The 115,343-nt window shown below is 72.0% G+C and carries 98 protein-coding genes, 5 tRNA genes and 1 riboswitch (1 of these 104 only partly in view); of the genes, 70 read left to right on the top strand and 33 right to left on the bottom strand.

Going from position 1 to position 115,343, the window contains the following annotated elements; all coding sequences use genetic code 11:
* Positions 1-173 precede the first annotated feature (173 nt).
* The 3 genes from JOD95_RS04950 to JOD95_RS04940 all read left to right on the top strand — a co-directional run bounded on the left by JOD95_RS04950 (position 174) and on the right by JOD95_RS04940 (position 3,514).
* Positions 174-1,514, top strand: a complete 1,341-nt coding sequence (locus tag JOD95_RS04950; RefSeq protein WP_307810377.1) for an ABC transporter ATP-binding protein — start codon at positions 174-176, stop codon at positions 1,512-1,514.
* Positions 1,490-3,061: an ABC transporter permease gene (locus JOD95_RS04945; RefSeq protein ID WP_209683590.1), complete on the top strand. Its 1,572-nt coding sequence runs from the start codon at positions 1,490-1,492 to the stop codon at positions 3,059-3,061. The genes JOD95_RS04950 and JOD95_RS04945 overlap by 25 nt, the downstream gene beginning before the upstream one ends.
* A gap of 192 nt (positions 3,062-3,253) precedes the next feature.
* Positions 3,254-3,514, top strand: coding sequence for a DUF3039 domain-containing protein (locus tag JOD95_RS04940; RefSeq protein WP_144411249.1), 261 nt, complete (start codon positions 3,254-3,256; stop codon positions 3,512-3,514).
* Positions 3,515-3,518: 4 nt separating this feature from the next.
* On the opposite strand, the gene JOD95_RS04935 is transcribed toward JOD95_RS04940, so the two are convergent.
* Entirely contained in the window at positions 3,519-4,961 is a 1,443-nt protein-coding gene (locus JOD95_RS04935) for a nicotinate phosphoribosyltransferase (protein ID WP_374191723.1), read from the bottom strand.
* Here JOD95_RS04935 and murI point away from each other — a divergent pair.
* From murI to rdgB, 3 genes are read left to right on the top strand one after another with little or no spacing between them, the layout of a single operon-like run.
* A complete protein-coding gene (murI, locus tag JOD95_RS04930) occupies positions 4,953-5,798 on the top strand; it encodes a glutamate racemase (RefSeq protein ID WP_066652917.1) in 846 nt (281 codons plus the stop codon). The genes JOD95_RS04935 and murI overlap by 9 nt on opposite strands.
* Positions 5,795-6,526, top strand: a complete 732-nt coding sequence (gene rph / locus JOD95_RS04925; protein WP_066652919.1) for a ribonuclease PH — start codon at positions 5,795-5,797, stop codon at positions 6,524-6,526. Before murI ends, rph begins: the two co-directional genes overlap by 4 nt.
* On the top strand, positions 6,523-7,116 hold the full coding sequence (gene rdgB, locus JOD95_RS04920) for an RdgB/HAM1 family non-canonical purine NTP pyrophosphatase (protein WP_209683583.1): 594 nt from the start codon (positions 6,523-6,525) through the stop codon (positions 7,114-7,116). The genes rph and rdgB overlap by 4 nt, the downstream gene beginning before the upstream one ends.
* A 190-nt stretch (positions 7,117-7,306) precedes the next feature.
* On the opposite strand, the gene JOD95_RS04915 is transcribed toward rdgB, so the two are convergent.
* The 3 genes from JOD95_RS04915 to JOD95_RS04905 form a co-directional block, all read right to left on the bottom strand.
* Positions 7,307-8,047 carry a DedA family protein gene (locus JOD95_RS04915; RefSeq protein WP_209683580.1) on the bottom strand — a complete coding sequence of 247 codons (741 nt, stop codon included), beginning with the start codon at positions 8,045-8,047 and terminating at the stop codon, positions 7,307-7,309.
* Positions 8,048-8,165: 118 nt separating this feature from the next.
* Positions 8,166-8,246: transfer RNA gene (locus JOD95_RS04910), tRNA-Leu, on the bottom strand.
* A gap of 66 nt (positions 8,247-8,312) precedes the next feature.
* Positions 8,313-9,674 carry an MFS transporter gene (locus JOD95_RS04905; protein WP_209683576.1) on the bottom strand — a complete coding sequence of 454 codons (1,362 nt, stop codon included), beginning with the start codon at positions 9,672-9,674 and terminating at the stop codon, positions 8,313-8,315.
* Between the two features lie 53 nt (positions 9,675-9,727).
* On the opposite strand from JOD95_RS04905, the gene mnmA reads away from it, so the two are divergent.
* The 10 genes from mnmA (at position 9,728) to JOD95_RS04855 (ending at position 23,550) form a co-directional block, all read left to right on the top strand.
* The gene (mnmA, locus tag JOD95_RS04900) at positions 9,728-10,834 is read left to right on the top strand and encodes a tRNA 2-thiouridine(34) synthase MnmA (RefSeq protein ID WP_209683573.1); all 1,107 of its coding nucleotides are present in this window, start codon (positions 9,728-9,730) and stop codon (positions 10,832-10,834) included.
* Between the two features lie 127 nt (positions 10,835-10,961).
* Positions 10,962-13,352 carry an NAD-dependent DNA ligase LigA gene (gene ligA / locus JOD95_RS04895; protein WP_209683570.1) on the top strand — a complete coding sequence of 797 codons (2,391 nt, stop codon included), beginning with the start codon at positions 10,962-10,964 and terminating at the stop codon, positions 13,350-13,352.
* A 229-nt stretch (positions 13,353-13,581) separates the two neighbouring features.
* Complete coding sequence (locus tag JOD95_RS04890) at positions 13,582-15,021, top strand: alpha/beta hydrolase (RefSeq protein WP_209683567.1); 1,440 nt, start codon at positions 13,582-13,584, stop codon at positions 15,019-15,021.
* Between the two features lie 116 nt (positions 15,022-15,137).
* Positions 15,138-17,546 carry a transglycosylase domain-containing protein gene (locus JOD95_RS04885; protein ID WP_209683564.1) on the top strand — a complete coding sequence of 803 codons (2,409 nt, stop codon included), beginning with the start codon at positions 15,138-15,140 and terminating at the stop codon, positions 17,544-17,546.
* Between the two features lie 163 nt (positions 17,547-17,709).
* The gene (gene gatC / locus JOD95_RS04880; protein WP_058728900.1) at positions 17,710-18,009 is read left to right on the top strand and encodes an Asp-tRNA(Asn)/Glu-tRNA(Gln) amidotransferase subunit GatC; all 300 of its coding nucleotides are present in this window, start codon (positions 17,710-17,712) and stop codon (positions 18,007-18,009) included.
* The gene (gatA, locus tag JOD95_RS04875) at positions 18,006-19,553 is read left to right on the top strand and encodes an Asp-tRNA(Asn)/Glu-tRNA(Gln) amidotransferase subunit GatA (RefSeq protein WP_066652941.1); all 1,548 of its coding nucleotides are present in this window, start codon (positions 18,006-18,008) and stop codon (positions 19,551-19,553) included. Before gatC ends, gatA begins: the two co-directional genes overlap by 4 nt.
* Positions 19,553-21,058, top strand: a complete 1,506-nt coding sequence (gene gatB / locus JOD95_RS04870) for an Asp-tRNA(Asn)/Glu-tRNA(Gln) amidotransferase subunit GatB (protein WP_209683561.1) — start codon at positions 19,553-19,555, stop codon at positions 21,056-21,058. Before gatA ends, gatB begins: the two co-directional genes overlap by 1 nt.
* A 121-nt stretch (positions 21,059-21,179) precedes the next feature.
* Positions 21,180-22,265, top strand: coding sequence for a type III polyketide synthase (locus tag JOD95_RS04865; RefSeq protein ID WP_066652945.1), 1,086 nt, complete (start codon positions 21,180-21,182; stop codon positions 22,263-22,265).
* Positions 22,262-23,008, top strand: coding sequence for a methyltransferase domain-containing protein (locus tag JOD95_RS04860; RefSeq protein ID WP_268746770.1), 747 nt, complete (start codon positions 22,262-22,264; stop codon positions 23,006-23,008). The genes JOD95_RS04865 and JOD95_RS04860 overlap by 4 nt, the downstream gene beginning before the upstream one ends.
* Before the next feature lie 35 nt (positions 23,009-23,043).
* Entirely contained in the window at positions 23,044-23,550 is a 507-nt protein-coding gene (locus JOD95_RS04855; protein ID WP_066652955.1) for a hypothetical protein, read from the top strand.
* Positions 23,551-23,589: 39 nt separating this feature from the next.
* Here JOD95_RS04855 and JOD95_RS04850 read toward each other — a convergent pair whose 3' ends face one another.
* Positions 23,590-24,642, bottom strand: a complete 1,053-nt coding sequence (locus tag JOD95_RS04850; RefSeq protein ID WP_066652958.1) for a zinc-dependent alcohol dehydrogenase family protein — start codon at positions 24,640-24,642, stop codon at positions 23,590-23,592.
* Positions 24,643-24,737: 95 nt separating this feature from the next.
* On the opposite strand from JOD95_RS04850, the gene JOD95_RS04845 reads away from it, so the two are divergent.
* The 8 genes from JOD95_RS04845 (at position 24,738) to JOD95_RS16855 (ending at position 33,711) form a co-directional block, all read left to right on the top strand.
* A complete protein-coding gene (locus tag JOD95_RS04845; protein WP_066652969.1) occupies positions 24,738-25,670 on the top strand; it encodes a DUF3097 domain-containing protein in 933 nt (310 codons plus the stop codon).
* Positions 25,671-26,355: 685 nt separating this feature from the next.
* Entirely contained in the window at positions 26,356-27,009 is a 654-nt protein-coding gene (locus tag JOD95_RS04840) for a spermidine/putrescine ABC transporter substrate-binding protein (protein ID WP_066652971.1), read from the top strand.
* 124 nt (positions 27,010-27,133) lie between these two features.
* A complete protein-coding gene (locus JOD95_RS04835) occupies positions 27,134-27,535 on the top strand; it encodes a DUF3054 domain-containing protein (protein ID WP_209683558.1) in 402 nt (133 codons plus the stop codon).
* Between the two features lie 221 nt (positions 27,536-27,756).
* Positions 27,757-28,668: a hypothetical protein gene (locus JOD95_RS16225; protein ID WP_245171574.1), complete on the top strand. Its 912-nt coding sequence runs from the start codon at positions 27,757-27,759 to the stop codon at positions 28,666-28,668.
* Between the two features lie 59 nt (positions 28,669-28,727).
* On the top strand, positions 28,728-29,804 hold the full coding sequence (locus JOD95_RS04825; RefSeq protein WP_081984714.1) for an ATP-binding cassette domain-containing protein: 1,077 nt from the start codon (positions 28,728-28,730) through the stop codon (positions 29,802-29,804).
* A complete protein-coding gene (locus JOD95_RS04820; RefSeq protein ID WP_066652975.1) occupies positions 29,801-30,646 on the top strand; it encodes an ABC transporter permease in 846 nt (281 codons plus the stop codon). Before JOD95_RS04825 ends, JOD95_RS04820 begins: the two co-directional genes overlap by 4 nt.
* A gap of 66 nt (positions 30,647-30,712) precedes the next feature.
* Positions 30,713-32,698: an amino acid transporter gene (locus JOD95_RS04815; RefSeq protein WP_209683555.1), complete on the top strand. Its 1,986-nt coding sequence runs from the start codon at positions 30,713-30,715 to the stop codon at positions 32,696-32,698.
* Between the two features lie 32 nt (positions 32,699-32,730).
* On the top strand, positions 32,731-33,711 hold the full coding sequence (locus tag JOD95_RS16855; protein ID WP_209683552.1) for an EamA family transporter: 981 nt from the start codon (positions 32,731-32,733) through the stop codon (positions 33,709-33,711).
* On the opposite strand, the gene JOD95_RS04805 is transcribed toward JOD95_RS16855, so the two are convergent.
* The gene (locus JOD95_RS04805; RefSeq protein ID WP_209683549.1) at positions 33,698-35,380 is read right to left on the bottom strand and encodes a long-chain-fatty-acid--CoA ligase; all 1,683 of its coding nucleotides are present in this window, start codon (positions 35,378-35,380) and stop codon (positions 33,698-33,700) included. The two genes, JOD95_RS16855 and JOD95_RS04805, sit on opposite strands and share 14 nt — an antisense overlap.
* Before the next feature lie 59 nt (positions 35,381-35,439).
* On the opposite strand from JOD95_RS04805, the gene JOD95_RS04800 reads away from it, so the two are divergent.
* Complete coding sequence (locus JOD95_RS04800; RefSeq protein WP_066652984.1) at positions 35,440-36,369, top strand: oxygenase MpaB family protein; 930 nt, start codon at positions 35,440-35,442, stop codon at positions 36,367-36,369.
* 100 nt (positions 36,370-36,469) lie between these two features.
* Here JOD95_RS04800 and JOD95_RS04795 read toward each other — a convergent pair whose 3' ends face one another.
* The 4 genes from JOD95_RS04795 to JOD95_RS04780 all read right to left on the bottom strand — a co-directional run bounded on the left by JOD95_RS04795 (position 36,470) and on the right by JOD95_RS04780 (position 40,281).
* Positions 36,470-37,453 (bottom strand): aldo/keto reductase, encoded by a 984-nt coding sequence (locus tag JOD95_RS04795; protein WP_209683547.1) that lies wholly within the window; start codon positions 37,451-37,453, stop codon positions 36,470-36,472.
* A gap of 386 nt (positions 37,454-37,839) precedes the next feature.
* Positions 37,840-38,406 carry a TIGR03086 family metal-binding protein gene (locus tag JOD95_RS04790; protein WP_066652986.1) on the bottom strand — a complete coding sequence of 189 codons (567 nt, stop codon included), beginning with the start codon at positions 38,404-38,406 and terminating at the stop codon, positions 37,840-37,842.
* 528 nt (positions 38,407-38,934) lie between these two features.
* A complete protein-coding gene (locus JOD95_RS04785; RefSeq protein WP_066652989.1) occupies positions 38,935-39,495 on the bottom strand; it encodes a YceI family protein in 561 nt (186 codons plus the stop codon).
* A 120-nt stretch (positions 39,496-39,615) separates the two neighbouring features.
* Positions 39,616-40,281, bottom strand: coding sequence for a hypothetical protein (locus JOD95_RS04780; protein ID WP_209683545.1), 666 nt, complete (start codon positions 40,279-40,281; stop codon positions 39,616-39,618).
* A 719-nt stretch (positions 40,282-41,000) separates the two neighbouring features.
* Here JOD95_RS04780 and JOD95_RS04775 point away from each other — a divergent pair.
* From JOD95_RS04775 to JOD95_RS04735, 8 genes are all read left to right on the top strand, one after another.
* Entirely contained in the window at positions 41,001-42,005 is a 1,005-nt protein-coding gene (locus JOD95_RS04775; protein ID WP_209683542.1) for an aldo/keto reductase family protein, read from the top strand.
* Between the two features lie 286 nt (positions 42,006-42,291).
* Positions 42,292-42,822, top strand: coding sequence for a GtrA family protein (locus JOD95_RS04770; RefSeq protein ID WP_307810374.1), 531 nt, complete (start codon positions 42,292-42,294; stop codon positions 42,820-42,822).
* Entirely contained in the window at positions 42,819-44,354 is a 1,536-nt protein-coding gene (locus JOD95_RS04765; RefSeq protein WP_209683536.1) for a glycosyltransferase, read from the top strand. The genes JOD95_RS04770 and JOD95_RS04765 overlap by 4 nt, the downstream gene beginning before the upstream one ends.
* Positions 44,351-46,339, top strand: coding sequence for a glycosyltransferase family 39 protein (locus JOD95_RS04760; protein ID WP_066652997.1), 1,989 nt, complete (start codon positions 44,351-44,353; stop codon positions 46,337-46,339). Before JOD95_RS04765 ends, JOD95_RS04760 begins: the two co-directional genes overlap by 4 nt.
* Positions 46,340-46,677: 338 nt before the next feature.
* Positions 46,678-47,526: a DUF4397 domain-containing protein gene (locus JOD95_RS04750; RefSeq protein ID WP_209683533.1), complete on the top strand. Its 849-nt coding sequence runs from the start codon at positions 46,678-46,680 to the stop codon at positions 47,524-47,526.
* A 131-nt stretch (positions 47,527-47,657) separates the two neighbouring features.
* A complete protein-coding gene (locus JOD95_RS04745; RefSeq protein ID WP_209683531.1) occupies positions 47,658-48,809 on the top strand; it encodes a glycosyl hydrolase family 8 in 1,152 nt (383 codons plus the stop codon).
* Positions 48,806-49,519: a class F sortase gene (locus JOD95_RS04740; RefSeq protein WP_209683529.1), complete on the top strand. Its 714-nt coding sequence runs from the start codon at positions 48,806-48,808 to the stop codon at positions 49,517-49,519. The genes JOD95_RS04745 and JOD95_RS04740 overlap by 4 nt, the downstream gene beginning before the upstream one ends.
* Before the next feature lie 45 nt (positions 49,520-49,564).
* Positions 49,565-50,359, top strand: a complete 795-nt coding sequence (locus JOD95_RS04735) for a polyprenol monophosphomannose synthase (RefSeq protein WP_200884134.1) — start codon at positions 49,565-49,567, stop codon at positions 50,357-50,359.
* A 177-nt stretch (positions 50,360-50,536) separates the two neighbouring features.
* Here JOD95_RS04735 and treZ read toward each other — a convergent pair whose 3' ends face one another.
* Genes treZ through glgX form a run of 3 tightly spaced genes read right to left on the bottom strand, consistent with a single transcriptional unit; the run spans position 50,537 to position 57,146 of the window.
* Positions 50,537-52,291, bottom strand: a complete 1,755-nt coding sequence (gene treZ, locus JOD95_RS04730) for a malto-oligosyltrehalose trehalohydrolase (RefSeq protein ID WP_209683527.1) — start codon at positions 52,289-52,291, stop codon at positions 50,537-50,539.
* The gene (gene treY / locus JOD95_RS04725; protein ID WP_209683525.1) at positions 52,288-54,735 is read right to left on the bottom strand and encodes a malto-oligosyltrehalose synthase; all 2,448 of its coding nucleotides are present in this window, start codon (positions 54,733-54,735) and stop codon (positions 52,288-52,290) included. The genes treZ and treY overlap by 4 nt, the downstream gene beginning before the upstream one ends.
* Positions 54,732-57,146 carry a glycogen debranching protein GlgX gene (gene glgX / locus JOD95_RS04720; RefSeq protein ID WP_066653022.1) on the bottom strand — a complete coding sequence of 805 codons (2,415 nt, stop codon included), beginning with the start codon at positions 57,144-57,146 and terminating at the stop codon, positions 54,732-54,734. The genes treY and glgX overlap by 4 nt, the downstream gene beginning before the upstream one ends.
* Positions 57,147-57,275: 129 nt before the next feature.
* Here glgX and JOD95_RS04715 point away from each other — a divergent pair, with 129 nt between their 5' ends.
* The 5 genes from JOD95_RS04715 (at position 57,276) to JOD95_RS04695 (ending at position 61,740) form a co-directional block, all read left to right on the top strand.
* Positions 57,276-57,596: a hypothetical protein gene (locus tag JOD95_RS04715; protein ID WP_058727630.1), complete on the top strand. Its 321-nt coding sequence runs from the start codon at positions 57,276-57,278 to the stop codon at positions 57,594-57,596.
* 78 nt (positions 57,597-57,674) lie between these two features.
* Positions 57,675-57,786, top strand: a riboswitch (TPP riboswitch).
* Complete coding sequence (locus tag JOD95_RS04710; protein ID WP_209683523.1) at positions 57,782-58,531, top strand: ECF transporter S component; 750 nt, start codon at positions 57,782-57,784, stop codon at positions 58,529-58,531. (Overlaps the previous riboswitch by 5 nt.)
* 5 nt (positions 58,532-58,536) lie before the next feature.
* Complete coding sequence (locus tag JOD95_RS04705; RefSeq protein WP_307810373.1) at positions 58,537-60,303, top strand: ATP-binding cassette domain-containing protein; 1,767 nt, start codon at positions 58,537-58,539, stop codon at positions 60,301-60,303.
* Positions 60,300-61,106, top strand: coding sequence for an energy-coupling factor transporter transmembrane component T (locus JOD95_RS04700; protein ID WP_307810372.1), 807 nt, complete (start codon positions 60,300-60,302; stop codon positions 61,104-61,106). The genes JOD95_RS04705 and JOD95_RS04700 overlap by 4 nt, the downstream gene beginning before the upstream one ends.
* Positions 61,099-61,740 (top strand): ATP-binding protein, encoded by a 642-nt coding sequence (locus JOD95_RS04695; protein WP_307810371.1) that lies wholly within the window; start codon positions 61,099-61,101, stop codon positions 61,738-61,740. The genes JOD95_RS04700 and JOD95_RS04695 overlap by 8 nt, the downstream gene beginning before the upstream one ends.
* 69 nt (positions 61,741-61,809) lie before the next feature.
* Here the strand turns inward: JOD95_RS04695 and JOD95_RS04690 are convergent, their stop codons facing one another.
* Complete coding sequence (locus JOD95_RS04690) at positions 61,810-63,249, bottom strand: MFS transporter (protein ID WP_209683520.1); 1,440 nt, start codon at positions 63,247-63,249, stop codon at positions 61,810-61,812.
* Between the two features lie 102 nt (positions 63,250-63,351).
* On the opposite strand from JOD95_RS04690, the gene JOD95_RS04685 reads away from it, so the two are divergent.
* Together JOD95_RS04685 and JOD95_RS04680 are read left to right on the top strand one after the other, a co-directional pair.
* On the top strand, positions 63,352-64,779 hold the full coding sequence (locus JOD95_RS04685) for an LLM class flavin-dependent oxidoreductase (protein WP_209683518.1): 1,428 nt from the start codon (positions 63,352-63,354) through the stop codon (positions 64,777-64,779).
* On the top strand, positions 64,776-66,098 hold the full coding sequence (locus tag JOD95_RS04680; RefSeq protein ID WP_209683515.1) for an acyl-CoA dehydrogenase family protein: 1,323 nt from the start codon (positions 64,776-64,778) through the stop codon (positions 66,096-66,098). The genes JOD95_RS04685 and JOD95_RS04680 overlap by 4 nt, the downstream gene beginning before the upstream one ends.
* Before the next feature lie 281 nt (positions 66,099-66,379).
* Here the strand turns inward: JOD95_RS04680 and JOD95_RS04675 are convergent, their stop codons facing one another.
* The 6 genes from JOD95_RS04675 to JOD95_RS04650 all read right to left on the bottom strand — a co-directional run bounded on the left by JOD95_RS04675 (position 66,380) and on the right by JOD95_RS04650 (position 72,267).
* Positions 66,380-66,724, bottom strand: coding sequence for a metallopeptidase family protein (locus JOD95_RS04675; protein WP_066653030.1), 345 nt, complete (start codon positions 66,722-66,724; stop codon positions 66,380-66,382).
* A 44-nt stretch (positions 66,725-66,768) separates the two neighbouring features.
* Positions 66,769-68,868 (bottom strand): acyltransferase family protein, encoded by a 2,100-nt coding sequence (locus JOD95_RS04670; protein WP_209683513.1) that lies wholly within the window; start codon positions 68,866-68,868, stop codon positions 66,769-66,771.
* Between the two features lie 105 nt (positions 68,869-68,973).
* Positions 68,974-69,049, bottom strand: a tRNA-His gene (locus tag JOD95_RS04665).
* Positions 69,050-69,124: 75 nt separating this feature from the next.
* Positions 69,125-69,763: an oligoribonuclease gene (orn, locus tag JOD95_RS04660; protein WP_066653036.1), complete on the bottom strand. Its 639-nt coding sequence runs from the start codon at positions 69,761-69,763 to the stop codon at positions 69,125-69,127.
* Between the two features lie 819 nt (positions 69,764-70,582).
* Complete coding sequence (locus tag JOD95_RS04655; RefSeq protein ID WP_209683511.1) at positions 70,583-71,821, bottom strand: MFS transporter; 1,239 nt, start codon at positions 71,819-71,821, stop codon at positions 70,583-70,585.
* A complete protein-coding gene (locus tag JOD95_RS04650) occupies positions 71,818-72,267 on the bottom strand; it encodes a MarR family winged helix-turn-helix transcriptional regulator (protein ID WP_209683509.1) in 450 nt (149 codons plus the stop codon). The genes JOD95_RS04655 and JOD95_RS04650 overlap by 4 nt, the downstream gene beginning before the upstream one ends.
* Positions 72,268-72,328: 61 nt before the next feature.
* Here JOD95_RS04650 and JOD95_RS04645 point away from each other — a divergent pair, with 61 nt between their 5' ends.
* The 3 genes from JOD95_RS04645 to JOD95_RS04635 all read left to right on the top strand — a co-directional run bounded on the left by JOD95_RS04645 (position 72,329) and on the right by JOD95_RS04635 (position 73,441).
* Positions 72,329-72,619 (top strand): hypothetical protein, encoded by a 291-nt coding sequence (locus JOD95_RS04645; protein WP_066653044.1) that lies wholly within the window; start codon positions 72,329-72,331, stop codon positions 72,617-72,619.
* Positions 72,620-72,648: 29 nt separating this feature from the next.
* The gene (locus JOD95_RS04640) at positions 72,649-72,909 is read left to right on the top strand and encodes a co-chaperone YbbN (protein ID WP_066653047.1); all 261 of its coding nucleotides are present in this window, start codon (positions 72,649-72,651) and stop codon (positions 72,907-72,909) included.
* A gap of 459 nt (positions 72,910-73,368) precedes the next feature.
* Positions 73,369-73,441: transfer RNA gene (locus JOD95_RS04635), tRNA-Arg, on the top strand.
* A 59-nt stretch (positions 73,442-73,500) separates the two neighbouring features.
* Here JOD95_RS04635 and JOD95_RS04630 read toward each other — a convergent pair.
* The gene (locus JOD95_RS04630) at positions 73,501-74,670 is read right to left on the bottom strand and encodes a hypothetical protein (protein WP_209683507.1); all 1,170 of its coding nucleotides are present in this window, start codon (positions 74,668-74,670) and stop codon (positions 73,501-73,503) included.
* 169 nt (positions 74,671-74,839) lie between these two features.
* The gene (locus JOD95_RS04625; RefSeq protein WP_209683505.1) at positions 74,840-75,205 is read right to left on the bottom strand and encodes a hypothetical protein; all 366 of its coding nucleotides are present in this window, start codon (positions 75,203-75,205) and stop codon (positions 74,840-74,842) included.
* Between the two features lie 74 nt (positions 75,206-75,279).
* Here JOD95_RS04625 and msrA point away from each other — a divergent pair, with 74 nt between their 5' ends.
* From msrA to JOD95_RS04600, 5 genes are all read left to right on the top strand, one after another.
* On the top strand, positions 75,280-75,807 hold the full coding sequence (gene msrA, locus JOD95_RS04620) for a peptide-methionine (S)-S-oxide reductase MsrA (protein WP_066653055.1): 528 nt from the start codon (positions 75,280-75,282) through the stop codon (positions 75,805-75,807).
* A 37-nt stretch (positions 75,808-75,844) separates the two neighbouring features.
* Positions 75,845-76,048, top strand: a complete 204-nt coding sequence (locus JOD95_RS04615; RefSeq protein WP_081984725.1) for a hypothetical protein — start codon at positions 75,845-75,847, stop codon at positions 76,046-76,048.
* A 117-nt stretch (positions 76,049-76,165) separates the two neighbouring features.
* Positions 76,166-76,876, top strand: a complete 711-nt coding sequence (locus JOD95_RS04610) for a single-stranded DNA-binding protein (RefSeq protein ID WP_209683502.1) — start codon at positions 76,166-76,168, stop codon at positions 76,874-76,876.
* Between the two features lie 216 nt (positions 76,877-77,092).
* Positions 77,093-78,778 carry an energy-dependent translational throttle protein EttA gene (gene ettA, locus JOD95_RS04605; protein WP_209683500.1) on the top strand — a complete coding sequence of 562 codons (1,686 nt, stop codon included), beginning with the start codon at positions 77,093-77,095 and terminating at the stop codon, positions 78,776-78,778.
* Positions 78,779-78,781: 3 nt separating this feature from the next.
* The gene (locus JOD95_RS04600; RefSeq protein WP_251154763.1) at positions 78,782-79,264 is read left to right on the top strand and encodes a thioesterase family protein; all 483 of its coding nucleotides are present in this window, start codon (positions 78,782-78,784) and stop codon (positions 79,262-79,264) included.
* A 122-nt stretch (positions 79,265-79,386) separates the two neighbouring features.
* Here JOD95_RS04600 and JOD95_RS04595 read toward each other — a convergent pair whose 3' ends face one another.
* On the bottom strand, positions 79,387-80,244 hold the full coding sequence (locus JOD95_RS04595) for an acyl-CoA thioesterase II (protein ID WP_209683497.1): 858 nt from the start codon (positions 80,242-80,244) through the stop codon (positions 79,387-79,389).
* A gap of 43 nt (positions 80,245-80,287) precedes the next feature.
* Between JOD95_RS04595 and JOD95_RS04590 the strand changes: the two genes are divergently transcribed.
* Both JOD95_RS04590 and JOD95_RS04585 read left to right on the top strand, forming a co-directional pair.
* Positions 80,288-80,989: a hypothetical protein gene (locus JOD95_RS04590; RefSeq protein ID WP_209683494.1), complete on the top strand. Its 702-nt coding sequence runs from the start codon at positions 80,288-80,290 to the stop codon at positions 80,987-80,989.
* A 109-nt stretch (positions 80,990-81,098) separates the two neighbouring features.
* Positions 81,099-81,941 (top strand): NAD(P)H-binding protein, encoded by an 843-nt coding sequence (locus JOD95_RS04585; RefSeq protein ID WP_209683491.1) that lies wholly within the window; start codon positions 81,099-81,101, stop codon positions 81,939-81,941.
* A gap of 225 nt (positions 81,942-82,166) precedes the next feature.
* Here the strand turns inward: JOD95_RS04585 and JOD95_RS04580 are convergent, their stop codons facing one another.
* From JOD95_RS04580 to pepN, 3 genes are all read right to left on the bottom strand, one after another.
* Positions 82,167-82,577 (bottom strand): globin, encoded by a 411-nt coding sequence (locus JOD95_RS04580; RefSeq protein ID WP_209684416.1) that lies wholly within the window; start codon positions 82,575-82,577, stop codon positions 82,167-82,169.
* Positions 82,578-82,621: 44 nt separating this feature from the next.
* Positions 82,622-83,707, bottom strand: a complete 1,086-nt coding sequence (locus tag JOD95_RS04575) for a mechanosensitive ion channel family protein (RefSeq protein WP_245171570.1) — start codon at positions 83,705-83,707, stop codon at positions 82,622-82,624.
* An 81-nt stretch (positions 83,708-83,788) separates the two neighbouring features.
* Complete coding sequence (gene pepN / locus JOD95_RS04570) at positions 83,789-86,368, bottom strand: aminopeptidase N (protein ID WP_209683488.1); 2,580 nt, start codon at positions 86,366-86,368, stop codon at positions 83,789-83,791.
* 204 nt (positions 86,369-86,572) lie between these two features.
* Here pepN and JOD95_RS04565 point away from each other — a divergent pair, with 204 nt between their 5' ends.
* The gene (locus JOD95_RS04565; protein ID WP_209684412.1) at positions 86,573-87,133 is read left to right on the top strand and encodes a disulfide bond formation protein DsbA; all 561 of its coding nucleotides are present in this window, start codon (positions 86,573-86,575) and stop codon (positions 87,131-87,133) included.
* 91 nt (positions 87,134-87,224) lie between these two features.
* Here JOD95_RS04565 and JOD95_RS04560 read toward each other — a convergent pair whose 3' ends face one another.
* Positions 87,225-87,752, bottom strand: a complete 528-nt coding sequence (locus JOD95_RS04560; protein ID WP_066653087.1) for a GNAT family N-acetyltransferase — start codon at positions 87,750-87,752, stop codon at positions 87,225-87,227.
* Between JOD95_RS04560 and JOD95_RS04555 the strand changes: the two genes are divergently transcribed.
* From JOD95_RS04555 to JOD95_RS04545, 3 genes are read left to right on the top strand one after another with little or no spacing between them, the layout of a single operon-like run.
* Positions 87,751-88,404, top strand: coding sequence for a helix-turn-helix domain-containing protein (locus JOD95_RS04555; RefSeq protein WP_209683485.1), 654 nt, complete (start codon positions 87,751-87,753; stop codon positions 88,402-88,404). The two genes, JOD95_RS04560 and JOD95_RS04555, sit on opposite strands and share 2 nt — an antisense overlap.
* 10 nt (positions 88,405-88,414) lie before the next feature.
* Positions 88,415-88,903 (top strand): ribose-5-phosphate isomerase, encoded by a 489-nt coding sequence (locus tag JOD95_RS04550; protein ID WP_209683482.1) that lies wholly within the window; start codon positions 88,415-88,417, stop codon positions 88,901-88,903.
* 18 nt (positions 88,904-88,921) lie between these two features.
* The gene (locus tag JOD95_RS04545; RefSeq protein ID WP_209683479.1) at positions 88,922-89,851 is read left to right on the top strand and encodes an Fpg/Nei family DNA glycosylase; all 930 of its coding nucleotides are present in this window, start codon (positions 88,922-88,924) and stop codon (positions 89,849-89,851) included.
* Positions 89,852-89,897: 46 nt separating this feature from the next.
* Here JOD95_RS04545 and JOD95_RS04540 read toward each other — a convergent pair whose 3' ends face one another.
* Positions 89,898-91,376, bottom strand: a complete 1,479-nt coding sequence (locus tag JOD95_RS04540) for an amidohydrolase (RefSeq protein WP_209683476.1) — start codon at positions 91,374-91,376, stop codon at positions 89,898-89,900.
* Positions 91,373-92,026, bottom strand: a complete 654-nt coding sequence (locus tag JOD95_RS04535) for an FMN-binding negative transcriptional regulator (protein WP_209683473.1) — start codon at positions 92,024-92,026, stop codon at positions 91,373-91,375. The genes JOD95_RS04540 and JOD95_RS04535 overlap by 4 nt, the downstream gene beginning before the upstream one ends.
* A gap of 33 nt (positions 92,027-92,059) precedes the next feature.
* Between JOD95_RS04535 and JOD95_RS04530 the strand changes: the two genes are divergently transcribed.
* From JOD95_RS04530 to JOD95_RS04515, 4 genes are all read left to right on the top strand, one after another.
* Positions 92,060-93,466 (top strand): serine hydrolase, encoded by a 1,407-nt coding sequence (locus tag JOD95_RS04530; protein WP_066653093.1) that lies wholly within the window; start codon positions 92,060-92,062, stop codon positions 93,464-93,466.
* Between the two features lie 94 nt (positions 93,467-93,560).
* Positions 93,561-95,177 carry a sensor histidine kinase gene (locus tag JOD95_RS04525; RefSeq protein WP_066653096.1) on the top strand — a complete coding sequence of 539 codons (1,617 nt, stop codon included), beginning with the start codon at positions 93,561-93,563 and terminating at the stop codon, positions 95,175-95,177.
* Positions 95,178-95,237: 60 nt separating this feature from the next.
* Positions 95,238-95,900, top strand: a complete 663-nt coding sequence (locus JOD95_RS04520; protein WP_066653098.1) for a response regulator transcription factor — start codon at positions 95,238-95,240, stop codon at positions 95,898-95,900.
* 22 nt (positions 95,901-95,922) lie between these two features.
* A complete protein-coding gene (locus tag JOD95_RS04515) occupies positions 95,923-96,810 on the top strand; it encodes a DMT family transporter (RefSeq protein ID WP_209683470.1) in 888 nt (295 codons plus the stop codon).
* A 36-nt stretch (positions 96,811-96,846) separates the two neighbouring features.
* On the opposite strand, the gene JOD95_RS04510 is transcribed toward JOD95_RS04515, so the two are convergent.
* From JOD95_RS04510 to JOD95_RS04500, 3 genes are all read right to left on the bottom strand, one after another.
* Positions 96,847-96,999 carry a hypothetical protein gene (locus JOD95_RS04510; RefSeq protein ID WP_158407736.1) on the bottom strand — a complete coding sequence of 51 codons (153 nt, stop codon included), beginning with the start codon at positions 96,997-96,999 and terminating at the stop codon, positions 96,847-96,849.
* Positions 97,000-97,099: 100 nt separating this feature from the next.
* Positions 97,100-97,417 carry a hypothetical protein gene (locus JOD95_RS04505; protein ID WP_066653100.1) on the bottom strand — a complete coding sequence of 106 codons (318 nt, stop codon included), beginning with the start codon at positions 97,415-97,417 and terminating at the stop codon, positions 97,100-97,102.
* Positions 97,418-97,465: 48 nt separating this feature from the next.
* Positions 97,466-98,524: a LacI family DNA-binding transcriptional regulator gene (locus JOD95_RS04500; protein WP_209683467.1), complete on the bottom strand. Its 1,059-nt coding sequence runs from the start codon at positions 98,522-98,524 to the stop codon at positions 97,466-97,468.
* A 103-nt stretch (positions 98,525-98,627) separates the two neighbouring features.
* Between JOD95_RS04500 and JOD95_RS04495 the strand changes: the two genes are divergently transcribed.
* The 9 genes from JOD95_RS04495 (at position 98,628) to JOD95_RS16200 (ending at position 113,499) form a co-directional block, all read left to right on the top strand.
* Positions 98,628-99,923, top strand: coding sequence for a sugar ABC transporter substrate-binding protein (locus tag JOD95_RS04495; protein ID WP_209683464.1), 1,296 nt, complete (start codon positions 98,628-98,630; stop codon positions 99,921-99,923).
* A complete protein-coding gene (locus JOD95_RS04490; RefSeq protein WP_058727596.1) occupies positions 99,923-100,795 on the top strand; it encodes a carbohydrate ABC transporter permease in 873 nt (290 codons plus the stop codon). Before JOD95_RS04495 ends, JOD95_RS04490 begins: the two co-directional genes overlap by 1 nt.
* On the top strand, positions 100,792-101,757 hold the full coding sequence (locus tag JOD95_RS04485; protein WP_200884135.1) for a carbohydrate ABC transporter permease: 966 nt from the start codon (positions 100,792-100,794) through the stop codon (positions 101,755-101,757). Before JOD95_RS04490 ends, JOD95_RS04485 begins: the two co-directional genes overlap by 4 nt.
* A complete protein-coding gene (locus JOD95_RS04480; RefSeq protein ID WP_066653108.1) occupies positions 101,757-103,136 on the top strand; it encodes a cellulase family glycosylhydrolase in 1,380 nt (459 codons plus the stop codon). The genes JOD95_RS04485 and JOD95_RS04480 overlap by 1 nt, the downstream gene beginning before the upstream one ends.
* A 66-nt stretch (positions 103,137-103,202) precedes the next feature.
* The gene (locus JOD95_RS04475) at positions 103,203-106,232 is read left to right on the top strand and encodes a glycoside hydrolase family 38 C-terminal domain-containing protein (protein WP_209683461.1); all 3,030 of its coding nucleotides are present in this window, start codon (positions 103,203-103,205) and stop codon (positions 106,230-106,232) included.
* Positions 106,233-106,318: 86 nt separating this feature from the next.
* On the top strand, positions 106,319-107,281 hold the full coding sequence (locus JOD95_RS04470) for an endo-beta-N-acetylglucosaminidase H (protein ID WP_209683458.1): 963 nt from the start codon (positions 106,319-106,321) through the stop codon (positions 107,279-107,281).
* Positions 107,282-107,294: 13 nt separating this feature from the next.
* Entirely contained in the window at positions 107,295-110,486 is a 3,192-nt protein-coding gene (locus tag JOD95_RS04465) for a GH92 family glycosyl hydrolase (protein WP_209683455.1), read from the top strand.
* A 137-nt stretch (positions 110,487-110,623) separates the two neighbouring features.
* Positions 110,624-111,790 (top strand): hypothetical protein, encoded by a 1,167-nt coding sequence (locus JOD95_RS16205; protein WP_245171567.1) that lies wholly within the window; start codon positions 110,624-110,626, stop codon positions 111,788-111,790.
* Positions 111,787-113,499 carry a glycosyltransferase gene (locus JOD95_RS16200; protein WP_251159818.1) on the top strand — a complete coding sequence of 571 codons (1,713 nt, stop codon included), beginning with the start codon at positions 111,787-111,789 and terminating at the stop codon, positions 113,497-113,499. The genes JOD95_RS16205 and JOD95_RS16200 overlap by 4 nt, the downstream gene beginning before the upstream one ends.
* Before the next feature lie 75 nt (positions 113,500-113,574).
* Here JOD95_RS16200 and JOD95_RS04455 read toward each other — a convergent pair.
* Positions 113,575-113,648 (bottom strand) — tRNA-Gly (locus JOD95_RS04455).
* Between the two features lie 55 nt (positions 113,649-113,703).
* Between JOD95_RS04455 and JOD95_RS04450 the strand changes: the two genes are divergently transcribed.
* The 3 genes from JOD95_RS04450 to tig form a co-directional block, all read left to right on the top strand.
* The gene (locus tag JOD95_RS04450) at positions 113,704-114,027 is read left to right on the top strand and encodes a hypothetical protein (RefSeq protein WP_209683452.1); all 324 of its coding nucleotides are present in this window, start codon (positions 113,704-113,706) and stop codon (positions 114,025-114,027) included.
* Positions 114,028-114,080: 53 nt separating this feature from the next.
* Positions 114,081-114,157: transfer RNA gene (locus tag JOD95_RS04445), tRNA-Pro, on the top strand.
* A gap of 36 nt (positions 114,158-114,193) precedes the next feature.
* A protein-coding gene (gene tig / locus JOD95_RS04440; protein WP_209683449.1) for a trigger factor crosses the window boundary here: on the top strand, positions 114,194-115,343 show its 5' portion. The gene runs 194 nt beyond the window's last position; the window shows 1,150 of its 1,344 coding nt (coding positions 1-1,150); it begins with the start codon at positions 114,194-114,196; its stop codon lies beyond the right edge, outside the window.

Raw genomic sequence — 115,343 nt, 5'->3', positions numbered from 1 at the left:
GGTGAACACTCCGTCGTGCCCTGGTGAATGATACGGAACGAGTGCGCTCCGGGGTACACCCCCGCGTGCTTCGTGCTCATTTCGTGATCCTGTGACCGGTTCGGTACCGAGGCCCTCGCGGACGCGCCGCCGGTCGGGGTCGGCCGCGTCCGGCGCGTTGGTACGGTGGGGCGGTGGCTGCAGCTGATGACGACGACGTGTACGCGACGTCCGACGCCGCCTGGCTGGCGGACGCGGACGGACCGTCCGGTGACGCGGCCGACGACGACACGGGGGACGAGGATGCGCGCGACGACGCCTCCGATGATGACGAGATGACGGACGACACGACGGGTGCGGCCGTCGCGGTCGGCCACGACGAAGGTGCGCCCGACCAGGGCGCCGACCCGGAGAACGCCGTCGCCGCGCGACCGGCAGCTGCTGCGACGAGCGCACCCGCCACCGCTGCTGCGGCGACCGGCACACCGACGGCCACGGCCGCCGCGTCGGACCGCACCCCCCGCAAGGGCAAGGGCAAGGGCAAGGGCAAGGGGCGTGCCGCACGACCCTCGGGCCCCGCGACGCCCGCACAGCCCACCGACACGACCGCCACCGGCTCCGGCGCGGCCGGGGACGACGCGTCGAGCACGGGGACGACCCAGCGTGCGGGCACGCCGAAGACCGCTGCGGCCGGCTCCACGGCGAAGGAGAAGCGCGCTCCCGGACGCCAGCCGACCGCCACCGCCGCCGCGACGCAGACCGCACAGGCGCAGCAGCCCGTCGTGCTCCGCGCGAGCGGCCTCGTGAAGCGGTACGGCCAGACCCTCGCCGCGGACGAGGTCGACCTCGAGATCCGCCAGGGTTCGATCTTCGGCGTCGTCGGACCGAACGGCGCCGGCAAGACCACCACGCTCTCGATGGTCACCGGTCTCCTCCGGCCCGACGCGGGCACCGTGACCGTCCTCGACCACGACGTCTGGTCCGACCCGACGGCGGCCAAGCGCGCCCTCGGTGTGCTGCCCGACCGGCTCCGGCTGTTCGACCGGCTCACCGGCGCGCAGCTGCTGCACTACTCGGCCACGCTCCGTGGGCTCGACGGTGCGACCGCACGGAAGCGCAGCACCGACCTGGCCGAGGCGTTCGGTCTCGGCGAGGCGCTCGGACGCCAGGTCGCCGACTACTCGGTCGGCATGGCGAAGAAGATCGCGCTCGCCGCGACCCTGATCCACTCGCCGCGCGTCCTCGTGCTCGACGAGCCGTTCGAGTCGGTCGACCCGGTGAGCGCGGCGACGATCACGGACATCCTGCGGCGGTACACCCGCGGCGGCGGCACCGTGGTGCTCTCCAGCCACTCCATGGAGCTCGTGCAGCGCACGTGCGACTCCGTCGCGATCATCGTCGGCGGCAAGGTCCTCGCCTCCGGCACGATGGCGCAGGTCCGCGGGCGCAAGAGCCTCGAGGACAAGTTCGTCGAACTCGCGGGCGGCCGCGTCGTGGCAGAGAGCATGGAATGGTTGCACAGCTTCTCCGACTGAGGGTCGACCTGCTCGCGGGCGAGGTCCGTGGGGGAGCCCGACGGTCGGTCCTCGTGGTGCTCGGGTCCCTGCTCGGCCTGGTCGCCGCCGTGGTGGTGGCCGGCGAGCTCCTCGCGCTGCGGCAGGCACCCGTCGAGGTCGCGCGGTCGGTCGCGGTCCCCGTCGGCACGTTCGTCGCCCTCGCACTCACGCTGGTGCCGCTCGTCGTCGGTCGCAGCGACCAGTTCGACCCGCGCCGCTTCGCCGTGTACGGGATCGCCCGCCGTCACCTCGCCCTCGGTCTCGGCGTCGCCGGACTCGTGGGCGTCCCGGTGCTCGCCGTCGCGGTCGTCGCGGTCGGGCAGGTCGGAGCGTGGTCGCGCAGCGGCGGCACCGCGGTGCTGGCCGTCGTCGCCGCACTGCTCGGCACCCTGACCTGCGCCCTGCTGCTGCGGGTCGGCAGCGCCGTCGGTGCGACCTTCGTCGGACCGCACCGGTCGCGCGACGCCGGCTGGCTCGCCGCCCTCGTGATCGTCGTGCTGGGACTGCCGGTGGCGTCGCTGCTGTTCCGCAGCGACTGGCTCGACCCCGCCAGCACCGAGCTCCAGCGGATCGCCGACGTCGCCGGGTGGACGCCGTGGGGTGCCGCCTGGGCGGTCCCGGCGGACGTGGCGAGCGGTCGCGTCGGCGAGGGGCTCCTGAAGCTGCTGGTCGCCCTGGTCACCGTCGCACTGCTCGCGTGGGCCTGGTGGGCGCTGGTCGGCGCCGCACTCGAGGCCGCGGACGGACGCGCCGGCACCCGCCGCTACCGCGGGCTCGGCTGGTTCGCCGGCCTGGGCTCGACGCCGGTCGGCGCGGTCGCCGCCCGGGCGCTGACGTACTGGGGCCGTGACCCGCGCTACCGGATGTCCTACCTGGTCATCCTGTTCGTGCCGCTCGTGGTGCTCCCGCTCGGGGTCGCCGGCGTGCCGTGGCACTGGACCGCGCTGGTCCCGCTGCCGCTCATGGCACTCATCGCCGGGTTCCTGCCCCACAACGACGTCTCCTACGACAACACCGCGGTCTGGCTGCACGTCGCGTCGGGCGCTCCCGGTTGGACCGACCGGCTCGGGCGACTCGTGCCCCTGCTCGTCGTCGGACTGCCGCTCGTCGTGGCGGGCGCCGCCGTGTCCGCCGCGCTCTTCGGTGACCCCACGGCCTTCCCGGTGCTCACCGGCATCGCAGTGGGTGCACTGCTCGCCGGGCTCGGGCTGTCGAGCGTCGTCTCCGTCCTGCTGCCGTACCCGACCGTCCGCCCCGGCGACCACCCGTTCCAGCAGCCGCAGGCCGCCGGGACGACGGCCGCGGTCGCGCAGACGACGATGATCGTCGGCATCCTGGCGTCGCTCGTCCCCGCGGGCTGGCTGGCGGTGCTCACCGCGGTCGAGGGCCCGGAACCCTGGGCACTCGCGACGCTCCTCGTCGGCATCGCCGTCGGTGTCGTCGTGCTCGCGACCGGCGTGGCCGTCGGCGGTCGGCTCTTCGACCGGCGTGGTCCCGACCTGCTCGCTGCGGCGCAGCGGAACTGAGCGACTGCCGGCCGGGAGGCACGCTGTGGCCCGACGCCGTGCCTCCCGTCGGTACGCACCGTCGGACGGGAGGCGCGTGGCGGGACCGTCCCGTGCCTCCCGTCCGTCCTCGGTGCAGGTGAGCCGCGTGGCGGGGCGGACCCGCGCCTCCCGTCCGTCGCGGCGTCGGCCGCATCGTCGTACCCTGGACCCATGAGCATGACGGAACCCGGCGGCGGCCTCGACGTGATGGACCGCGAGCTCGAGAAGCTCCTCGAGGAAGAGGCGATCGAGCCCGGCGACCACGAGCGGTTCTCGCACTACGTGAAGAAGGACAAGATCCTGCAGTCCGCACTCTCCGGCAAGCCGGTCAAGGCGCTCTGCGGCAAGAAGTGGGTGCCGGGCCGCGACCCGGAGAAGTTCCCGGTGTGCCCGGACTGCAAGGCCATCTACGAGAAGATGAAGTCCGAGTAGTCCGCTAGACCACCATGGTGGGGATCGCCGGGTCGCCGCGTCCGATGCGGGACGCGTCCACCGGGAGCTCCGCCTTGGCGCGCTCGTGGTGCGCCCGAGCCGCCTCGACGCCGGCGACCCCGAGGAACGCCGGGTCGACCTCGCCGTGGTCCACCACGGGGACGAGCAGGGGTCGCTCGTCGGGGCCGAGGCGACCGGAGGTCAGGACGACCTCGGCGGTGGCGATGCCGTTGCGGAGGCGTCGGCCGGCCTCCTTGCGGCCACCGGTCGAGGCCTTGTCCGCGGACTTCTTCGCGACGGGGACCCACTCGTCGCCCGCCGGGGTCTGGTGCGCGACGAGCTTGAACACCATGCCCGCCGCCGGGTGGCCCGAACCGGACACGACGCTCGTGCCGACACCGTAGGAGTCGACCGGCGCGGCCCGGAGCGCGGCGATCGTGTACTCGTCCAGGTCGTTCGTCACGGTGATCTTCGTCGCCGGGGCACCGAGCCGGTCGAGCTGCGCGCGGACCGCGGCGACGACGCTCGGCAGGTCACCGCTGTCGATGCGGACCGCGCCGAGCCGGCCGTCGGTGAGCCGGACGGCGGTCTCCACCGCTGCCTCGATGTCGTACGTGTCGACGAGCAGCGTGGTGCCGTCGCCGAGGGCGTCGAGCTGCGAGCGGAACGCGGCCTCCTCGGAGTCGTGCAGGAGCGTGAACGCGTGCGCGGCGGTGCCCATCGTCGGGATGCCCCAGGTGCGGCCGGCCTCGAGGTTGCTCGTCGCGCCGAAGCCCGCGATGTACGCGGCGCGGGCGGCGGCGACGGCGTTCCACTCGCCGGTGCGGCGCGAGCCCATCTCGGCGAGCGGACGGCCGTCGGCGGCGGACACCATGCGGGCCGCTGCGCCGGCGATGGCCGAGTCGGCGTTGAAGATGCTGAGCGCGAGGGTCTCGAGGACCACCGACTCGGCGAAGGTGCCCTCGACCTGCAGCACGGGGGAGTTGGGGAAGAAGACCTCGCCCTCGCGGTAGGCGCGGACGTCCCCGGTGAACCGGTAGTCCGCGAGCCACCGAGCCGTCCCCTCGTCGATCACGCCGCGGTCGCGGAGGAAGCCGATCTCCTCGTCGCCGAAGCGGAACTCCGTGAGCGCCGTGAGGAAGCGCCCGAGACCGGCGGCAACACCGTAGCGGCGGCCGTCGGGGAGGCGGCGGGCGAACACCTCGAACACGCAGCGTCGATCGGCGGTGCCGTCCTTGAGGGCGGCGTCCACCATGGTGAGTTCGTACTGGTCCGTGAGGAGCGCGCTGGTCACGCGTCCGACACTAGTGACCTCCCGGTGCCGAGGTGACGTCGCTGTGCCGCGGTGACGTCGCGGAGCCGGGGCGACGTCGCGGTGCCGAGGCGCGGGGCGCGCGTGGTCGGGCGCCGGGTGGGTGCGGCTCGGTACGCTGGGCGGGTGACGGATGCACCGATCGGAGTCTTCGACAGCGGGGTCGGTGGACTGACGGTCGCGCGGGCGATCATCGACCAGCTGCCGCGCGAGAGCATCCGCTACGTCGGGGACACCGTGCACTCGCCCTACGGCCCGAAGCCGATCGCCGACGTCCGGCGGTACGCGCTCGAAGTGATGGACGACCTCGTCGACCAGGGCGTGAAGGCGCTGGTGATCGCCTGCAACACCGCGTCCTCCGCCGTGCTCCGCGATGCTCGGGAACGCTACGAGCAGGCGTACGGCATCCCCGTCGTCGAGGTGATCCAGCCGGCCGCCCGTGCCGCCGTGAAGCAGACCCGGACCGGTCGCGTCGGGGTGATCGGGACGGTGGGGACCATCGCCTCGCGGGCGTACGAGGACGCGTTCGCCGTGGCTGCCGACGTCACCCTGTCCCTCGCGGCGTGCCCGCGCTTCGTCGAGTTCGTCGAGGCCGGGGACACCTCGTCGCCGGCGCTCCGTGAGGTGGCGGCGCAGTACCTCGCGCCGATCCGCGCCGCCGACGTCGACACGCTCGTGCTCGGGTGCACCCACTACCCGCTGATGTCCGCGGCGATCCAGTACGTGATGGGCCCGGACGTCACGCTCGTGTCGAGCGCCGAGGAGACCGCGAACGACGTCTACCGTCGGCTCGTCGAGCACGGGCTCGAACGCACCACCCCGGAGCCGCCGACCTACGCGTTCGAGGCCACCGGCGACGACAAGAACGGCTTCATCCGGCTCGCCCGGCGCTTCCTCGGTCCCGAGGTCTCGAGCGTCGGACACCTCCAGACCGGGGCCATCACGCTGCCCCGAACCGAAAGGACCCCATGAGCACCCGCATCGACGGCCGCAGTGCCACCGACCACCGTCCGGTCAGCATCGAGCGGGGGTGGAGTTCGCAGGCCGAGGGCAGCGCACTCATCTCGTTCGGCAACACGAAGGTGCTGTGCACGGCGTCCTTCACCAACGGTGTGCCGCGCTGGATGGCCGGCAAGGGCACCGGCTGGGTCACCGCCGAGTACTCGATGCTGCCGCGGTCGACGAACGAGCGCATGCAGCGCGAGTCGATCAAGGGCAAGGTCGGCGGACGGACGCACGAGATCTCGCGGCTCATCGGGCGGTCGCTCCGAGCGGTCGTGGACATGAAGGGCCTCGGCGAGAACACCCTCGTCCTCGACTGCGACGTGCTGCAGGCCGACGGCGGGACCCGCACCGCGTCGATCACCGGCGCCTACGTGGCGATGGTGGACGCGATCGAGTGGGGCCGCGACAAGGGCTTCATCGCCAAGAAGGCGACGCCGCTGACCGACAGCGTGCAGGCGATCTCGGTCGGCATCGTCGGGGGGGAGCCGATGCTCGACCTCGCCTACACCGAGGACTCCGCAGCCGACACCGACATGAACATCGTGACGACCGGCTCCGGCAAGTTCATCGAGGTCCAGGGCACGGCGGAGCACGCGCCGTTCGACCGCGACGAGCTGGACACGCTGCTCGACCTCGGCCTCGCGGGCAACCGGTCGCTGGCGGCGATCCAGCGCGACGTGCTGGGCCTCGCGTGACCGGCCACACCGTCGTCCTGGCGACGCACAACCAGGGCAAGGTCGTCGAGCTGCACGGGATCCTCGGCGAGGCCCTCGGCGCGGGCGTCGAGCTCGTCGGGTACGACGGTCCGGAGCCCGTCGAGGACGGCGACACGTACGCGGCGAACGCGCTCATCAAGGCGCGTGCGGCGGTGGCGCACACCGGGCTGCCGGCGCTCGCCGACGACTCCGGGATCGCCGTCGACGCGCTCGGCGGGGCACCCGGCATCCACTCCGCCCGGTACGCCGGGACGCGCGTGGACGCGGACAACATCGCGCTGCTGCTGCGGAACCTCGAGGGGGTCGTGGAGCGGACCGCTGCGTTCGTGTGTGCCGCCGCCTTCGTCACCCCGGACGGCACGGAGCACCTGTTCGAGGCGGTGTGGAACGGCGAGGTCCTGACCGAGCCGGTCGGGGACGGCGGACACGGGTACGACCCGGTGTTCCAGCCGGACGACGCCGACCGTTCGGCAGCACAGCTGACGCGCGACGAGAAGAACGCACTGTCGCACCGGTCGAAGGCGTTCCGGGGGATCGCACCGATCGTCCGCGAGTACTTCGGGGTCTGACCACACCGGTCGGAGGGCTCCGCGGGACGCCGGCGTCAGCGCGGCGTTCCGTGCCCAGGCACAACGAGCGACACCTCGCGCCACGGGTTCCCGTGGCGCGAGGTGTCTTCGGTTGTGCGACGCCGCCGCTGCAGCGCCGTGTGCGGACGGTCAGCGCCGCCAGGCCGCCGGAGCGCCGACGGCCCGCCGACTACTGCTCGGCCGGGCGACCCGCGCCGTCGGCGGTACCCCGCTCGGCGCCACCGCGCTGGGCTGCCTCCTCGGCCTCGGCGGCGTGCTTCGCCTTGCGCGCGGTCCGCCAGTAGTGCAGCCCCGCGGGGACGACCGTGACGAGCACCGCGAGGATGAGGATCACGTCGATGTAGTTCCGCACGACGTACGCGATCGGCGGGATGTACCCGAGGAAGTACCCGAGGAAGGTCACGCCGACACCCCAGACGACCGCACCGACGGCGTTGTACAGCGAGTACTTCTTGTAGTTCATGCGCCCGACCCCGGCCGCGATCGGCAGGAAGGTCCGGACCACGGGGACGAAGCGGGCGAGGATGACCGCGAGCGGGCCGAAGCGGTGGAAGAACGCGTTCGTGCGGTCGACGTTCTCCTTCGAGAAGAGTCCGCTCTCCTTGCGCTCGAAGATCGGGGGCCCGGCCTTCTTGCCGATGTAGTACCCGAGCTCACCGCCCAGGAACGCCGCCGCGCCGATCATCAGCGCCGCCGCCCAGATGGGGATGCCGCCGATCTGGCCGCCGCGGTCGAAGGCGAAGAGCCCCGTGATGACGAGCAGGCTGTCGCCGGGGAAGACGAAGCCGATCAGCAGGCCCGTCTCGGCGAAGACGATGGCGCAGACGATGAGCACGGCGATGGCCCCGAAGTGGTCGAGGATGTACTGCGGGTCGAGCCACGGGATCAGGGCGAGTGCGACGGAGTGCATGGTTGTTCCGGTCGTGTCGGGGCGGGGCACGGGGAAGCTCCCGCGTGACGAGGGTACCGCCCGGCGGTGACCGCCCCATCCTCCTGTGGTGTGACTCCACCCGGCGAGCCGACCATCGTGCGGAAGGAGGGACTCGAACCCTCACGCCAGGGGCACAGGAACCTAAATCCTGCGTGTCTACCGATTCCACCACTCCCGCGAGCAGCGGCAGTCTACCGAGGCGTGGACGCGGGGCGGGCGGGAGCCGCGCCTCCAGGCCGTCCGCTCAGCGCACCCGACGAGGCAGGTACCGCGGCACGTACCGCAGCAGCACCCCCGCACCGACCAGGCCGAGCACCCCCATCACCCCGCTCGCCAACGCGAGCGAGGCGACCGCGGTGACGCCCGAGATCAGCAGTGGCGCCGCAGCCGACCCGAAGTCCCCCGTGAAGCGCCACGCGCCGAGGAACGGTGCCGGGTTCCCCCGCGGCGCGAGATCCGCACCGAGCGTCATGAGGATGCCGCTGCCGACACCGTTGGCGAGGGACATGCCGATCGCGATGCCGACGAACCACCCGACCCTCGCGTCGAGGTGCCCGCTCCAGGCGAGCAGGAAGTAGCTCACGGCGAGCCCGAGCATGCACGGCAGGGCGCTCGCGAGTCGACCCCAGCGGTCCATGATCTGCCCGCTCGTGTAGAAGAGCGCGAAGTCGACGGCGCCGGCGATGCCGATGACGAGCGCGGCCGAGGCGTCGTCGAGACCGACGCTGACCGCCCAGAGCGGCAGGATCACCTGCCGTCCGGCGCGGAGCGCGCCGATGAGCGCCGCTCCGCTGCCGAGCCGTGCCAGGACGGCGCGGTTCTCGCGGATGGTGCGGAAGAGGCCGTGTGCCTCGCGTTCGACGAACTGCGCGCCCGTGTCGGTGGGCGGCTCGTCGGGGTGCCGCGCGGGTGCCGTGCGCCGTGCCGCGTCGGCCGCGTCCGGTCCGCGGGTCGCGTCCGTCCCGTCGGTCGCGCTCGTCGTGTCCGGCCTGGAGGCCCTGCTCGGCAACCGCAGACCGCGTGCGCCCGTCGCGGGGTCGCGCAGGACGAGGAGCACGACCGCCGCCGCGAGGCAGCACACCACGTGGATCCAGAAGGCGCTCTGCGTCGTGCCGGTCAGGTGGACGACGCCGGCCGAGAGGAAGGGCCCGACGAAGTAGCCGAAGCGGAACACGCCGCCGAGGCTCGACAGGGCGCGGGCCCGGATCCGCAGGGGGATCGCGGTCGTCATGTAGGCGTGCCGGGCGAGGGCGAAGACGGCGGTCGAGACACCGACCAGGAACACCCCGACGGCGAGCACCCAGGGGCTCGGTGAGACGACGCAGACGAGCAGCCCGACGACGGACACCACCGCGGCGCCGATCATCGCGTTCCGTTCACCGATCCGCCCGACCACGACGCCGGAGGGCACGTCACCGATGAGCTCGCCGACGAGGATGAGCGCGGCGACGAACCCGGCGAACGCGAGGCTCGCGCCGAGGGAGTCGGCGGCGATCGGGATGATCGGGATGATCGCTCCCTCGCCGATCGCGAAGAGCGCCGCGGGCAGGAAGCCGGACAGCAGGACGCCGCGGCGGTCGAAGGCGTCGTTCGTGGTGCTGGTCATCGTCGAGCAACGGTACGCCTGGACTCGTCGGGGGATGCGCTTACCCTGGATGCATGCGTGTACTTGCGGCGATGAGCGGTGGGGTCGACTCGGCGGTGGCCGCGGCGCGGGCCGTCGACGCCGGGCACGACGTGGTCGGTGTGCACCTGGCGCTGAGCCGGATGCCGGGCACGCTCCGCACGGGGAGCCGTGGCTGCTGCACGATCGAGGACTCGATGGACGCGCAGCGGGCAGCCTCGGCACTCGGGATCCCGTACTACGTGTGGGACTTCTCGGCGCGCTTCAAGGAGGACGTCGTCGACGACTTCGTCGCGGAGTACCAGGCCGGCCGCACCCCGAACCCCTGCATGCGGTGCAACGAGCGCATCAAGTTCGCCGCCCTGCTCGAGAAGGCGCTCGCCCTGGGCTTCGACGCCGTGTGCACCGGCCACTACGCCTCGGTCGTGACCGGGTCGGACGGCGCCCGTGAGCTGCACCGTTCGGCGGCGTGGGCGAAGGACCAGTCGTACGTGCTCGGCGTGCTGACGGCCGAGCAGCTGGAGCACGCGATGTTCCCGCTCGGTGCGACACCGTCGAAGGACGAGGTCCGTGCCGAGGCGGCGGCGCGCGGGCTGACCGTCGCGCAGAAGCCCGACTCCTACGACATCTGCTTCATCCCGGACGGGGACACCCGCGGGTGGCTGGCCGACCGCGTGGGGACCGCGCCGGGCTCGGTCGTGGAGCGCGACGGCACCGTGGTCGGCGAGCACGAGGGTGCCACGGGCTACACCGTCGGGCAGCGCCGCGGACTGCACCTCGGACGCCCGGCACCGGACGGCAAGCCGCGCTTCGTGCTCGAGATCCGGCCGAAGGACAACACCGTCGTCGTCGGACCGAAGGAGGCGCTCGACGTCCGGTCGATGGCCGGCTCGCGGTTCACCTGGGCCGGGACCGCTCCGGCCGACCCGGCGACGCCGTTCGCGTGCGACGTGCAGATCCGGGCGCACGCCGATCCGGTCCCGGCGACGGCGCGGGTGACGGACGGCGAACTCGTGATCGACGTCGACGAGCCGCTGTCCGGTGTGGCTCCCGGTCAGACTGCGGTGGTCTACGTCGGCACCCGGGTGCTCGGGCAGTGCACGATCGACCGCACCGTCTCGGCGGTGCCCGCGACCGTCTGAGCCTGCGGCCCGGGGCCGGGCAGCCCGCTGCTGCCGGGGCCGGGCAGCGGGGTGCTGCCGGGGCCGGGCGGCTGGGGTCGGGGAGCCGGCTGCGGCCGGGGTCGGCGGTGCACGGTAGAACTGAGGCATGAGCGACACGACCCCCGACTCGGCCGACTCGACGTTCGAGACGCTGGCCCCGGCCGACCTCGACGCCGCGCAGGCCCAGCGGGAGGTCGACCGGCTCCGGGTGCGCATCGGCGAGCTGCGCGACCAGTACTACGAGGGCAACGGCTCGACGGTGTCGGACGGCGACTACGACGCGATGGTCCGTCGCCTCGACGCGATCGAGCAGCGCTTCCCGGACCTGCGCACCCCGGACAGCCCGACCCAGACCGTCGGCGGCCAGGCGCAGACGGTGCAGTTCGCGCCGGTCGAGCACGCCGAGCGCATGCTGAGCCTCGACAACGTGTTCAGCCCCGAGGAGCTGACCGAGTGGGCCGACAAGGTGCAGCGCGACGCCGGCTCCGAACGGGTCCGGTTCCTCACCGAGCTGAAGATCGACGGGCTCGCGATCAACCTGCGGTACGAGCACGGTCGCCTCGTGTCGGCGGCGACCCGTGGTGACGGCGTGGTGGGCGAGGACGTCACCGGCAACGTGCGCACCATGGGCACGATCCCCGACCGGTTGTCCGGCGAGGGACACCCGGCCATCGTCGAGGTCCGCGGCGAGATCTTCTTCCCCGTCGCGCAGTTCGACGAGCTGAACGCCCGGCAGCGCGAGGCGGGGGAGCGGGTGTTCGCGAACCCGCGCAACGCGGCTGCCGGATCGCTCCGCCAGAAGGAGGAGGGCAAGTCCGAGGCGAAGCGCGCGCTCATGGTCGACCGCCTGCGACGCCTCCGCATGCTCGTGCACGGCATCGGCGCGTGGCCGGTGCGCGAGCTCGAGCGCGACACCGAGGTGCACTCCCAGTCCGAGGTCTACGAGCTGCTGCAGACCTGGGGCCTGCCGACGAGTTCGCACTACCGGGTGTTCGACACCGTGGACGAGGTCATCGGCTTCGTGCGGACGACCGGCGAGCGTCGTGCGTCGGTCGAGCACCAGATCGACGGCGTCGTGGTGAAGGTCGACGACCTGGCCCTGCACGAGGAACTCGGCTCGACCTCCCGTGCACCGCGCTGGGCCATCGCGTACAAGTACCCGCCGGAGGAGGTCCACACGAAGCTCCTCGACGTCGTGGTCAGCGTCGGGCGGACCGGACGTGCGACGCCCTTCGCGGTGATGCAGCCGGCCGAGGTCGCGGGGTCCGTGGTGCGGCAGGCGACCCTGCACAACCAGGACGTCGTGAAGGCGAAGGGCGTCCTGATCGGCGACACCGTCGTGCTCCGCAAGGCCGGCGACGTCATCCCCGAGGTGCTCGGCCCGGTCGTCGAGCTGCGCGACGGCACCGAGCGCGAGTTCGTCATGCCCGCCGCGTGCCCGGAGTGCGGGACGCCCCTCGCACCGGCGAAGGAGGGCGACAAGGACCTCCGCTGCCCGAACGCCCGGAGCTGCCCCGCCCAGGTCCGTGGCCGGGTCGAGCACATCGCCTCGCGCGGCTCGCTCGACATCGAGGGCCTGGGCGAGGTCGCCGCCGCGGCGCTCACGCAGCCGCTGCACCCCGAGCAGCCGCCGCTCGTCACCGAGGCCGGGCTGTTCGACCTGACGATGGAGGACATCGTCCCCATCGAGGTGATCGTCCGCGACGCCGAGACGGGCATGGAGAAGTCCGACGACGACGGCACACCGAAGCGCGTCACGCCGTTCAGCCGTGCCCGCAAGAAGACCGATCCGCCGTTCGACCCCGACGCGCGCGGAGCCGACCACACGGGTGAGCCGAGCCGCTACCCGTCGAAGAACGCCTTCGAGATGCTGGCGAACATCGAGGCCGCGAAGACCAAGCCGCTCTGGCGCATCATGGTCGGGCTCAGCATCCGGCACGTCGGCCCGGTCGCCGCACGGGCACTCGCGAACCACTTCGGGTCGCTCGACCGCATCCGGGAGGCGTCGCGCGAGGAGCTCGCGGCGGTCGACGGGGTCGGCGGGATCATCGCGGACGCCCTGCTCGACTGGTTCGCCGTGGACTGGCACCGCGAGATCATCGACCGCTGGACGGCCGCGGGGGTGCAGTTCACCACGCCGGACCACCCCGGTCCCGGCGCCGCCGTCGAGGGGGGCGTCCTCAGCGGGGTCACCGTCGTCGCGACGGGCTCGCTCGAGGGGTACACCCGTGAGGGCGCGCAGGAGGCGATCATCGCCGCCGGCGGCAAGGCTGCGTCGAGCGTCAGCAAGAAGACGGACTTCGTCGCCGCCGGTCCCGGTGCCGGGTCGAAGCTCACGAAGGCCGAGCAGCTCGGGCTCCGCATCATCGACGCGGAGCAGTTCCGCCTGCTCGTGACCGAGGGGCCCGGCGCCCTGGAACCGGACCGGGCGGACGGACGGGAGCCGTCCGACGGCGCCGACGGCCAGGCGACCGACGACGCGGACGCAGGGAGCTGAGCAGCACGGCGGAGCGCGGCTCGCCGTGAGCGACGCGCCGTCTTCCGCGGGGGACCGTCGACGATCCGCACCCAGTTCGAGGGGCAAGTTGCACCGCGCACCCCCTCGTGAGCGCATTCTCCTTACACTCGAGAGGGCATCAATCGTCGGCTGAGGGGGTCGACGACACGGCCTTCCCGGGGAGACCTGATTGCTGCTCATCGCCGCGGCCCTGCTACTCACCGCCTCGATGCACTCGCTGGGAGTGGTCGAGGCCCCTGCCGTGCCCGTCCCGGGAGCGTCCGGCGTGGGCGTCCCGGCAGCGGCCGAGGCGCCCGTCGCGGAGGTGTCCGGGGTCCGGGACCCCGTGGCACGCGACGCTCCGCCCGACGCCCCGACGACCGCTGCCGGCGGTCACGTCGACCTCGAGCGGTTGGCGCAGGCGCGCGGCACGGCGTTCCTCGACGCACTCGTCGCGGTCGGTCCCGGCGACCTGGCACGCGCCGACGAGGACGATCGGGTGCTCGCGACCGCCCAGGACCGGCCACCCACCGCGGCCGCCGTCGCACGGTGGTGGGACGCGCTCGGCACCGCCGCACAGGAGCGCCTGGTCGCCCTCGCCCCCGCGGTCGTCGGCAACCTGGACGGGGTGCCGTACGACGTCCGTGACCGCGCCAACCGGACCACCCTCGCCGACGGGGTCGGCACCGACGACCAGGACTCCGACGACCAGGACTCCGATGCCCAGGACTCCGGCGCCGGGTCCGACCGTGCCGCCGCCCGCACCGCGTTGCTCGCGCAGGTCCGGGACTCCCTGCACCGCGAGTCGGGCCAGGCCCCCCGGCGCCTGATCGTCCTCGACACCCGGGGCTCGGGCCGCGCGGCGATCGCGGTGGGGGACCTCGCGACCGCCCGGGACGTGACGGTGGTCGTCCCGGGGATGTTCTTCACCGTGACCGGGCAGATGCACGACTTCACCGACACCGCGAGCGACCTGTACGACGAGCAGACCACCGTGTCGGCGCTCGCCACGACGCAGACCGCCCGAGGCGTCGCGGACCACGCGTCGAGCGGCACCGCCGTGCTCGCGTGGATGGGCTACCGGACGCCCGACATGTCCAACATCCTGTCGCTCGGACTCGCCCGCACCGGTGCCGAGCGGCTCGAACGGGTGGTCGACGGTCTCGACGCCGTCCGCGGCGACGACCGGCCCCGGTTGAACGTCGTCGCGCACTCCTACGGGTCGACGACGGCGCTGATGGCGCTGTCGTCCGGCCGCATGCAGGCGGACTCGCTCACCGTGCTCGGCTCGCCGGGCAGTGCGGTGCAGACCGCCTCCGAGCTCGCGGTGGGTCCTGGCCAGGTGTACGTCGGCGACGCGCACAGCGACCCGATCGCGGGCTCCGGGTACTTCGGGACCGACCCGGGTTCGGCGGGGTTCGGGTCGACGCTCCTCGACCTCTCCACGGACACCGTCGAACCGGACGCGGGCGTGTTCCGCCGACCGGTGGGTCACAACGACTACCTCAAGCCGGGGACGGCGTCGCTGCACGACGTCGCCCTCATCGGGGTCGGTCGCGGTGACCTCGTCCGGCACCAGGCCCGGCGCGGCCAGGGTGGCGGCGGGACCGCGCAACCGGTGCCCGACATGTACCTCCTGCGACCCCAGGACCTGCAGCCCCGCGACTGAGCGGACCCGCCCCGTGGGCGATGCACGACCCTCCCTGTGGGTGATCCTGTGCGCCGCCGCAGCCCCTGACCTCCGCACGGCAGAAGCACCCCAGTCCGGGCCCGTACCGTGCCGCCATGCGTGCGATGCGGTGGTCCGGTGCCCTCACGACCTTCCTCGCCATGTCCGGCCTCGCAGGACTGCTGGTGGCGGTCGCGGTGACCCCGGCCGTGGCGGTGGCGGGCGAGGCGACGTCCGGAGCGGTGTCGTTCTTCGAGGACCTGCCGAGCTACCTCGACATCCAGACCCCGCAGCAGGTGTCGTCGGTCTACGCCACGAAGGACGGCCAGCAGGTCAAGATCGCGTCGTTCTACGCCGAGAACCGGACCGACGTCGCCTCGGACGCCATGGCGGAGTCGCTCAAGCGCGCGGCGATCGACACCGAGGACCCCCGCTTCGAGGACGAGGGCGGCATCGACGTGCTCGGGACCGTCCGCGGCGTCGCGGCGACCGTCGTCGGGGGCGACGTGCAGGGCGGTTCGAGCATCACGCAGCAGTACGTGAAGAACGTCCTCGTGCAGCAGTGCGAGCAGCTCACCGGCGCGACCGCGGCCGCCACCCAGGCCAAGGTCGCGGCGTGCTACCAGGACGCCGCCGGGGTGACACCGCAACGCAAGCTGCAGGAGATGCGCTACGCCATCGCGGTCGACAAGAAGTACACGAAGGACCAGATCCTCACCGGCTACCTGAACCTCGTCGGGCTCGGCGGCCGCGTCTACGGCGCCGAGGCGGGTGCCGAGTACTACTTCGGCGTGCACGCGAAGGACCTGTCGCTCCCGCAGTCCGCGACGCTCGTCGCCATCCTCAACAACCCGGCGAACCTGCGCATCGACGAGCCGGACGACGAGGACAACGGCGCGGCGAACGGCTACGCGGCGACGAAGACGCGGCGCGACTACGTCCTGCAGCGGATGTACGTGCACCACGACATCTCGAAGGCGCAGCTCGACCAGGCGGAGGCCACCCCGGTCACGCCGCGGATCACCGACACCGCGAACGGCTGCTCGGCCGCGGCGAGTGCGTACGACGCGGGGTACTTCTGCGACTACGTCCGCGACCAGGTGCTGCAGGACCCGGCGTTCGGCAAGACCGCCGCGGAGCGCATCGAGACCCTCGACACGAAGGGCCTCGAGATCCACACGTCGCTCGACCTCGACCTGCAGGCCCAGGCCCAGTCCGCACTCTCGTCCTACGTGCCCGCGACGATGACCGGTGTCGACCTCGGCGGCACGAACGTCACCGTCCAGCCCGGCACCGGACGTGTGCTGTCGATGGTGCAGAACACGACGTACACGCAGCGCGACAACGCCGGCCCCGGTGCGACGGCCATCGACTACAACGCGGACACGGCCTACGGCAACTCCGGGGGGTTCCAGACCGGCTCGACCTACAAGGTCTTCACCCTGGCCGAGTGGCTGGCGTCCGGGCACACGCTGTCGGAGTCGGTGCCGACTGGCGAGCACCTGTTCCAGCAGTCCGAGTTCACGAACTCGTGCGAGGCACTCGGCGGGTCCCCCTGGCCCGTCTCGAACGCCGAGACCGTCCCGGCGAGCATGAGCGTCCAGGCGGCGACCTCGGAGTCGATCAACACCGCGTTCGGCGCGATGGCGAAGCAGCTCGACCTCTGCAAGATCAAGGACCTCGCGCAGGCCATGGGCATCCACCAGGCGGACGGCTCGGCCCCGGCGTCGAACCCGGCGTCCGTGCTCGGCACGAACCCGCTCTCGCCGATCGACCTGGCCGAGGCGTACGCCGGCTTCGCGAACGGCGGCGTCGTGTGCACGCCGACCGTCATCGACTCGGTGCGCGAGGCCGACGGCGCGACGGTCACGCCCACGCCGTCCAGCTGCACCCGGGGCGTCTCCGCCGAGGTCGCCGGGACGGTCGACCACGCACTGCAGGGCGTCCTGACCGGCAGCGGCACCGCGGCCTCGGCGAACCCCGGTGACAGCACCCCGAAGTTCGCCAAGACCGGCACGACCGACGCCGACACGCAGAACTGGCTCGTCACGTCGAGCACGAAGTACACCAACGCGACGTGGATCGGCAACGTCAGGGGGCTCGTCGGTCTCGCGAACACGTCCTTCCCGCAGGGCACGACCGGGTACAGCGCGAAGTTCGGCGTCGGCCGCTCGATGATGTCGTGGCTCGACCAGCGCTACGGCGGGGGAGCGCTGCCCGAGCCCGACCCGGCGATGATCGGCTCGACGCCGCGGTCCGTCGACGGTTCGGCCTCGGACGCGGCGACGGGCGGGGACCAGGCGACGCCGGGGACGAGCGCCCAGGCGCCCGCCGCGCCGGGATCGTCCACCGCGGACACGACCGGCGGCACGACGACGGGCGCGCCCGCACCGGGCGGGGCAGCCGGGGCCGGCTCGCAGCCGGGCGCGGGTGCCGACGCGACGTCGACCGGGACGGGCACCGGCGGCGGCGCGCAGGGCACCGGAACGGGCGAGGCGACCCAGCAGCCACCGTCGCACGGGTAGGCGGCGACGGCGAGCACGCGACGGGCTGGAGGCCCGGTGCCGGTCCGCCGGACCGGCACCGGGCCTGGCGTACCGGTTCTCCACAGCCCCGGTGACCGTGGTGCCGCCGCTGGACGCGGCCAATAGACTGGTGCGCATTCCACGAACCGATCGACGGAGCACCATGCCTGACATCACGAGCGAGCAGGTCGCCCACCTGGCGAACCTCGCACGTATCGCACTCACGCCCGACGAGATCGAGAAGCTGACCGGGGAGCTGTCGCACATCGTCGAGAGCGTCGCCAAGGTCGCCGAGGTCGCGACCGACGACGTCCCGGCGACGAGCCACCCGGTGCCGCTCGGCAACGTCACCCGACCCGACGTGGTGGGGCAGACGCTGACCCAGGAGCAGGCGCTCTCCGGCGCGCCCGACTCCGACGGCGAACGGTTCCGCGTGACGGCAATCCTGGGAGAAGAGCAGTGACCGACGACCTGACCCGCCTCAGCGCGGCCGCCCTCGCCGACGCCCTGGTGGCGCGCGACGTCTCGAGCGTCGAGGCCACGCAGGCCCACCTCGACCGGATCGCAGCGGTCGACGGCGACGTGCACGCGTTCCTGCACGTCAACGAGAACGCCCTGGCGGCAGCGCGGTCGATCGACTCGCGTCGCGCCGCGGGCGACGACCTCGGCGCGCTCGCCGGTGTGCCGATCGCGATCAAGGACGTCCTGTGCACGCAGGACATGCCGACCACCTCGGGGTCGAAGATCCTCGAGGGCTGGCGGCCGCCCTACGACGCCACCCCGGTCGCGAAGCTCCGCGCCGCCGGCCTCGTGCCGCTCGGCAAGACCAACATGGACGAGTTCGCGATGGGCTCGACGACCGAGTTCTCGGCGTACGGTCCGACGCGCAACCCGTGGGACCTCGACCGGATCCCGGGCGGCTCCGGCGGGGGATCGGCGGCAGCGGTCGCCGCGCACGAGGCACCCTTCGCCCTCGGCTCCGACACCGGTGGCTCGATCCGCCAGCCGGGTGCCGTCACGGGCACGGTCGGTGTGAAGCCGACCTACGGCGGGGTCAGCCGGTACGGCGCGATCGCACTCGCGTCGTCGCTCGACCAGATCGGTCCGGTGTCCCGCACGGTCCTCGACGCCGCGCTGCTGCACGACGTCATCGGCGGGCACGACCCGAAGGACTCGACGTCGATCCCTGACGCCTGGCCGTCGATGGCCGCCGCTGCGCGCGAGGGCCTGCAGGCCGACACGCTCCGCGGGCTCAAGGTCGGCGTCGTCAAGGAGCTCGCGGGGGGCGAGGGCTTCCAGGCCGGCGTCACGCAGCGCTTCCAGGAGACGGTCGCGATCCTCGAGCAGGCGGGCGCCGAGGTCGTCGAGATCGACGCGCCGTCGTTCGCGTACGCGATCAGCGCGTACTACCTGATCCTGCCGGCCGAGGCGTCGTCGAACCTCGCGAAGTTCGACTCGGTGCGCTTCGGCCTGCGCGTCACGCCCGAGAACGGTGCGACCGTCGAGGACGTCATGGCCGCGACGCGTGAAGCGGGCTTCGGCCCCGAGGTCAAGCGCCGCATCATCCTCGGCACCTACGCGCTGAGCGCCGGCTACTACGACGCCTACTACGGGTCCGCGCAGAAGGTCCGCACCCTGGTGCAGCGCGACTTCGCGGCGGCGTTCGACCAGGTCGACCTGCTCATCAGCCCGTCGGCGCCGACGACCGCCTTCCCGCTGGGGGAGCGCCTCGACGACCCGCTGTCGATGTACCTCAACGACCTCACGACGATCCCGGCGAACCTCGCCGGCGTGCCCGGCATGAGCATCCCGAACGGCCTCGCGCCCGAGGACTCGCTGCCGACCGGTGTGCAGCTCATGGCGCCGCAGCGCGAGGACGCCCGCCTCTACCGGTACGGCGCCGCGCTCGAGCGCCTGCTCGAGCAGCAGTGGGGCCGCCCGCTCATCGACAGCATCCCGGACCTCGACCAGTCTCAGCAGTCCGCTGCGCAGGAAGGTGTGATCTGATGGCGCAGAAGGACGCGCTGATGGACTTCGACGAGGCGCTCGAGCGCTTCGAGCCGGTGCTCGGCTTCGAGGTCCACGTCGAACTCGCGACGAAGACCAAGATGTTCTCGGACGCCCCGAACTTCTTCGGTGGCGAGCCCAACACGAACGTGACCCCGGTCGACCTCGGGCTGCCCGGGTCGCTGCCGGTCGTCAACGAGCAGGCCGTGCGCTACTCGATCCAGCTCGGGCTCGCGCTCGGCTGCTCGATCGCGGAGTCCTCGCGGTTCGCCCGGAAGAACTACTACTACCCGGACAACCCGAAGAACTACCAGATCTCGCAGTACGACGAGCCGATCGCGTTCGAGGGTGAGGTCGAGGTCGAGCTCGCCGACGGCACCATCTTCCAGGTGCCGATCGAGCGCGCCCACATGGAGGAGGACGCGGGCAAGCTGACGCACATCGGTGGTGCCACCGGTCGCATCCAGGGCGCCGAGTACTCGCTCGTCGACTACAACCGCGCCGGCGTCCCGCTCGTCGAGATCGTCACCAAGCCGATCTTCGGCGCGAAGGACCGTGCTCCCGAGCTCGGCGCCGCGTACGTCCAGGTCATCCGTGACCTGGTCCGCGCGCTCGGCGTCTCCGAGGCCCGCATGGAGCGCGGCAACCTGCGCTGCGACGCGAACATCTCGCTGCGCCCCTGGGGTCAGGAGAAGCTGGGTACCCGCACCGAGACGAAGAACGTCAACTCGTTCCGCGCCGTCGAGCGCGCCATCCGCTACGAGATCCAGCGCCAGGCCGCGATCCTCGCCGCGGGTGGCACGATCACGCAGGAGACGCGGCACTGGCACGAGGACACCGGGCGCACCTCGGCCGGCCGCCCGAAGTCGGACGCCGACGACTACCGCTACTTCCCGGAGCCCGACCTGCTGCCGGTCGTGCCGGACCCCGCGGTCATCGAGGAACTCCGGGCATCCCTGCCCGAGGCGCCCGTCGCACGTCGCCGCCGTCTCAAGGGGGACTGGGGCTTCAGCGACCTCGAGTTCCAGGACGTCGTCAACGGCGGGCTGCTCGACGAGGTCGAGGCGACGGTCGCCGCCGGTGCCTCCCCGCAGGCCGCGCGCAAGTGGTGGACGGGCGAGATCAGCCGCGTCGCGAACGCGCAGGACGCCGCAGCGGGTGACCTCGTGTCGCCGCAGCACGTCGCCGAGACGATCGCGCTCGTCGAGTCCGGTGACCTGACCGACCGTCTGGCGCGCCAGGTGCTCGAGGGGGTCATCGCGGGCGAGGGGTCGCCGGCGCAGGTCGTCGAGGCCCGTGGGCTCAAGGTCGTCTCCGACGACTCGGCCCTCACCGCAGCGGTCGACCAGGCGCTCGCCGCCCAGCCGGACGTCCTCGCCAAGATCCAGGACGGCAAGGTCCAGGCAGCCGGCGCGATCATCGGCGCGGTCATGAAGGCGATGCAGGGACAGGCCGACGCGGCCCGCGTCCGCGAGCTGGTCCTGGAGCGCGCGCAGCAGTCGTAGCGTCCGGCCGCGACGGACGGGAGGCACGGGGCCGGCTGGCACCGTGCCTCCCGTCCGTCGCGGCACCGACCGGACCGGACCAACCTGGGGACGTGTCAGCGACCCGGTGACAGGATGGGTCGTGACCGCAACGATCCGCGCCATCGGGACCGCCGTCCCCGACACCACCCTCGACCAGGGTTCGGTGCGTGACCTGTTCGCCGGGCAGCCCGGCCTCGGCCGCCTCGGCGCACGGATCGTGCCCGCGGCGTTCGACGCATCCGCCGTGGAGCACCGGCACACGGTGATCGAGGAGCTCGACGCCTCGCGGCCCGGCGGCCTCTTCCGACAGGACTCCGGAACGCTCGTCTCACCGTCCACCGGCACACGCAACGACCGCTACCGGGACCTCGCTCCGGCGCTCTTCGTCGCGGCCGCCCGTGACGCCGTCGAGCGCGCCGGGGTGGCACCGGACCACGTCACCCACCTGGTGACCGTCTCGTGCACGGGGTTCACGCAGCCCGGACCGGACATCGACGTCGTCGACCAGCTCGGACTGCCCGCCGGGGTGTTCCGACACCACATCGGCTTCATGGGGTGCTGCGCCGCCTTCCCGGCGCTGCGGATCGCGGCGGCCTTCGCCGAGGCGGACCCCGACGCGGTCGTGCTCGTCGTCTGCGCGGAACTCTGCACCCTGCACGTCCGCGCGTCGGACGACCCGGACCAGATCGTCGCGAACAGCGTCTTCGGCGACGGCGCGGCGGCAGCGGTCGTCGCGGCGGGCGGGCCGGGCCTGCGCATCGAGCGGTTCGCGACGGCGACGGTGCCCGAGGGTGCGTCCGAGATGGCGTGGAACATCGGTGACGAGGGCTTCGAGATGGTGCTCTCCACCGCCGTCCCGAAGCTCGTCGGTGTGCACGTGCCGGCTGCCGTCACCGCGCTGCTCGGCGAGGGCGAGACCTTCGCCGACGTGCCGGTGTGGGCGGTGCACCCCGGTGGACGGGCGATCCTGGACCGGGCGCAGGACGCCCTCGAGCTGCCCGACGGCGCGGTCGCGTCGAGCCGCGCCGTGCTCCGCGACCACGGCAACATGTCGAGCGCGACGGTGCTCTTCGTGCTCCGCGACGCCGTCGAGCAGGGCCTCGCGCCCGGATCGCCGGTCGCGGCCGTCGCGTTCGGTCCCGGGCTGACGGTGGAGAGCGCGAGGCTCACGGCGGTCGAGGCGTGACGGACCGGCCACGGACCGTGCGCGGCACGGACGGCGGACGTGAGCCCGGCGCCCGAGCGGTCGACCTCCGACAGCGGGACACGGTCCTGCAGGAGCTGATGGACGACCCCGGGTGCGACCCGCGGGTGCTCGACCGGACGTTCCGGCGGTTCGCCGTGGTGAACGCGCTGGTCAGCGGGTGGCGGGCGGTCTGGCGGACGCACGTCGTCCCCGCGCTGCCACCGAGCGGTCGTGCGCGGGTGCTCGACCTCGGCTGCGGTGGCGGCGACCTGGCACGCTCGCTCGTGCGGTGGGCGGGCAGTGACGGGCTCTCGCTCGAGGTCGTCGGGGTCGACCCGGACGACCGCGCCATCGCTGCAGCCCGACGATCGACAGCGCGCGGGGTGACCTTCCGGCAGGCGTCGAGCACGGACCTCGTCGCCGCGGGGGAGCGGTTCGACGTCGTCGTGTCGAACCACGTGCTGCACCACCTGGACGACGACGCCCGAGCGGCCTTCCTGTCGGACTCCGAGCAGCTGGCCACCGGTCGGAGCCTCCACTCGGACATCCGTCGGTCGCGGCAGGCCTACCGCGCGTACGCGCTGGCATCCCCGCTCGTGTCCGCCGGGACGTTCGTCCGGGTGGACGGGCTCCGCTCCATCCGCCGGTCGTTCACCGTGCCGGAGCTGCAGGAGGCGCTCCCCGCGGGGTGGAGGGCCGAGCGGGCGGCGCCGCACCGTGTGCTCGCGGTCCGCGACGCGTAACGCTCGCGAAACAGCCGCTGCGGGACGCTCGACCCGTGACTCCCTCGCTGTTCCGCCGCGCTGCGCGCGACGCCGTCCTGCTGACCTCGATCATCGCGGCGTCGGCCGCACTGACCGCGTGTGCGGGCACTGCCCCTCCGCCGGACGATCGCGCGACCGCCGGGGCCGGTGAACGGTGGTCCGCCTGCATGCGCGGGAAGGGCTACGACGTCGAGGACGTCACCGACCGTCAGGCCGAGTCCGGTCTGTCGAAGGTACCCTCGGGAGCCGACGAAGCGGCGTTCTCGGAGGCAGCGGGAGCCTGCTCGACGGCAGTGGGGATCCCGCGTGCGGACGAGGCGCAGCTGCGGGAGTGGGATCGCCAGTACGAGGCCGCGGACGCCTGCATCCGCGAGCGCGGCTACCCGGACTTCCCCGGACAGCACGGCAGCGGCCGGTTCGACCGTGAGGACGAGCCGGAGTTCACGGAGGTGGCATCGGCGTGCCTCCGGGAGTTCGCGCCGGACGTCCAGCAGATCACGGTCCCGCCGCCCGGCGACTGAGCACCGAGCGGCGGGACCGGACCTGCGACGCGGCCGGTGCTACGGACGCAGCAGCACCTTGATCGCGCGCCGCTCGTCCATCGCCGCGTACGCCTCGGCGGCCTGGTCGAGGGGCAGCTCGAGGTCGAACACCCGGCCCGGCTCGATCGTCCGCGAGAGCACGTCGGGCAGCAGCTCCTCGATGTACGCGCGGGCGGGGGCCATCCCGCCACCCACGGTGATGTTCTTCGCGAACAGGAAGGGCATCGGCAGCTCGGGTGCACCCGCGGGGACCCCGACGTAGCCGACGTTGCCGCCGGGGCGGACGACCCGCAGCGCCTGGTCCATGCTCTCCGCCGTACCGACGGCCTCGAGGGCGCAGTCGGCGAGCTCCCCGCCGAGCAGTTCGCGCACGGCGGCGATGCCCTCCTCGCCGCGGGTCTCGACGACGTCGGTCGCCCCGAACTCCCGCGCCAGTGCCTGGCGGTCCGCGTGCCGGCTCATCGCGATGATGCGCTCGGCGCCCAGGCGCGCGGCGGCGAGCACCGCGGACAGGCCGACCGCGCCGTCGCCGACGACCACGACGGTCTTCCCCGGGCCGACCTCGGCCGACACGGCGGCGTGGTGTCCCGTCGAGAAGACGTCGGAGAGCGTGAGGAGCGACGGCACGAGGTCGTCGTCCACCGGGCCCGGGACCTTCACGAGCGTCGCCGCGGCGTCGGGCACCCGGACGTACTCCGACTGGGCGCCGCCGATGGGGTGGCCGTACGCGTCGGTCGTGCCGCCGAAGATCGAGCTGTGCTCGCAGCCGCTCGTCATGCCGTGCGTGCACGCCTGGCAGGTGCCGTCGTTCGTCGTGAACGGCGCGATGACGAAGTCGCCGGCGGACAGGCCCGTGACGTCGGCGCCGACGGACTCGACGACGCCCACGAACTCGTGTCCGATGGTGTGGGCCTGCTCGGTCCCGCGGACGCCGCGGTACGGCCAGAGGTCCGATCCGCAGACGCAGGACGCGGTCACCTTGACGACGGCGTCGGTGGGCTCGATGAGGACGGGGGTGTCGCGCTCCTCGACGCGGATGTCGCGAGGGGCGTGGATGACGGTTGCGCGCACGGTGTGGCCTTCCGATCGGGGGTGGACGCGGCGCGTACCGTGACGCGCCAGGGTGCCGGCGCCGTTGCGGGACCCGTCGACACTACGCTTCCCGGGTGGACGACGACCGGTACGGCAGTGACGTGCTCTCGGGCGACTGGCGCTCGAAGGGCGTCAAGAAGGTGCGGCAGGTGCCGCTCGAACGCGACATGGTGCTCGAGGACCCCGACTCCGGGTGGGCGGGCGCCGTCGTCGGGCTCGAGGCGGGCAACGTCGCCCTGGAGGACTGGAAGGGTCGCACCCGCGCCTTCCCCTTCACCGGGCAGTTCCTGCTCGAGGGCGAACTCGTCACCCTCGGTCGTCCGCAGGCGCCGGTCGGTCGTTCCGCCGCGGCTGCACCCCCGGCTCGCGCCGCCGGTGCGGACGGGAGGCCCGGGACCGCGGCCGCCGTGCGGCACACGACCGACGGTGGTCGCCTCCGGACCGCGTCGGGTTCGTTCGCCGTCGAGCAGCAGCGGGCACGAGTGGCGCTGCCCTCGCGGATCATGGTCGAGGGCAGGCACGACGCCGAGCTCGTGGAGAAGGTCTGGGGCGCCGACCTCCGTGTCGAGGGCGTCGTCGTCGAGTACCTGGAGGGCGTCGACAACCTGGCCGACGTGCTCGACGAGTTCCGGCCCACCCGAGAGCGTCGCGTCGGGGTGCTCGTCGACCACCTCGTCCCGGGGTCGAAGGAGTCCCGGTTCGCCGACGCCGTGATGCGCGGGAAGTGGGGCGCGCACGTCCTCGTCGTCGGGCACCCGTTCGTCGACGTCTGGCAGTCGGTGAAGCCGGCGCGCCTCGGGCTCGAGGCGTGGCCGACGATCCCGCGCTCGATCGAGTGGAAGAAGGGCATCCTGCAGCACCTCGGGTGGCCCGCGGCGGAGCAGGCCGACGTCGCCCGTGCATGGCAGCGGATCCTCGGGCAGGTCCGGACCTTCAACGACCTGGAGCCACAGCTGCTCGGGCGCGTCGAGGAGCTCATCGACTTCGTGACCGAGCCGCGGGCCTGAGCACGGCACCACCCGGGGCCGGATCGACCGAGGCGGGGCCGACCCGCGCCTCCCGTCCGTCCCGTTCGCCGAGCGGGCGGAACCGGCGGGGGCGGACCACCCCTGCTGCCGTTCCTTCCCGCTCGCCGGCGCCCGCGTCCGGCGGCCATCGCGAGCGGGCGGATCGCGTACTCCCGCGCCCGGTCCGGTCGCCGGTTCCTTCCCGCTCGCCGGCCCCCGCGTCCGGCGACCATCGCGAGCGGGCGGATCGCGTACTCCCGCGCCCGGTCCGGTCGCCGGTTCCGCCCGTTCGCCGGCCCCCGCGTCCGGCGGCCATCGCGAGCGGGCGGAACGCGTACTCCCGCGCCCGGTCCGGTCGCCGGTCCCGCCCGCTCGCGCGACGTGTCCGCTCGCGCGTCCGGTACCGAGCGCGAGAGGGCGGAACGCGCAGGTCCGCGCAGGGCTGCTCGGCCGTTCCGCCCGCTCGCCGGGTGGTGCCGGACGCTCACCCGAGCGGGCGGAACTCGCACCTGCGCGACCGGTCCGGCAGGCGTTTCCGCCCGCTCGCGGCACACCTGGCCGCTCGCCGCACCGCGCCGGGCCGACGAGGGGGCGGAACGTGCGGGCCGCTCGGCGAGCGCGGCGCGTTTCCGCCCGCTCGGGCGCGCTCCGGGGGCAACCGCGCCGCGCGGCCTACTGTTGAGGGATGGACGGCATCGACGGTCGCGTGCGGAGCGCGGTCGACGTGTGGTTGCGCTGGCTGCCGCGCTGGCAGATCGGGACCGCCCGCCCGCGGACGCGGATCTGCCGGAAGTGCACCGGTTCTCCGATCGCCTCGGCAGCGGGCTTCGGCCCGGACGTGCCGCACGCCGTCCAGCACGCGTTGATCGGTCGGATCTCGACCATCGTCGAGGACGCCGTCGACGAGTACACCGCGAAGAACCTCCCGCTGCTGCACCGTGAGCTCGAACGGGCCGCCGCGCGGAAGCGGCACGCGGGCTACCAGCCGACCGAGGGCCTGTCGCCGGAGTTCCAGGGACTCGACGTGGACCCGGAGCCGTCGCCCGGGGAGCCGTTCCTGTTCACCCTCGACGAGATGACCGGCACGGGGGCGGGGGAACAGACGCCGCGCGAACCGCTGTCCGACGAGGCGAAGGCCGCACTGCGGCACGAGATCGCCCTGTCCGACGAGTGTGCGCGCGCCACGGGGACGGCCGTGTGCCTGGCCCTCGTCGAGCACCGTCCGCGGATCGCCGAGGCCGTCGAACGCCTGGTCGAACCGCAGATCGCGGCGCTCGTGTCCGACATGTTCCGCGGGTTCGACCTGCCGGAGGAGAACGGTCGCCCCGGGCTGTTCTGAGCGCGGGCCCCGGCAGGACTGGGTCACGACGGGCAGGGCAACGACGGCGCAGGGTCACGACGGGGTGGGTGCGACGACCGGGCGGGGGTCACGAGCAGCGCTCCGACCGCGCGAGAATGGTCGGGTGACTCGCACCTGGGGCTGGCTCGCAGCCGTCGTCGACATCGTCCTCATCGTCGCCTTCGCGCTCATCGGGCGGTCCTCCCACGCCGAGGCCTCGTCGCTCACCGGACTGTGGACGACGGCGTACCCGTTCCTGGCCGGCTGGCTCGTCGGGTACCTGGTCGTGCGCGGTTGGCGGCGTCCGCTCAGGGTGTGGCCGACCGGTGTGGTGGTGTGGGTGGCGACGGTCGCGATCGGGATGCTGCTCCGCGTGCTGACCGGGCAGGGCGACGTCGCGGGGGATCCGCTGCCCCTGTCGTTCGTCATCGTCGCGACGATCTCGCTCGCGGTCTTCCTGCTGGGGTGGCGGCTGCTCGTCGGGCTCGTCCTCCGCACCGGGCGGCGGGGTCGCGGGCGCGCCTGAGCAGTCGCCGGCGCTCGTGGCCGTGGCGGGAGCCCCGTCCTCGTCGCCCGCCCGGGTGCCGCCGACGCGCGCTCCACGGCCGGGTCGACGGCGCTCGGCGCGCGCTGACACCGCTCTCGGCCAGTTCTGTGCGGTCGCACAGTCAGCGGTCGCCGGCGCTCCCTAGGGTGGCACCGACGGACCCTCCCGACCGGGGCGGACCGCACCGAAGGAGCAACGACATGGGATTCCTCGACCGACTGCTCGGCCGTCCCGAGCGCGACCGCGACCAGCAGGGCGGGTGGGGCCAGCCGCAGCAGCAGCCGCAGCAGCAGCAGCAGGGCTACCGGTACGGACAGCAGTCGTACCAGGTGCCGCCCGTCCAGCAGGGACAGCAGGACGGCGACCAGCAGTACGGAACCCCGCAGTACGGGACCCAGCAGGGCCAGCAGTACGGCGGCCAGCAGTACGGGACCCCGCAGTGGGGCGGTCCCGCTCAGCCCAGCGGACAGCAGTACGGCGGACAGCAGTACGGCGGACAGCAGCCGGGCGGACCGCAGGGTGCGGCGTCCACCGACGACGAGCGCGCCGTCGAGCGCTACCGCTACCTGCTCCGCACGGCGCCGCCGGAGCGCATCGAGGAGGTCCACGCCGAGGCCTTCGCGACCCTGACGCCCGAGCAGCGTCGGATGGTCTACGACGAGTTCACCCGCAGCGCCCCGGACGGCGAGGCCCCCCGCGGGGACGACCCGCGGTCCCTCGCCCAGGCGGCGACCCGCTCGGAGATCCGGCAGCCCGGCTTCATGGAGCGCTCGCTCGGCGGCATGAACGGCGGCGCGGGAGCGATGGGCCAGCGCGGTGGTCCGTCGTTCGGCCGGATGATCGGCGCCTCGATCCTCGGCACGGTCGCCGGGTACGTCATCGGCTCGGCGATCATGAGCGCCTTCCTGCCCGACGCCGGATCGTTCGACGGCGGTACCGATGCTGCGGGCGACGGCGGTTCGGAGGACACTGGTGCCGACTCCGGTGACGGCGGGGCGTCCGATGCGGGCGCGTCCGACGGCGGCGGGTACGAGAACGCGGGCTGGGACGACGGCGGCGGAGACTTCGGCGGCGGCGGCTTCGGCGACTTCGGTGGTGACTTCGACGTCTGAGTGACGTCGTCGCTCCCTCCGACCCCACACCACACCGACGTGGCCGACGAGGGAGCGACATGGCCATCATCGAAGCCTCCGGGCTGACCAAGACCTACCGATCGCGCTCGGGTCCGGTGCACGCGCTGGCCGGGCTCGACCTGTCCGTCCCGGAGGGCACCGTCACGGCGCTGCTCGGTCCGAACGGCGCGGGCAAGACCACCACCGTGAAGGTCCTCACGACGCTCGTCACCCCGGATTCCGGCCGGGCGACGATCGACGGCGTCGACGTGGTCGCCGATCCGCAGGCCACCCGGCGGTCCATCGGTGTCTCGGGGCAGTACGCCGCGGTCGACGAGAACCTCACCGGGGCCGAGAACCTCGAGATGATCGGCCGGCTGTACCACCTCGGTCGACGGGCAGCGCGGCAGCGGGCGCGCGAACTCATCGAGGTGTTCGACCTGTCCGAGGCCGGAGACCGACCCGTGAAGGGCTTCTCCGGCGGCATGCGTCGGCGCATCGACCTCGCCGGTGCGCTCGTCACGAACCCGCGCGTGCTGTTCCTCGACGAGCCGACCACCGGACTGGACCCCCGGAGTCGCCTGGCCCTCTGGGCGATCATCGAGGGCCTGGTCGGCGACGGCGCCACCGTGCTGCTCACGACGCAGTACCTCGAGGAGGCCGACCAGCTCGCCGACGACATCGCCGTGATCGACGACGGACGGGTGATCGCCGAGGGCACCGCCGACCAGCTCAAGGCGCAGGTCGGTGGACACCGTGTGGTGGTCACCCTGGTGGACGAGGACGACCGGGAGGCCGTGGTCACCGCCCTGCGCCGCCACGGCGTCGGGGACGTGGAGACGTCGGCCGACGGGCGCACCTCCGGCATCGCGGTCGAGGCCGGACCGCAGGCGCTCCAGCGGGTCCTCGCGGACCTGGGCGAGGCGGGCATCCGGCTGCACGACGCCGGCATGCGACGCCCGACGCTGGACGACGTCTTCCTGCGCCTCACGGGACACGCCGCCACGGCGGACGAGGAGGACGCGCCGGACGGTGGCGGCGGGGCGGGCGCGGGACGTTCCTCCCGGCCGGGGCGACGCGACACGGTGGGAGCCACGGGGGAGACGAACGACAGCACCCCGGAGCGTGTCCGGTGACCGCCGTCGGCGCGTCGCGGCAGCAGCTGCCGGTGGTCGTGACCTCGCCCGTCGCGATCTGGTTCGAGGACGGCTGGACCGTCACGCGACGGAACCTGACGAAGATCAAGCGGTCCCCGGACATGCTCGTCTTCGCGGTGCTGCAGCCGATCATGTTCGTGCTGCTCTTCAGCCAGGTCTACGGCGGGGCGATCCAGGTGCGGGGGACCGACTACACGCAGTTCCTGATGGCGGGGATCTTCGCGCAGACCGTCGTGTTCGGGGCGACCTTCTCGGGGTCGGCGATGGCGCAGGACCTCAAGGAGGGCCTGATCGACCGCTTCCGGACCCTGCCGATGTCGGCGTCGGCGGTGCTCGTCGGGCGCACGAACTCGGACCTGGTGCTCAACGCGATCTCGATGGTGATCATGATGCTGACCGGGCTGGCGGTCGGGTGGCGGGTCGGGTCCGCACCGCACGAGTTCCTCGCCGGGGTCGGGCTGCTCCTGCTCTTCAGCTACGCGTTCAGCTGGGTGATGGCGCTGCTCGGAATGAGCGTCCGGACGCCGGAGGTCATCAACAACGCGTCCTTCATGGTGCTGTTCCCGCTGACGTTCATCTCGAACGCCTTCGTGCCGAGCGAGACGATGCCGCTCGTGCTGCGGGTGTTCGCCGAGTGGAACCCCGTGTCGTCGCTCGTGCAGGCCGCACGGGAGCTGTTCGGCAACGTCGGCACGGCTCCCGTCCCCGACGTCTGGACGATGCAGCACCCGGTCGTGACGGTGCTGATCGGGATCGTGGTGCTGCTCGTGGTGTTCGTGCCGCTGTCGGTGCGGAAGTACACCAGGATCAGCGCGGGCTGAGGCGCCGTCCACAGACCCGGTCGTGGGGTGCCCGAGGGTCGTCGGGACCGCTTACCATCGACTCTCGTGACCGCGACCGAAGCCGAGCGTGCCGCCCAGGGCGGCGCCACCGGGCGACCCTCCGACCGCAGCGTGCGGCTGCGCCGCTGGATGCTGCACGGAGCCGACCAGGGTGCCTCGCACCAGGGCCCTCACCAGGTCGAGGTCGAGAAGACCCACTCGTGGTGGCGGGTCATGTGCCTGACCGGGGTCGACTACTTCTCGACGCTCGGATACCAGCCCGCCATCGCGGCGCTCGCCGCCGGGCTGCTGTCGCCCATCGCGACGATCGTGCTCGTGCTCGTGACCCTGTTCGGCGCCCTGCCCGTGTACCGACGGGTCGCGTCGGACAGCTTCAAGGGTGCCGGCTCGATCATGATGCTCGAGAAGCTGCTGCCGTGGTGGGCCGGGAAGCTCTTCGTGCTCGTGCTGCTCGGGTTCGCCGTGACCGACTTCATGATCACGATGACGCTCTCGGCCGCCGACGCCACCGCGCACATCGCCGAGAACCCCTTCACGCCGCACTGGTTCACCGAGATCCCGGTGCCGATCACGCTCGTGCTGCTGCTCCTGCTCGGCGTCGTGTTCCTCCGCGGGTTCAAGGAGGCCATCGGCATCGCCGTCGGGCTCGTCGCGGTGTTCCTCCTGCTCAACGCGGTCGTCGTCGTCGTGGCGCTGTGGCACGTGTTCGAGCGTCCCGTCGTCGCGAGCGACTGGTGGTCGAACCTCACCGCGCAGCACAGCAACCCGCTCGTGATGATCGGGATCGCGCTGGTCGTGTTCCCGAAGCTGGCGCTCGGCCTCTCCGGCTTCGAGACGGGCGTGGCGGTGATGCCGCAGGTGCGCGGCGGGGCCGGTGACGACCCGGACGGCCGCCCCGAGGGACGGATCCGCGGCACGAAGCGCCTGCTGACGACCGCCGCGATCATCATGAGCACGTTCCTCATCACGTCCTCGATCGCCACGACCTTCCTCATCCCGCAGCAGGAGTTCCAGCCGGGCGGCGGCGCGAACGGTCGCGCCCTGGCGTTCCTGGCGCACGAGTACCTCGGCAACGTCTTCGGGTCGGTCTACGACGTGTCGACGGTGGCGATCCTGTGGTTCGCGGGCGCGAGCGCGATGGCCGGTCTGCTCAACCTCGTGCCGCGCTTCCTGCCCCGCTACGGCATGGCGCCGCAGTGGGCGCGTGCGACCCGGCCGCTCGTGATCATCTTCACGCTCATCGCCTTCGCGATCACGATCATCTTCGAGGCGAACGTCGACGCGCAGGGCGGCGCCTACGCCACGGGTGTCCTCGTGCTCATCACCAGCGCGGCCGTCGCGGTGACGCTGTCGGCTCGGCGGCGGCAGCAGAAGAAGCGGACGATCGGCTTCGGGGTCATCGCGGTGGTGTTCGTCTACACCACGGTCGCGAACGTCATCGAACGTCCGGACGGTGTCCGCATCGCCGCGGTCTTCATCATCGCCATCGTCGTCGTGTCGCTGGTGTCCCGTGTGCGGCGGTCGTTCGAGCTCCGGGCGTCGTCGATCGAGCTGGACGCGACCGCCCGGCAGTTCATCGAGGCCGACGCCGACCAGTTCAGCTCCGTCTGCATCATCGCCAACGAGCCAGGCGCCGGGACCGCCGAGGCCTACCGGTCGAAGGGGCGCGAGGAACGCCGCGACTCGGGCATCCCCGCGCGCGTGCCGACGATGTTCCTCGAGGTGCTGCCAGCCGACTCGTCCGACTTCGAGGAGGACCTGGTCGTCGAGGGACACGTCGTGCAGGGCCACCGTGTCCTGCGCGTCCGGTCCGGCAACGTGCCGAACACCATCGCGTCGACGCTGCTCGCCGTGCGGGACATCGCCGGCGTCGTGCCGAGCATCTACTTCGAGTGGAACGAGGGCAGTCCGATCCAGAACGCCCTGCGCTTCGTGTTCACCGGGGTCGGCGACGTCGCCCCGGTGACGCGCGAGGTCCTGCGCGAGGCGGAGCCGGACGTGCACCGGCGGCCGACCGTCCACGTGTCGTGACCGACCCGGCGGCGGCCGACGGTCCACGTGTCGTGACCGACCCGGCGGCGGTGGGTCGTGCCTCCCGTCCGGTGGGCGGCCCCGTGGCGGTCCTCGTCGCCGCCGCCGTGTGGGGGACGACGGGGACCGCGACCCACTTCGCGCCCGGCGTTCCCGCGTTCGTCTTCGGTGCGGTCACGTTCGGTCTCGGCGGGCTCGTCCTCGCCGCGACGACGGGTCGCTCCGCGCTGCGCGCGGTCGTCCGACCCGGTGCACGGAGCTGGGTGCTGCTCGGCGCGGTCTCGCTCGTCGTGTACGCGGTCGCGTTCTACGCAGCGCTCGCGGACGCGGGGGTCGCGCTCGGCACGACGGTGGCCATCGGGTCGTCGCCGCTCTTCGCGGGCATCGTGGAGTGGGCGGCGGACGGGAGGCGCGTCACCGGTCGCTGGGTCGTCGCCACCCTGGTGAGCGTGGTCGGCATGGTCGTCGTGACGCTCGCCAGGTCGGCGGCGCCGGGCGACGGGTCCCTGCTGCTCGGGCTCGGCAGCGCACTGCTCGCCGGACTGACGTACGCCACCTACTCGTGGGCGGTCGCGCGGGGGATGCACGCGGCGACCCGGCCGGCCCCGGTGCCGCCGGCACTGCCGACCGCCGTGTCGGGCAGTGCGGCCGGTGCCGGCGGGCGCGGGGTGGTCGGCGCCGTGTTCGGGCTGGCTGCCGTCCCGCTCGTCGTGCTCGCGGCGGTCGCGGGACGTGACGCGCTCGTCGTCGGGACGAACTGGCCCGTGTTCGTGTACCTCGCGCTCGTGCCGACGGTGCTCGGACACTCGCTGTACGCGGTCGGGCTGCGGCGGGTCAGCGCCTCGGTCGCGACACTGCTGTCGCTGTTCGAGCCCGTGGTCGCCGCGGTGCTCGCCGTGCTCGTGGTCGGCGAACACCTCGGCGGTGCCGGGTGGCTCGGGATCGCGCTCGTCGTCGCCGGCCTCGCGCTGCTCGCGGTCCCGCGACGGAGCGGCCCGCCTACTTCGCGGTGATCTGGTCCCGCACCTTGCGGCGGAGCACCTTGCCGATCATCGAGCGCGGCAGGTCCTCCACCACGACGATGCGCCGCGGCACCTTGTAGGCCGCGAGCTGCTCGCGCGACCACGCACGGAGCGCCTCGGCGTCGAACGACGCCCGGTCCTTCGGCACGACCGCCGCGACGACCTGCTCGTTGCCGCCCTGCGTGATGCCGACGACGGCGACCTCGCGCACGCTGGGGTGCTTGAGCAGGGCGTCCTCGACCTCGGACGGCGAGACGTTGAAGCCGCCGGTGATGATGAGCTCCTTGAGCCGGTCGACGATGCTGACGAAGCCGTCCGCGTCGATCGACACGACGTCACCGGTGCGGAACCAGCCGTCGGGCGTGAAGACCTCGTCGGTGGCCTCGGCCTTGCCCCAGTAGCCGCGGAACACCTGCGGGCCCCTGACCTGCAGCTCGCCGGCCTCGCCCGTGCCGAGCACCTTCGTCTGGTCGTCCGGGTCGACCACGCGGGCCTCGGTGGACGACAGCGGCAGTCCGATCGCGCCGAGGCGACGCTCCGGGGAGACCGGGTTCGCCATGAGGACGGGGGAGCACTCGGACAGGCCGTAGCCCTCGACGAGGTAGCCGCCCGTCCGGGCCTCCCACGGCTCGACGACGCTCTGCGACAACGGCATGGCGCCCGAGATGCCGATCTCGATGCCCTGCAGCGACACCTTCGCCGAGTCCGCCGCGTGCTGCAGTCGGGTGTAGATCGGCGGCACGGCCGGCAGGAACGTCGGCGGGTGCTTCTTCATCGCCTTGAGGACGAGTGCCGGGTCGAACGCCGGGAAGAGCACCAGCCGCGAGGCCATGCTCATCGCGAAGGTCAGGCACAGCGTCAGGCCGTAGGCGTGGAACATCGGCAGCACCGCGTACACCGTGTTGTCGCCCCGGCGGATCGTCGGGACCCACGCCCGTGCCTGCGCGGCGTTGGCGAGCAGGTTCCGGTGGCTCAGCACCGCACCCTTCGGCACCCCGGTGGTGCCGGACGTGTACTGGATGAGCGCGACGTCGGTGGTGGCCGGGCGCGGGTGACGCTTCGACAGCTTGCGCGTCGAGACGAGGTCGTCCCACTTCGTCGTGCCACGCACGCTCGTGGTGAGCTTCGCGCGCGACTCGCGGGCCTTGGCCACCGGCAGCGACAGGGCGATGCGGGTCGCACGGGGCATCGCGCGCGTCAGGTCGACGGAGACGATCGCGTCGAGGCGCAGGTCCGCGGGGAAGTCCTGGAGCGTGGAGACGGACTTGTCCCACGCGATCGCGACCTTCGCGCCGTGGTCCTCGAACTGGTGCCGGAGCTCGCGCGCCGTGTAGAGCGGGTTGTGCTCGACGACGATCGCCCCGAGCCGGAGCACCGCGTAGAACGCCACCACGTGCTGCGGGCAGTTCGGCAGCACGATCGCCACCCGGTCGCCGGCGCCGACGCCGAGCTTCCGCAGGCCGTTCGCGGCCCGCAGGATCTGCTCCTGCAGGTCGGCGTACGACGTCGTCCTGCCGAAGAACTCGAGCGCCACCTTCCCCGGGAAGCGGTCCGCGGACTGCTCCACGATGTCGGAGAGCGAGCCCGTGGGCTCGTCGATGTCGTGCGGGACCCCCGGGGCGTACGAGGCAAGCCAGGGACGAGGCGTGTCGATGCTCACCCGGCCAACCTACCGGCGGAGCCGTGCTCGTTGTCAGGGGCACGACGGACGATGGGTGCATGGCTTCCGTGTCCGACGCGTTCCGCTCCCGCCTCAACGACACCTTCACCAACGGCGCGACCGAGCGTCCCGCCTGGATCGACGAGCTCGAACAGGGCTCCGACGCGGGCTTCTTCGGCCCGGGCTCCGCGACCTGGGCCGTGCACGGCGGCAACCACACCGTGCTCGCGGGGGTCCGGGCGCTGCTCGTGCAGGCGCTGCACCCGGGGGCCCTCGCCGGGGTGGCCGACCACTCGCGCTACCGCGAGGACCCGTTCGGCCGCCTCGCCGGCACCATCCGGTGGATCTACACGGTCTCGCACGGCGACACGCAGCAGGCCACGCACGCCAGCCAGTGGGTGCGGAAGCTCCACGAGCGGGTGGTCGGCGAGTACGTGGACGGCCACGGCGTGACGAAGCCGTACGCCGCGAACGACCCCGACCTGGCGCGGTGGGTGCACCTCGCCTTCACCGATGCCTTCCTGCGGAGCGCCCAGGTGTGGGGCAAGCCCATCCCGGGTGGTGCCGACGCCTACGTGCGCGAGTGGGCGGTCGCCGGGCGACTGATGGGGGTGGAGGACGCTCCGGAGTCGGACGCCGAACTCCGAGCACAGATGAACGGGTACCTCGACCGCGGCGAGCTCAAGGCCGACGCCCGGACGCACGACGTGGTCCGGTTCATCAAGGACCCCCCGCTCGCCAGGCTCCTCCGACCGGGCTACCGGGCGTTGTTCGACGGAGCGGTCGCGTCGCTCGACCCGCGACACCGGTCGATGCTCGCGCTGCGGACGCCCGGGGTCGGGCCCGTGCAGCTGCCGGTGCGGCAGGTCGCCGGCGTGGTGCTCGACGGCATCGGCGCGGTGCTGGGGACGACCCCGGGCACCGAGCGCGCGGCGCTCGTCCGGATCGCCCGGTTGGAGCAGGAGTCGCGTCAGGACGCGACCGCCTGAGCGGTGCGCCGTCCGTGCGGCGTTCCCGGACTGACTGACCTGACGGACGGGAGGCGCGGTGCCACCTGGCACCGCGCCTCCCGTCCGTCGTCGGGTCGCGTCAGAAACCGGACGGCACCCGCGGGGTGTAGGCGGACTCGAGTCGCGACACCTCATCGGGCGTCAGCTCCATCGCGGCCGCCGCCACCGCGTCGTCGATGTGGTGCTCCTTCGTCGCGCCGATGATCGGCGCGGTGACGGCGGGCTTGCCGGCCACCCACGCCAGGGCGACCTGCGCCATGCTCGCGCCGCGGGCCTCGGCGACCTGCTGGACCGCGTCGACGACGGCACGGTTCGCGTCCTCGTCCTGGCGGTACAGCGTCTTGCCGAACTCGTCCGTGTCCGAGCGGCTGCCCGAACCCTGGGCGTCCCACGGGCGGGTCACCTTGCCGCGGGCCAGTGGGCTCCACGGGATGACGCCGACGCCGGTCGCCTGCGCGAACGGGTGCATCTCGCGCTCCTCCTCACGCTCGAGGAGGTTGTACTGGTCCTGCATGCTGACGAACTTCGTCCACCCGTGCAGCTCGGCGGTGTGCTGCATCTGCGCGAACTGCCACGCCCACATGCTGCTCGCGCCGATGTAGCGCGCCTTGCCGGCCTTGACGACGTCGTGGAGCGCCTCCATGGTCTCCTCGATCGGCGTGTGCGGGTCGAACCGGTGGATCTGGTACAGGTCCACGTAGTCCGTGCCGAGCCGGGTCAGCGAGGCGTCGATCTCGTGCATGATCGCGGCTCGGGAGAGCCCGGCGCCGTTCGGACCGGGGCGCATGCGGTTGAAGACCTTGGTGAAGACCTGGACCTCCTCCCGCGGGGCGATCTCCTTGAGGAGCTGCCCGGTGATCTCCTCGCTCGAGCCGGCCGAGTAGACGTTGGCGGTGTCGAACGAGGTGATGCCGGCCTCGTAGGCACGGCGGACGAACGGGCGGGCGTCGTCGATGTCGACGCTCCACGGGTGGGCACCCTGGTCCGGCTTGCCGTAGGACATCATGCCGAGGACGATGCGGCTGATCTCGAGGCCCGTGCGCCCGAGGCGGGTCGTGCGCACCGAGGACCCGGCGGCGTCGGGGGCGTCGGTCGAGGCGGTGGTTCCGGCGGTTCCGGGGGTTCCGGTCGTTCCGGGGGTTGCGGTCTCTTCGGCGGCTCCGTGGCGTCCGTGGGCGTCGGTCGAGGCGGTCGAGCGGGCGTTGTCTGCTGCGTTCGTGATGGCTCCTTCGTCGATTCCGCCCGCCGGGTGTCCGGCGGGCGGTTCCTGTTGGATGAGTGCTGTCATCGTCATCGTCGTCGTGTCGGGCCGTCAGCAGTCAGGCGTCCGGCCTGCCGAACGACGAACGGGCGGATATTCCTCGCGTGCGCTCACGCTGCCGCTGGTTCCGCCCACTGGCGTGCTGCCGCCGATTCCGTCCCTCGGTGTCGAACGGGCGGAAAGACGCGTCAGGCGTTCACCCTGGCATCGCGACCTGTGACCGCGAGCAGGCGGACCTGCAGCGGCGCATCGTCGTCGACCTCGACCGGCGCGGCGTACAGCCCGGTCGCCGCGAGGTCCTGGATCTGCGGCTCGAAGTACTCCCACACAGCGCGGACGAGTTCGTCGGGCAACGCTTCGTCGGTCCCCGTCGCGCGCGCGAGGTCCCACGTGTGGATGGTGATGTCGCTGGTCTGCTCGGTCAGGTACTCGTCTGCACGGACCACGTCGGTGCTGAGGTGCACGGGAGTGTCAGCGGGCGCGTTCTGCCATGCGCTCGAAGCTGCCGCCGCGAACTTCGCCCACTCGTCGACGAGGTCCTGCCCGATGGGTTCGAGGTCCGCCTCGGCCTGCGCGTAGTCGCACCCCGTCAGGAGCTTGGGGATCCATCGCTGTTCGTCGATGACGTGCGTCACCAGGTCGCGCGTGGTCCACTCCGAGTCGGGAGTGGACGCTTCCCAGTCGGTCACTGCAGCGACGCGGCGTCCGAACTCGGCTGCGGCGAGGGACTGCAGCGCGATCCAGTCGGTGGCCATGGTGGTGCTCCTCTTCGGTCGGGGCGGGTGCGAGGTGCAACGGGACCGACGGACGGGCGATTCCCGCGCTGAACAGGCGACACGCTACGCCCGCTCGCTAGTTCTGTGCGCGTGCGCGGCAGTGCTCGGTGTCGTCTGCGGGCCGAGGGCGGTCGGTCATCGCGACGGTCGGGCGGATCCGGCGTCGAGGTCGAGCCGGCAGCGACGGAAACACCCGCTCGTGCTCGGGCGGGCGGAATCGGTACGCGGCGGCGGGGACGGCTGCGGGAACGGCCCGCTCGTGCCTGAGCGGACGGGATCGGCGCATGCAGGGCAACGGTTGTCACAGGAATGGCCCGCTCGAGTTCACGGGCGGGCGTCCGGCCGGCTCACCGATCACGGACCGGGCCATCGGGAACGCGGAACGGCCCGGCTCCGTGGGGGAGGAGCCGGGCCGTTCGCCGGGTACTGCAGGTACTTCGTTCGGTGTCCGCGGCCGTCGTCCCCGCGCTCGGGCGGGGCGACAGCCGTGGTTCAGTGACCCGGAGGTCAGGCCGCCTGGAGGACGAACTGCACGTCGAGGTTGATGGTGACGTCGTTGCCGAGCGTGAAGCCGCCGGCCTCGAGCGCCGCGTTCCAGTTCACGCCGAACTCGGTGCGGTCGATCTTCGTGGTCGCCTCGGCGCCGAGCTTGACCTGGCCGTAGCCGTCGGTGGTCACGCCACCGAACTCGGTCTTCAGCGTGACGTTCTTGGTCACGCCGCGGAGCGAGAGCTCACCGTCGATGAGCATGTCGTCGCCGTCCTCGCGGATGCCGGTCGACTTGAAGGTCATCTGCGGGTGCTCCTCGGTGAGGAAGAAGTCACCGGTGGCGAGGTGCTGATCGCGCTGCGCCTGGTTCGTGTTGATGCTCGCGACGTCGATCGAGGCCTCGAGGGTCGTGTCGAGCGGGTTCTCGGCGGTGACGAGCGTCGCGTCGAAGCGCTCGAAGGAGCCCTTGACCTTGCTGATCGCGAGGTGGCGAACGGAGAAGGTGACCTCGGAGTGGGTCGGGTCGATCTTCCAGGTACCGGTCTGGTAGCCCGGGATGGCGGAGGCGTTGAGCGTCATGGTGACTCCTTACGAGAGCGTTGGTCTGCGGTTCCCGACCAGGCGAGCATCTTCATGCGCCTGCATCGATTCGAACTGTAGCCCATTGTGCACCTGTTTGGTTGAAGCGTCAACCAATGTTCACGTGAACGTCGCAACGGGATGTCGGGACCGCGTGTCGTGCCTCCCGGCCGTGCCCGTCGTGAGCAGCCGCCGGATGCGCTCCACGAAGTCGTCGGCGAGCGGACCGACGTCATCCGCTGTGGCCCGGATCAGCCACCAGTCGACGTCCTTCAGTCGCTCGCCGCGTGTCAGGTCCTTGCGGAACTCCCGCGGGTCGGATCGGTGGAGGTCGCTCTCGTACTCGATCGCGACCCTCGCGTCCGGGTAGGCCAGGTCCACGCAGGCGACCCATCTGCCTCCGACGACGACGTCGTGGTTGCGCGACGGAAGGGGGAGTCCGCGCCGGACCAGGACCAGTCGGAGACGTGTCTCGCCCGGGCTCCGCGAGCCCGGGCGCACCTCGGCGAGCGCGGCGCGTGCCTTGCGGACGTGCCGCCCGCCGCGGTGGCGGCGGACGACGGCCCTGAGTTCGTCGACCGTGCACCAGTTCAGCCATCCGACCAACGCGTCGCCGGCGATGACGAGCTCGTCGACCGTGAGGAACGCTGCCAGCACGACGAAGGTGGTGGCCGGGTCCACGATCGGGGTGGTCCCGGAACGGACGACGTTCGCGAGGTGTGCCCTGGTTCGGTGTCCGACGGTCCCGCGCACGCGGATGGCCTGGTCCTTGCCGATGGTGGTCACGTGGATGCGTCGGTCTGCCTCGAGTCTGCGTGGGAGCGGTATGCCGAGGAGGTGCGCTGCGGTCGTGTGACTGAACGCCTGGTCGTACCGGAGCCGTGGAGCGACCGCGCGTGCACGGTCCGCGTGGGAGGTGGGTGGGGTCCAGCACCGTGTGCCGTGGAAGGGGCGGCAGAGCCGTCGTGAGCGGAGTCGGCTTGCCGGGACACCGCGGTGCAGTGCCTCGCGGACGCGGAAGGGGCGTCCGCGGAGCGGCGGCGGGAAGTGGTCGGCGAGGGACATGCGGGCAGCGTGCCTGATCGTCCAGGTCGGCCGTGGCGGGTGCTGTCGAGCTGTGGACGGGCGCCGGACGGAGCGAGGTGTGCAGGACTCGTGCCTTGCCGAGGACCGGTGCGTGCGGCCCGGAGCGGGCGGATCCGGGCTGTTGCTGCTCGCACCCCGAGCGGGCGGATCCGGATGAGGTCGGGAGGCGCGCGTCGCGTGTTCCGCCCACTCGCGCCAGCACCCGATCCGATTCCACCCGACCACACCGCGTCGCGTGTTCCGCCCGCCCACGCAGGCGGCGCCCACGCCGGCGGCGCCCATTCCGGCGGCGCCCATTCCGGCGGCGCCCGTGCCGGCGGCGCCCGTGCCGGCGGCGCCCGTGCCGGCGGCGCCCGTGCCTCTCCACAGGTACTCGCACACCCCCTCACGAGAGCGCTCACTCCACTAGCGTCAGGAGCATGGAATTCAGGTACCTGGGCAACTCCGGACTCAAGATCTCCGAGATCACCTACGGCAACTGGCTGACGCACGGCTCGCAGGTCGAGAACGACGTCGCCACCCAGTGCGTGCGGGCAGCGCTCGACGCCGGCATCACCACGTTCGACACCGCCGACACGTACGCCAACACCGCGGCGGAGACGGTCCTCGGCGAGGCGCTCAAGGCCGAGCGTCGCCAGTCGCTCGAGATCTTCACGAAGGTCTACTGGCCGACCGGGCCGAAGGGGCACAACGACGTCGGCCTCTCCCGCAAGCACATCACGGAGTCGATCGACGGCTCGCTCGAGCGCCTGCAGACCGACTACGTCGACCTCTACCAGGCGCACCGCTACGACCACGAGACGCCGCTCGAGGAGACCATGCAGGCCTTCGCGGACGTCGTCCGTCAGGGCAAGGCGCTCTACATCGGCGTCAGCGAGTGGAACGCGGAGCAGATCCGCGCCGGTGCCGCGCTGGCGAAGGAGCTCGGCTTCCAGCTCATCTCGAACCAGCCGCAGTACTCGATGCTGTGGCGCGTCATCGAGGGCGAGGTCGTCCCCGCCTCGAAGCAGCTCGGTCTCAGCCAGATCGTCTGGTCCCCGATCGCACAGGGTGTCCTCACCGGCAAGTACAAGCCGGGTCAGCCGGCCCCCGAGGGGTCCCGCGCCACGGACGAGAAGGGCGGCGCGGACATGATCAAGCGGTTCATGCGCGACGAGGTCCTCGAAGCCGTGCAGCGCCTGCAGCCCGTCGCCGACCAGGCCGGCCTCACGCTGGCCCAGCTCGCGATCGCGTGGACGCTGCAGAACCCGAACGTCGCCTCGGCGATCGTCGGCGCGTCCCGCCCCGAGCAGGTCACCGACAACGTGAAGGCCGCGGGCGTGACGCTCGACGCTGATGCGCTCGCCGCCATCGACGAGGCGCTCGGCGACATCCCGGAGCGCGATGCCAGCAAGACGGTCAGCCCGGAGCAGCGCCCCGCGTAGCGCGCGACCGACCGACGGACGGGAGGCACGGTGCCAGCTGGCACCGTGCCTCCCGTCCGTCGTACAGCAAGCTCACGACGAGCGCGACCGTCCGGACGGACTGCCCTTCTGGCACCTGATCAGCAAAAAGGCTGAAGGATGTTCACTGATGAACGGCAGGTGTCGCGGAACTGGCAGAGTCCTGGCAGGGGCTGTACCCCGACCAAACCACTCCGCAACGTGCCCCCGAAGAGGGGGCATGACCCGAACCGTCACCCCCGTTCTGGTGCCACCAGGCACAGGCTCGGTGCCGACCTCCACCGCCTCGACCGCCCACCCAGCGGCGACCGGCGTCCCTGCGGCGAGCGTCGCACGACCGGCCTTCGGCCCGCGGCTCCGCGCCACCATGACGCAGCTCGCGTCGTTCGGCGCCATCGGAGCGATCTGCTTCCTCATCGACCTCGGCGTCTACAACCTCCTGCGCGCGACCGTCCTGCCCGACGGTCCGATCGCCGCGAAGATCGTCTCCGCCGTCATCGCCACGGTGGTCGCGTGGCTCGCGAACCGCTCGATCACGTTCCGTTCGCAGCGGCAGGTCGGCCGGAAGGAGACCCTCCGCGAGGGACTCCTCTTCGCCGTCACGAACGTCATCGGTCTCGGCATCGCCGCGGCCTGCCTGTTCGTCTCGCACTACGTCCTCGGCTTCACCTCGACCCTCGCCGACAACGTCGCCGGCAACGGGGTGGGTCTCGTCCTCGGCACCGTCTTCCGGTTCGCCGCGTACAAGGCCCTCGTCTTCCGTTCCACCGACGCTCACGCGAAGGAGCACGCCGCATGACCATCACCACCACGCTGCTGACGGCCGCCGGGCCGCTGCTGCAGCCGAACGAGGGGACCGGTCCCGCCGGGGACCTCCCGAACCGCGGGACCACGGACGTCCCGACGGGAGGCTCGGGGCAGGCTCCGCAGGTCGCCTGGTCGCTGGGCGAGTGGGTCGGCTACTCGGCGCTCATCGCGGTCTCCGTGCTGCTCACGGTGATCGCGCTCACCACGCTGTGGTGGATGCTGCACGCCTGGCGCTCACGTGACGCGCTGAAGTCGACGAGCTTCAGCCAGACCCCGCTGCCGGCCGCCCACCGCTTCACCCTGCTGGTGCCCGGTCGGCACGAGCAGGACGTGATGGGCGAGACGCTCGACATGCTCGCGACGCAGGACCACCCGGACTTCGAGATCATCGCGATCGTCGGCGAGGACGACCCGGAGACGGACGCCGTCGTGCGCGCGGCTGCGGAGCGTCATCCAGGGCTGATCCGCGTGGTCGTCGACGACACCGCACCGAAGAACAAGCCGAAGGCGATGAACCTCGCGCTGCAGTACGCGACGGGCGACATCGTCGGGGTGTTCGACGCCGAGGACGAGGTCTACCCGAAGCTGCTGTCGCTCGTCGACTCGCGCTTCCAGGAGACCGGCGCAGACGTCGTGCAGGGCGGCGTCCAGCTGATGAACTTCAAGTCGAGCTGGTGGTCGCTCCGCAACGTGCTCGAGTACTACTTCTGGTTCCGCTCGCGACTGCACTTCCACGCGGGCTCGAAGTTCATCCCGCTCGGCGGCAACACCGTCTTCGTGACGAAGGAGCGCCTCGAGTGGTCGGACGGCTGGGATGCGCACTGCCTCGCCGAGGACTGCGAGCTCGGCGTCCGGCTCTCCGCCGACGGCGCGAAGGTCGTCGTCGCCTACAGCCCCGAGGCCGTCACCCGCGAGGAGACGCCGCCCACGTTCGCGTCCCTGCTCAAGCAGCGGACCCGATGGAACCAGGGCTTCCTGCAGGTGCTCGGCAAGGGGGAGTGGAAGAAGCTGCCGTCCTTCCGCCAGCGCTTCTTCGCCCGCTACATGCTGACCATGCCGTTCATCCAGGCGGCGACCGGTCTGCTCATCCCGCTCAGCGTCCTGATGATCCTCTTCGTCAAGGTGCCGACGGCGATCGCCCTCGTCTCGTTCATCCCGGTGGCGCCCACGCTCATGCTGCTCGCCGTCGAGGTCGTCGGACTCAACGAGTTCGGTCGCATCTACAAGGAGAAGGTCCGCATCCGCGACTACGTGAAGCTCGTCCTCGGCCTGGTGCCGTACCAGGTGTTCCTCGCCGCAGCGGCGGTCCGTGCCGTCGTCCGCCACGTCAAGGGGCAGAACGGGTGGGAGAAGACCGAGCACACGGGCCAGCACCGCACCGGTGGCGCTCAGCCCGAGGTCGTCGGGTTCGCGTCCGAGCTGACCGGCTCGGCTGCGTCCGCATCATCGGCTGCGTCCTCGTCCTCGTCCTCGTCCTCGTCTGAGCGTGCGCTCGCCGGTTCGTCTGCAGGAGGTGCCCGATGACCGCCACCATCACCCACACCACCGGGATCCCCGTCCGGGGTGCCGCCTCCCTGTCCGGCGTGCGCGGTTGGTTCCGTGTCCACGCGGCGAGCATCGGTTGGCTGGTGCCCGTCCTCATCGTGACCGTCGTGGTGCAGGCGTGGAACATGACCGGTACCCCGCAGCGCATCGACGACGAGGGGACCTACACCGCCCAGGCGTGGGCGATCGCCAACCTCGGGGAGATCACCCACTACACCTACTGGTACGACCACCCGCCGCTGGGGTGGATCCAGATCGCGGCGTACACGTCGCTGACCGGGGCGTTCGCGCGCTACCCGTTCGCCGTCGAGGCCGCCCGCGAGGCGATGGTCTTCTTCGCCGCCGTCTCCAGCGTCCTGCTCTTCGTCCTCGCGCGTCGACTGGGCGCAGGTCGCGTCACGGCCGCGGTCGCGGGGCTCGTCTTCGCCCTCTCGCCGCTGGCCCTGCAGTACCACCGCACGGTCTACATCGACAACGTCGCGACGCCGTGGCTCCTCGCCGCGTTCGTGCTGGCGCTCAGCCGACGCCAGCAGCTCGCCGGGTTCGCCGGAGCCGCCGCGTGCCTCGGCGTCGCGGTGCTCTCCAAGGAGACGTACCTGCTCGCGCTGCCGTTCCTGATCTGGATCGCGGTCCGCCGGGCCGACAGGAGCACCCGTCGGTACACGCTGAGCGTCGCCGGGGCCGTCCTGGTCGTCATCGGTGGCGGCTACCTGCTGCTCGCCGCGGTCAAGGGTGAGCTCCTGCCCGGCGCCGGCCGGGTGAGCCTCTTCGAGGGCATCACCTACCAGCTCGGTTCGCGCACCGCGTCGGGATCGATCTTCGACGGAGGCAGCCTGGCGAACCAGGCCGCCGCACAGTGGTGGGCGCTCGACCCCGTCTTCATCGTGCTCGGTTCGGCCGCCGCGGTCGTCGGGCTCTTCCTGCGCCGGGTCCGCCCGATCGCCGCGATGCTCGTCTTCCTGCTCGCGATGATGTTCCGCCCGAACGGGTACCTGCCGGTGCCGTACGTCATCGTGCTCGTGCCCTTCGCAGCGCTGCTCGTCGCGTACACCGCCGAGCGAGCGGTCCTCGCGCTCGCCGGACGGATCCGGTCCAACGCCCGGACCCGGGTGCACGGAATCGCTCGACGTGGCTTCGGTGCCGCCTGGGCCGTGGTCACCGCAGCGGCCGTCGTCGTGGCGGTGCCGCTCTGGGGCACGCAGCTGCGCGGGTTCACGTCGGCGAACCTCGATCTGCCGATGCAGCAGGCCGAGCAGTGGGTCGGCGACAACGTCCCGAAGTCCTCGCGGCTGCTCGTGGACGACGCCATGTGGGTCGACCTGGTCCGCGACGGGTACGCCCGCAACAACGTCATCTGGTACTACAAGCTCGACACCGACGCCGCCGTCCAGCGCCAGTCGCCGAACGGGTGGAAGGACTCCGACTACGTGGTCACGACGGACTCGATGCGCACCGGCGGGAACTCCTCGCAGGACGTGTCGCTCGCCATCCGGAACTCGACGAGCGTGGCCACGTTCGGCACCGGCGACCAGCAGGTCGACGTCCGTCGCATCCACTCCGAGGGCGAGGCGGCCGCGAACGACGCGATCACCGCCGCGACGAACGGGCGGAAGACGATGGGGACCGAGCTCGCGCAGAACCCGGCGCTCCGTGCCGACGCCGGCACGAAGTCGCAGTTCCGAGCGGGTCAGGTCGACTCGCGCGCGATGCTCGCCCTCGGTCAGGTGCTCGCTGACCAGTCGGTGGCGGTCGAACGATTCCGCCCGCTCACGGGGGAGGACGGGCAGCCCTTCCGCCGGCTCGTCGTGCAGACCGCCGACCGGGCGGATGCTGCTCGTGCCGTCGCCACCTTCGATGCCATGAGCGACGGGATCCGCCCGGCCGACGTCGAGCGCGACGGGGAGCGGGTCGTCGTGACCTACACCCCGGCCGATCCCACGACGACGCCGACGAGCGCCTCCTGACCCCGGCCCCGTCGTGAGCGGGCGGAACCGGTAGCCGAACCGGCAGCCCCCGAGCAGGATCCGCCCGCTCGCGGAACGGCGAGCGCCTCCCGACCCCGGCCCCGTCGTGAGCGGGCGGAACCGGTAGCCGAACCGGCAGCCCCGAGCAGGATCCGCCCGCTCGCGCACCGCCACCGGCCACCAGCCCCGCTCCCCACCTCCACCCCCCACACGCTGCCCAGCCCCACGGTCCGCCCACACCCACACCCGCACCTGCTCCCCAGCCCCAGCCCCAGCCCCAGCCCCAGCACCAGCCCCAGCACCAGCACCTGTACCACCCGAACCGAAGGAGCACCACGATGCACGCACGCACCTCCGCGCCCACCGTCACCCGCCGCGCCACCCGCCGCCCGGTCGTCGTCGCCGGGATCGCCGCCGCCGTCGTCGCCGCCACCGTCGGCCTCGCCGCACCGCAGACCGCCTCGGCCGCGACCGGCTCCGACGAGGGCTGGCTCCGCGTCGGCCACCTCTCCCCGGACACCAAGGGCGTCGACGTCGAGCTGACCAGCCTGTCCGGCGGCAAGACGGTGTTCGAGCTCGACGACGTCACGTACGGCCAGGTCAGCCCCTACCAGGAGCTCCCCGTCGGCACCTACGTCCTCTCGATGCGCGCTGCCGACGCCCCCGACTCCACCCCGGTGATCTCGACCGACGTCCAGGTCCAGCAGGGCGACGCGAACACCGTCGTCGCCTACGGCAAGAACGACGACCTGCAGACCAAGGCGTTCACCGACGACCTGCAGCAGCCCGGTGACGGCAAGGCCAAGCTCCGTCTCGTCCAGGCCGCGACCACGGCGAAGGAGGTCGACGTCAGCACGACCGACGGCACCGCCATCGCCGAGGACGCCTCCTTCGGCACGGCCACCCGGTACGCGACGGTCGGCGCCGGCAAGTGGTCGCTCGACGTCTCCGGCAGCGGCCAGCGCGGGACCGCCGAGGTCGACCTCGCCGGCAACACCGTCTCGACGCTCTTCGTCCTCGACGACAGCAAGGGCGACCTGACCGTCGTGCCCGTCACCGACGCGGCCGCCACGGCAACGACCCCGTCCGGTGGGGTCCAGACCGGTGGTGGCGGCGCAGCCGCCGACCGCCCCGTCACCGAGTTCACGCACGCGATCGTCGCGGCGTTCCGCTCGCTGTTCCACTGACCGACGGGCAGCCGACGGGTCGCGTGACCCGTCGGGCCCGGCCTGGAGGCGCGGATCACCGCAGCCCGAGCGCCCACCTGGTGCGCGCCTCCCGTCCGACCGTCCCCGACCACCCCGGAAGAGGTGCCGGCATGACCCGCAGGACCTGGATCCCCATCACCGCCGCAGCGGCGGTCGTCGTCGCCGTCGGCGCCGCCCTCGTCGCCGTCCGTCCGTGGAGCGACGCCGTACCGCAGGCAGGAGCGACCTCGAGCGTGACCTCGTCGCCCGCCCCGGACGTCGACCGCAGCGCCGCCGAGCTGCGGCAGGACTTCCTCGACGACTACGTGCAGGACGGCCGGGTCGTCCGCACCGACCAGGGCGGTGACACCGTCAGCGAGGGGCAGGCCTACGGTCTGCTCATCGCCTACGCGGACGACGACCGTGCGACCTTCGGCGACATCTGGTCGTGGACGAAGCGGCACCTGGTGACCGACGACGACCTGCTCGCGTGGCGGTGGACGCCGGAGGACGGGGTCGTCGACGGCCAGTCCGCGAGCGATGCCGACCTCGACGCCGCCCGGGCACTCGTGCTCGCCGGCGACCGGTGGGGCGACGAGCGGTACACCGCCGCGGGCAGGGCCATGGCGTCGGCGATCCTCGAGCACGAGACGGCGGAGACCGACCTCGGGACGATCCTGCTGCCGGGGCCGTGGGCGGACACCGAGCCGTACCGGTACGACGCGTCCTACGCGTCACCCGCCGCGTTCCGGATCCTGGAACGGGCGACCGGAGACCGCCGCTGGGCGGAGCTCACCGAGGGCTCCCGTGCGGCGACCGCCGCCGTGCTCGACGTCAGCGACCTGCCGAGCGACTGGTCCCAGGTGCACGCCGACGGCACGGTCGAACCGATGCCCGCGAACGGCGACCAGGGCAGCGTCGTCTACGGGTGGGACGCGATGCGGCTGCCGCTGCGCTACGCCGAGGCGTGCTCGGCCGAGGACCGCACGCTCGCCGGGTCGATCGCGCCGACCCTGCGCCGGAGCACCGAGCTCGCAGCCCAGCTCGACCTGGGCGGCACGGCCGTGACCGGGGACACCAGCGCGCTCGCCTACGCCGCACGGGCAGCGGCCGAGCACGCGGCCGGCTCGTCGGCGGCGGCGTCGGCCGACCTGCGGCGAATGGACCGGACCTCGGCGACCACCCCGACCTACTACGGCGACGCGTGGGCAGCGCTCGGCGCGACCATGCTCACGTCCGACGTCCTCGGTGGCTGCGCGACCGACGCGGGAGGCGCCTCGTGACCGGGCGTCGAACCGCGACCGGACCGAGCCGGTGGTGGTCCGGCCGCCCCGGCGTGCTCGTCGGTGGAGCGGTGGCGGCGGTCCTCGTCGGCGGCGGCATCGCCGGGGTGGCCGTCGCCACCACGGGGACCGACGCCGCGGGGACCCGGACGGCGGCGACCAGCAGCCCGTCCGCGAGGACTGACCCGGGTGCGGCGGCGAACGGCTCCGGGGCAGGCGAGACGTCGGGCTTCCAGGACCCCGCTGCCCCGGCGGCACGCTCGACCGCCACGCCGGTGCGGGTGGAGATCCCGGCGATCGGTGTGTCCTCGGGCCTCGAGGACCTCGGCCGCGGTGCCGCTGGGGAGCTCGACCCGCCGGAGGACTGGGACAGCGCGGGCTGGTTCGCCGACGGCATCGTGCCGGGGCAGGTCGGGCCGGCCGTGATCGCCGGGCACGTCGACAGCCCGACGAGCGCAGCCGTCTTCTTCCGGCTCGACGAACTCGTGGCCGGGGACGAGATCCACGTGGCGATGTCCGACGGCACGACCCGCACCTTCACGGTCGACCGTTCGGAGCGCGCCGCGAAGTCGGCCTTCCCGACGAGTGACGTGTACGGCAGCGCACCGACCCCGCAGCTCCGGCTGATCACGTGCGACGGTACGTTCGACACCGCGACCGGGCACTACACGGACAATCTGATCGTGTTCGCAGACCTGACGTCGGGCTGACGCAGGGCGACCCGATACCCTTCGATGCGAACCGCGAGGAGCACCATGAGCACGTCCCTGGTCATCATCCCGACCTACGACGAGGCGGAGAACGTCCGCCCGATCGTCGCCCGCACCCTGGCCGCGACCGACGACAGCGTCCACGTGCTCGTCGTCGACGACAACTCCCCGGACGGTACCGGCGACATCGCGGACGAGATCGCGCGTGAGACCGACCGGGTCCACGTGATGCACCGGACGGTGAAGGACGGCCTCGGCGGCGCGTACCTCGCGGGGTTCGCCTGGGGCCTCGAGCACGGCTACGACAAGCTCGTCGAGATGGACGCGGACGGCTCGCACCACCCGGAGTACCTCCCGTGGATGCTCGAGCTCGCCGACTCGAACGACCTCGTGCTCGGCTCCCGCTGGATCAAGGGTGGCGAGGTCGAGAACTGGCCGTGGTACCGCGAACTGCTGTCCCGCGGCGGGAACCTCTACACGCGGATGGCGCTCGGCATCGCGGTGCGTGACGCGACCGGCGGCTTCCGGGTGTTCACGTCGAAGGCGTTCGAGCGGATCGACCTGGCCGGGGTCGCGTCGAAGGGGTACTGCTTCCAGGTCGACCTGTGCTGGCGTGCGCTCGAGGCCGGGTTGCGGGTCGTCGAGACGCCGATCACCTTCACCGAGCGCGAGTTCGGCGTCTCGAAGATGAGCGGCAACATCGTCCGTGAGAGCCTGACGCTCGTGACGAAGTGGGGCATCGACCGGCGGGTGCGCGAGGTGCGCTCCGTCGTGAAGGACCACCGCCGACTGCCCTCGGTGCGCAAGAACGCGCACGCGGTCGGAGACCAGTCCGCCTGACCCGCAACGGCCCGGGACCGGTGCCGGTGACGGCCCGGTGACGGCCCGGTACCGGTAGCGGTTCTGCCGCGCCGTGCCCGGCCGGTGTCGTGGCCACTCTGCTCCGCGGAAGCAACAGTCCCCCGTGGGGGTTCCACGGGGGACTGTCGCTCACGCAGATCGGTCAGGGGACGTCCGTCAGCGCAGGACCACCACGCCGCGCGACGCGAACCCGACCACACCGGCGTCGACGCTCGCCTCACCGAAGCGGTAGAGCTCCTCACCGGTCGCGTCCGGGACGGACACCTCGGCAGCGTCGTCGGCGAAGTTCACCACGACGTGCACCGGCGCCGCGTCGGGCCCGAGCAGACCGCGGGTCAGCACGAGCCAGCGGTCGTCCCCGTCGAAGCGGACGGCGTTCGCCTCGTAGCGGTGGTCGACGAAGGCCTGCTCGGTGCGGCGCAGCGCGACGAGCACGCGGTAGGCCCGGAGGATCCGCGCACCCCGCTCCGAGGTGACGTCGGCCCAGTCGAGCTTCGAGTTCGAGAACGTCGTCGGGTCCTGCGGGTCCGGGACGACCGATTCGTCCCAGCCGTGCTCCGCGAACTCGGCGATCCGACCCTTCGCCGTGATCTCGCCCAACGCCTTCTCCGGGTGGGAGGTGAAGAACTGCCACGGCGTGGTCGCGGCGAACTCCTCGCCCATGAACAGCATCGGCGTGAACGGGCCGAGCAGCGTCAGCGCCGCAGCGATGACGAGCGACTCGTCGTCGAGTGACGCCGCGAGCCGGTCGCCCGCGGCGCGGTTGCCGATCTGGTCGTGGTTCTGGTTCGCGACGACCAGCGCCGTCGCGGGCGACGTCCCGCGGTCGATCGGTCGACCGTGCCGCTTCCCGCGGAACGACGACCAGGTGCCGTCGTGGAAGAACCCGTGCTCCAGGACCTTCGCCAGCGCCGAGAGCGGTGCGAAGTCGGCGTAGTAGCCGTTCGTCTCGCCGGTGAGCGCCACGTGGACGGCGTGGTGGAAGTCGTCCGACCACTGTCCGGTCAGGCCGTACCCGGAGGCCTCCTGCGGACGGAACATGACCGGGTCGTTGAGGTCCGACTCGGCGATGAGCGAGAGCGGGCGCCCGACGAACTCCGAGTACGACTCGGTCTCGGAGGCCATGACCTGCAGCACGTGCGGGCGCGTGGTGTCCCGGATCGCGTGCACCGCGTCGAGCCGGAGTCCGTCGACGTGGTGGTCGCGGAACCACATCCGCACGTTGTCCAGCACGTACCGGCGGACCTCGGGGTGCTCGACGTTGACCGAGTCGCCCCAGGTGTTCCCGAGCCCCTGCAGCAGGTACGGACCGTACAGCGGCAGGTAGTTCCCGCTCGGGCCGAGGTGGTTGTAGACGACGTCCTGGATGACCCCGAGGCCCAGCGCGTGGGCGGTGTCGACGAAGCGGTCGTAGGCGTCGGGACCGCCGTAGGGGTGGTGCACGGCGAACCAGCCGACCCCGTCGTAGCCCCAGTTCCACTCGCCGTTGAGGGCGTTGACGGGGAGCAGTTCGACGAACTCCACGCCGAGCTCGACGAGGTGGTCGAGCTTCGCGGCCGCAGCGTCGAGGGTGCCCTCGGGCGTGTAGGTGCCGATGTGCATCTCGTAGATCACACCGCCGCGGGCGGGACGGCCCGTCCAGGCCTCGTCGGTCCACGCGAAGCGCTCCGGGTCGACGACCTCGGACGTGCCGTGCACCCCGTCCGGCTGGTACCGGCTGCGGGGGTCCGGACGGACGTCCTCGTCGTCGTCGATGCGGAAGCCGTAGCGGGCACCGACCACGGGAGCGACCTCGTCGGTGCTCCACCAGTCGTCGTCACCGCGGGTCAGGGCGTACTCGACGTCGTCGACGACCAGGCGCACGCGCTCGGGGTTCGGCGCCCAGACGGCGTAGCGGGCGGGAACGGTCATGCGTGACCCTCCAGGATCTCGATCTCGGCCTGCTGGTCGGAGACGGCGGCGCCGTCCGGTCCGGCGGCCGCGGGGGTGGTCGTCGACGTGGACGAGGAGGCAGCGGCCGCCCCGGCGTCGGCGAGGTCGGCGGGCACGAGGAGCGCCACCGGCAGGTCCGTGAGCAGCTCGGCGAGCGCGATGCCGCGGGACGCCGGGAACCGTCGACCGGTGAGCAGGTCGATCCGGTCGAGCGGCACCGGGTGCACCAGGGTGTCGCCCCAGCCCCCGACCCGCTCGAGTCCGACGGGCAGGCGTGTCGCGACGGTCACGGCACCGCCGCGGTCGAACGCCAGGACGTGGTCGGCGGCGCTGCCCGTGGCCTCGAGCCCCAGGTAGCGGGTGAACAGCTCGGGGTGGTCGCGGCGCAGGCGCAGGGCCCGGCTGACGACGAGGGTCTTCACGGCACCGTCGAGTCCGACGGCCGGCAGCCGCTCGGGGCCGTCGTCCTCGGGGCCGTCGAGCCCGGCGAGCACGTGCCGGAGCTCGGCGTAGTCGACCGGTCGGCGGTTGTCCGGGTCGACGAGCGACCGGTCCCAGCCCTCGGTGCCCTGGTAGACGTCCGGCACGCCGGGCATCGTCAGCTGCACGAGCTTCTGGGCCAGCCCGTTCGACCAACCGGCAGCGTTGATGACAAGGTCGAGCTCGTCGAGCACGGCCACGACCTGCGGATCGTCGAACGACGCGTCGACGAGCGCGTGCATCTGCTCCTCGAACGCCTCGTCCGGCTCGGTCCACGTCGTGCTGTCGCCGGCCTCGCGCGACGCCTTCTCGGCGTAGGCGTGCAGGCGCTCGCGGCTCGCTGGACGTGCACCGACGACGGCCTGCCACAGCAGGTCCGCCATCACGGCGTCGTCGAGCGGGGCCAGGGACCGCAGCCGCGCGAGGGCGTCGGCCCACTCGGAGCCGAGCTCGGCGAGCACGCTGATGCGCGCACGGGTGTCCTCGCTGCGCTTCGTGTCGTGCGTGGTGAGCGTCGTCATGGTGTGCGGCCAGCTGCCCTGGCGGTCGCGCTGGGCCTGGTGGAAGTCCTCCACCGAGACGGCGAACAGGCTCGGGTCGGCGCCGACCTCGCTCAGGGTGGTCAGGCGCGACGTGCGGTAGAACGCGGTGTCCTCGACGCCCTTCGCCATCACCATGCCCGACGTCTGCTGCAGCCGGACGGCCGCGGCGTGACCGGGGTCGACGAGCGCCGGTGCGATGCGGTCGATCACGTCGTCGAGGTCCGGGCGGGCCTCGGCGGCGCGTTCGAGGGCGTCGATGAGGTGGTGGACGCCCTCGGGCAGGTACGTCCGGTAGACCTCGAAGGACGCGACGATCTCGGCGACGGCGTCGACGACGCGGTCCTCGGGCACGTCGGGTGCCACGGGGGCGAGGAGCCGTGCGAGCCGGCGGACCTCGCTGCCGAGGATGCCGTCGGCGATCCCGCGCCGGGTGTCGTGCGTGAGCTGCTGCCAGTCGGCGGGCTCGGCACCGGACGCGGCGGTGAGCGCCGGTTCACCCGCGGGGTCGACGAAGACACGGTCGACCACGGCGAGGGCGTCGTAGCCGGTGGTGCCGTCGACCGGCCACGACGACGGGAGCTGCTCGCCGGGCTCGAGGATCTTCTCGACGAGCGTGTACGCGCCGCCGGTGAGGTCGTGCAGGTCCTGCAGGTACCCGGCGGGGTCGTACAGGCCGTCCGGGTGGTCGATGCGCAGGCCGTCCACGAGCCCGTCGCGGAACCAGCCGCCGATCGTCGCGTGGGACGAGGCGAACACTTCGGGCTCCTCGACGCGGATCGCCGCGAGGGTGTTGACCGCGAAGAAGCGACGGTAGTTGAGGTCGTGGTCCGCGCGCTTCCAGTGCACGAACTCGTAGTGCTGACGGGCGTGCACGGCTGCGACGTCGTCACCGTCCTGCACGGTCCCCTCGGCCGCCGGGTAGGCGGTCTCGCCGACGTACAGCCGGCCGTCCCGCAGCTCGACCGCGTCGAGCAGCCGGTCGTCGAGCACCGGGATCCGGATGCGCCCGTCCCCGGCCTGCCAGTCCACGTCGAAGGCCCACGCGACGGGGGAGCCCTGTCCGGACTCGAGCAGGGACCACCACCACGGGTTCGCCTCGGGAGTGGCGACGCCGACGTGGTTCGGCACGATGTCGACGAGGACGCCCAGCCCGGCGGCGTGCGCGGCCTCGGCGAGGGCTCGGAGCGCGGCGTCGCCGCCGCGCTCGGTGTCGACGTGCGAGTGGTCGACGACGTCGTAGCCGTGCTGCGACCCGGGCTCGGCCTGCAGCACGGGGGAGAGGTAGACCCAGTCGGCACCGAGGGTGCGGATGTGGTCGACCACGCCCCGGGCGGCGTCGAGGTCGAAGTCTGCGGTGACCTGCAGCCGGTAGGTGGACGTGGGGACGCGGCGAGCGCTCACGCGGTGGCTCCTGTGGGATCGGGTTCGGGTTCGGTGTCAGGGGAGTCGGGGTCGGCGTCGGTCTCGTTGACCGGGTCCGTTGCGGACGTGCCCTCGGCCGACGCCGTCAGCTGTTCCGCCCCGGACGGAGCAGCGTCGGACGGTTCCGCGCCGGACGGTGCAGCGTCGGACGGTGCAGCGTCGGACGGTTCCGCCCCGGACGGTTCCGGGTCGGTGGCGGACGCCGCCGTGGACGCCGCGGGGTTGGTCGGGGTGGACTGCCGCCCGCCCTCGACCGACTCCACCTGCGTGGTGGTGACCTCGTGGTCGGGCTCGGCACGGAGCACGATCATCGAGCGCGCCGGCACGTCGAGCGGGGTCCCGGCGTCGAGGACCGTCTCGCGGGCGCCGGGTTCGGCCGTGTCGATCCGGACGGTCCACCCGGGCGAGTACTCCTCGGGCGGCAGGGTGAAGGTCACGACGTCGTCGTGTGCGTTGTAGTACGTCAGGAACGCCACGTCGGTCACACGCTCGCCCCAGCGGTCGCGGCCGCGGATGCCCTCGCCGTTCAGGTACATGCCGACGCTCTTGCCGAAGCCGGAGTCCCAGTCCTCGGGGTCCATCGCGTCGCCGGACGGGGTCAGCCACACGACGTCGGGCAGTGGCTCGCCCTCGCCCCGGCGCACCGGACGACCGTTGAAGTACCGGGTGCGGCGGAAGGTCGGGTGGTCGTGCCGGAGCTTCACGACGTCGGCGGTGAACTGCACGAGTTCGTCGTCGGCGTGCTCCCAGTCGATCCAGCTGATCGCGGAGTCCTGCGCGTACACGTTGTTGTTGCCGTGCTGGGTGCGGCCGAGCTCGTCGCCGTGGGCGATCATCGGCACGCCCTGGCTGAGCAGCAGGGTGGCGAGGAAGTTCCGCCGGCGCTGCAGTCGGAGCGCGGCGACCTCCGGGTCGTCCGTCGGCCCCTCGACGCCCGAGTTCCACGACCGGTTGTGGCTCTCGCCGTCGTTGTTGTCCTCGCCGTTGGCGTCGTTGTGCTTCTCGTTGTACGCGACCAGGTCGTACAGCGTGAAGCCGTCGTGGGCGGTGATGAAGTTGATGCTCGCCTTGGGCGTCCGGCCGTCGTGCTCGTACAGGTCGGCCGACCCGGAGATGCGCGAGGCGAACTCGCCGAGCGTCGAGGGCTCGCCCCGCCAGAAGTCACGCACGGTGTCGCGGTACTTGCCGTTCCACTCGGACCACTGCGGCGGGAAGTTGCCGACCTGGTACCCGCCGGGCCCGACGTCCCACGGCTCGGCGATGAGCTTGACCTGGGACACGATCGGGTCCTGCTGGACCAGTTCGAAGAAGGCCGCGAGCCGGTCGACCTCGTAGAACTCGCGGGCCAGGGCCGCGGCGAGGTCGAAGCGGAACCCGTCGACGTGCATCTCGGTGACCCAGTACCGCAGCGAGTCCATGATGAGCTGCAGCGAGTGCGGGTGCCCGACGTTGAGCGAGTTCCCGGTGCCCGTGGTGTCCATGTAGTACCGCTTGTCGTCCTCGACCAGGCGGTAGTACGCCGCGTTGTCGATGCCGCGGAAGGACAGCGTCGGCCCGAGGTGGTTGCCCTCTGCCGTGTGGTTGTAGACGACGTCGAGGACGACCTCGATGCCGGCACGGTGGAGCTCGCGCACCATCGCCTTGAACTCCTGCACCTGCTGCCCGCGGTCGCCGGACGACGAGTAGTGCGAGTGCGGCGCGAAGAAGCCGATCGTGTTGTAGCCCCAGTAGTTCGACAGCCCCTTCTCCTGCAGCGTGGAGTCGTTGACGAACTGGTGCACCGGCATGAGCTCGAGCGTCGTGATCCCCAGGCGCTTGAGGTGCTCGATGACCGCCGGGTGCGCGACACCGGCGTAGGTGCCCCGTTGCTCCTCGGGCACGTCGGGGTGCGTCTCGGTGAGGCCCTTGACGTGCGCCTCGTAGATCACCGTCTCGCCGTAGGGGACCCGGGGAGCCCGGTCACCCTGCCAGTCGAAGAACGGGTTGATGACGACGCCCTTCATCATGTGGGACGCCGAGTCCTGGTCGTCGGTCGAGTCCGGGTCGCCGAACGTGTACGAGAACAGCGCCTGGTCCCAGTCGATGTCCCCGCTGGTCGCCTTGGCGTACGGGTCGAGGAGCAGCTTGTGCGGGTTGCCGCGCAGTCCGTTCGCCGGGTCGTACGGGGCGTGCACGCGGAAGCCGTACTCCTGCCCCGGGGCGACGTTCGGCAGGTAGGCGTGCCAGACGTGTGCGTCCACCTCGACCAGGTCGACGCACTCCTCGTTCCCCGCGTCGTCGAAGAGGCACAGTTCCACGCGGTCGGCGACCTCGCTGAACAGGGCGAAGTTCGTGCCGCTGCCGTCGTAGGTCGCCCCGAGGGGGTACGGGTTGCCGGGCCAGGTGTGCAAACAGTCCTCCAGGTGTGGGTTCCGCCACGGTATCGGCGCGGGCCGTCCGCGTCCGCAGACAAGCCCCAGGGGTGGACGGCCGCCGGTGCTCGCCGGCCTGTGGAGGAACCGCCGAGTAGCCTCGCGCGCATGGCCAACATCGTGAGTCAGATCGCAGACAAGGTGCGCCCCGTGGGCGTCTCGACCAACTACGGCGAACCGGTCGAGGTCGGGGACCAGACCCTCATCCCGGTGTCCATCGGCTGGTTCGGCTTCGGCGCCGGCGGGGACGACGAGAACGGCGGCGGCGGTGGCGGCGGGGCGTCGATCCCCGTCGGTGCCTACGTGCGTCGCCCGGGGCAGGACCTGCAGTTCGAGCCGAACCTGATCTCGCTGCTCGCGGTGAGCATCCCCACCATCTGGGTGACCGGCAAGGCCCTGAGCAAGGTGATCCGCGCCCTCAAGAAGTGACCCACCGGACGGGAGGCCCGTGGCGACGCCGCCACGGGCCTCCCGTCCGTCACGCGGTCGCGACCGCGTCTAGACTGCTGCCACACACACGGGAGTCCGGGACCGCCGGGCTGAGAGGGAGCGAACGGCGCTCCGACCGTCGAACCTGATCCGGGTCATGCCGGCGCAGGGAGGAGTCAGCAACCATGCCTGCAACCACGCAGTCCGCAGCACCGTCCACCACCGTCAGGCGCTCGTTGCGCTGGCGGGTCGTCGACATCGTCGTCGCGAGCGTCCTCGCCGTCGCGATCGGTGTCGTCTTCAAGCTCTGGGAGTTCGGCTACGAGCCGATCAGCGCCGTCGCCGCCCTGGTCCTCCCCGGCACCCAGGCACTCTTCGGCGGGGTCTGGCTGCTCGCCGGGCCGCTCGTCGCCATCGTCGTCCGGAAGCCCGGGGCCGCACTCTACGCCGAGATGGTCGCCGCCAGCGTCGAGGCACTGCTCGGCACCCAGTGGGGGTGGCTGACGCTCGAGGCCGGTCTCGTGCAGGGCCTCGGGGCCGAGGTCGTGCTCGCACTGTTCCTCTACCGGGCCTACCGGCTGCCGGTCGTCGTGCTCGCCGGTGCCGCCGCGGGGCTCGCCCTCGGCATCAACGACACGGTGCTCTGGTACCCGGGGCTCGACGCGGCGTTCAAGACCGTCTACGTCGTGTCCGCGGTGGTGTCCGGCGCCGTGATCGCCGGGCTCGGTTCGTGGCTGCTCGTGCGGGCGCTCGCCGCGACCGGCGTGCTGTCCTCGTTCGCCGCAGGGCGTGAGCACGCCCGACGGACGCACGCGACGACCCCGCAGGACTCGTCCGCCCCGACCGGCGCGACCGTTCCGCTCGACGGCGCGCAGTCCGGCACCGCGACGCCTGCTGCCGAGCAGGCCGAGCGCGGGTCCCGCGCCGCTCGGTGACGGCCGTGTCGTCCTCGGGGGCGGCGCGGATCGCCTTCCGTGACTGGGGCTGGCGGTACGCCGGGCGCGACGCGTGGGCGGTGCGCGGTCTCGACCTCGTCGTCGAGCCGGGTGAGCGCGTCGCGGTCGTCGGCCCCTCGGGCGCCGGCAAGTCGACGGTGCTCCGCGCGGTCGCAGCGGTGCTGGCGGACGAGCCGGACCCCGACGACGACACCGCCGCAGCCGTGCAGGGCTCGGTCCTGGTCGACGGCGCCGACCCCCGCGCGGTCCGCGGGCGCGTCGGCCTCGTCATGCAGGACCCCGAGGCCCACACGGTGATGTCGCGCATCGGCGACGACGTGGCCTTCGGGTGCGAGAACACCGGCGTCCCGCGGGCCGAGACGTGGGAACGCGTCCGGCACGCGCTCGGGGTCGTCGGCCTCGACCTGCCGCTCGACCGGTCGACGAGCCGGCTCTCCGGCGGGCAGCGGCAGCGTCTGGCGCTCGCGGGCGTGCTCGCGATGCGCCCCGGCGTGCTCGTGCTCGACGAACCGTGCGCGAACCTCGACCCCGAGGGCGTGGCGCAGGTCCACGACGCCGTGCGGGCGCTGCTCGACACCAGCGGTGCGACGATGCTCGTGGTCGAGCACCGGATCGGCACCTGGCTCGACCTGGTCGATCGACTCGTGCTCCTCGAGCCCCGGGGCGGGGTCGTCGCGGACGGGACCCCCGCGTCGGTGCTCGCCGAGCACGGTCCGGCGCTGACGGCGGCGGGCGTGTGGGTGCCCGGTGCCGAGCCGGCGCGGGGATCGTCCCGGGCCGGCGGCGGACGTCCGGACGCGCCGTCGACCGGTGCCGGACGTCCGGTCGCGCCGTCGACCGAGCGAGCGGGCGGATCAGCACCGGGAGCACCGGTGGCCGGGGGCGCCTTCCGCCCGCGCGACGATGAGACGGCGCTGCTCGAGGCGCGGGGACTCGCGACGGCGCGCGGGGGCATCCTCGGACGTGCCGGCGGGACCCGTGTCGGCAGCGGCATCGACCTCGGGGTCCGTCGCGGTCGGGTCCTCGGGGTCACCGGTCCGAACGGCGTCGGCAAGTCGACGCTCGGCCTCACCCTCGCCGGGCTCCTGCGGCCGTCCGGAGGGACACTCCTCGCGACGCCCGACCTGGCCGGGGAGGCCGGTGACGCGCCGATCCGGTGGACGAGCCGGCAGCTCGCGGCCCGGATCGGGTCGGTGTTCCAGGACCCCGGACACCAGTTCGTGGCGCGCAGTGTCCGCGAGGAGCTCGGTGCCGGACCGCGCGCGCTCGGGATGTCGGACGCCGACGCGCGGGTGGAGGAACTCCTCGACGCGTTCGGGCTCCGGCACCTCGCCGACGCCAACCCCTTCACCCTGTCCGGCGGTGAGCAGCGGCGGCTCGCGATCGGTGCCGTCGTCGCCTCGCGGCCGCCCGTGGTCGTGCTGGACGAACCCACCTCGGGCCAGGACCGTGCGACCTGGCAGGCCGTGGTCGACCTGCTCGGGGCGCTGGCGGACGTGGGGACGGCGCTCGTCGTGGTGACGCACGACCGTGACCTCGTCCGTGCGCTCGACGCCGACGAGGTCGTGCTCGCCGCCGACGGTGCGAGGGCCGTGCCGCCGGCCGGAACCGCCGTGCCGCCGACCGGAACCGCCGTCCCACCGGACGGACGCGGTGACCCCTCGGCCGGACCCGGCACCCCGCCGGCCGGACCGGACGCCCCGTCGACCGGACCCGGCGGACCCCGACCGACCAGGGAGGTGCACCGGTGACCGCCCCGACGACCCGCGCCGGTGCGGGCGGGCGAGCCGAGCCTCCCGGCCGGACGCGCCGCGGCGTCGCCGGCGTCCAGCCCGTCGCCGCGATGCTCGGCGTGCTCGCACTCGGCCTGTGCCTCGTGACGAGTCTCGACGTCGTCTCCGCGGCCGTCGCGCTCGCGCTGGAGCTGCTGCTCCTCCCGGTGCTCCGGATCCCGCCGCGGACCCTGCTGCTGCGGGCGTCGCCGGTGCTCGTCGCCGTGCCCCTGACGGCGCTGAGCATCGCGCTGTACGGGCGGCCCTCCGGGCGGGAGTGGTTCGACCTCGGCTTCGTCCACGTCACCGACGGGTCGCTGACGCTCGCGCTGGCGACCGCGCTGCGGGTCCTCGCGGTCGGGCTGCCGGCCGTCGTGCTCTTCGTCGGGGTCGACCCGACCGACCTGGCCGACGGGCTCGCACAGCTGCTGCGGCTGCCGGCCCGCTTCGTGCTCGGGGCCCTGGCCGCGGTGCGGATGACGACCCTGCTCGGCGAGGACTGGCGCCAGCTCGCCAGGGCACGCCGCGCACGGGGGCTCGCCGACCACGGGCGACTGCGGCGCGGAGCGTCGATGGCCTTCGCGCTGCTCGTGCTCGCACTCCGCCGGGCGACCACGCTGGCGGTGGCGATGGAGTCGCGCGGCTTCGGCGCTCCCGGTCCCCGGACGTGGGCGCGGCAGGCGCGGTTCGCGGGACCGGAGTGGGCGATGGTCGCCGTGCTGGTGGGGATCGGTGTCGCGTCGATCGGGGTGGCCGTGGCTGCGGGGACGTGGCGTGCCTGAGCGCGCGCGGCCGGACGCGACCGCCTCGGGTGCGGTCGCCGGGGGAGCGGTGCCGGATGTGACGGCCCGGGGTGCGCGGCCGGACGCGACCGCCGGGGGAGCGGCACCGGATGCGGCGCTCGTCGAGGGGATCGCCGCGGCCGCGGTCGGCGCTGCTGCCGCCACCGGTCGACGGCTCGTCGTGCTGGTCGACGGGCGCTCGGGCACCGGGAAGACCACGCTGGGCGACGCCGTGGCGGCACGGCTCGGCGCACGGGTCGTGCACCTCGACGACGTCTACCCCGGGTGGGACGGCCTGCGCGCGGCCGCCGACGCGGTCGTGTCCGACGTGCTCGGGACGCCGTCGGGGTACCGGCGCTGGGACTGGGAGCGGTCCGAGCCGGCGGAGTGGGTGTCGATCGAGTCGCACGAGCCGCTGGTGGTCGAGGGGTGCGGGGCGCTCTCCCGGCGGTCCGCCCCGAACGCGACCCTCCGGGTGTGGCTCGAGGCGGACGACGACGTCCGACGCGACCGGGCGATCGGCCGCGACGGCGAGGTGTTCGCCCGCGAGTGGGAGCGCTGGGCTGCCCAGGAGCGCGCCTTCATCGCCGCCGAGGCGCCCGCCGAGTTCGCGGACCTGGTGCTCAGGACGTAGTCGGCGGGGTCGACGGCGAGACCCGGGCTGACCGACGTCCCTCGCGGCCCGGATCCCGAGCCCCGTCGCTCAGCCCGATACTGGCCCACCGGCACCGGCACCGGCACCGGCACCGGCACCGGCACCGGCACCGGCGCCGGCACCGGCACCGGCACCGGCACCGGCCGCCCGGGCGTCCGCCCGCCGCGCGTCGCGCACCGGGTCGACCGCGAACACCGCGGCCACGACCGACAGCACCGCGTACACGCCGAGGTACGCGCACAGGATCCACGGCGAGCCCCCGCCCACCTCGACGAACACCGCCGCGAGCAACGGCGTCAGCCCCACCGAGAAGATCGACCCGATCTGGTACCCGAGGCTCATCCCCGAGTAGCGCCGCCCGGTCGGGAACTGCTCCGCGAACCACGCCGCCTGCGGACCGTAGATGCTGTCGTGGAACACGCTCATGCCGATCAACGCCACGAGCGGCAGCAGCACCAGGGGCCCAGCGTCGAGGAACGCGAAGAACGGCCAGATCAGCACGCCGATCCCGATCGCCGACCCGATCGCGAGCGGCCGGCGCCCGACCCGGTCGGACAGCCACCCCCAGAACGGCGTCGACACGAGCGACACCGCCGAGATCACGAGCACCGCCTGGAGCCCGGCCGCCGAGCCCTCCTCGCCGCGCTTCGCCCCGAGGTACGTCAGCGAGTACGTCGTCAGGATCGAGTAGAGCGCCGGCTGGACGAGCCGCAGTCCTGCGGTGACGAGGATCGACCGCGGGTGCCGACGGACCGCCTGCCACACCGGGAACCGTTCGACACCGCCGGACGCGCGCAGCGTCTGGAACACCGGGGCATCCTGCACGCCGAGCCGGATGACGAGTCCGACCGCGACGATGACCGCGGAGAACAGGAACGGCAGGCGCCACCCCCAGGCCAGGAACGCCTCGTTGCCGAGCAGGGTCCGTACGAGCGTGAAGACCCCGGTCGCCAGCAGCATGCCGCCGGCGGACCCCATCTGCGTGAACGCCCCGAACAGTCCCCGGTGCCGCGCCGGCGCGTGCTCGACCGACAGCAGCGCCGACCCGCCCCACTCCGCGCCGGCTGCGACGCCCTGGAGCAGTCGCAGCACCACGAGTGCGACCACCGCGCCGACCCCGATCGTCGCCGCCGAGGGGATCACCCCGATGAGCGTCGACGCGATGCCCATCAGCACGAGGGACGCCACGAGCAGCTTCTTCCGCCCGATCCGGTCGCCCAGGTGCCCCGCCACGATGCCGCCGAGCGGCCGTGCGACGAAGCCGACACCGTAGGTCGCGAAGGACGCGATCACACCGACGGCCGGCGTGACGGACGGGAAGAACGTCGGGGCGAACACGAGCGCCGAGGCCGTCGCGTACAGGTAGAAGTCGTAGTACTCGACGGTCGTCCCGACGAACGACGCGAGCGCGACGCGACGTCGGGTCGCGTTCGTGGACGGAGACGGGGGACGGACGGGAGGCGCGGCTGCGGTCGTCTGGGTCGGCATGCCTCAGGAGCATGGTCGCCGCCCGGCCGCCGCGGAACCGCGCCCGTAACGCGAGGTCACGTCATGACCGTCGGCGGTGGCTCCCCGGACACCATGGGGGGCATGAGCGATGCACCGACCCGTCCGCTGCGCTTCGCGGCCTTCGTCATGAACACGACGTCGCACATCCAGCACGGCCTCTGGCGGCACCCGGCCGCCCGGCAGGCGGACTTCGACGACGTCACGCTGTGGACCGACCTCGCCCGGACGCTCGAGCGCGGGAAGTTCGACGCGATGTTCTTCGCGGACGTCGTCGGCACGTACGGCCCCGCCCGCGGCGACTACGCGACGAACCTCCGCGAGGGGCTGCAGATCCCCTCGAACGACCCGTCCGTGCTGCTCTCCGCGCTCGCCGTGTCGACCGAGCACCTCGGCCTGGCGTTCACCTCGAGCGTCATCCAGGCGCACCCGTTCGACTTCGCCCGCAAGGTGTCGACGCTCGACCACATCACCCGCGGCCGCATCGGGTGGAACGTCGTGACGAGCGCCCTCGACAGCGCCGCCCGGAACTTCGGCGCCGACCGGCTCGAGGAGCACGACGAGCGCTACGCCTGGGCCGAGGAGTACCTCGAGGTCTGCGCCAAGCTGTGGGAGGGGTCGTGGGAGGACGGCGCCGTGCTCAAGGACCCGGTGCGCGGCTACGCGGACCCGGAGCTGGTGCACCGCATCGACCACCACGGCAAGCGGTACGACGTGCAGGGGCCGCACCTCAGCGCGCCCTCGCCCCAGCGGACGCCCGTGTTGTTCCAGGCCGGGTCCTCGCCGGCCGGCCGGGCCTTCGCCGCGCGGAACGCCGAGGCGCAGTTCATCCTCACCTCGAACCGGGACGCCACCGAGCAGCTGATCCGCGAGACCCGAGACCTCGCCGCCGCCGTCGGCCGACGCCGCGAGGACATCGCGTTCTTCCTCGGCCTGACCTTCGTCACGGGATCCACCGAGGCCGAGGCGAAGGCGAAGGAAGCGGAGATCGACGAGTACCTGGCCGCCGACGGCTTCCTCGTGCACTCGAACCTCGGCTTCGACCCGGACACCGGCGAGCCGCTCGACCCGGCGACGCCGCTGTCCGAGGTCCGGACCCAGGCCGGGCAGTCGCACCTGCAGTGGCTCCGCGAGGCCGCCGGCGACCGCGAGCCGACCATCGCCGACCTCGCCCGGCTCTCCGCCAAGCTCCGCGCCCGGGTCGTCGGGACGCCCGAGCAGATCGCGGACGAGCTCGCCGCGTGGCAGCGGGTCGGGGTCGACGGCGTGAACGTCATCAACTGGACGCTGCCCGGCTCGTACGAGGAGTTCGTCGACCACATCGCGCCGACCCTGCAGGAGCGCGGACTCATGCAGTCGGAGTACCGGGAGGGCACCCTCCGCGAGAAGCTCTTCGGCCACGCGCAGCTGCCCGACTCGCACCCGGCGAGGCGGTGGCGCGGCGCGTTCTCCGGCGGCGCGGCCGGGACCGGCGCGGACGAGGCGCGCGACGCCGTGGAGGTGACCGCATGACGGACGTGACGACGAGCGCCGGGGGTGCGCCGGGCCTCCCGAGCGACCGTCCGGACGACGTGACAGTGAGCGCCGGGGGTGCGCCGTGCCTCCCGGTCGACCGTCTCGCAGTCCTGCGTGCGCGCTTCGCGCCGGTCGTCGAGGCGATCCGCGAGGGCGCGGTCGCGCGCGAGCTGGCGTCCGGCACCCCTGGCGACCGCGACCTCCCGCACGCCGAGGTGCGCGCGCTGGCGGACGCGGGCTTCGGGCGGCTGCGCGTGCCCGAGGAACGCGGTGGCTTCGGCGTGACGCTCGTCGAGCTCGCGAACCTGGTGGCGGACCTCGCGGCGGCGGACTCGAACATCGCGCACCTGTGGCGGGGACACTTCGGGTACACGGAGCTCGTGCTCCTGCGTCCGGACTCGCCCGCTCGGGACGAGTGGCTCCAGCGCATCGTCGACGGGGCGATCGTGGGGAACGCGACCTCGGAGCGGACCGGCACGACGCTGGCGGACATCTCGACGACCGTCGCTCCCGACGACTCCGGCACGTGGCGGCTCGACGGGCGGAAGTTCTACTCGACCGGCACGCTCTACGCCGACTGGATCTACCTGGCGGCCGACCGCGACGGCGAGCGGGTGACCTTCGCCGTGCCGACCGGTGCACCGGGTGTGACCGGCGTCGACGACTGGGACGGCTTCGGGCAGCGCCTCACCGCTTCGGGGACGACCGTCTTCGACGGCGTCGCGGTCGACCCGGCGGTGGTCTCGGCCTACCGGGACGCGCCGCTCTCGCACATCCAGGCCTTCTACCAGCTGTACCTGCTGGCGGTCCTCGCCGGGATCGGACAGGCCGTCGTCGACGACGCCGTGGCGTTCGTCCGGCCGTGGACCCGCACGTACATCCACGCGAACGCCGCCGTACCGGGGGAGGACCCGCAGGTGCTGGCCGTGCTCGGACGGCTGTCGGCGGGGGCGTTCACCGCGCGGTCGCTCGTCGTCGCCGCGGCAGGGCTGCTCGACGGGGTCGTGGCGACGAACGAGCCCGGGGTGGGCGTCGACCACGCACTGCTCGACGCCGCCGAGAACGCCGTCTACCAGGCGCAGGTCGAGGTCGGGCCGCGCGTGCTGCAGGCGGCCACGGAGTTGTTCGAGGTCGGTGGGGCCTCGGCGGCCGACCGGACGCGGGCGCTCGACCGGCACTGGAGGAACGCCCGGGTGGTGGCGTCGCACAACCCTGCCGTCTACAAGGAGCGACTCGTGGGGGAGTACGTGCTGCACGGGCGGGGGCCGGTGGACGCGTGGGAGCGGTACCACGAGGTGGGGCCGACGCGGTTCTGAGGGCGCCGCGCGTGCCGCCAGCGCGAGTCTCGGCCCCGCGGACACGTTCGCGTCTTCGGAGCCGCGAAACCGTCCGCCAGCGCGAGTCTCGGCTCAGCGGGAGCCGGGAGCCGGGCGCACGCGTGCGCGCGGCGCGCCGCGCGCGGCGCGCGCGGCGAGTGCCGCCAGCGCGAGTCTCGGCCCCGCGGACACGTTCGCGCTTCCGGGACCGCGAAACCGTCCGCCAGCGCGAGTCTCGGCTCAGCGGGAGTCGGGAGCCGGCAGCCGGCAGCCGGGCGCCTCTACGCCCAGCCGAGCTCGTGCAACCGAGCGTCGTCGATGCCGTAAAAGTGCCCGATCTCGTGGACGAGCGTGGTGTGCACCTCGTCCCGGAGTTCCTCGACGGTGTCGCACTCCTCGAGGTGCTGCTTCCGGAACACCACGATCCGGTCGGGGAGCTCACCGAACCCGTACTGCCCGCGCTCGGTCGCGGCGACCCCGTCGTAGTACCCGAACAGGTCGGAGCCGTCCTCCGGCTCGTCCTCGACGACGAACACCACGTTGTCCAGCCCGTCGACCATCTCGTCGGGCAGCCGGTCGAGCTCGTCGGTCACGAGCTGCTCGAACTCGTCGGCGGACATCTCCATCACGAGGCTGATCGTGACACATCCGCCTGGACGGCAGCGAGCGATCACCCCGCTGCGCCGCCGGTGCTCCCGTCCTGCGGGGGCAGGACCCCTGCGCTCACGAGCGCGTCTTCCAGGGCCGGGGCGACGTCCTCGGCTGCTTCGAACGTCGCGTGCGTCCCGTCGAACGAGACGGCGCGATCATCGATGACAGCCGGACACCGGCCACCAGCACACCAGAGGGCCGTCGGATCGATGTAGGGGATGTGACTGCGCCTGGCTGCGTCCTGATCCGCCGAGATCGACGGGCGCCACCGCTGCGTCGTGCCCGTGCAGGCTTCCGGGCCGATCAGGGCACTTCCGCAGTCGTCCCACTTCGGACCGGGGACGTTGGGGCCCACGATTGCGACTGATCCGACCGCGGCGCGCACTTCGTCGATCCTGGCGATCACGCCTGCGGCCCGATCGCTCTCTGGAACATCCGTGCCGTGCAACTGCAGGGGGCCCAGGACGTTCATCACGACGAGGACATCCGGTGACGCCTGAGCGATGTGTGCCAGTACCTCCTCACGGGCCTTCGAACAGTCGGTGTCGCCGTGCGCGAGTTCCAGCGTGCTGAACGGACAGCCGTACCGCGCGCCTGCGATCAGCTTCCATCCAGATCGGTGTTCGGTCATCCGGCGGAATGCTGGTGTGAGGAACTCCGCGGTCGAGTCGCCCACGATCATCAGTGACTTCGAGCCGTCTCCGAGCGTGCACTGCTCCACCGTGTGGTTCTGCCCTGGCTCGGCGCACCGAGCGACCTGCTCGAAGCGAGTGTCCTGCTCGAGCGCGGGAAGGTAGTCGTGACCACGCAGTTCGTCGAGTCGAGGCTGCAGGGAATCGGGCCACGACCGGAGCGACAGACCTTGCTCGACAGCTCGTCGGCGCTCGGTCTCCACGGTTGCTGGTCCCGGATCTGAAGGGTCGACCGCGTTCGGCTCCGGGGCGGGTGGAGCGGTCGCCTCGTACCGGCTGACGGCCGAGGCAGTCGTGACCGTGGCGATGATCGCGAGGGCGACAACGGCTCCGGCCGACTGCTCGAGCCTGGCCGACCTGTGCCCATGGACGAGTGTCGGCTGCGAATTTGCTGAGCCCCTCCGTCGGATCGGTCGTTCGACGAAGGCATGGGACAGCACAGCTGCGGCGACCGCGACCGCGAGCGCGACCACCGGCTCCGTCCCGAGTACGGCCGGAGCGAGGACGAGGACCGGCCAGTGCCACATGTAGAGCGCGTAGCTCCGCTCGCCGACGAGGACGAGCGGCCGTGCGCCAAGCAGCTTCGTCACCATCGTGGGCGCACGGCAACCTGCAGCGATGATCATCGCGGTTCCCGCTGCCGGAGCGAGACCAGCGGGGAACGGAACACCGACGTCGGGTCGGGTCAGGAGTGCGGAAGCTACCAGCAGGAGGAGACCGGACACTGCCATGACTGCTGTCCTTCGCAGCGCGCGTGCCGGTGCCGGCCCCAGCCCCTCGAGACGGTGCGCCACCAGTGCCAGTCCGACGCCGGTTCCGAGCTGCCACAAGCGTGTCACTGTCGAGTAGAACGCGAAGACAGGCTGCGGTGCGGTGGTCGCGACGACTGCGGCAAAGGACGCGACCACCACGGCGGTGATGACGAACAGACCAAGCCGTCGTCGTCTGATGACGAGCAGGAGTGCCAGCGGGAGGAGGAAGTAGCATTGCTCTTCGACACCGAGGGACCACAGGTGACGGAAGGGCGACGGAGCCGATACGCCGTCGAAGTAGCCAGCGTCACTTGTGATGAACCGCCAGTTGGCTGTGCCGAGGAGCCCGGCGAGTCCGTCGAACAGTGTTTGCTCCCGCCGCGAGCCTCGGAGGAACAGCGCGGAGACGGCCATGCTGAGGCCGATCACGAGGAGGGCGGTCGGCGCGAGACGTCGCGCCCGACGCCGGAAGAAGTCGATGATCCGGATCTGGCCGTGGGTCGCGCCCTCGTTCAGGAGCCCCCGTCCGACGACGAAACCGGAGATGACGAAGAACACATCGACTCCGAGGAAACCCCCGACCGGCGTTGCGAAGGTGTGTTCCAGCAGCACCATGAGGACCGCGATCCCCCGAAGCCCCTCGATGTCCGGCCGGCGCTTGTTCGCTGAGGTCATGTAGCGAGACTAGGCCGAGCTGGTACGTCAGTTCCAGAAGGTGATATTCCACTGTGGAGAGATTGCAAAAAAGGACCGTCCCCGCGCTAACGGGGACGGTCCTACTGGGGTGAATAACGGGTCTCGAACCCGCGACCTCCTAGACCACAACCAGGCGCTCTACCAACTGAGCTATATCCACCATGTCCGAACCGGCTGACCGGCGCGACCACTCAATAGTAGTACATGCCGGAGGCCGCGACGACCACGCGTGTCGCTACTCCGCCGTGGGCTGCCCGAGCCGCGGCTCCCACTTCTCGACCACCTCGGCCGCGACGGCGCGGACGTCCTCGGTCGTCGGGCCGGGCTCCGGGATGAAGCCGGCGCGACGGTAGTACTCGAGCTCGCGGATCGACTCGAGGATGTCCGCGAGGGCACGGTGGCCGCCGTGCTTCTCCGGCGCGTTGAAGTACACGCGCGGGAACCAGCGGCGGCAGAGTTCCTTGATGCTCGACACGTCGACGCTGCGGTAGTGCAGGTGCCCGTCGACGCGGGGCATGTACTTCGACAGGAAGGCGCGGTCCGTGCCGATCGTGTTGCCGGCCAGCGGCGCGCTGCCCTCGGCCGGGACGTGCTGGAGGATGTACTCGAGCACCTGGTACTCGGCGTCCGCCAGCGAGACACCGTCCGGGATCGCCTCGGCGAGGCCCGAAGTCGCGTGCATGTTCGTGACGAACTCGTTCATGTTGTCGAGCGCCGACTGGTCGGGCTTGATCACGATGTCGAACCCGGGGTGCACGGGGACGAGGTCGAAGTCCGTGACGACGACGGCCACCTCGACGAGTTGGTCGACCTCGACGTCGAGGCCGGTCATCTCGCAGTCGATCCAGACGAGGCGGTCGTTCGCAGTTGCCATGTCCTCGATCCTATTCCGCACGGGTGACGCTCCCGCGCCCGGACCCGAGGCTGTGGAGCGATCCAGGTCGGCACCGTGCCGGCTCCGCTCGAGGCGACACCGGGACGCCGTGGACACACGGCTGCCCCTGGCCGAGCGGGCGGAACCCGCAGCCGCGAGACGGCCCGTCTGCAGGATCCGCCCGCTCGCGGCGCGCGCGGTCCGGATCCAGGTGGGCCGTGCCTCCCGGTCGGTCTGTGAGCGGGCGGAACCGGCAGCCGCGATCCGGAACGGCGGCAGGATCCGCCCGCTCGCGGCGCGCGGTGCGGCTCGACGGGCGCCGTGCCTCCCGGTCGGTCCGTGAGCGGGCGGAACCGGCAGCTGCGATCCGGAACGGCGGCAGGATCCGCCCGCTCGCGTTCACGCGGCTGCCCTCACCACCGGTCTGGAGGCTCGACCCGCGTCAGACGGTCCGCTCCAGCCCGTCCTCCGGTTGCCCAGCGGGCGGAACCGGTCGGGCGGACGGCGCCGGCCCGGCGCGTCCTGCCCGCTCGCGCGGCCTGCCGAGCGCACTCGGCCCCGAGGACCCCCCCCCGTGCGCCCGAGGGGTCCACCCCTGGATCTCCATCCACTCGCCCACGCGCGTCCGCACATGACGAACGGGCGAGACCCGCGACCGGACCGGAGTCCCGACCGCAGCCCTCGCCCGCAGCGAAGCGCACCGAGCGCGAGCAGGCTCATCGCCCACCCGCGCTCGCACCGAGCGCGAGCGGGCTCATCGCCCACCCGCGCTCGCACCGAGCGCGAGCGGGCTCACCGCCCACCCGCGCTCGTGTCGACTCAGACCATCTCGCCCGCCGAGATCGCCTCTGCCTCGACACGCTCCGGCTCGGCCCCGTCGTCGACCCGCCGCAGCACCTTGGTGGTCAGCACCACGACCACGAACGCGACCGCCACCGAGACCCCGGCGAACACGTAGGCCGCCGACGGCGAGAACGAGTCGGCGAGCAGCGTCGCCACGGGCGGGGCGATCGCACCGCCGATGAAGCGCACAGCGGAGTACGCGCTCGACGCCACCGAGCGGGGGAGGTCCGTCGCCTCCATCACGCACTCGGTGAGCACCGTGTTGAGGACACCGAGCACGAGGCCGCCGATGACCACGCAGATGATGAGCCCGGCCTGCGAGGTCACGACGACCGCCGCGGCGAACAGGTCGAGGGCGAGGAGCGGCAGCGCGATCTTCAGCACGGTCGTGCGGCGCATGCGCGCGGTCAGCATCGGGGCGACCCACACGGAGGTGATCGCGAGCCCGACGCCCCACCCGAAGAAGGTGAAACCGATGCCGAGTGCGCCGAAGCCGAGCGGGAACGGCGTGTACGCGAGCAGCACGAAGAAGCCGATGTTGTAGAAGAGCGCGGTCACCGCGAGGGCCGCGAGCGCCGGCTGTCCGAGGGCGCGGAACGGTGCCGAGAGCTTCGTCGGCGTGGGCTTCTCGAGTCCGGAGGTCTTGAGCAGCGCGACGACGGCGATGAACGCGATCGCCATCAGGGTGGTGACGCCGAAGAAGGGACCGCGCCAGCTCACCGACCCGAGCAGTCCGCCGACCAGGGGCCCGACGGCGATGCCGAGGCCGAGCGCTGCCTCGTAGAGGATGATCGCCGACGCGGTGCCGCCGGACGCTGCACCGACGATGGTCGCGAGTGCGGTGGAGATGAAGAGCGCGTTGCCCAGGCCCCAACCGGCGCGGAAGCCGATGATGTTCCAGACGCTGCCCGAGGTCGCTGCGAGCACCGAGAAGGCCACGATGAGCGCGAGCCCGATGAGCAGGGTGTTCTTCGCACCGATGCGGCTCGACACCCAGCTGGTGAAGAACATGGCGACGCCGGTGACGGCGAGGTAGCTCGTGAAGAGCAGTTCGGTCTGCGCGGCGGTGGCGTGCAGCGACGTCGCGATCGCGGGGAGGATCGGGTCGACCAGGCCGATGCCCATGAAGGCGACGACGCAGGCGAACGCGATCGCCCAGACGGCGGACGACTGCTTGAGGATGCTGCCGGACGCAGCGGGTGCGTGGGCGTTCACGCGTGGATCTCCGTTCTGGTGGGGTTCGTGGTGGTGCGCGAGGCGATGATGGCGGCGGCGTCGCGCAGGACGTCCCAGTCGTCGTCGTCGAGGTCGGCGAAGACCGGTCCGACGGACTCGGCGATCGTCGCGCGCCAGGTGGCGAGCCGCTCGCAACCTGCGTCGGTGAGCTCGATGAGCTGTCCGCGTGAGTCGTCGGGGTCGACGGTGCGCGAGAGCAGACCGTCGGTGAGCATGCCTGCGACGATCCGGGTCATCGTGGGCTGTGCCACACGGGACGCGGCGGCGAGCTCACCGAGGCGCAGCGGCTGCTCGGTCTCGAGGATGCCGAGCGTGCGCCAGACCGCGGCCGAGGTAGCGTCGCCGGAGGCCTGCGCCGCAGCACGGACCAAGCGGTTGACCGAGATGATCAGCGTCTCCAGCGCTTGTGCCCGTGATGCTTCCATGTCTGAACTATATAGCGGTGCTATACATCCGTCAACAGGGCGCCCCTGGTAGAAGGGACGCATGAGCGACATCACCATCCACGAGGGCGACGAGTACACCGCGATCTTCCACGGCGGTCCCTTCGACGGCACGACCGACACCCGCACCGCCACGAGCGACGCGGTCGACGACGAGGTCACGGTGTACGCGGACGTCGAGGGCCTGCAGACGGCCTTCGCCTACAAGGCCACCAAGACCCGTCAGGTGCTCGACCAGACCTCGGTCGAGTACGAGTACGACGCCGCGGACTCCGACCCGGTCGACGACCTGCAGGACCGCGGCGACCGCAGCGGCGAGTTCGACCGGGAGTAGATCGCGCGCCGCGCACGTTGCACCGTCCCGTGCAGCTCGATCTCTGGACCTCCGCCTTCTGCGCCCCGTGCGCAGCCGCCCGCCGTGTGAGCGGTGAGGCAGCGGCGCTCGTCCCCGGGCTCCGGGTCACCGAACGCGACGTCGCGGCACACCCTGACACTGCAGAGGACCTCGGCATCCGTTCGACCCCCACGATCATCGTGCGTCGGGACGACGGTGCCGAGGTCTTCCGTTCGCCGGGCGTCCCCTCGCGGGACCAGCTGCTGGTGGCGGTCGCGAAGGCGCTCTGAGCGGACCCGGTCGGGAGGCACGGCGCACGTCCGCCTCGTCCGGTCACCGTGCAGGCGTGCTCGGCCAGGAGGCGCGGTGCATGTCCGCCACGTCGGTCGCGCCGGCAGCGCGTGCCCTCACGCGAGCGGGCGTTCCCTGCTGTCCGGCGGTGCCGCGCTGACCGGTTCCGCCCGCTCGGTGCGCCGGTCGTCCGGGCTGCCGGGCGTTTCCGCGCGGGCGGGCGTTCCCTGCTGACCGGCGGTGCCGCGCGGACCGGTTCCGCCCGCTCGGTGCGCCGGTCGTCCGGGCTGACCGGTGCGACCCCGGCGGGCGTGCCCTTCGTGCTCACCGGCGGCACACGCCGCACCCCTTCCGCCCGCTCGGGACGGACGAGCGGTCGGGCGCGATCGCCGAGCGCCGGCCTCGTGCGTGGCAGTGCAGCGCCCCGACGACCGACGGCGGTAGAATCGTCGCCGCTCGCCTCCGTAGCTCAGTGGATAGAGCAGGTGGTTTCTACCCTCCGTGTCGCGGGTTCGATTCCTGCCGGGGGCACACGCGACGAGAGGCCGCCATCCGTCGGGATGGCGGCCTCTCGTCGAACGGGGGAGGTCTCAGTCGTCCTCGGCTGCTCGGCGTCGCAGCTCGCTCGCGCTGATGGGCTGGGTGTACGGCGAGGCGTCGTCGTCCTCTCGAGCACCCGGCGTCGCGTTCGCCGCCCCGGGCCGGTCGAGCCCGGTCGCTGACGTTGCGGCACGGTTCACGTGGGCGTCAGCCGACGTCGGGCTCGCGACCCGGGGCGCGGAGGTCGGCCGGTCGTCGGAGCGGGCATCACCGCCACGATCGGTCACGTCGACCTCGCCGGAGTCCGAGGAGTCGTCGCTGCGCGAGCCGAGGTCGTTCCGAGCGCTCGGAGTCGTGCCGTTCCCCGGACGCGCCGACGCGATCGGCGACCCGAGCGGAGGGCGGACCGGCGTGCCGTCGAGCTGGACCGTCTCGCGGTCGCCGTAGGGGCGCGTCCGGTTGTCGGCAGCACCTCGGACGTCGTCGATCGGGGTGGTGGCGTCCTGGTCGACCGTCGCCGCGGCGGTCGGGCCCGAGGTGCGGCTCGCCGACGTCCCCGCCGCAGGGGAACCGACGGGAGACTGCTGCGGCGCAGGACGGAGCGAGGTGGTGGTCGGCGTCGGGCGCGACGGGGCCGTGCTGGCGTCTGCCTCGGCCGACCGCTGCTGCTGCTGACCGGCGTTCCAGTCCTGCTGGCGGGCGATGAGGTCGGCGTCGGGGTCCGGAGAATCGAACTTCCAGCGTTCGAGATCGGCCTTGAACAGCTTCTTCGCGCGACCTGGCTTGCCGTTCCACTCGAGCAGACGGTCGCGGAGTTCGCCGAGCGACTGGTCTGCCTGCGAGGTGAAGGTCGAGGAGTTCCGCTTGATGTCGGCGATCTCGTGCTGCACCCAGTCGGCGGCCAGCGGAGCACCGCTCACCGGCAGGAGGCGCAGCCGCACGTCGGCGTCCTCGGCGAGGTGGTCGGCGTAGGCACGTTCCTCGTGTCCGAGTGCTCCCCAGCGTGAGGCCTTGCGCGCCGCGGTGACCACGCCCGCCACCGCTGCGTTCCGGCTCTCGCGGTCGTGGAGCGCGACGACGCGCTTCGTTGCCGCGCGTCCGATCAGCGCGGCGATCACTCCGGCGACGACGATCGCGACGAAGGGGATGATCGCGCCGGACAGCACGCGCCATCCCTCGTCGGATGCCGTCCAGTCGGTCAGGTCGTTCCACCAGTCCATGGGCGAACCCTACGCAGCGTGCGACGCAGAACCGCGGAGGTCGGACGGCGTTCCGTCGAGCCGGGCTGCGCTCCGTCGAGCCGGGCTGCGCTCCGTCGATCGGGGCGGCGTTCGCTCACGCGCAGCGGTGTTCCTTCGAGCGGCGCGGTCGAAGTGCGCGGGCGGCTGGTCAGCCCCAGCGCAGGCAGTCGACGGCGTCGTCCGCCGACCACACGTTCGGCAGCTCGACGAACCGTCGCTCGACCGCCACGTAGCGACGGGCGCGGTAGGCCGTGCCGCCCGCGACGTCCACGCGGTCGACGTACCCGACGATCTCGCCGTTGGTGCGGGTGACCCGGCTGAGGTCGTCCCGCACGTCGAGCACGCGCAGGTCGCCACGGCTGCGTGCGACCGGCGTGGAACGGATCCGGAACGCTGGTTCGGTGCTGGTCTGCACGGGTGCCTCCTGCTGGTTCGTCGTGGTCTTCGTTGCCTCGACGGTACGGCTGACCACCGACACTCCACGGCCGTGCAGTGGCGTCAGGGGAGCGCTCACGGCGAGGACGATGCTGTGCAGGAGACGTACCCCCGCCCCGTGTTCCGTGAGCGCAGGAGGGTACGGTGGCGCGCATGACGACGTTCGTGCTCGCAGGTGGATGCTTCTGGTGCCTCGACGCGGTGTACCGCACGTTGCAGGGTGTGCAGGACGTGGTGTCGGGCTACACCGGCGGCGTGGTCGAGGACCCGACGTACGAAGCGGTCTGCACCGGTGCGACCGGTCACGCCGAGGCGGTCGCGGTGACCTTCGACGAGTCGGTCATCCCCGCCGACGTCGTCCTCGACGTCTTCTTCACGCTCCACGACCCGCGGCAGCTGAACCGCCAGGGCGCGGACGTCGGCACCCAGTACCGCTCGGCGATGTTCCCGGCGGACGACGAGCAGCGAGCGCTGTTCGAGCACGCGGTGCAGCGCGCTGCGGACATCTGGGACGGCGGGATCGTGACGACGATCGAGCCGCTCGGTACGTTCTTCCGTGCGGAGGAGCACCACCAGGACTTCTTCGCGAAGAACCCCGGTCAGGGCTACTGCCTCGCGGTCGCGCTGCCCAAGGTGAACAAGGTCCGCAAGGCCTACAGTCAGTACATCCTGGCGTCCTGAGGCACGGACGTCGGGGCCACGAGGAGGTGGTCGAACGATGATGGACAACACCGGGACCTGGGTGGCCGTCGGTCCGGCGGGCGCGGTCGGGAGCATCCGCCGCGCGTCGGACGGCTTCCACGTCGAGCTCTACGGTCGACGGGGCCGAGGCGGGACCTACCCGTCGCTGGAGACCGCGAAGGGTGCGGTCCACGCGGCGCTCGGGCCTCTCGCCGACCGACCCGAGTTCCGCGCGCACTGACCCGCCAGCCCGGAGGTTCGGGGGAGTCTTCCTCCACAGCCCACCTCGACGAGTCGGCTGCTCACAGATCGAGCCCCGGGTCGCAAGTGCGGCCCGGGGCTCGCAGACGATCGAGTCATGAACGACACGATCACCGTCTGCGGCATCGTCGCGACCGAACCCCGGCACCTCGTCACCGACACCGGCATCGCCATCTCGAGCATGCGCCTGGCGTCCCCCTCCCGTCGTTGGGACCGCAGCACGTCGTCGTGGACGAACGGTCCGACGAACTGGTACACGGTCACCGCCTTCCGGTCCCTCGCGGCGAACGTCCACAAGTCGCTGAAGAAGGGCGATCGCATCCTCGTGACCGGACGCGTCCGGATCCGCACCTGGGAGCGTGACGGACGGAACGGGACCGCGGTCGAGATCGACGCCGACGGCATCGGGCACGACCTCGCCTGGGGCATCAGCAACTGGATCCGCGTCCCGCGGCACGTCGGCGACTCCAACGCGGGTCCCGGGGTGCCGCCGGGGGTGCCGACGGTGGACCCGGACACCGGCGAGGTGACGGGCACGGTGCCCGAGGACGACCACGCGACGCCCGTGCTCGGCGGGGACGGCGACGATGCGCTGCCCGGGGCAGCAGACGGGACCGTGCTGGCGCGCCACGGCGTCCGGGACGGCGGCGTCCTGAGCGTCGGCATCCCGGGCGACGGCGTCGCGGACGGCGGCGACCCGGGTGACAGCGGGGCGCGGGCAGCCGGAGGGGTCGCCCCGGTCGTGCCCGGATCCCGAGAGCCCGAGCCGGGGGCAGACGGCGACGCCGACGCCCGTGCCGTCGCATGAGTCGTCGCACGGGTCATCACCGGGACCGTCGGCGACGCACGACAACCGCGCCCTGCCCATGCCGGCCGTCTCGGCGCGAGGCACACGCGTCCTGCCGGTGCCGGCCGCCTCGGCGCGCGCCCCACCGTGGTCCTGTCGGCGCCGCCGACCCGCGCGCCCTGCGCCGCGGCGCAGGGGGGAGCGGTGACGTGCCCGGGTCAGTAGACTTGCGCCGATATGGCTGAGTACATCTACCAGATGGTCCGCGCCCGCAAGACGGTCGGCGACAAGCTGATCCTCGACGACGTCACGATGTCGTTCATCCCCGGCGCCAAGATCGGCGTCGTGGGGCCGAACGGCGCGGGCAAGTCGACGATCCTGAAGATCATGGCGGGTCTCGACCAGCCGTCCAACGGCGAGGCGAAGCTCACGCCGGGCTTCTCCGTCGGCATCCTCATGCAGGAGCCCGAGCTCGACGAGTCCAAGACCGTGCTCGAGAACGTCCAGATGGGCGTCGGTGCGATCAAGGGCAAGCTCGACCGCTTCAACGAGATCTCCGCGCTGATGGCGGAGCCGGACGCCGACTTCGACGCCCTCCTGGCCGAGATGGGCACCCTGCAGGAGGAGATCGACGCGGCCGACGCGTGGGACCTCGACTCCCAGCTCGAGCAGGCCATGGACGCGCTGCAGTGCCCGCCGGCTGACGCGCAGATCGCCAACCTCTCGGGTGGCGAGAAGCGCCGCGTGGCGCTCTGCAAGCTGCTCCTCGAGAAGCCCGACCTGCTCCTGCTCGACGAGCCCACCAACCACCTCGACGCCGAGTCCGTGCTGTGGCTCGAGCAGCACCTGTCGAAGTACCCCGGCGCAGTGCTCGCCGTCACGCACGACCGGTACTTCCTCGACCACGTCGCACAGTGGATCGCCGAGGTCGACCGTGGTCGCCTGTACCCGTACGAGGGCAACTACTCGACCTACCTCGAGAAGAAGCGCGAGCGTCTCGAGGTCCAGGGCAAGAAGGACGCCAAGCTCGCCAAGCGTCTGTCCAGCGAACTCGAGTGGGTCCGGAGCAACTCGAAGGGCCGCCAGGCGAAGTCGAAGGCCCGTCTCGCCCGGTACGAGGAGATGGCTGCCGAGGCCGAGCGCACGCGGAAGCTCGACTTCGAGGAGATCGTCATCCCCGTGGGCCCGCGTCTGGGCTCGCAGGTGATCGACGCCGAGAAGCTCCAGAAGCAGTTCGGTGAGCGCGTCATCATCGACGGCCTGTCCTTCACGCTGCCCCGCAACGGCATCGTCGGGGTCATCGGCCCGAACGGCGTCGGCAAGACCACGCTGTTCAAGACCATCGTCGGCCTCGAGCCGCTCGACGGCGGCCAGCTGCGGATCGGCGACACGGTCGACATCTCGTACGTCGACCAGAGCCGCGGCGGCATCGACCCGAACAAGAACCTGTGGGAGGTCGTCTCCGACGGCCTGGACTTCATCCAGGTCGGCAAGACCGAGATCCCGTCCCGCGCCTACGTCTCGCAGTTCGGGTTCAAGGGTCCGGACCAGCAGAAGAAGGCCGGTGTGCTCTCCGGTGGTGAGCGGAACCGCCTGAACCTGGCGCTCACGCTCAAGCAGGGCGGCAACCTCCTGCTCCTCGACGAGCCGACCAACGACCTCGACGTCGAGACCCTCGGCAGCCTCGAGAACGCCCTGCTCGAGTTCCCCGGCTGTGCCGTGGTCATCACCCACGACCGGTGGTTCCTCGACCGCATCGCGACGCACATCCTCGCGTGGGAGGGCGTGAACGAGGACGGTACCCCGAACTGGTACTGGTTCGAGGGCAACTTCGAGGCCTACGAGGAGAACAAGCTCGTGCGCCTCGGCCCGGACGCGAACAAGCCCGGTCGCTCGACGTACCGCAAGCTCACCCGCGACTGACCCGTGGCGAGGCTGCACGCTCCCGTCCGCATCCGGTGGAGCGACATCGACGCGTACGGCCACGTCAACAACTCCGCGATGCTGCGCCTCCTCGAGGAGGCGCGCATCGCGGGGTTCTGGGGCCACGACCCCGCCGACGTCGCGCCGGAGGACGACCTGCCGGACCCGATCATCGACGGCCGGCCCGGCTCCGGGACGATGACGGTCATCGCTGCACAACGTCTCGAGTACCTCGCATCGATCCCGTACCTGCGCCGGCCGCTCGACGTGCAGATGTGGATCGGACGCATCGGTGGCGCGAGCATCGACGTGTCGTACGAGATCTGGTCACCCGTCGGAGTCGAGCCGCAGGTGCTCTACACGCGCGCCACGACCGCCTTGGTGATGGTCGACGCGGCCTCGAACCGGCCTCGGCGCCTGTCCGAGGCCGAGCGCGCCGCCTGTGCGCCGTTCGTCGAAGCGCCCGTGCAGTTCTCCCGCCCGTAGCGGCGGGACCACCGGTGCAGTTCTCGAGCCCGTAGCCGGCTGGACCGCCGGCGCAGTTCTCGAGCCCGTAGCGGCCAGGACGGGCGGCACCGTGTGTCCGCCAGGAGCGGGCAGGGCAGCCGTCAGCGCGGCACGCGCAGCATCCCCTCCTGCGCCACCGAGGCCAGCAGCCGACCGTCGCGCGCGAACATCCGCCCGAACGCCAGTCCCCGGCCGCCCTGGGCGCTCGGGGACTCCTGTGCGTACAGGACCCAGTCGTCGGCACGGCCGTCGCGGTGCCACCACATCGCGTGGTCGAGGCTCGCGCTCTTCACTCCCGGCGTGCCCCAGGCGACGCCGTGCCGCCGCATGATCGGCTCCAGGATCGACATGTCGCTCGCGTAGCCGAGCACGGCCCGGTGCAGCGACGGGTCCTCCGGCAGGTCACCGTCGACGCGGAACCACACCGCCTGGTGCGGGACGCGCTCGCCCTGTACGTCGACGAACACCGGGCCCTCGACGTGCCGCAGGTCGATCGAGCGTTCCGCCCAGGCCTGCGCCACGGGGTGGTCGATCGCGGACAGGATCGACGCGGCCGAGGGCAACGACTCGGGATCGGGGGTACCGACGGGGAACGGGTCCTGGTGCTCGAGTCCGTCGTCCGGTCGCTGGAAGGAGGCGATCATCGAGAAGATCGGCACACCGCGTTGGTAGGCCTGGACACGGCGCGTGGCGAACGAGCGGCCGTCGTGGATGCGCTCGACGGCGAAGGTGATGGGCACGTCGATGTCACCGGGACGCAGGAAGTACCCGTGCATCGAGTGGATGTCGCGGTCCTCGATCGTGTGCTGCGCGGCGACGATGCACTGCGCGAGCACCTGTCCGCCGAAGACCCGGCCGCCGGGCGACCAGTGGCTGGCACCGGTGAGGATCGTCTCGCCCGTGCTCGCGCCGGTGTCCTGCAGGCGGAGGGTGCTGAGGAAGTCGGGTTCGCCGTTCACCCCCGCAGTCTACGAACCCGTCGCCGGTAGGATCGGTGTCGACATGGGCACCTCGTTCACGCTTCCCGACGCCGCTTCGCTCGGCGACCTCCGCACCTACCTCGGACGCGCTGCCCGGATCGAGGACGGCTCCGTGCGGCTCATCGCCGACTCCGGCGTCCTCGCCGTCTACGCCGCGATCCTCTACCCGGTCGGGCTCCTCGACGAGCTGCCGACCGTACTCGGTCTCCGCACCTTCTCGCTGACCGAGCCAGCGACGATCGACGCGGTCGTCCCGCTCGCCTCCCTGCGGGAGCGGCTCCGTGTGCTGGCCGAGGAACAGGACGCCGCCGGTGCCGACGGTGCCGACCCGACGCGACCGACCCCGATCGAGGTCGGGCTGCCGCACGAGGTGCACACCGTGACGTGGGCCGCGATCTCGCCGCCCCGCGGGGGATGGGTGCCGCTGCCCGACGTCTCGCCGGAGCTGCTCCGCCGCGCTGCCCGCGACGGGATCGCCGAGGTCGCGGACGCCGTCCCGTCGAACGCCGGTGACGCCATCGTCCGCCGCATCCGCGCCGAGGTCTGGGGCCGTCCCGTCCCCGGGATCGAGCACGTCCCCGCAGCAGCCGGGTTCGCGGGGGAGAGCCTCGGCTTCCTCGGGCACGATCCGGTCCGGCTGTTCGAGACCGGCCCCTGGAGCCGCTTGACGACGTCGCGCGGGCACATCCTGGTGAAGCGACGCGCCTGGAGCCTCGACCACTAGTGCCGCCGCGGCACTGCCGATCCCTGCACGGTCGCGTACGAGCCCTCGTCCGTCCACACCTCCGACGGGCACCCGGTCAACGCCGTGAGCGGCATGGTTGGGTTGCGTCATGCACGTCTTCCTCACCGGCGCATCCGGGTACATCGGGTCATCAGTCCTCCGCGCACTCCTCGCCCACGGGCACCAGGTCACCGCGGTCGTCCGTTCCGACCAGAAGGCGCAGGCGGTCCGTGAGGCAGGCGGCCAGGCGGTCGTCGGCGACCTGTCCGACACCGAGCTCGTGCGCCGACTCGCGCACGAGAGCGATGCCGTCGTCCACACCGCGTCGGCCGAGTCGGTGGACCCGGACTTCACGGCGACGGTGACCGAAGCGTTCTCGGGGACGTCGAAGCCGTTCGTGCACACGGGCGGCATCTTCACGTTCGGCGACTCGACCGACATCTCGGAGCAGTCGCCCGTCGACCCGCCGGAGCTCACGGCGTGGCGCGCCCCGATCGAGGCGCGGGTCCGCGCGAGCGACGCACGGACGACGATCGTCGCACCGGGCATCGTGTACGGCCGTGGCGCGGGCATCCCGGCGATGTTCGTCGGCGACGGGGAGCACGAGGTCCGGCTGGTGGGCGACGGGTCACAGCGGTGGACGACGGTGCACGTCGACGACCTCGGCGATCTGTACGTCCTCGCCGTGCAGCGCGGGGAGCAGGACGGCTACGTCGTCGCCGCGACCGGTGACAACCCGACCGTGCGCGAGATCGCCGAAGCGGGCGCGCACGGGTCGCCGGTCGTCGCCGAGAGTGCCGGCGACAGTCGGGAGCGGCTCGGGCGCACGTACGCAGACGCCCTGCTGCTGCACCAGGAGGCCTCGGGCGCGCACGCGCGTGCCGCCTTCGGCTGGAACCCGACCCGACCGACACTGGTCGAGGACCTCGCCAGCGGGTCCTCCGCCCGCTGAACCCAGGTGCGGGGCGGACGGGAGGCCCGTGGCGGCCCGCCACGGGCCTCCCGTCCGCGTCCCGCCCGGCAGCGACCGCCACAGGACGAACCCGCTGTCCGGCTCGGCATCGGGCGGACCAGCCGGGTACCGAGCGGACCGGCCGGGTACCGAGCGCACCGGCCCGATACCGAGCGGACCGGCCCGGGTTCGAGCTGACCGGCCCGGCGTCGAGCGAGAGGACGCTCAGTCGAACGTGTTCGTCATCGCGTGTGCCGCCCGGTCGAGGTACGCCCACAGTTCGGCCTCGTCGAGGGGCGCCAACCCCAGCGACTCGACGGCGTCGTGCATGTGGTGGAGCCAGCGCTCCCGGGCTTCGGAGGTGATGCGGAACGGGTTGTGGCGCATCCGAAGCCGGGGGTGCCCGCGCTCTTCGCTGTACGTGCCGGGGCCGCCCCAGTACTGCTGCAGGAACGCCGACAGCCGCCAGATCGCACCGTCGAGATCGTCAGCCGGGTACATCGGCCAGATGACCTCGTCCTGCTGCACCCCCTCGTAGAAGCGTCGGACCAGCCGGTCGAAGGTGGGAGCACCGCCGATGCGTTCGTACAGGGAGCCGGTCGCGCTGGCGCCGTGCTCGCCGACGCGGAGCGTGATCGGCTGCGCCGGTACGCCGCCCCGGTCCGGAGGGGTGAGGTCGCTCACTGGTGGTCCTTCCCGGGGTCCTGGCCGCGGCCGGTGTCGTCGGTGCGGATCGCCCGTCCGAACAGGTTCCCACGCTTCCCACCGCGCGACTTCGTCGGTGCGGGCGTCGGCTGCGTCCGGACCGACCGGAGGCCGTTGATCGAGGTGGCGTTCTCCCACCCCTCGGGCATGATCATCGCCATGGCGGGCAGTGTGACGCCGAGCTCGTCGACGGCGCGCTTCAGCCGCACGCGCATCTCGCGCCCGACGACGTCGAGCTCGGACGCGCGGGTCTTGACGACGAGACGGAACACCATCCCGGCGTCGGAGATCGACTGGAGACCCCAGATCTCCGGCTTCTCGACGATCCGCTGACGCCAGCGCGGCTCCTGGGACATCGTCACCGCGGCACGGAGGAGGGCGTCCTGCACGGCGTCGATGTCGGTGTCGTACGGGACGGTGATGTCGACCAGCACGCGCGACCAGCCCTGGGAAAGGTTGCCGACGCGCAGGATCTGCCCGTTCGGGACGAACCACAGGATGCCGTTCACGTCGCGGATCTGCATGACGCGGAGTCCCACGTTCTCGACCACGCCGGTGGCCTGCCCGGTGTCGACGACGTCCCCGACGCCGGCCTGGTCCTCGAGGATCATGAAGACGCCGGAGAGCAGGTCCTTCACGATGCTCTGCGCACCGACGGCGAGGCCCGCGGCGATCAGCGAGGCGCCACCGACGATCCCGACGGCCGCGCCCTGCCACACGGCGGTGACGATGACGATCAGCGCGATGACCACGACGACGACGGTCGCCAGGTTCTCGAGCACACTGCCGAGGGTCCGGGTCCGTTGCACGACGCGGGCGGTCTGCACCGGCGAGGCGATGAGCGCCTGGGTGTCGTCGACGTTCTGGCGGCGCTTCGCCCCGTTGACCACCTGGTCGACGACGCCCTTGATCACGCGCCGGAGGATCAGCCGCAGGACGATCGCCGCGATCACCGTGATGACGATCGTGATCGGTGCTTGCCAGGTGTCGACGAACTGGGTGAATGCGTTCGACGCCCACTTCGAGACGTCGTCGGTCGTGTTCGCTGCCGAGTTCATCATCCGGACGATGCTAGAGGGCGAGGCCTCGGCGACCCTTGAGGATCACCGAGGCCCCGCCCCTGCACTGCCGTCGGACGACGATCAGGCGTCGGCCGCCTGGACCCGCAGCGCGCGCTCGGTACCCGCGAGGTTCTCGGACACGATGCGGCGGAGCGCCGGGGTCTCCGGGTGTGCCTCGAGCCACGCGTTCGCGGCGTCGCGGAGCTCGACCGACGCGAGCGGCGCCGGGTAGAGGCCGCTGACGATCGTGTCGGCGATGTGGTAGCTCCGCTCGGCCCAGATGCGGGTCAGCACGTCGAAGTACCGCGACACGAGCCCCTCGAGGACGACCGGGCTGTTGGTGTGCTGGAAGCCGACGGTCGTCTGGCGGACGATGGCGTTCGGCGCCTCGGACGAGTCGACGAGCGACGAGAACGCCGCGAGCTTGCCCTCGGCGGTCGGGATCGTCGCCCGCACCCGCGCGGCGGCCTGCTCGCCCGAGGCCGTCTTGTCGGCGGCGAGCTCGGCGTCGACCTCGGCGTCACCGGCAGCACCTGCGAGGACGAGGCCCTCGAGCAGCTCCCAGCGCAGGTCGGTGTCGATCTCCAGGCCCTGCAGTGTGACGGACCCGTCGCGCAGGCCCTGCAGGGTCGTGACGTGCTCCGGCGTCGAGGCGATCTGCGCGAAGAACTTCACGAACTGGAACTGGGCGTCGGACCCGGCCTCGGCCGAGGAGGCCAGCTGCCAGAGGGTGTCGCCCACGGTGCGGACGGTGGCGTCGACCTTCGCCGGTGCCACGTAGCTCCGGGCGGTCAGCAGCAGCTGCGAGAGCGTGGTGCGGATCGTCGTCGACTCGGTCTCGGTCGCGATGTTGCCGAGCACCAGGCGGACGTAGTCGCTCGCGGGCGACTCGGCGTCGCGCGTGGCGTCCCACATCGCGCCCCAGACGATGGAGCGGGCGAGCGGGTTCGCGATCGCGGCGAGGTGCTCGATCGCGGTGCGGCGGGACTGCTCGTCGAGACGGATCTTGGCGTACGCCAGGTCGTCGTCGTTGAGGAGCACGAGGTCGCCGCGGTGCACGCCGACGAGCTCGGGGACCTCGGTGCGGGCACCGTCGACGTCGATCTCGACGCGGTGCGTGCGCTCGAGCTTGCCGCCGCCCGACGCGGTGTCGGCACCGAAGGGCGCCGACTCGTCCGTCGTGAAGCCGTAGACGCCGATCGCCAGGCGGTGCGGGCGGAGCGTCGGGTGGTCGGCCGGAGCCTCCTGCAGCACGGCGAAGGACGTGATCACGCCGGACTCGTCGACCTCGATCTCGGGGCGCAGCGTGTTCACGCCGGCGGTCTCGAGCCACAGCTGCGACCACTCGGACAGGTCGCGGCCGCTGGTCGCCTCGAGCTCGACGAGCAGGTCGCGGAGCTCGGTGTTGCCGTGGTGGTGCTTCGTGAAGTAGGCCGAGACGCCCGCGAAGAACGCGTCGATGCCGACCCACGCCACGAGCTGCTTGAGGACGGAACCGCCCTTGGCGTACGTGATGCCGTCGAAGTTGACCTGGACGTCCTCGAGGTCGTTGATCGTCGCGACGATCGGGTGCGTCGAGGGGAGCTGGTCCTGGCGGTAGGCCCAGGACTTCTCCATCGCCTGGAAGGTGGTCCACGCCTCGGTCCACTCGGTGGCCTCGGCCGTGGCGATGGTCGACGCCCACTCGGCGAACGACTCGTTCAGCCACAGGTCGTTCCACCACTTCATGGTGACGAGGTCGCCGAACCACATGTGCGCGAGCTCGTGCAGGATCGTGACGACCCGGCGCTCCTTGATGGCGTCGGTGACCTTCGAGCGGAAGACGTAGGTCTCGGTGAAGGTCACGCAGCCCGCGTTCTCCATCGCGCCGGCGTTGAACTCCGGCACGAAGAGCTGGTCGTACTTCTCGAACGGGTACGGGACGTCGAACTTCTCCTCGTAGTAGGCGAAGCCCTTCTTGGTCGTCTCGAACACGTACTCGGGGTCGAGGTACTCGGCGAGCGAGCGCCGCGCGAAGACGCCGAGCGGGATGGTCCGACCGTCGCGGCTCGTGAGCTCGTCGCGGACGACCTCGTACGGGCCGGCGACGAGCGCGGTGATGTAGCTCGAGATCGTCGCGGTCGGGCTGAACGCCCACGTGGCGATCTCGCCGTCGACGTGGGGCTCGGGCGTCGGGGAGTTCGAGACGACCTGCCAGCGCGACGGTGCCGTGACGGTGAAGGAGAACTCGGCCTTGAGGTCGGGCTGCTCGAACACCGCGAACATCCGGCGCGAGTCCGGGACCTCGAACTGGGAGTACAGGTAGACCTCGTCGTCGACCGGGTCGACGAAGCGGTGCAGGCCCTCGCCCGTGTTCGTGTACATCGCGTCGGCGACGACCACGAGCTCGTTCTGCTCCTGCAGGTCGTCGAGCTGGATGCGCACGCCGTCGTTCACCGCGGCGACGTCGAGCGCCGAGCCGTTCAGGGTGATCGAGTGCACGGTCTTCGTGATCGCGTCGATGAAGGTCGAGGCACCGGGCGTCGCGGTGAACCGGACGCGCGTGGTGCTGCCGAAGGTCTCGGCCCCGCGGGTCAGGTCCAGCTCGACGTCGTACGTCTGCACGTCGACGATCGCGGCGCGTTCCTGGGCTTCGGTTCTGGTGAGGTTCTCTCCGGGCACGGACGCTCCAACTTCGCTTGCGGCGCGGACGATCGATGTCCGCGGTGAGGGGATCCCGACAGGCGTCGTGCGCCGTCGGGACGATGGGATCAGCCTAGCGAGCGCACGTACGCTCGCAGCGTGACCGAGACGACTGTGGACAACACCGAGACCGCCCGCACCGCCGTGGAGTTCTGGTTCGACCCGAACTGCCCGTGGGCCTGGATGACGAGCCGCTGGGTCGGCGAGGTCGAGCGCCAGCGCCCGATCGACGTGACCTGGAAGGTGATGAGCCTCTTCGTCCTCAACGAGGACCAGGACATCCCGGACGAGTACCGGGAGCGCATCCACAAGGGGCAGCTCTACCCGCGCATCGTCACCGCCGCGCTGCTCCGCCACGGCCAGGACGTCGTCAAGCCGCTGTACGACGCGCTCGGCGAGCACGTCCACCACCGCCAGGAGTCCGACCCCGACCAGGTCGTGCCCGCCGTGCTCCGCGAGCTCGACCTCGACGAGGACCTGCTCGAGTACGCGTGGACCGACGAGGTCGACCAGGCCGTCCGTGCGAGCCACCAGGACGGCATCGACCGGGTCGGTCAGGACGTCGGCACCCCGGTCATCGCCGTCGAGGGCACCGCGTTCTTCGGCCCGGTCATCTCCCCGGCGCCGAAGGGCCAGGAGGCGCTCGACCTGTGGGACGGCGTCGTCGCCGTCGCGAAGGTCCCCGGCTTCTTCGAGCTCAAGCGTTCGCGGACGGTCGGTCCGATCTTCGACACCGTCGAGTAGCCCGGCCGGCGTCCACGACGCGACCGGTGGACGGACGGACGGGAGGCGCGGTGCGGCTCCGCCCCGCGCCTGCCGTCCGTCCGACGCCCCGTCAGGACAGGGGCAACCGCATCAAGGTCAGGTCGAGCCACCGGTCGAACTTCCGCCCGACCTCGGGCAGCACGCCGACGGTGGTGAAGCCGAGTCGCTCGTGGAGGGCGATCGAGCCGGTGTTCGTCGAGCAGATGCCCGCCATCAGGACGTGCACGCCGGCCGAGCGGGCGTGCGCGACGAGCGCGTCCATGAGCACGGTGGCGATGCGCCGACCGCGGAACGCCGGGACGACGTAGACGCTGTGCTCCACGGTGTGCCGGTACCCCTGGTGCGGCCGGAAGGCGCTGTAGGTGACGTACCCGGCGACGGCGCCGTCGACCTCGGCGACCAGGACGGGCAGCCCGGCAGCCCGGCGCTCCGCGAGCCAGCCGTCGAAGTACTCCCGCGGGTGCGGCTCCTCCTGCCAGATCGCGGTCGAGTGCAGCACGGCGTCGACGTGCAGGGCGTGGACGACGTCGAGGTCACGCGGCTCGCAGTCGCGGACCGTGACCGAGGACGCCGACCCCGTCGCATATGCTGTCGCCATGTCTCAGATCGTAGACGACTTCTCGGCGACGGTGGAACCGATCACCGAGCACCCGGACGACGCCGACCAGCGTCGCCTGGGGGAGCGACTGCAGCGCCTCCGCACCGAGCGGAAGTGGAGCCTGACCGAGCTCGCCGAGGAGTCCGGTGTCTCCCGCGCGATGATCAACCGCGTCGAGCGCGGGGTGTCCAGTCCGACGGCGACGATCCTCGGGCGGCTGTCCGGGGCGTTCGGACTCACGATCTCGCAGCTCCTCGACGAGGCACTCGACCACGAGGTGCCCAGGGCGACCGACCCGGACGAGGCGCGTGGCGTCCAGCGCGGGGTGACCGCCGACTCCTGGACCGATCCCGAGACCGGGTACCGCCGTCGTCCGGTCTCGAGTGCCGACTTCCCCGCGGACGTCACCGAGGTGCGCCTCCCGGCCGGTGCGCAGGTGGCGTACCCGGCGTCCGCCTACGCGTTCCTGCGGCACTGCATCTGGGTGGTCGACGGCGTGCTCGAGGTCGTCGTCGGCGACGAGCCCACCCGGCTCGGTGCCGGCGACCGCATCGAGCTCGGTGAGCCCGCCGACGTGGTCTACCGGAACCCCGGCGCGGAGCCCGTGCGGTACGTCGTCGTGGTGGTCCGGGCCCCTCGGGGCCGGGAATAGGATCGGAGCCATGCGCATCCACCTCGGAACGGACCACGCCGGCCTCGAGTTCACCAAGACCCTCGCCCAGCACCTCACCGAGGCGGGGCACGAGGTCGTCGACCACGGGCCGACCGAGTACGACGCGCTGGACGACTACCCCTCGTTCTGCATCAACGCCGCGCACGCCGTCGTGCAGGACCAGCGCGCGGGCGTCGAGGCGCTCGGCGTCGTCTTCGGCGGGTCGGGCAACGGCGAGCAGATCGCCGCCAACAAGGTGGAGGGCATCCGCGCCGCGCTGGTCTGGAACGAGTCGACCGCGCTCCTCGCCCGCCAGCACAACGACGCGAACGTCATCTCGATCGGCGCGCGCCAGCACACCGAGGAGGAAGCGATGCGCTTCGTCGACCTCTTCGTCGCCGAGCCCTTCTCGGGCGAGGAGCGTCACACTCGCCGCATCGCGCAGCTGGCCGAGTACGAGACGACGGGGCACATCGCCGGTCGGCAGATCGACGAGTAGTCCGGGTAGACAGGACCGATGCCAGAGGGTCACTCCGTCCACCGCATCGCGAACCAGTTCTCCCGGCACTTCGTCGGCAAGCGCTGCGAGGTCTCCAGCCCGCAGGGGCGGTTCGCCGCCGGTGCCGCCCAGCTCGACGGCAAGCGCATGGTCGCCGCCCGGGCCGTGGCGAAGCAGATGTTCCTGGAGTTCGAGGACGACCTGTTCCTCCGCGTCCACCTCGGGCTCTACGGGGCGTGGGACTTCGCGGGCGTGATCTCGTCGGCCGAGGCCCTGTCCGAGGACGGCGACGGCGAGGAGTCGCTGTCGTCGATCGGCGCCCCGCGGCTCGCCCGGTACCGGATGGCCGAGCAGGAGAAGTCGGAGGACCCGATCGAGTCCTTCCCACCGGACCCGGTCGGCCAGGTGCGCGTCCGCATCCTGACCGAGGACACCGTCGCCGACCTCCGCGGTCCGACGGCCTGCGTCGTCGAGGACCCGGCCGGGGTGCAGCGCGCGCTCGACAAGCTCGGCCCGGACCCGATCAACGACGACGGCCCGGAGGCCGAGCAGACCTTCGTCGACAACGTCCGGAAGCGGAACGTCGCGATCGGGCAGCTGCTCATGGACCAGGCCGTCGTCGCGGGCATCGGCAACATCTACCGGGCCGAGCTGCTCTTCCGGCAGCGCATCGACCCGTACAAGCCCGGCAGGAAGATCACCGTCAAGCAGGCGAAGGCGCTCTGGCAGGACTGGTCGAAGCTGCTGCACGCGGGGGTCCGTGACGGCCTCATGCTGACGATGGACGACCTGTCCGAGGCCGACCAGGCGAAGGCCGTGCGCTCGCGGAAGGACCGCCACTGGGTGTACCACCGCGAGGGGGAGCCCTGCCGGGTGTGCGGCACCGAGATCCGGATGGCGGACATGGCCGGACGCAAGCTCTACTGGTGCCCGAAGGACCAGAAGTAACGCCGGGGACCAGGAGGAGCCAGGGGACGAGGAGGCGCCGGGGCCGCTACAGGTCGCGGTGCGTGAACCGTCCCGCGATCGCGGTCCCGAGCACCTCGGCGTGCCGCAGCGACGCCGAGTCGGCGACCGCCAGCGGGTCCGCGGCGAGCAGCACCAGGTCGGCGACGTCGCCGACGGACACCCCGACCCGACCGCCCTCGGTCGAGCCGCGCCACGCGGTCAGCGCCGCCAGCCGCTCGGACGGGTGCCACGGTGTGCGTCCGTCGCGGTCCCGCCCGACCGCGGCCGCCATCGACACCCACGGGTCGAGCGGCGCCACGGGAGCATCCGACCCGAGCCGGAGCTCCGCACCGGCCCGGTGCAGCGACGCGAACGGGAAGGCCCGGTCGGTCATGCCCGCCCAGTACCGGTCCGCGATGTCCCGGTCGTCCATCGCGTGCTCGGGCTGGACGGACGCAGCGACCCCGAGCCGGGCGAACCGGTCGACGTCGGTGTCGACGAGCAGCTGGGCGTGCTCGATGCTGCCCCGCGCGCCCACGGCCTCGAACACGTCGAGCGCCAGGGTGTTCGCCCGGTCGCCGATCGCGTGCACGGCGGGGACGAGTCCGGCGTCGACCGCGCGCCGGACCATCGCGACGAGGTCCTCGAACGGGTACGCGAGCACCCCCTCGCCCGACGTCAACGCGGCGGTCCGGGTTCCGAGCGAGCCGTCGGTGATCACCTTGAACGGACCCGTCCGGACCAGACCACGGGTACCGTCCACGACGTCGCCGGTCCGGAGACCACGGGCGATCGCCGCGTCGAGGCCGCCCGGGTACACCCCGCAGTCCACCCGCAGGCCGTCGGTGCCGGCGCGGACCCGTCGCGTCCAGCGGTCGAGTCCGGACACCATCTCGAGGTCGACGACACGCGTCACGCCGCGGGCGGCCGCTGCGTCGACCGCCTCCGCCGCCCAGTCGTCGAGCACGTCGTCCGGCACCCGGGACAGCACCGCGGTCACGTCGAAGGCGTCCTGCTCGCGCAGGACCCCGTCGTCCCCGGCGGCGAGCGGCCGTCCGACGAGCGCCGAGCAGTGGGCGAGCGCGAGCGCGTTGCACCACACGGCGTGCAGGTCGGCGCTGATGACGACGACCGGGAGGCCCGGTGCGGCTCCGTCGAGCAGCTCGCGTCGTGCGGGGCGCGGCCAGGTCCCGTCGCGGTAGCCGTGGCCGACGAGCACCAGGTCCGACACCCCGGTGCGCGCGACCGCGGCGAGCGACTCGGCCGTCGCCTCCGCCGACGTGCAGGCGGACACGTCGACGCGCCGGCGGACCAGGGCCCACTGGTCGAAGTGCACGTGGTGGTCGACGAGCCCCGGACCGAGCCACGCGCCGTCGGTCTCGACGACGTCGGTGTCGGCGCCCGGGGGCGGGTCGAGCGTGCCGGCGGGGGCGACCGCGTCGACGCGGCCGCCGACGATGCGCACGTCGCACGGCGCACCGGCGGTGCCCACCCGGCGGACGGTGCGGAGCAGGACGTCGGTCACGATGCCTCCCGGTCGTCCCGGCGCGCCACCTGGGCGCGCTCGACGGCGTCGGCGAGCGCTGGCGAGGCGTACGGGCCGTCGCCGCGGAGCCCGGCGACGATCCGCTCGACGACCTCGGGAGCCTTGTTCTGCGAGAGCTTCGCGCGGGCGTCGAACCGGGTGACCCGGATGCGGATGCCGACGGTGCCCTTCGCCGCGCGGCGGGCGGTCGCGGGGTCGACGTCGAGGGACACCGGCTCGGGCATCACGCGCTCGAAGTGGTCGACCAGCTCGCCGAGCACCCGGAAGTTCTCCTCGTCGGACAGGATCTCCGGCGTGCCCCAGCAGTGCGCCGTCACGTGGTCCCAGGTCGGGACGAACTGCTCCGGCGGGTACCAGGCGGGGGAGACGTAGCCGTGCGGGCCCTGGAACACGACGAGGACCTCGTGCTGGCCGAGCTCGTGCGCGACCTCGTCCGGTCGGCCGACGTGCGACACGAGGACGAGCGCGTCGGGATCGTCGTCCGGTCCCGGCGCCTCGAGCAGGAACGGGTAGTGCGAGGCGACGAGCCCCTGGGCGGTGTGCGACACGATCGTCGCCCACGGGTACCCGTCGATCAGACGTCGCACCTCGTCGACGTCGGTCATGAGGAAGTGGGGTGTGTGCCGCATGCGACGAGCGTGGCACATGCGAGGCTGGTCGGCATGGAGAAGCGCGCCGCGTACGAGTCCGTCCTGCCCTACGTCCGTGAGTGGATCGACTACAAGGTGTGGCAGCTCCGGCTCCCGGGCGTGCAGGTCGCGATCGGATTCGAGGACGAGGTGCTGTTCTCCGAGGCCTGGGGTCACGCGGACGTCGAGGCCGGACGGCGCCTGACGACCACGGACCTGTTCCGGATCGCGTCGCACTCGAAGACCTTCACCGCGACCGCGCTGCTGCAGCTCGCCGACGCCGGCGCGCTGCGGCTCGACGACACCGTCGGGTCGTTCGTGCCCGCCCTCGTCGACGCCGGGTCGCCGATCGCCGACGCGACGGTGCGCGAGCTCATGGAGATGGGCGGCGGTGTCGTGCGTGACGGTGCCGACGGCGACCACTGGGCGCTCGACCACCCGTTCCCGGACGCCGACCAGCTCGTCGCGCTCGTGGTCGAGGGCGGCGCGAAGGTCCCCGTCGGCTCGGCCTTCAACTACTCGAACCTCGGCTACGGCCTGCTCGGACTCGTCATCGAGGCCGTCACCGGCACGACCTACGCCGAGCACGTCCGGCGTGCGATCGTCGAGCCGCTCGGACTCACCGGCACCGGGCCGGAGTACGACCCGGCGCGCGAGGACGAGTTCGTCGTCGGCTACACGGGCCTGCACACCGCCCGCACCCGCCAGCGTGTCCCGCACGTCACGACCGGGGCGCTCGCCGCGGCGACGGGCTTCCACGGCACCGCGTCCGACCTCGTCCGGTACTTCTCGGCGCACGTGCCCGGCCGGGGTTCGCTGCTGTCCGACCACGCGAAGCGCCTGGCGCAGCGGAAGGCCTGGAGCGCGCTCGACACCGATCCGGCCGCGCGGGGCTACGGCGCGGGCTTCATCGTCGACCGGATCGGCGGGCGCGAGGTCCGTGGGCACTCCGGCGGCTTCCCCGGCCAGATCACCCAGACGGTGTTCGACCCGGCGTCGTCGCTCGTCGTCTCCGTCCTGACGAGCAGCGCGACCGGCCCGGCGGGGATGCTCGCGACGGGCATCGTGCACCTGCTCGACGCCGCGGCCGACGAGCACGCCCCCGGCCCGGAGCTGCCCGAGGGCGTCGACACCGACCGGTACACGGGACGGTTCACGACGTTCGAGGGCATCACCGACGTCGCACGGGTGGGGGACCGGCTGCTCGCGATCGACCCGACGCAGCCGGTGCCGACCGAGTCCCCGGTGCGCCTGGGCGTCGTCGACGAGGACACGCTCGTGATGGCGGCGGGGAACCGCTTCGGCTCGGTGGACGAGCGGATCACCTACGCGCGCGACGAGACCGGCGCCGTCGTGTCGTTCCGCGGGGACAGCGGCATGACGCACCGCCCGTGGTCGGTCCCCGAGGAGTCCCCGGAGGTCGCCGCCGCCCTCGTCTGACGGCGCGACGGGCGCAGGGGGTGGGGACAACCCCACCCCCGATCCGGGAGACGGCAGGATGGGACGCGGGGACGGGCTCCGTGAGGCTGGACCCATGACCGACACCGACCGCCTCGACCAAGCCGAGACCGTCCCGCTGGAAGACCATGCCGCCGATCGTGCACAGACCGTCCCGCTCGACGGAGCCGTGCCCCAGGGAGCCACGAAGCCGATGCCCGAACAGCCCCGCACGCCCGACGGCGGCCCGTCCTCGGCGCCCTCGGGATGGGGTGCGACACCGACCACGGGGCGGGCGTCCGCTCCGGGGGAGCAGCCCTTCGCCCCCGCGGGTGCAGCGGGGCAGCCGCCCTTCGCCGCCGCGGGTGCGCCGGGCAACGGGGGTGGTGCCGGCTCCGGCATGACCGCCGGTCGCTTCTACCGCGAGGCCTGGCGTCGCCTGCCGCGCGACTTCGGCTACATGGCGCTGACGGCCGTGCTGCTCTGCACGCTGTACGCGGCGTTCCCCGCGGCGCTGTTCGGGCGGGGCCTGCGCGACCTGTTCAACCCGTTCGTGCTCCTGATGTTCTTCATCGCGCTGTTCGTGGCGCGGTGGCTCGGCCAGTTCGAGAAGACCCGCATCGGGTGGGCAGACCCCCGGCCGATCCGTCCGGTGGACTGGACGCCGCGGTGGCAGCAGAACTGGTGGACGCGCACCGGGTCCGCGGTGGCAAACCCGCACTACTGGCTGTACCTGCTGCACGCGGCCGTGGTCTACCCGCTCGCGGCACTCGTGACCGTGGGAGCCGGTGTCGTGCTCCTCGCCGGGTTCGCCTGGCCGTTCGTGGTCGCCGTCGCCTGGGGCTTCCTCGGCGTGGGCGGCATGTACCTGCCCAGCTCGGACAGTGCCGCGCTGCTCGCGATCGGACTCCTCAGTCTGCTGTCGATGGCCGCGTCGGTGGCGCTCCTGCCCCTCTGGGCACGTGGCTCCGTGCTCGCCCACTACTGGATCGACCTCGGTCTGCTCGGTGGCTTCCGTGCCGAGCAGCTCGAGCAGCGCGTCGCCGGGCTGCAGGCCTCCCGCGCGGGTGCCGTGACGGCCGAGGGCCAGGCACTGCGCCAGATCGAGCGAGACCTGCACGACGGTCCGCAGCAGCGGCTCGTCCGGCTCCGCATGGACCTCGCCGCTGCCGAGCGCGCCTTCGACCGCGACCCGGAGAAGGCGAAGCGGCTCATCGGCGAGGCGACCGAGCACGCGCAGGACGCCCTCGACGAGCTCCGCGCCCTGTCCCGCGGCTTCGCACCGCCGATCCTGCTCGACCGCGGACTCGTGGCAGCGCTCGAGGCACTGGTCGCCCGGACGCCGATCCCCGTCGGGCTCGACGTCCGCCTGCCCGAGGGGCTCGAGCTCGCGACGGAGATCCAGCGCAACGTGTACTTCACGGTGAGCGAGCTCCTGACGAACACGACGAAGCACGCCGGTGCCTCGACGGCCGGCGTGTACCTCGGGCTCATCGTCGACGCCTCGGGCCTCTGGTACCTGACGGTCAGCGTCACCGACGACGGCCGTGGTGGCGCACGACCGCAGGAGGGCCACGGCATCGAGGGCCTGATGGGGCGGATGCGCGCCCTCGACGGCGAACTCGTCGTGAACAGCCCCGAGGGTGGTCCGACCGAGGCCACCGCCCGGATCCCGCTCGGAGCCCTGAACGGCGTCCCCGTCGTCCGCGGGTGACGACGTCGGGAGCGGCCCGGCGCCACGGTCGGCGCACCCGCTCCCAGTAGGCTGGTCGGCATGAGCGACGGCCCGGGTGCAGCACGCATCCGGGCCGTCGTCGTCGACGACGCGGTGCTCCTGCGCGAGGGGCTCGCCCGCGTGCTCGACGAGGCCGGCATCGACGTCGTCGGCCAGTACGCCGACGCGGACGCCTTCCTCGCCACGCTGCCCGACGGTGCCCCCGACGTGGTCGTCATGGACGTGCGGATGCCGCCGACCTTCACCGACGAGGGTGTGCGCGCCGCCGTCGCCACCCGCCGCGTCGCACCCCGCACCGGGGTCCTGCTGCTGTCGCAGTACGTCGAGGCCACCTACGCCGAGGACGTCCTGGCCGCCGGGGCGACCGGCATCGGGTACCTGCTCAAGGACCGCGTGACCCGGCTCGAGGAGATCGACGACGCCGTCCGGCGCATCGCCGCGGGCGGCACCGTGCTCGACCCCGAGGTCGTCACGCAGCTCATGGGTCGTCGGCGGGACCCGCTCGCCGCCCTGACGCCCCGCGAGCGCGAGGTCCTCGGGCTGATGGCCGAGGGGCGCACGAACGCCGCCATCGCCCGTGCGCTCGTGATCGGCACCGGAGCCGTCGAGAAGCACGTGTCGAGCATCTTCGGCAAGCTCGCCCTGGAGGACACCGGTGAGGACCACCGCCGCGTCCTCGCCGTGCTCGCGTACCTCGGCTGACCCGACGCATGGCGACCGCACCGTGACCCGCGTCCCCGCACCGGTGCTCGCCCTCGCCGCGATGCTCTCGGTGCAGATCGGTGCCGCGCTGGCGAAGACCCGCTTCGACGAGGTCGGGTCGGTCGGTGCCGCTGCGCTCCGGCTCGTCATCGGTGCGCTCGTGCTCCTGCTCGTCGTGCGCCCGCGCGTCCGGCACTGGACCCGCAGGCAGTGGACGGCGGCGGTGCTGCTCGGCCTCGCGCTCGGCGGGATGAACGTCTTCATCTACGTGGCCTTCGCGAGCATCCCGATCGGCGTCGCCGTGACGATCGAGTTCCTCGGACCGCTCACCCTGTCGCTCGCGCACACCCGACGGTGGCGGGACGTCACGTGGGCGGCCCTCGCGCTCGCCGGGGTCGTGCTGCTCGGTGTCGGTCCGGCCGCGGTCACCGCGGTCGGTGGCGTCGTCGCCGCGATCGCCGCTGCTGCGTGCTGGGCGGGCTACATCGTGATGAACCGTCGGGTCGGTGCCGCCATCCCCGGGGTCGACGGGCTGGCGGTGTCGATGGTCGTCGCGATGCTCGTGTCGCTGCCGACCGGACTCCGTCCGGCCGTCGACGGCGTGGTCGGCGACCCGTCGCTGCTGCTCGTGTTCGCGGGCGTCGCGCTGCTCTCGACCGTGCTGCCGTACGCCCTCGAGATGCTCGCGCTCCGCCGGATGCCCACCCGGGTGTTCGGTGTGCTGCAGAGCCTCGGTCCGGCGATCGCGGCCCTGGCGGGCCTCGTGGTGCTGCACGAGGAGCTCGCGGTGCAGGAGGTCGTCGCCCTGGCCTGCGTGAGCGTCGCCAGCGTCGGGGTCACCCTGTCGGCGCGACGCGGTCGCGCGCGACCTGACGCGGGTCGGACGGGAGGCGCGGGGCAGGTTCCCTGACGTCGGGGACGTCCGTCGTGCCTCCCGGCCGACCGCCTACTCGGCGCGCAGGAAGTCCGCGTACGTGGGTTCCGACTGCACACCCGACAGCAGGGCCGGATCGTTGATCCGGCGCTCGACGTAGGCCGCGATGACCTCCGGCGGGGTGAGCACGTGGGCGACCCAGGACGGCACCTCGTTCCTCTTCACAGTGCCTCCTCTCGTCGGGTCGTGGCCGTCGAACTTCTCGATGATCGTGTAGTTCGACGAAGCGGTACGGGCAGAACGATCCTCGTGATGCGGGTGGAAGTCAATGCGGTGCGTTCCCCGGATGCCGTGGGTCGGCGCGGAGCGTGCGGTGCTTCACGGCCGACCGCCAGACCCAGGCGTCGGCCTGCTGCCCGAACTGCGCCCACTCGACGAGCACGGCGTCACGGGTCCAGCTCTTCGCGAAGCCCTTCACGCGGATGTGGAACGTGGGGAACTGGATCCACGCCCACACTGGTGCGGGGGTGACCGCGTGGCAGACGTCGGGCCCGCGGGCATCCTCCGACAGGGAGTAGGCGCGCGGGCGTTCGACCTCCGGGTGTTCCGGGGGCTGCCACCGGTTCTCGCGACGCCGTCCCACAGGGGTATTCGAACGTGTGTTCGAACCGGCGTCAAGTCAGCCGCGCGGTCAGCGTGTGGAACGGCCGCCGTGCGGGCGTGTCGGTGCGCGACCGGTGGAGTCGCGCACGCTGAGGGTCAGCGAGGGGCCGGGGCGTGAGGGCAGGACCGCGCCCGAGTCGATCTGCTCGCGCAGGAGCACGGCGGCCCGCTGCCCGAGCTCGACCGTGTCGCGGGTCAGGGACGTGATCGCGGGGCGCACGAGGCGGATCATCGCGGAGTCGTCGAACGAGACGATCGACACCGCGTGGGGGACCGCGATCCCCATCTCGCTCGTGACGCCGAGGCCGGCGACGGCGAGCACGTCGTTGTCGTACACGATCGCGGTCGGCCGGTCGGTGCCGGACAGCAGCGTCCGCGTCGCACGGGCGCCGGCCTCCGCGGAGTAGTCCGTCGGGATCGACACCGTCCGCTCGAGCCCCTCGGTCGCGGCGAACGTCTCGAGGCGCGCCGTGCGCATCGCCGTGTGCTCGAACTCCGGAGGACCGGCGACGTGGGCGATGCGGCGGTGACCGAGGGCGTGCAGGTAGCGCAGGACGGTCTCGGTGGCGTGGGAGTCGTCGATCCAGACGCTCGGCGCCGCACCCGCCGGTGACGGGTGGGACCCGACGACGACGGCCGGCATCCCGAGCTCGGCGAGCAGGGCCAGGCGGTCGTCGTCCTGTCTCGGGTCGATCACGACGACGCCGTCGACCCGGTGGCCTCGCCACCAATCCCGGTACGTCTGGAGCTCCTCGTCCGCATCCCGCGCCACGAGCAGGGTCATGCCGACGTGGGTGCCCGCGAGACCGAGCTGGATCCCGGAGATCAGGTCGCCGAAGAACGACTCCGTCCCGAGGGTGCGTGCGGGCCGGTTCAGCACGAACCCGATCGAGCCCGCCCGGGCTCCACCGAGCGCGCGCGCCGCGGTGTGCGGCTGCCAGTCGAGCTCGCGCGCGATCTCCTGCACCCGTCGACGGGTCTCCGGGGAGACGCCCGGTCGGTCGTTGAGCGCGAACGACACCGCGCTGATGGACACGCCGGCTCGGGCGGCGATGTCGGCGATCGTCGTCCGACGCTTCGGTTGCACGGGGTTGACTATAACGCTTTAGTCCCGCACAGTGGCACACAACCCGGTTGCAGCACACGACGGCTGAACCGCTTGAGCAGGATGACGAAGGAGTCACAACGCCATGAGGACCACACCACGACCGACGAGGGGCCGCGCGGCAGCGCTGCTCGCGACCGCGGCGGCCACCGCCCTCGTCCTGACCGGCTGCTCGAGCGGCAGCAGCGGCGCGACCGGCGGAGGGAACGGCAAGGTCGAGGGCACCATCACCCTGCAGACCTGGGCGCTCACGCCGACCTACACGGACTACCTGCAGGGCGTCATCGACGGCTTCGAGCAGGAACACCCCGACGCGAAGGTGAAGCTGCAGGACCAGCCGGGCGACGGCTACGCGGACAAGGTGCTCAGCCAGGCGTCGTCGAACTCGCTGCCGGACGTCATCAACCTGCCGCCGGACATCGCGCTGCCGCTCGCGAAGCGCGGGTTCCTGCAGGACGTCTCGAAGGACGACAGCACGCTGAGCAGCACGTACGTCGCCGGCGCGTTGGACTCGTACGAGTACAAGGGACTCGACGGCACCTACGGCTACCCCTGGTACCTCAACACCGACGTCGACTACTGGAACTCGACGATGTTCGCGAAGTGCGGGCTCGACGCGAACGACCCGCCGAAGACCACCGACGAGCTGTTCACGCAGGCGAAGACCATGCACGAGAACTGCCCGGACGACTACCTGATGAGCCGGAAGCCCGGGCTCGGTGACTTCACGCTCGCCGGCGTCAAGGTGGTCAACGGGGACGGGACGAAGTTCACGTTCGCGGACTCGTCGAAGGCCGCCGACCTGATCGACCGGTACAGGACGGCGTACCAGGACGGCTACATGCCGTCGAACGTCCTCAACAGCGACTACCTCGGCAACTCGACGCTCTTCACCCAGGGCAAGGTCGCCTGGACCACCGGTGGTGCGACCGCGCTCGCCGACATGGAGAAGAGCAACCCGTCGCTCACGGGCAACGTCACCGTCAGCCCGGCGCTCGACACCCCGCCGCTGTACGTGCAGGGCCTGTCGGTGTCCAGCAAGTCGAAGCACCTCGCCACCGCCGAGGCGTTCGCGCAGTACATGACGAACGCGAAGAACCAGGAGGCGTTCGCCCACCAGGTGAACATCTTCCCGTCGACCGTCTCGTCGCAGGCCGACCCGTACTTCTCGAAGGACGACGGCACCGTGAACGGCAAGGCCCGCGTGCTCGCGAACGAGGCGCTCAAGGAGGCGAAGGTCCTCAACCCGGTCGAGGCGAACTCCGCGATGACGGACTTCCTCGACCAGCAGATCGCCCTCGCCATGAAGGGGCAGGCCTCGCCGGAGAAGGCCCTGCAGACCGCGCAGGACAAGATGAACTCGCTCCTGGCCAACGGCTGATGCGCGCCAACCGCTGGTTCACGCCCTGGCTGCTCGTCCTGCCGGCACTCGTCTGGCTCCTCGCGTTCAGCCTCTGGCCGTCGATCAACACCGTCCGGTTGTCGTTCACGAACGCCAGCCCGCTCGGGGGCGTGAGCCAGTGGGTGGGCGTCCGCAACTTCCAGACCCTGCTCGCCGACCCGCAGGTGTGGGAGGCGTTGCTCAACAGCGTCATCTACATGGCGATCTGCCTGCCGCTGCTCACCGTCCTGCCGCTGCTCATCGCGGTGCTCGTGCAGCAGAAGCTCCCCGGGATCGCGTTCTTCCGTACGGCGTACTACACGCCCGTGATCGCCTCGGCCGTCGTGGTCGGGCTCATCTGGACGTGGATCCTCGACGACCGCGGCGTGGTGAACGAGATCGTGAAGGCGCTCGGTGGCGCGGGCATCCCGTTCCTCACCGACCGGTGGCTGCTGCTCATCAGCGCGATCAGCCTGACGGTCTGGAAGGGCCTCGGCTACTACATGATCATCTTCCTCGCGGCGCTCGGGAACGTCGGCAAGGACCTGCACGAGGCCGCCGCCCTCGACGGTGCCGGGTCGGTCCGCCGCTTCTGGTCCGTGACCATGCCCGGTGTCCGCGGCACCATGACGCTCGTCGGCATCCTGGTGTGCGTCAGCGCGCTCCGCGTGTTCAGCGAGCTCTACATCCTCACCAACGGCACCGGCGGACCCGGCGGGCAGGACAACTCGCTCGTCATGCTCATCCAGCAGTACGCCCGCGGCTTCACCGGCAACCTCGGCTACGCGTCCGCGCTCAGCCTGCTGCTCTTCGTGGTGACGCTGGTGCCGATGCTCGCCCTGGCGCGCATGAACAGCAAGGCGGACAAGTGACGAACACGACCAGCACCACGGAACCCGTGATCGGGGGCGCCGCCGGCGTCGCCGCACCCGCACCGGACGTGACCGGCGCGACGGCACGCGGACGCGCCTCCGGTCCGACACCGCGGAAGCGCCGCCGGGTCTGGGGCGTCATGTCCACCCGTGAGAAGGTCGTCCGCTACGTCCTGCTCGTGGTCGTCCTCTTCATCACGATCGGCCCGTTCCTCTGGCAGTTCTCCACCTCGCTCAAGGGTGCGGGCGAGGACATCTACACCGCGAACCCGTCGTTCATCCCGAGCGAGCCGACGTTCGACAACTACCTCAAGGTGGCGGCGGCGATCCCGGTCTTCCGGTACATCGGCAACTCGCTGCTCGTCGCCGCGATCGACGTGTTCGGCAACATCGTGTTCGCCACCCTCGCCGGGTTCGCCCTCGCCCGCCTGCAGTGGCGCTTCCGGAAGCTCGTGCTCGGCCTCTTCCTGGCCACCCTGGTGCTGCCGGGCGAGGCGACGATCATCAGCCAGTTCGTCACGGTCAAGGACCTCGGGCTCGCCGACAACCTGGTCGGCGTCGCGCTGCCGGGCATGATCGCCGCACTCAACGTGCTGCTCATGTTCAACGCGTTCCGGCAGATCCCCGAGGAGATCGACCAGGCCGCGGTGGTGGACGGCGCGAACGCGATGCAGCGCCTCCGGTACATCTCCCTGCCCGCCGTGCAGGGGACCATCGCGGTGATCGCGATCTTCTCGTTCATCGGTGCGTGGGACGACTTCCTCTGGCCGCTCATCGTGCTGCAGTCGCCCGAGAACCTCACGCTGACGGTGGGACTCCAGTACCTGCAGGGCACGTTCGCGACCGACCAGCGCATGATCGCCGCAGGCACCATGATCGCCTTCATCCCGATCGCCGTGATCTTCGCCGTCCTGCAGCGCTTCTTCTTCAAGGGCGTCGAAGAGGGCGGGGTGAAGGGCTGATGCGCTTCGGTGTCAACCACACCCCGTCGGTCGGCTGGTTCCACTCGTGGCTCGACTTCTCGCCGGCGGACACCGCGCGGGACATGGAGCAGATCGCCTCGCTCGGTGCCGACCACGTGCGGATCTTCCCGCTGTGGCCGGTCGTCCAGCCGAACCGGACGCTCATCCGGGAGGCGGCGCTGCGCGACGTCGCCACCGTCGTCGACATCGCCGGCTCCTTCGGGCTCGACGTGAACGTCGACGCGCTGCAGGGGCACCTGTCGAGCTTCGACTTCGTGCCGTCGTGGCTCGACAGCTGGCACCGCCGGAACATGTTCACCGACCCGGACGTGGTCGCGTCGACGGCCGCGTACGTCGAGGCACTCGCCGCGGCGGTCGCCGACAAGCCGAACCTGCTCGGCATCTCGATCGGCAACGAGGTCAACCAGTTCGCGCACGCACCGCACCCCGCACCGCACGACATCACCGCGGAACAGGGACACGCGTGGGCCGCGGCGATGGTCGCGGCGGCGCGGCGCGGGCTGTCCGGTGGGTCCACGGTCGGGTCGTCGGCCGGCCGGGAGGCACCACCCGCGTCCGCCTCGTCGGCTCCTGCCGCCCCCGGGTCGCGACCTGCGCCGCTGGTCACCGTCGCGCAGTACGACGCGGCCTGGTACGACGACACACAGCCCTTCGGTCCGGCCCACGCGGCGGACCACGGCGACGCGACGGTCACGCACTCGTGGGTGTTCAACGGGTCCGCGGCCCTGCACGGCGCACTCGGCGCCGGGTCGGTACGGCACGGGGAGTACCTGCTCCAGCTCGCCGCGGCCTGGAACCGTGAGCCCGGTCGACCGAACTGGCTGCAGGAGGTCGGCGCCCCGACGAACGTCGTCGACCCGGCCGACGCCGCCGCGTTCACCGACCGGACCATCCGGCACGTCGCCGGCGCCCAGGACCTGCTCGGGGTGACCTGGTGGTGCTCGCACGACGTCGCACGGTCGCTCGCCGACTTCCCGGAGCTCGAGTACGACCTCGGGCTGTTCACGAACGACGGCCGGCTGAAGCCCGCGGGCGAGGCGTTCGCCGCCCTGGCCCGGACCGGTCTGCCCGCCCCCGCGGCGCCGCCGACCACCGCGGTCGTGCTGGACGACGTGCTCCCGGACGGCTCGCCCCGGTACGGGGTGCGTGCGGACTGCGCCCCCGGTGGCCGGTTCGCGGCCGCGTGGCTCGCGTGCGCCGAGTCCGCCACGGACGGCCGCGGACCCCAGGTCGTGCTGCGCTCCCGGCTGCCCGACACCGCGCACACCGCGGCCAGGGGCATCAGGAGCACCGTGGAGGTGCCGGACGACCTCGCCGGCACCGCGCTGTCGATCGCCCACCCCGCGACGATGCCCTGACCCCGGCCCACCACGGCCCACCGCCCCGCCCGACCACGCCCCGATCCGTCCACCCGGAAGGACCCCATGCACGACGACATCCCCCTCACCACCGGACGCGCCCGACGGGTCCTCGACGAGCGGATCCTGCCCGCGGTGCACGCGACCGCGGTGCCGCTCGGAGCCGCCTGGCACGAGCTGCCCGGTGAGCCGGTCCCGCCCGCCGCCGGTCTGCAGCTCGACTTCACGCCGTACGAGGTGGGGACGCCGTGGAGCGCGGCCTGGGGCACGACGTGGTTCCGGCTGTCCGGCACGATCCCGCAGGAGTACGCCGGGCAGCGCGTGGAGGCGGTGATCGACCTCGGCTTCGACGAGAACATGCCCGGGTTCCAGTGCGAGGGGCTCGTGTACCTGGCCGACGGCACGCCGGTGAAGTCGATCAACCCGCGGAACCAGTGGGTGCTCGTCACCGAGCGGGCCGAGGGCGGCGAGACCGTCGAGCTCTTCGTCGAGGCCGCGTCGAACCCGGTGCTGCTCGACTACCACCCCTTCCTGCCGACGCAGGAGGGCGACGTGCAGACCTCGTCGTCGAAGCGGCTGTACACGAGCCGCCGGATGGACCTCGCGGTGTTCGCGTCCGAGGTGCACCACCTGTCGCTCGACCTCGAGGTCCTCCTCGAACTCCAGGCCCAGCTGCCCGACGGCCCGCGGCGGATGCGGATCCTGCAGGCACTCGACGACGCCCTCGACCGGCTCGACCTGCAGCACATCGTCGGGACGGCAGCGGACGCCCGCGCCGCACTCGCCGACGTGCTCGCCGCGCCCGCCGAGGCCTCGGCGCACACGATCTCGGCGATCGGGCACGCACACATCGACTCCGCGTGGCTGTGGCCCGTCCGCGAGACGATCCGGAAGGTCGCCAGGACGACCTCGACGATGACCGAGCTCATCGACCAGACCGACGACTTCCTCTACGGCATGTCGAGCGCGCAGCAGTACGCCTGGATCAAGGAGCACCGGCCCGAGGTCTACGCTCGGGTGCAGGCCGCGGTCGAGGCGGGTCGTTTCCTGCCGCTCGGCGGCATGTGGGTCGAGTCCGACACCGTGATGCCGACGGGCGAGAGCATCGTGCGGCAGTTCTCGCAGGGACAGCGGTTCTTCGAGCGGGAGTTCGGCATCCGGCCGAAGGGCGTCTGGCTGCCGGACAGCTTCGGGTACTCGCCGGCGCTGCCGCAGCTCATGCGCCGCGCGGGCTTCGAGTGGTTCTTCACCCAGAAGATCTCGTGGAACCAGGTGAACAAGTTCCCGCACCACACCTTCCTCTGGGAGGGCATCGACGGGTCGCGGGTCTTCTCGCACTTCCCGTCCATGGACACCTACAACTCCCGGCTCTCCGGGGAGGAGGTCGCGAAGGCCTCCCGCCAGTTCCGCGAGAACCGCCTCGCCACGGGGTCGATCGCCCCGGTCGGGTGGGGTGACGGTGGCGGGGGCACGACGCGCGAGATGACCGGCACGGCCGAACGCCTCGCCGACCTCGAGGGCAGCGCGAAGGTCCGGTGGGAGCACCCGGACGCGTTCTTCGACCGGGCGAAGTCGGAGCTGCCGGACCCGCCGGTGTGGGTGGGGGAGCTGTACCTCGAGCTGCACCGCGCCACGCTCACCAGCCAGCACCAGACGAAGCAGGGCAACCGCCGGTGCGAGCAGCTGCTCATCGAGGCCGAGCTCTGGGCCACGACCGCCGCGGCACGCACCGGGTTCGTGTACCCGTACGACGAGCTCGACGCGCTCTGGCAGCAGGTCCTCCTGCAGCAGTTCCACGACATCCTCCCCGGCACCTCGATCGCCTGGGTGCACCGCGAGGCGGTCGCGAAGTACGCGGAGACGGCCGCGGCCCTGACCGCGATCATCGAGGACGCGCTGTCGGCACTCGCCGGCCCCGGGACGGAGACCGTCGTCGTCAACCCGGCCCCGGTCCTCCAGGCCGGTGCTCCCGCGCAGGGTGCGCTCCCGGCGACCGACGTGCCCACCGCGGAGCCGGTCTCGCTGGCCCGGCAGGACGGCGGGTACGTGCTCACCAACGACCTGGTGCGGATCGTCGTGACCGCACAGGGGCTCGTCACGAGCGCCGTCGACCTGGCCACCGGACGCGACGCGATCGCCCCGGGGCAGGCCGCGAACCTGCTGCAGCTGCACCAGGACTTCCCGAACATGTGGGACGCGTGGGACGTCGACCGGTACTACCGGAACCGGGTCGAGGACCTGGTCTCCGTCAACTCGCTCGACGCATCGGTCGACGCCGCCGGGATCGCGCGCATCGTCGTGTCGCGCTCGTTCGGGGACTCCACCGTCACGCAGGAGATCGTGCTCGCGCCCGGTTCCCGCACGCTCGAGTTCGACCAGACGACCGACTGGCACGAGACCGAGAAGTTCCTCAAGGTGGCGTTCCCGCTCGACGTCCGCGCCGAGCACACGGTCGCCGAGACGCAGTTCGGCGCGCAGAAGCGCGTCACGCACACGAACACCTCGTGGGAGGCCGCGAAGTTCGAGACGTCGATGCACCGCTACGTGCTGGTGGAGGAGCCCGGGTTCGGGGTCGCCCTCGTGAACTCGTCCATCCACGGCTTCGACACCACCCGTGACGCCGTCGACGGCCACGTCACCACCACCGTCCGGCTCTCGCTGCTCCGCGCACCGCGCTTCCCCGACCCGGAGACCGACCAGGGCGTGCAGACCCACCGGTACGGCATCGTCGTCGGGACGGACCAGCTCGGCGCGACCGCGGCCGGCATCGTGATGAACGCCCCGGCACGGCGCCTCACGGGCGCCCACGGGTTCGAGCCGCTCGTGCAGGTGTCGGGCGACGTCGTGCTGTCGAGCGTCAAGCTCGCCGACGACCGCTCGGGCGACCTGGTCGTCCGCGTGTACGAGCCGAGCGGGCGGCGGGGGACCGGCGGCATCGCCGTGGCCGAGCCCGGCGTCTTCGGCGACCCGGTCGAGGTGACGCTGCTCGAGGAGGTCGACGACGCCCTGCCGGGCGTCGCCGCGCTCACCGACGGTGTCGCGGCCTTCCCGGTCGACGCGTACGAGGTCCGGACCTTCCGCTACCCGCGCGCCTGAGACCCCCGCCGCCGGGGGTTCGGGATCCCCGGCGGCGGTCCCCGGTCGGCACCGGTCGACCGGGCCACCACTCGATGAGGAGTGACATGAAGCAGTCCGTGAAGATCGGCATCGTGGCGGCGCTCGCCGCGATGCTCGCAGCACCGATGGTGCCGGCCGCAGCGTCGGCGGCACCGTCCCCGACCGGCCTCTCCCACGGGGTCGGCGCGTACCACGGCGTCGGCCACGGGAAGCAGCCGCACGACGTCCCCACGAAGGACGGCCCGACGAGCATCGCCTACGTCGAGGTCAACAACGACCAGCTCGCGAACGTCGGCCGCTACCGGCTCGCGAACGGCGCGAACGCCTTCGACGTGGCGATCATCTTCGCCGCGAACATCAACCGCGACGCGGACGGCAACGCGGTGCTGTACGCCAACGAGAACGTGCAGCGCACCCTCGACGACGCCGCCACGCAGATCCGGCCGCTGCAGGCGAAGGGCATCAAGGTGTCGCTGTCGATCCTCGGCAACCACCAGGGCACCGGCATCGCGAACTTCCCGACGCAGGCCGCCGCCGAGGACTTCGCGGCACAGGTCTCCGCGACCGTCGCGGAGTACGGCCTCGACGGGGTCGACCTCGACGACGAGTACTCCGACTACGGCACGGACGGCACCCCGCAGCCGAACCAGCAGTCGATCGGCTGGCTCGTCAGCGCCCTGCGCGCCGACATGCCCGACAAGCTCGTCTCGTTCTACGACATCGGCCCGGCGTCCGACGCCCTGTCGTCGTCGAGCAGCGCGATCGGTTCCCAGCTCGACTACGCCTGGAACCCCTACTACGGCACGTACTCGGCGCCGTCGATCCCGGGGCTCGGCAAGGACCGGCTCTCGGCGGCGGCGGTCGACATCCAGAACACCCCGCAGTCGACGGCGGTGTCGCTCGCGCAGCGCTCGAAGGCCGACGGGTACGGCGTCTTCATGACGTACAACCTGCCCGACGGCGACGTGAGCTCGTACGTCTCCGGGTTCACGAACGTGCTGTACGGCCAGAGCACGACCCACGAGTGAGGACGACCGACCGATGAGTGCTGAACGCCGTGGCGGCCCGACCGGCCCCGTGACCGCGGTCGCGGCCCGGAACGGGGTCGGGTTCGTCTCGCAGCAGGCGACCCCGATCGAGCAGACCGACCCGACGGGGACCGTGCAGGTCCTCGACGGGCACCGAGGTCACGACGTCGGGCCGACCGACGTCCTGACCTGGGTCTGGTTCCCGGAGCGGTCGCTGCCCGACGGGCGGACCGAGCCGACGACCACGGACCTCGACCGGTTCTGGGCCGCCACGGCGTTCGCACTCGACGTCGTCTTCACCGACGGCACCCGACTCAGCGCGGGCGGCGCCCGCGACCAGTACGGCGACCTCGTCACCCCCGAGGCGCAGGACGACGCCCGCAAGCAGTGGGTCGACCAGTGGAACCGGCGGACCGTCGACCTGTCGGCGCACGTCGGCCGGACGGTGGACCGTCTGGAGGCCCGGCTCGGCCGGGCGGACCGGCCCGCGCCCGACGGTGACCCCGGCACCGCCGTCCGCGGTTGGCTCGACGACGTCCGGATCGGACCCGCCGGGCGCGCGACCGGCCACCTGCCGGAGGGTGCCCGACCGCTCGACCACGTCCGCACCACGCGTGGCACCCACTCGTCCGGCACGTTCTCGCGCGGCAACACCGCGCCCCTCGTCGGGCTCCCGCACGGAGGTGTCTTCGGCCTGCCGATGACCGACGCTGCCGACAGCCGGTGGCCGTACGCCTACCAGGAGCACAACCGGCGGAGCGACAACCGGCCCACGATCCAGGCGTTCGCGACGAGTCACCTGCCCTCGCCGTGGATGGCCGACCGCGGGGTGTTCCAGGTCATGCCCTCCCCGCTCGCCGACCCCGACCTCGACCGGACCGCCCGCGCGCTCGGCTTCGACCACGTCGACGAGGCCGACGGCCCGCACCGCTACCGGGTCACCCTCGACGCAGGCGTCACCGCCGAGATGACCGCCGGGGAGTTCGCCCTCGCGTGGCGGTTCACCGGCGTCCGCAGCATCGTCCTCGACCACCACGGCGTCCTCCGCTCGTGCACGGTCCGCATCGAGGACGGCACCGCGGTCGTCGACGCCCTGCTCGACGACCGGGCCGAGACGCCGCCGCACCACGTGCACGTGCGGATCGGGAACGCCCTCGCCGACCGGACGACGTTCGTCGACGGCGAGCTCCGCGGACGGGTCGAGGTCGCCGGTGACACCGACGTGCTCCTCGGCATCTCCACCGTGTCCGCCGAGGACGCGGTCGCGAACCTCGACGCCGCCGGTGACTTCGACGCGATGCACCAGCACGCCGAGGAACGCTGGACCGCCGAACTCGACACACTGCAGGTCGAGGGCGCCACCCCGGACCAGCTCGTCTCGCTGTACTCCGGCCTGTACCGGGCGTTCCTCCACCCGACCCGGGCGGGGGAGACCGCGCTGACCGGGAGCCCGCGACACCGTTCCCCGTACGGCGGCGTGCTGACCGTGCCGATCCGCGACGAGCCCGGGCCCGAGGTCGTCGACGGCCCGCTCACCACCACGAACGGGTTCTGGGACACCTACCGGACCGCCTGGCCGCTGCTCGCGCTGCTCACGCCCGACACCGCCGCCGACCTCGCCGAGGGGGTCGTCGGCCACTTCACCGACGGCGGGTGGACTCCGCGGTGGAGTGCGCCCGGGGCCGAGGACGTGATGACCGGCACGACGAGCGACACCGTCCTCGCCGACCTCGTGGCGAAGGGTGTCGACGGCTTCGACGTCGAGCAGGCGTACCGGTCCGCGGTGCGGAACGCGACCGTCCCGTCACCGGACCGACGCGTCGGGCGGAAGGGGAGCCTCCCGGGTGACCTCCGCGGGTACGTCGACACGGCGACCGACGAGGGGATGTCGTGGACCCTCGACGCCGCGATCAACGACTGGGGCGTCGCCGTCCTGGCCGACACGATGGCCACGCGAGCCGCGGCCACCGGTGACGCGGGCGGCGAGCGACGGTACCGGGCCGAGCACGAGTGGTTCGCACGCCGCTCGCTCCGCTACCGGAACGTCTTCGACCGGGAGCGCGGGTTCTTCATCGGCCGCACGCCGGACGGCGCCTGGCGGTCCGGGGACGACTTCGACCCGGACGTGTGGGGGAGCGACTACACCGAGACCAACGCCTGGGGCACGATGTTCACCGCTCCGCACGACGGCGCCGGGATCGTCGACCTGCACGGTGGACCGGCCGGCTTCGACGACGCCTTCCAGCGGTTCCTGCAGCGGCCCGAGACCGGCGCCACCGACCGGTCCGGGTCCTACGGGTTCGCCATCCACGAGATGACCGAGGCGCGCGACGTCCGCACGGGGATGCTCGGCCTGTCGAACCAGCCCGCGCACCACATCCCGTTCTTCCCGATGTTCACCGGACGGCACGACGACGCGCACCGCATCGTCCGCGAGTGCCTCGACCGGCTCTTCGTCGGCTCCGACCTCGGTCAGGGGTACCCGGGCGACGAGGACAACGGCGAGATGAGCGCCTGGTACGTCCTCGCCACGATCGGCCTGTACCCGCTGGCACCGGCGACCGGCACCTACGTGCTCGTCCCGCCGTCGGTCCGGCGGACGGTCCTGCGACGGCCGGGAGGCGCGTCCACCGTCATCGAGACCGCCGGGGACGGACGGTTCATCGCGTCCGTCACGGTCGACGGTGAGCCGTGGGGCTCGATCAGCATCCCGCACACGGTGGTCACCGCCGCGGAGCGGATCGTCGTCACCCTGGCGGAGGCCCCGACGGGGTGGGCTGCGGACACCCGACCGGTCTCGGCGTCCGAGCTGCACGGCTTCCGGGACACCCCCGACGACGTCCTGCCCGTGGGGGCGTCGCCCCTGACCGACGACACCGGACTGACCCCGGTGGCGCTCACCGCGGGGGAGTCGGTGTCGGTGCCGGTCACCGCGGCCGGGACGTCCCTGTACACCGTGACCGCGGCAGCGCCGGTGACGGCCTCGTGGCGTGCGGTGCTCCGGAGTGCGGACGGCACGGTGGTGCACGCCGTCGAGGAGCGGGACGCGGCGTTCACCTGGGCCGGGCAGACCCGGGTCTTCCGGTTCGCGGGCGGGGTGACCGGCGGGACGTTGGCGTTCGAGGCTGCCACACCCGTGGTGCTGACGCAGCTGCAGCTCATCGCGGCGGACAGCACGGTCACGGCCGGGACCGACGTGCACTGACCCGGCGCACCCGGTGCTGGTCGGTCCGCCACGAGGGGGACCGGCTTGTACCCCGTTCGTGGGCTGTCGCGCTCCGGGGACACGGGGTGGAATGGACGGTGCAGGACACCCCTGCGTGCTTCACCCGGAGGAGCCGCATGACCGTCACGCTCTCCCGCCCGCACCCGGCGCCGACCGGTGCGGTGCCGGCACCCGCACCGCTGCGGCCCCTGCCGTCCGTCGCCGTCCGGTGGCTGCTCCGCGCCGCCTTCGCGCTGCCCTACGTGGCCCTCGCGCTCGTGGCGTCGCGCATCACGACGACGCCGCTCATCGGGCTGACCGGCAACCAGGTGACGCTCGACCGGGCGACGGCCGCGCTCGACGGTGGCGTGGTGCCGGCCATCGGGCAGCTCTGGCCGCTGCTCTCCGGGGTGCTCCTGCGCTTCATGCCCTTCGGTGTGCAGGGTGCCGCGGTGCTCGGCGGGATCGTCGCCGGCGTGCTGCTCCAGCTCCTCGCGCAGGACATGCTGCGCCGCGGCCTGCGCATGCGCGAGGTCGTCGCGTTCACGATCGCGCTCGGCGCCAACCCGCTGTACGCCTTCCTCGCGCTCGACGACCTGCAGGCGTTCCTCGGCATCGCCCTCTTCGCCCTGGCCGTCGTCGACATGGTGCGGTTCTTCGCGTGGGGGGACACGCAGGCGGGGTTCCGCGCGGGCCTCGCGCTGATGCTGTCCACGCTGGTCGACCCGATGGGCTTCGTCTACGTCGGCATCGCGGCGCTCGCCGCCCCGTTGCTCGACCTGGCACGGCACGACCAGCGCGGCATCCGGCGGGCGAACGTGCTCGTCCTGGTGTTCCCGAGCCTCGCCGTCGCGCTCTCGACGGCCGTCCTCGACCTCATGGTGCTCCACGACCCGTTCGCGGCGCTGCGCGGGACGATCAGCGTGTCCGAGGAGCGACTCGACGGCCTGCGCCACCTCTTCGCCTCGGCGGACGGCCTGCTCCTGGTGACGATGCTCGTCGCCGGCGCCACCCTGGCACTGCTCGTGCGCCGGCCCGGCGCGATCGCCCTCGTCGCGGCGCTCTTCGTCGGGACCGTGGGCGGGTACGCGATCGGGCTCGTGCCGGTCGCGACGGCCGGCAACGTCTTCGTCACGATGCTCAGCGTCGCGATCGCGATCCTGCCGCCGGTCGCCGGCCGGGTCACCAGCACCCTGGTCGTCGTCCTCGCCGTCCTGCAGGTCCCGCTCGCGTGGGCCGCGGCCTCCGAACGCCAGGTCGTCGTCGAGTGGATGCACGCCGTCGCGGCGGTGGTGCTCCGGTGACCGCCGTCGGAGCGCGGCCGCCGGTGGACGCCGAGCCGACCGTCGTGGTCGGTGGGACCGGTCGGCACCGCGGCGAGGACGTCGACTGGCGACCGCGGCACCGGTGCTCCGTGCAGCGGCACGTCGAGGAGGGCTGGGTCGCGTCCGCCCGCATCCGCGAGGGCGTCCTCGTCCTGACCAGCGGTCGGTCGGACCCGGACGTCCTCCGGGCGGCGCTCACCGAGGAGTTCGGCGAACCCGTCGTCCTCCGCAGCGCGTCCGAGGCGGACGTCCGGCAGCGCATCGCGTACGAGCTCGAGGAGGAGGTCGCCGACCTCGCCGCCCACGGTCTCGCCCGGACGAACCCGGCCCTGTCCGCACGGACCGTCCTCTCACGAGGACAACGGGTCGGCGGTGCGGTCGCCCTGCTCCTGTTCGCGGTGTGCCTCGTCCTCGCACCGGGCAGCACGGTCGCGGTCGCGACGGCGGTGCTCTCCCTGGGGTTCCTGGCCGGGATCCTCTTCAAGTTCTGGGTGTCGATGGTCGGGGCCCGCTTCGACCTGGTCGAGCAGGTCTCGGCCGAGGACGTCGCCGCCCTGGACGACGACGCCCTGCCGACCTACACCGTGCTCGTGCCCGTGTTCCGCGAGGCGAACATCGTGCACGACCTCGTCCGGAACCTCGAGGTGCTCGACTGGCCGAAGGACCGGCTCGAGGTCCTGGTGCTCGTCGAGGCCGAGGACCACGAGACCCGCGAGGCCGTCATCGACGCAGCCCCGCCGGACTGGATGCGCATCGTCATCGTCCCGCCGGGGTCACCCCAGACGAAGCCCCGCGCGTGCAACGTCGGCCTCGCCATCGCGCAGGGGGAGTACGTCGTCATCTACGACGCCGAGGACCGTCCCGACCCCGACCAGCTCAAGAAGGTGTTCCTGACCTTCGACCGCGCCGGGGACGACACCGTGTGCGTGCAGGCGGCGCTGAGCTACTTCAACGCCGACGAGAACGCGCTCACGCGCATGTTCACGCTCGAGTACTCGTACTGGTTCGACTACATGCTCGCCGGCCTCGACGCGCGACAGCTGCCGATCCCGCTGGGCGGGACGTCGAACCACTTCCGCGCCGAGCTGCTCCGTGAGCTCGGCGGGTGGGACCCCTACAACGTGACCGAGGACGCCGACCTCGGCATCCGCGCGTCCGCCGTCGGGTACCGCGTCGCCGTCGTCAACTCCACGACGATGGAGGAGGCGAACACCTCGATCCCGAACTTCGTCCGGCAGCGCTCCCGGTGGATCAAGGGCTACATGCAGACCGCCCTCGTGCACGCGCGCAGGCCCCGGGCGCTCGTCCGCGAGATCGGCCCGCGTCGCGCGGCCGCGTTCGCCCTGCTCATCGCGGGGACCCCGCTGACGTTCCTCGGGATGCTGCCCGGCGTCCTCGTGACGATCGCGACGCTCGTGCTGCCGGCCGACTGGACCGCGCCGCTGTTCCCGGCGCCGGTGCTGTGGCTCTGCGTGCTCGACTTCCTGCTCGGCAACGCCACGATGATCTACCTGACGATGATGGGGCCGTACAAGCGCGGTCGGTTCGACCTGATGGGCTGGGCGCTCCTCAACCCGCTGTACTGGATCCTGCACTCGGTCGCCGCGTACAAGGGCCTGTGGCAGCTGATCACCCGGCCGCACTACTGGGAGAAGACCGAGCACGGCCTGACGAAGACGACCGCCTGATCGCGACGACGGTGTGGAGGGGATGACGGGAACCGAGTTTCGGCGCAGCGCCGGTCGGAAGCCGTGAAGAGGACGTGGAGGGGATGACGGGAATCGAACCCGCGTGGCCAGTTTGGAAGACTGGGGCTCTACCATTGAGCTACATCCCCGCACTGCGGCACCAGTCCGCAGCGCCACCATCGTAGCGGACGAACGGCCCCCGACATGCCATCGAACGTGCTGCCGCAGCCGGACGGCCCCGACACGCGCCGGATCAAGCGCTCCCGGGTGCTCTCGTTCGCGCTGCTCGCCGTCGCCGCCGTGGTGTTCTCGCTCCGTCCCGAGGCCTTCGGCGACCCGCAGGCCCAGCCCTGGCACGCCCTGCTGCACGTCTGGCGCATCGTCCTCGGCGTCGCGCTCATGGTCGCCGCGCTCGGGGTGCAGGTCGCCGTCGGGGTGCGGTGGCGACGGGGCCTGCGGCGCAGCGCCGAGCAGGAACCGTCCACACGCGGCACGCCGCCCGGGAACCAGGCAGCGGGGGACCGCTAGACTCGTCGCGGTCGTGCGTGCCCTCGGGCGTGCGCGGTCACCTGGCCCAGTCACGGGGCGTAGCTCAGCTTGGTAGAGCGCCCGCTTTGGGAGCGGGAGGTCGCAGGTTCGAATCCTGTCGCCCCGACCAGGTCCACTCGAACGTCAACCAACAGGAGTACATCCCTTGGCCACCAGCACCGTCGACAAGGTGAGCGACACCCGCGTCAAGCTCACCGTGAACGTGACGCCGGACGATCTCAAGCCGAGCATCGACCACGCCTACAAGCACATCGCCGAGCAGATCAACATCCCCGGCTTCCGCAAGGGCAAGGTCCCGCCGGCGATCGTCGACCAGCGCGTCGGCCGCGGCGAGGTCCTGAACCACGCCGTCGGTGACGCCATCGACACCTTCTACCGCCAGGCGGTGGAGGAGCAGGAGCTGCGCATCCTCGGCCGTGCCGAGGCCGACGTCGCCGAGCTCCCGAACGTCGCGGACTTCTCGGGCGACCTCGTCCTCACCTTCGAGGTCGACGTCCGTCCCGAGTTCGACCTCCCCGCGTACGACCAGTACGAGCTCACGGTCGACGCCGTCGAGGTCTCCGACGACGAGATCGAGGAGGAGCTGCAGAACCTGCGCACCCGCTTCGGCACGCTCGTGACGGTCGACCGCCCGGCCGAGACCGGCGACTTCGCCCAGATCGACCTGACCGCCACCATCGGTGACGACGAGGTCGACTCGGCCACCGGCGTCTCCTACGAGATCGGCTCGGGCGACCTGCTCGAGGGCATCGACGAGGCGCTCGAGTCGCTCACCGCCGGTGAGTCGACCACCTTCGAGTCCACGCTGGTCGGTGGCGACCGCGAGGGCGAGACCGCGCAGATCGCCGTCACCGTCACCGCCGTCAAGGAGCGCGAGCTCCCCGAGGCCGACGACGAGTTCGCCCAGATCGCCAGCCAGTTCGACACCATCGACGAGCTCAAGGCGGACCTGAAGGAGCAGATCGCGAAGTCCAAGACCTTCGGTCAGGGCGCCGCGGCTCGCGACAAGCTCGTCGAGAAGCTCATCGAGGACGTGGACATCCCGATCTCGGAGCAGCTCATCGAGGACGAGGTGCACCGTCACCTCGAGCAGGAGAACCGTCTCGAGGACGAGGAGCACCGCAAGGAGGTCTCCGAGTCCAGCGAGAAGGCCTTCCGCTCGCAGCTGCTCCTCGACGCCATCGCCGAGAAGGAGGAGATCCAGGTCTCCCAGGAGGAACTCACGCAGTACCTCATCCAGGCGGCGTCGCAGTACGGCATGGAGCCGGCCGAGTTCATCAAGGTGATCGACCAGA

Source organism: Curtobacterium sp. 1310 (genome assembly GCF_017834105.1).
Classification (GTDB): Bacteria; Actinomycetota; Actinomycetes; order Actinomycetales; family Microbacteriaceae; genus Curtobacterium.
This window is presented reverse-complemented; position numbering and strand designations above follow the sequence as displayed.

Coding starts and splice junctions, on each gene's coding strand:
- JOD95_RS04535 (WP_209683473.1), bottom strand. CDS start 92,026: ATGCGGCACACACCCCACTTCCTCATGACCGACGTCGACGAGGTGCGA.
- JOD95_RS04465 (WP_209683455.1), top strand. CDS start 107,295: ATGAGTGCTGAACGCCGTGGCGGCCCGACCGGCCCCGTGACCGCGGTC.
- JOD95_RS04750 (WP_209683533.1), top strand. CDS start 46,678: ATGCACGCACGCACCTCCGCGCCCACCGTCACCCGCCGCGCCACCCGC.
- ettA (WP_209683500.1), top strand. CDS start 77,093: ATGGCTGAGTACATCTACCAGATGGTCCGCGCCCGCAAGACGGTCGGC.
- JOD95_RS04480 (WP_066653108.1), top strand. CDS start 101,757: ATGCGCTTCGGTGTCAACCACACCCCGTCGGTCGGCTGGTTCCACTCG.
- JOD95_RS04945 (WP_209683590.1), top strand. CDS start 1,490: ATGGTTGCACAGCTTCTCCGACTGAGGGTCGACCTGCTCGCGGGCGAG.
- JOD95_RS04555 (WP_209683485.1), top strand. CDS start 87,751: ATGTCTCAGATCGTAGACGACTTCTCGGCGACGGTGGAACCGATCACC.
- JOD95_RS04525 (WP_066653096.1), top strand. CDS start 93,561: ATGACCGACACCGACCGCCTCGACCAAGCCGAGACCGTCCCGCTGGAA.
- JOD95_RS04745 (WP_209683531.1), top strand. CDS start 47,658: ATGACCCGCAGGACCTGGATCCCCATCACCGCCGCAGCGGCGGTCGTC.
- treZ (WP_209683527.1), bottom strand. CDS start 52,291: ATGACCGTTCCCGCCCGCTACGCCGTCTGGGCGCCGAACCCCGAGCGC.
- JOD95_RS04940 (WP_144411249.1), top strand. CDS start 3,254: ATGAGCATGACGGAACCCGGCGGCGGCCTCGACGTGATGGACCGCGAG.
- JOD95_RS04775 (WP_209683542.1), top strand. CDS start 41,001: ATGGAATTCAGGTACCTGGGCAACTCCGGACTCAAGATCTCCGAGATC.
- JOD95_RS04710 (WP_209683523.1), top strand. CDS start 57,782: ATGCCTGCAACCACGCAGTCCGCAGCACCGTCCACCACCGTCAGGCGC.
- gatC (WP_058728900.1), top strand. CDS start 17,710: ATGCCTGACATCACGAGCGAGCAGGTCGCCCACCTGGCGAACCTCGCA.
- JOD95_RS04550 (WP_209683482.1), top strand. CDS start 88,415: ATGCGCATCCACCTCGGAACGGACCACGCCGGCCTCGAGTTCACCAAG.
- rph (WP_066652919.1), top strand. CDS start 5,795: ATGAGCACCCGCATCGACGGCCGCAGTGCCACCGACCACCGTCCGGTC.
- msrA (WP_066653055.1), top strand. CDS start 75,280: ATGACGACGTTCGTGCTCGCAGGTGGATGCTTCTGGTGCCTCGACGCG.
- orn (WP_066653036.1), bottom strand. CDS start 69,763: ATGGCAACTGCGAACGACCGCCTCGTCTGGATCGACTGCGAGATGACC.
- JOD95_RS04675 (WP_066653030.1), bottom strand. CDS start 66,724: ATGGAGATGTCCGCCGACGAGTTCGAGCAGCTCGTGACCGACGAGCTC.
- JOD95_RS04840 (WP_066652971.1), top strand. CDS start 26,356: ATGGACGGCATCGACGGTCGCGTGCGGAGCGCGGTCGACGTGTGGTTG.
- JOD95_RS04685 (WP_209683518.1), top strand. CDS start 63,352: ATGAGCGATGCACCGACCCGTCCGCTGCGCTTCGCGGCCTTCGTCATG.
- JOD95_RS04585 (WP_209683491.1), top strand. CDS start 81,099: ATGCACGTCTTCCTCACCGGCGCATCCGGGTACATCGGGTCATCAGTC.
- JOD95_RS04560 (WP_066653087.1), bottom strand. CDS start 87,752: ATGGCGACAGCATATGCGACGGGGTCGGCGTCCTCGGTCACGGTCCGC.
- JOD95_RS04645 (WP_066653044.1), top strand. CDS start 72,329: ATGAGCGACATCACCATCCACGAGGGCGACGAGTACACCGCGATCTTC.
- JOD95_RS04495 (WP_209683464.1), top strand. CDS start 98,628: ATGAGGACCACACCACGACCGACGAGGGGCCGCGCGGCAGCGCTGCTC.
- JOD95_RS04905 (WP_209683576.1), bottom strand. CDS start 9,674: ATGACCAGCACCACGAACGACGCCTTCGACCGCCGCGGCGTCCTGCTG.
- JOD95_RS04610 (WP_209683502.1), top strand. CDS start 76,166: ATGAACGACACGATCACCGTCTGCGGCATCGTCGCGACCGAACCCCGG.
- JOD95_RS04650 (WP_209683509.1), bottom strand. CDS start 72,267: ATGGAAGCATCACGGGCACAAGCGCTGGAGACGCTGATCATCTCGGTC.
- JOD95_RS04565 (WP_209684412.1), top strand. CDS start 86,573: ATGACGAGCCGCTGGGTCGGCGAGGTCGAGCGCCAGCGCCCGATCGAC.
- JOD95_RS04590 (WP_209683494.1), top strand. CDS start 80,288: ATGGGCACCTCGTTCACGCTTCCCGACGCCGCTTCGCTCGGCGACCTC.
- JOD95_RS04885 (WP_209683564.1), top strand. CDS start 15,138: ATGCGTGCGATGCGGTGGTCCGGTGCCCTCACGACCTTCCTCGCCATG.
- JOD95_RS04785 (WP_066652989.1), bottom strand. CDS start 39,495: ATGACGCTCAACGCCTCCGCCATCCCGGGCTACCAGACCGGTACCTGG.
- JOD95_RS04735 (WP_200884134.1), top strand. CDS start 49,565: ATGAGCACGTCCCTGGTCATCATCCCGACCTACGACGAGGCGGAGAAC.
- JOD95_RS04670 (WP_209683513.1), bottom strand. CDS start 68,868: ATGACCTCAGCGAACAAGCGCCGGCCGGACATCGAGGGGCTTCGGGGG.
- JOD95_RS04915 (WP_209683580.1), bottom strand. CDS start 8,047: ATGCACTCCGTCGCACTCGCCCTGATCCCGTGGCTCGACCCGCAGTAC.
- JOD95_RS04825 (WP_081984714.1), top strand. CDS start 28,728: ATGGCCATCATCGAAGCCTCCGGGCTGACCAAGACCTACCGATCGCGC.
- JOD95_RS04765 (WP_209683536.1), top strand. CDS start 42,819: ATGACCATCACCACCACGCTGCTGACGGCCGCCGGGCCGCTGCTGCAG.
- JOD95_RS04690 (WP_209683520.1), bottom strand. CDS start 63,249: ATGCCGACCCAGACGACCGCAGCCGCGCCTCCCGTCCGTCCCCCGTCT.
- JOD95_RS04530 (WP_066653093.1), top strand. CDS start 92,060: ATGGAGAAGCGCGCCGCGTACGAGTCCGTCCTGCCCTACGTCCGTGAG.
- JOD95_RS16205 (WP_245171567.1), top strand. CDS start 110,624: ATGACCGTCACGCTCTCCCGCCCGCACCCGGCGCCGACCGGTGCGGTG.
- JOD95_RS04630 (WP_209683507.1), bottom strand. CDS start 74,670: ATGGACTGGTGGAACGACCTGACCGACTGGACGGCATCCGACGAGGGA.
- JOD95_RS04450 (WP_209683452.1), top strand. CDS start 113,704: ATGCCATCGAACGTGCTGCCGCAGCCGGACGGCCCCGACACGCGCCGG.
- JOD95_RS04760 (WP_066652997.1), top strand. CDS start 44,351: ATGACCGCCACCATCACCCACACCACCGGGATCCCCGTCCGGGGTGCC.
- ligA (WP_209683570.1), top strand. CDS start 10,962: ATGAGCGACACGACCCCCGACTCGGCCGACTCGACGTTCGAGACGCTG.
- JOD95_RS04890 (WP_209683567.1), top strand. CDS start 13,582: ATGCACTCGCTGGGAGTGGTCGAGGCCCCTGCCGTGCCCGTCCCGGGA.
- JOD95_RS04490 (WP_058727596.1), top strand. CDS start 99,923: ATGCGCGCCAACCGCTGGTTCACGCCCTGGCTGCTCGTCCTGCCGGCA.
- JOD95_RS04680 (WP_209683515.1), top strand. CDS start 64,776: ATGACGGACGTGACGACGAGCGCCGGGGGTGCGCCGGGCCTCCCGAGC.
- JOD95_RS04800 (WP_066652984.1), top strand. CDS start 35,440: ATGGCTTCCGTGTCCGACGCGTTCCGCTCCCGCCTCAACGACACCTTC.
- JOD95_RS16225 (WP_245171574.1), top strand. CDS start 27,757: ATGGGATTCCTCGACCGACTGCTCGGCCGTCCCGAGCGCGACCGCGAC.
- JOD95_RS04475 (WP_209683461.1), top strand. CDS start 103,203: ATGCACGACGACATCCCCCTCACCACCGGACGCGCCCGACGGGTCCTC.
- JOD95_RS04520 (WP_066653098.1), top strand. CDS start 95,238: ATGAGCGACGGCCCGGGTGCAGCACGCATCCGGGCCGTCGTCGTCGAC.
- gatB (WP_209683561.1), top strand. CDS start 19,553: ATGGCGCAGAAGGACGCGCTGATGGACTTCGACGAGGCGCTCGAGCGC.
- JOD95_RS04545 (WP_209683479.1), top strand. CDS start 88,922: ATGCCAGAGGGTCACTCCGTCCACCGCATCGCGAACCAGTTCTCCCGG.
- JOD95_RS04790 (WP_066652986.1), bottom strand. CDS start 38,406: ATGGCCACCGACTGGATCGCGCTGCAGTCCCTCGCCGCAGCCGAGTTC.
- JOD95_RS04575 (WP_245171570.1), bottom strand. CDS start 83,707: ATGATGAACTCGGCAGCGAACACGACCGACGACGTCTCGAAGTGGGCG.
- JOD95_RS04615 (WP_081984725.1), top strand. CDS start 75,845: ATGATGGACAACACCGGGACCTGGGTGGCCGTCGGTCCGGCGGGCGCG.
- mnmA (WP_209683573.1), top strand. CDS start 9,728: ATGCGTGTACTTGCGGCGATGAGCGGTGGGGTCGACTCGGCGGTGGCC.
- JOD95_RS04715 (WP_058727630.1), top strand. CDS start 57,276: ATGGCCAACATCGTGAGTCAGATCGCAGACAAGGTGCGCCCCGTGGGC.
- JOD95_RS04470 (WP_209683458.1), top strand. CDS start 106,319: ATGAAGCAGTCCGTGAAGATCGGCATCGTGGCGGCGCTCGCCGCGATG.